Raw genomic sequence first — 113,366 nt, 5'->3', positions numbered from 1 at the left:
TTTTCGGCACGATGGTCAGTTGATCGCACGCTTCATGAGTCAATGGCGTGCCGGTCAACGGATCAAATTGCTTCTTGCCGTCTTCGACGATCTGAACCTGTTTGCAACCAACCACCTGGCGACCTTGCAGGCCGGCCAGGACGTTAGGCATGCCCACGTTCGGGAAGACCTTGTTGTTCACGCCCCATGGGCGCGCAGGATCTTCGTAGAACGACCTCAGGTAGCCGTAGAGCCAGTCGGTGCCACGAACACGGGCAACCAGGGTCAGGTCCGGCGGCGCCGCGCCAAACCAGGCCTTGGCGTCCGCAGGCTGCATGCCGATGCTCATGTGGTCGCCGATCTTGGCGCCGGTGAACATCAGCTTCTCCAGCATCAACTCATGAGGAATGCCCAGGTCGTCGGCAACACGCTCATAGCGTTGGAACTTGGCACTGTGGCAACCCATGCAGTAGTTGGCGAACGTACGCGCGCCGTCCTGCATGGCTGCTTTATCGGAAACGTCGATATCGACTTTTTCCAGCTCCGGACCACCGTGTTCAGCTGCGAAAGCGAACACTGGCAGCGCAGCAAGCATCAATACAGCAAATAGTTTTTTCATCAGCCAGTCACCCTTTCCGGAACCGGTTTGGTCTTCTCGAGCCTGGTGTAGAACGGCATCAGAATGAAGTAGGCGAAGTACAGGAAGGTACATACCTGCGACAGCAACGTACGCTCAGGGGTTGGAGCCAATACGCCCAGCACGCCCAGGATCACGAACGAGATGCAGAACACCCAGAGCCAGATCTTGCTCAGCCAGCCCTTGTAGCGCATCGACTTGACCGGACTACGGTCCAGCCATGGCAGGACGAACAGCACAGCAATGGCCGCGCCCATGGCGATCACACCAAGGAGCTTGTCCGGAATCGCACGCAAGATGGCGTAGAACGGAGTGAAGTACCAGACCGGAGCGATGTGCTCTGGGGTCTTGAAGGCGTTCGCCACTTCAAAGTTAGGCTTCTCGAGGAAGTAGCCGCCCATTTCCGGGAAGAAGAACACGATCGAGCAGAAGATGAACAGGAACACCACCACGCCGACGATATCTTTCACGGTGTAGTACGGGTGGAAGGCAATGCCGTCCAGCGGTATGCCGTTTTCGTCCTTGTGTTTCTTGATGTCCACGCCGTCCGGGTTGTTCGAACCGACTTCGTGCAACGCCAGGATGTGCAGCACCACCAGACCCAGGATAACGATCGGCAGGGCAACCACGTGCAAGGCGAAGAAGCGGTTCAGGGTGATACCGGAAATCAGGTAGTCACCACGAATCCACTGGGTCAGGTCGTTGCCGATGACCGGGATCGCACCGAACAGCGAGATGATCACCTGGGCACCCCAGTAGGACATCTGGCCCCACGGCAGCAGGTAACCCATGAAGGCTTCAGCCATCAGCGCCAGGTAGATCAGCATGCCGAAGACCCACACCAGCTCACGCGGCTTCTGGTACGAACCGTAGAGCAGGCCACGGAACATGTGCAGGTAGACCACGATGAAGAACGCCGAAGCACCGGTGGAGTGCAGCAGACGCAGGATCGAGCCGTACTCGACGTCACGCATGATGTATTCGACGGAAGCGAACGCCTCTTCCGCCGACGGGTTGTAGCTCATGGTCAGCCAGACACCGGTAACGATCTGGTTGACCAGAACGAGCAGCGCCAGGGAGCCAAAGAAGTAGAAGAAGTTGAAGTTTTTCGGAGCGTAATACTTGCTGAGATGGTCTTCCCACATCTTGGTCGCGGGAAAGCGTGCATCAACCCAATCCATGAATTTGCTCATCACGCTTTCTCCGTATCGACGCCAATGATAATAATTTCATCGGTCTCATAGGAATGCGGGGGCACTGGCAGGTTCAAAGGCGCAGGTTGCGACTTGTAGACGCGACCAGCCAGATCGTAGTGAGAACCGTGGCAAGGGCAGAAATAACCGCCTACCCAGTCTTTACCCAGATCCGCAGGCGCCACTTCAGGACGGAAGGTCGGCGAGCAACCCAGGTGCGTGCAGATACCGATCAGCAGCAGGACCTCGGGTTTGATCGAACGGGTTTCCGGATCAACGTAAGTCGGTTGTGTCGAGCTCTTGGACTCCGGGTCAGCGAGCTGGCCCTCGATCTTCTTCAGGTTCCCCAGGATTTCCGGTGTACGGCGGACGATGAACACCGGCTGGCCGCGCCACTCAGCAATCATCTGCTGGCCTGGCTCGACTTTGCTGACATTCACTTTCACCGGTGCACCTGCGGCTTTCGCCTTGGCACTGGGAAACCATGACCCCACGAACGGGACCGCAGCCCCCACCGCTCCTGCAGCACCCACCACGGATGTGGCTGCTACCAAGAAGCGACGCCGGCCTGTATTCACGCCGTCATTGCTCATTCAGTCCTCTCCCATCAGCTTTGTGGCCTGTTAAATCAGGCATCTACTAAGTAAATCTATGTACTTATAAAAATTTTGCCGAATGGTAATGAAAAGCCCCAATTCTGACAAGGTAATTACCGGAGCCCATCACCCCCAAGCCTTGTAGTATAGGGCGTCTGCGGATGTGGCAAGTTGTCACAGCGCAATTCTTTGATAAATCGCAGACATAAAAAAACGCCCAGCTCCGTGAGGAAACTGGGCGTTCTTTTTTGAACGTGAAAGCGAATTAACGCTTCGAGTACTGCGGACGCTTACGCGCTTTACGCAGACCGACTTTCTTACGTTCAACTTCACGAGCATCGCGGGTTACGAAGCCGGCTTTACGCAGGGCGCTGCGCAGAGTCTCGTCGTAGTCCATCAGAGCGCGGGTGATGCCGTGGCGGATTGCGCCAGCTTGACCACTCACACCACCGCCGATCACGGTGACGTAGATGTCGAACTTCTCGACAGTCTCAGTCAATTCCAGCGGCTGACGAACTACCATGCGGGCAGTTTCGCGGCCGAAGAAATTATCCAGCGAACGGTTGTTGATGGAGATGTTACCAGTACCCGGACGCAGGAAAACGCGTGCGGTTGCGGTCTTGCGACGGCCAGTGCCGTAATTTTGAGTCGCCGACATAATGTACTATTCCGTTAAAACTTCAGTTCTTGGGGCTGCTGAGCAGTATGTGGGTGTGCAGCGCCCGCATAGACTTTCAGCTTACGGTACATGTCGCGACCCAGCGGGTTCTTAGGCAGCATGCCTTTGACCGCGGTCTCGATCACGCGCTCAGGGGCCTTGGCGATCAGCTTTTCAAAGTTGATCGACTTGATGCCGCCCGGGAAACCGGAGTGGGAGTAGTACATTTTGTCAGTGGTTTTAGCACCGGTAACACGGATCTGCTCAGCGTTGATTACGACGATGTAGTCGCCGGTGTCAACGTGAGGAGTGTACTCAGGCTTGTGCTTGCCACGCAGACGGCTCGCGATTTCGGTGGCCAGACGACCCAGGGTCTGACCAGCAGCGTCGACGACAAACCAGTCGCGCTTTACTGTTTCCGGTTTAGCAGTAAAAGTCTTCATTCTTTATAGCCTCAGGGGCCGCCCTGTAAATTAGACGGCGGATCTTACTGAATAGTGCGTACTTTGACAAGTCAAAGGCAGCCGGATACAGACGCTTTCGGGGGCTCGGGTCGGCGCGTCCGTTCAACGGCAAGATTCTTCGGCGGCGGCGCATCACTTCCACTGCAGAAAGAGGTGCGCAATTATGCAGATTGCGAAAAATAATTCAACCTGCTTTTATGATTGTTTTGCCCAAGGAGCACCCGATGGACTATCGCCAGTTAGGCCGCACCAATCTGAACGTGAGTGCCCTCTGCCTCGGAACCATGACCTGGGGCGAGCAAAACAGCGAGGCAGACGCCTTCGCCCAGATTGAACGGGCCAAGAGTGCCGGGATCAACTTCATCGACACCGCCGAGATGTATCCGGTGCCGCCCAAGGCCGAGACCTACGCCACCACCGAACGCTATATCGGCAATTACTTCAAAAGCCGCGGCGACCGCGCTGACTGGATCCTGGCCAGCAAGATCGCCGGCCCCGGCAACACCATCGACTACATCCGCGACAAGAACCTTCGGCACAATCGCCAGCACATCACCGAAGCCGTGGACGCCAGCCTCAAGCGCCTGCAGACCGACTACATCGACCTGTACCAGTTGCACTGGCCAGAGCGCAGCACCAACTTCTTCGGGCAGTTGGGCTACAAGCACCAGACCGAAGCCAACCTGACTCCACTGGAGGACACCCTCGAAGCGCTGGACGAGCAGGTTCGCGCCGGCAAGATCCGCCACATCGGCCTGTCCAACGAGACGCCGTGGGGCACCATGCGTTTCCTGGCCCTGGCCGAAGCCCGCGGCTGGCCACGCGCCGTATCGATCCAGAACCCGTATAACCTGCTCAACCGCAGCTTCGAAGTCGGCCTGGCGGAAATCGCCATCCGCGAACAATGCGGCCTGCTCGCCTATTCGCCGCTGGCGTTCGGTTTCCTGTCAGGCAAGTACGAAGGTGGCGCCCGCCCGCCAAAAGGTCGCCTGAGCCTCTACAGCCGCTTCAGCCGCTATTTCAACCCGCAGTCGGAAGCAGCCTGCAGCCGTTACGTGGCCCTGGCTCGCGAGCACGGCCTGGACCCGGCACAAATGGCCCTGGCGTTCGTGACGCAGCAGCCGTTCGTGACCAGCAACATCATTGGCGCGACCACGATGGAGCAACTGGAGAGCAACATCGCCAGTTTTGATCTGAAATTGTCGGAGGAAGTGCTGGAAGGGATCGAGGCGATTCACAAGGATCACCCGAACCCGGCGCCCTGATCGATAGCTAAACAGCATTCGCGAGCAAGCCCGCTGCCACATTTTCAACCGTATTCCCCTGGGAAAACTCGATTGAATGTGGGAGCGGGCTTGCTCGCGAAAGCGTCCGCCCAGTCACCGCAATTTCAAAGCGACCGCGCGATGATCTCCTTCATGATCTCGTTGGTCCCGGCATAAATCCGCTGCACCCGCGCATCCGCCCATGCCCGCGCGATCGGGTACTCCCACATGAACCCGTAACCGCCGTGCAACTGCACACACTCGTCGAGCACCTTGCATTGCAGGTCGGTGCCCCAGTACTTGGCCATCGCCGCTGTCGGTACGTCGAGTTTGCCTTGCAGGTGCAACTCCAGGCAGCGGTCAACAAAGACGCGGCCGATCTGGATTTCCGTGGCCATCTCCGCCAGCTTGAACCGGGTATTCTGGAAATCCGCGATCGACTTGCCGAACGCCTTGCGCTCGCGGGTGTAGTCCAGCGTCCATTGCAACGCCGCTTCGGCTGACGCCAGCCCACCAACGGCCACGGTGAGGCGTTCCTGAGGCAATTCCTGCATCAGGTAGGCAAAACCCATCCCGGCCTGGCCCAGCAGGTTTTCCTTGGGCACTCGCACATCCTGGAAGAACAGCTCCGAAGTGTCCTGGGCTTTCATTCCGACCTTCTCCAGGCGCTTGCCCTTGTCGAAGCCCGGCGTATTGGCCTCCACCAGAAACAGACTGGTGCCCTTGGCGCCAGCCTTCGGATCGGTCTTGGCGACGACGATCACCAGATCGGCCAGGTAACCGTTGGTAATGAATGTCTTGGAGCCGTTGATCACGTACTCATCGCCATCGAGCACGGCGGTGGTTTTCACCCCTTGCAGATCGGAACCTGCACCCGGCTCGGTCATGGCGATCGCGGTAACCATCTCGCCGGACACCAGCTTCGGCAGGTACTTGTGCTTCAAAGCCTCACTGCCGTAATGCAGGATGTAGGGCGCCACGATGTCCGAATGCAGGGAAAAACCGATGCCGGTCAGGCCCAGACGCCCCACCTCCTCGATCACCACCGCGCTGTAGAGAAAGTCCGCCCCCAGGCCGCCGTACTCTTCCGGCAAGTGCGAGCAAAGCATCCCCGCCTCCCCCGCCTTGTTCCACAGTTTGCGGTCGATATAGCCTTGTTTTTCCCATTGCCCATGGAACGGCACGGCCTCTTTTTCGAGGAACGTGCGCACGCTGTCACGGAAGAGCTCGTGCTCGGAACTGAACAAGGTTCTGGGAATCATGCGGCACCTTTTCTTTGTTTTTAGAAGGAGTTGACCTTCAGAGACTATGCCTCGCACCCGATACAGGACACTGGACACAACCGACAAAAAATAAGACGATCCAGCCGTCTGGTGACCACTTCCCCCTATAAAAATAAAGTTGAATTATGTCTAACCAAGCCTCCACGCCATTGCGGCGCGTCAGCATCCTGGCCATCGACCGGGTTTTCGCTTCCACCCTCTTGCAAGCCAAGGATTTCTTCCACCTCGCCAGCCTGCGCTACGGCAAACAGCTGGGCCAGGGCCTGACACCGGCGTTCGAAACACGCCTGGTCAGCCCCGATGGCAAACCGGTCAACACCTTCAGCGATGTGTTGATTCCGGTGGATGGCGGACTGGAAAACGCCGATATCATCGTGCTCCCCGCGTTCTGGGACGATTTCGACAGCCTGTGCAAACGCTACCCGCAAGTCCTGCCCTGGTTGCGCCAGCAACATGCGCGCGGTGCCGTACTGTGTGGCGAGGCCACCGGCGTGTTCTGGCTCGCCGAAGCCGGGCTGCTCAATGGCAAGGAAGCAACCACCTACTGGCGCTTCTTCAATGCTTTCGCCGAACGCTTCCCCCAGGTGCAACTCAATCAGGACAAGCACCTGACCGATGCCGACAACCTGTACTGTGCCGGTGGCACCACCTCGGCGTGCGATCTGTACATTTACCTGATCGAGCGTTTCTGCGGCGCCAACGTGTCCCAGGCCGTAGCCCGGGACATTCTGTATGAGGTGCAGCGCAGCTATTCCCCAGGACGGATTGGATTCGGCGGACAGAAACTGCACCAGGACGTAATCATCCTGCAGATCCAACACTGGCTCGAAGAACACTTCGCCGACAAGTTCCGCTTCGAAGACGTCGCCCGCGAACACGGCATGAGCATCCGCAACTTCATGCGCCGCTTCCAGACCGCCACCGGCGACAAGCCGCTGCATTACCTGCAACGCCTGCGCATCGAAACAGCCAAGGGCTTGCTGTCCGGCAGCCGCAAGAGCATCAAGACCATCAGCTATGAAGTTGGCTATGACGACGCGAGCTTCTTTGCACGGCTGTTCCGCCAGCACACAGAGTTGTCGCCGAACCAGTATCGGCAGCAGTTTCAGCAGGCTGCGTAGCCGAACCTCAACCGAATGTGGTAGCGAGCCTGCTCGCTTCCACATTGAATCTTGCGCCGGCCAGGCAGTTCTTTCGCTGTGCAGTTTCCTACGTAAAAAGCGGAATACAGAGCGCCGGAGAATCCAACCCTACCCACAGACGCAGCCCCTTAAAAAACTTCAACATCTTCCCTGCAAACACCATCAGGGAAGATCAACCATGACTATCGGATCAAGCTACAACTACCCTTCATACATCGCCAAGGAGGCCGCCCGAACAAAGCGCTCGGCTAAAAACAAATGGGCGGCTCGCTTTCCCAATCCGCCGGATTTGTGCTTTGACTATCGTGCACTGGTAGAACAGGAAAACGGCATCGCCAAGGCAACTGACCCGCAACATAAAATTTGCATCATCGGCGCCGGCGTCACAGGCCTGACCGCCGCCAGAGAACTCTATCGCTGCGGCTTTACCCATATCACTCTCATCGAACAATCCAGACGCATCGGCGGCAGGCATCTGACCGTTCCCGGTAGCCAAAACTCGGCAGCAAGCCATACACCGTTTGAAATGGGCGCAATGCGCATGCCCTTCTTCAACCGTGCGGATGAGCCACCGACAGAAGGTCGGTCGCTGATGGCTTACTACGCCAATCAATTTGAATTGGCGTTTTCAGACTTCGCCAACCCCGGTAGCCAATGGGTTAACTCCACAGGCATCTATCTCCGGGAGGGCAGCATGGGCGGCGGATCGGCGCCGCAAATGTTGATATGGAAAAACGAAGACGGCGTCACACCACCTCCAGGCGATGAATTGCAAAAGGTTTATGCCAAGTGGAAAGCCTTTGCCGATCGCATGACTCGCCACGTTGCTGAGCATTATGCGAGCCAGGAATGGGAAGCCATTTGGGCTTCTATCGTTGAAAAATACGAGAGTGTCTCGTTCCGCGACCTGGTTAGCATGCCAGCACTGGAAGCTTGGGATGGCCGTTCACCCGGGGATTTCGGCGGAATGGGAATGTCTGCGCAAGAGTCCGCAATTTTTTACGCGATAGGTATAGGTGACGGTAGCTGGGGAGCTTTTTACGACGTCTGCTGCCTCTACCCTCTGCGTACTGCGATTTTCGGTTTCAGCAGCCAATTGCAACTGATCCATGGTCGAGTGGACTCAAACGGCGATCCACTGGATTCGCCCTATCTGAATAGCGAAGCCGTTTTTGACTCAATGGGGCAGAGTTTCGACAGACCCCGCTACATCGGCCTCGCGGCTTTGGACGAATGCCTGCTGTTTGTGAAAACCGACGAAACCGGAAAGTCCCTCTACGAACATTGCCTCGAAAGAAGCAATGGGTTTCTCACCGACTCATCCGTCACAAAACTGGAAAAGCTGAACAATCAAAAAATACGCGTCTACTACAACTGGAAACACAGTCAACCCGAGCAAATCCAGGAGCAATTTGATGACTTTGACTCGGTCATCATGACACTACCCTCCTGGCTGATTGAAACTCGAATCAAGCTCGAAAATTTCACCCGGGAGATGCTGCCTTTCGAGACGATTAACGCCTACAAAACCGCACACTGGGAAACTAGCTGCAAAGTGTTTGCACCGCTGAAAAAATCATTTCTCTCGAAAAACAAAAACATCCCGCAAGCCATCGTAACCGACAGTTTCATCCACGATGTCTATACCTACCGCTACAACGACAATTACAGCTATGACTGCATCCTGCTGAGTTATACCTGGGAAGATGACGCAACCAAGCTCGCCTCATTCAGCGATAAGGAGCTGGTATCAAAGTGCGCCGAAGAGCTGGATCGCATACTCATGAACTCTGCCAACGTCCAGGAAAAAATCTCTCCCTACATAGGCATTGATCAAGCAGTGGTTCAGCGTTGGATCACTGATAAAAATGCTCTGGGCTGTGCCAAGCTTTACCGACCAGGCACCTACTACGATGCCGTCGGCCTGATGAAGTACAACCGGGACCTTGCTCATGTATCAGGCTTGTATTTGTCCGGCGAGTCATTTTCCGTCGATGCTGGTTGGACGGAGCCATGTTTTCGCGGTGCTGTCGATGCGGTGATTCATATCTGCAACAAAACCGCCGCGACCTTCAATGGCGGATTTTCCTTGAGCGACTACCCGCACTACCAAGTCAAAATCTGATCACATCCCCGTTCCAGAGTCATGCACGCAATACATGGCTCTACCTCTCGCGTCGGCTACCCACTGCCATCAAACATCACTCTGATCCATTTTCGGACAAGGACTACGACCTAAACGGAAATAGCTGACTTACACCCCATTCCTGATTCCCCTCTTATACACACGCCATTTAACAGTTTGAAAAACAATAAAAAGAGGAACGACGGAATGACTGAGCCAACAAGCCCTGTTCGTGTAGCAGTCGTGCAATTCGATCCACAAGTCGGCATCGAGAAATGTGTAGGTAATCTGCGTCGCAGCCTGGAATTGGCGCTTGAAGCGGTAAACGGCAGTGCGAATCTCATCGTTCTGCCCGAGCTTTCCAATACCGGCTATTTCTTCAGCAATCGACAGGATGCCTTCGCCCATGCCGAAGCAGTTCCCGCAGGGCCAAGCGTGCAGTGCTGGATCGACTTCGCCCGCGAACACAACGTTTACCTCGTGGCCGGTCTGGCCGAACGCGACGGCATGCGACTCTTCAACACCGGCGTACTGGTGGGACCAGACGGTTTTATCGGCAAGTACCGCAAAGCCCATTTGTGGAATCTGGAGAAGCTCTGGTTCACACCCGGCGACCTGGGTTTCCCGGTTTTCGACACACCGATCGGCCGCATCGGGCTGTTGATCTGCTGGGACATCTGGTTCCCGGAGGTGCCACGGATCCTCGCCCAGCAAGGCGCAGACATCATTTGCAGCCTGAACAACTGGGTCTGGACACCGCCGCCGCTGTTCGACGATGCCGGTAAGTGCATGGCGTCGTATCTGACGATGACCGCCGCTCACGTCAACAACGTGTTTATCGCTGCCGCCAGCCGGATCGGCGAGGAACGCGGCGCGCGCTACCTGGGTTGCTCGTTGATTGCCGGAACCAACGGCTGGCCGATTGGCGCCGTGGCTTCGGCAGACAGGCAGGAAATCCTGTTTGCCGATGTCGACCTGACCAGCTCCCGCAGTGCGCCCATCTGGAACAATCTGAACGATCTGCATCGCGATCGCCGAGCCGATCTTTACGATCAGATGCTCGGCTACACCCAACACCCTTGCCTCCCACGTTGATCAGGAGGCCTATCGCATGGAAGTTACAACCGACAAAAACCAACCATCGCGCAAATCACCGATTGATACAGCCGTCGTCCTGCTAATGATCGGCGCGACACTGCTGATCGTCTGGCTTTCTTTCAGCAACCGGACTTTCTGGGGAGCGCATTGGCCCGGGTACGGCGACATGGTATCGCTGCTACCCGAACCGAGTGCCTGGTTGCGTTGGGTGTTAGGCGACATCAGCGAGGTGGCTTTCTACAAGCACGAGTTCGCCTCGATCGGCCTGCTGGCGGGCGCTTATCTGGCTTACTGGGCGAATCGAACGGGGAAATCCTGGCAAGGGTTTGCCATCTCCTATGGAACGGGACTTTGGCCCTGGCTGGTCACCAGTTCGTTGCTCGGGCTGCTACTGAGCAATCTGCTGTGGGGCTGGACGGTGACAGCCACAACCTGGCAACCCACATTCGTAGCATTCGTCTCGCTGCCAGCGGCGATGGTGCTGATGTTTGGCGGAGGCTGGAAGGTCACTATCAACGGCGCACTCATGGGCGCCGTATTCGTCACACCGATGTGCCTGCTGATCGTCAACTACGTGTGCCAACCGCTGGCCTTGCCTGCAGTGATCGGTAATGTGCTGGGCATGGCGATTGCCAGCGTCCTGGCGTTTCTGTTCTGCCGCTATTGGCCGAACCTGGTGAATTCCAGCTCGTCGCAAACGCCACCCGCCTCGATTGCTCCCGCCAAGGCGCCCGACTATGGCGTCATCTGGAGCCTGCGCCGGATTCTGGCGGACTTTTCCGAAGCACCGTTCTTCGGCAATGAGCTGGCCAGCCTTGGCCTGATACTGGGTGCATTGCTGGCGTACAGCTTGAACCCTTCAAGCCCCGCGTACGGATCGGGCCTGTTGCTGCACATCATCGGCGCGCAGGCATTGGCCTCAGCCATCGGCGTGCTGATCTGGCGTCAACAATGGATGCTGCGCGGCTGGTATCCCACTTACATCCCGCTGGTTTCAGTGGTGCCCGCGGCGATCCTGGCCTATGGCGGCAGCTGGCAGATTATCGTCTCTAGTGCACTGCTTGGGGCATTGCTCGCACCACCGCTGGCCTGTGGGATTGCCAGGAAATTACCGGCCGACATGCACGCCTACATCGCCAATGTACTGTCGATGGCCATCAGCACACTGCTGATCGTGCCGCTGATCGGTTTTTTGATCGCTGATTAATGCCCCAGCCATTCGGCTGTATCGCGGCCTCAAAAGCGGATACAGCCACTGTTCATTACAAACAAGCGAGGTATCCCATGGACCTGCCCAAACTGTCCATCGCGGCACTTGGCGGCACGGTAAGCATGCAAGCGAGCAATGCCTGTGAAGGCGTCATCCCGACCGTCAGCGGCGAAGCCCTGCTGACTTCCATACCGGAACTGACGACACTGGCCGGAGTCACCGTCGAGACCCTCGGCCTGCTGCCCAGTGCGTCCCTGGATTTCGAGTTTTTGCTGACCGTATTGTCCTGGGCTGAGTTTCAGGTCAAACAGGGCGCCGTTGGGATCGTGATAACCCAGGGCACCGACACCCTCGAAGAAGCCGCGGTGTTTTTGGATTACCTGTGGCCCTACGACACCCCCTTGGTGCTGACCGGTGCCATGCGTTCCGCAGCGCAGCCAGGTGCCGATGGACCGGCCAATCTGCTGGATGCATGTCGCGTTGCCTTGGCGCAGAACAGCCGGCAGCGCGGTGTCCAGGTCGTGATGAACGGACAGATTCATCAAGCGTGCAGCGTACGCAAAACCGATTCGCTGGCATTGCAGGCGTTTTCCTCTCCGGTCGTGGGGCCCGCGGGCCTACTGTTGGAAGACCGTGTTCGCTACCTGCGCCCGCCGGGGCCGCGCACGGTGTTACCGTTGCCGCAACAGACCACACAGAAAGTTGCATTGCTTGAGGCCTCACTTTCGGCCGACACCCTGTTACTGGAAAATATTCTCGCACTCGATTACGACGGGCTGGTGATCGGCGGTTTCGGCGCCGGCCACATCTCGCAGCGCTGGGCGACAATGATTGAGCATATTGCCAAGCGAATCCCCGTGATCATTGCGACCCGAACCGGCTCTGGCTCCACTGCACGAGCCTCTTACGGTTTTGGCGGTGGTGAGATGGACTTGATCCGCAAGGGGGTATCGATGGCGGGTTTTCTATGCCCGCGAAAAGCCAGAATTCTGCTTTGGCTGCTGCTGGGTTGCCAACGGCAGCACGAGCTTGCGGAGCATCTCAACGAGGACATTTGACTTCAAAACAATGTACAAACCTGTGGGCGGATGATTTGCGCTGACAAAAAAGGCCTGCATGTGCAGGCCTTTTTTTATTTTCCAGAATCGTCCTACGGCTTGTGTGCCCGGGCCAGGAATTCGTGGGATTGCATTTCCAGCAGACGACTCAAAGTACGCTGGAACTCGAAGTTCAGGCGGCCACCTGTGTACAGGTCTTTAAGCTCCACTTCGGCAGAAATGATCAGCTTCACGTTACGGTCGTAGAACTCGTCGACCATGTTGATGAAGCGTCGGGCGATGTCGTCGGTGGTGACGCTCATCTGCTCGACATCGCTGAGCAACACGGCGTGGAAGATCTTGCCCAGCTCGATGTAGTCGTTCTGGCTGCGTGGGCCGTCGCACAGTTCACGGAAGTTGAACCAGGCCACGTCATCGCAGGTGCGCAGGGCACGAATTTCACGGTTTTCGATCATCAGCACGTCATTTTCGACCGCCGCCGTGCATTCCGGAGTCAGCGCCCGGAAGCTCTTGCGCAGGCTTTCGTTGGCGGCTTCGTCGAGCGGATAGTGGAACAGCTCGGCCTGTTCAAGGTGACGCAGACGATAGTCGACGCCGCTGTCGACGTTGACGATCTCGGTATTCTGCTTGATCAGCGCAATGGCCGGCAGGAAGCGCGCGCGTTGCAGGCCGTCCTTGTACAGGCCGTCCGGCACGATGTTCGAGGTCGCGACCAGGGTCACGCCGTTCTTGAACAGCTCCTCCATCAAGGTGCCAAGGATCATGGCGTCGGTGATGTCGGAAACGAAGAACTCATCGAAGCAGATCACCCGGGCTTCGGTGGCGAAGCGCTTGGCGATGATGGTCAGCGGGTTTTTCTCGCCACCCAAGGTCTTCATCTCTTCATGCACACGCTTCATGAAGCGGTGGAAGTGAGTGCGGGACTTTTCCTTGAACGGCAGTGCTTCGAAGAAGGTGTCCACCAGGTAAGTCTTGCCGCGACCTACGCCCCCCCAGAAATACAGGCCCTTGACCGGGGTCAAATCCTTCTTGCCAAACAGCTTGCCCAGCAGGCCCGGTTTGTTTTGCTCGGCCGCGACCAGGTCGTCGTAGAGGCGCTGCAAATGACGCACAGCAGTTTCCTGCGCGGCATCATGGAAGAATTCCGGGCGTTTCAGATCAGCTTGATATCGTTCTAGGGGCGTCATAATTCGTTAGCAAGGCAACAAAAACGGGCCGACACTGTAGCGACGGCCCGGAGGAATGGCAATCGGCCCTTGGTCGAGCCGGGCCGCTGTTTATTCCTGAACTGGCGTCAGGGCAATGCGTAAAGCTTCAATGGCAGCATCGCGCGCAGTGCTGTCGGCGAAGGCCGGGCTGTCGGCAACGCACTCGCCTTCGAGCCAGACGCTGAAACCCAGCTCTTCACTGCGCACATCCAGTGGCTGACCCGATTGCAGTTGCTTGGTCACCTGACCGGCGGTCTTGCCGTCGGCGAAGTTGCGCGACAGCAGCAGTTGTTCGCCATCGGCCGCCAGCAGACGGAAGCGGAAGCTGCCGTCGTCTTCGCGGAAGCTGACAAAACGTGCAGCTTTCGCGGCCTTCTTCTTGGTGCTCGTCGCCACTTGGGCCTGGGCAACAAAGGAGCGCAGACCCACCGCTTCACGCAGTTCATTGAGGAACGGTGTCGCTACCGCACGGGCCTTTTTCGCGCCGTGCTGCAGGATGTCTTCCAGGTCCGCCGGACGCTCGATCAGCTTGTAATAACGATCGCGGGATTCACCCAATTCGTTGTCGAGCAGCTGGAACAGGCGACTCTTCGCCTCGCCCCAACCCAGGCCCTGCAACAATTCGCTGCGGAACTCGTCGGCCTGCGCCGGAGTGGCGAAGGCCTGGAACAGGGTGAACAGGTGCGAGTTATCAGGATCCTTGGCTTCGCCCGGCGCGCGGGAGTCGGTGACGATCCGCGAAATCGCGTCCTTCATCTCTTTGGCGCTGCTGAACAACGGAATGGTGTTGTCGTAACTCTTCGACATCTTGCGGCCATCCAGGCCCGGCAACGTGGCGACGCTCTCTTCGATCAACGCCTCGGGCATGGTGAAGAACTCTTTGCCCTGGCCGAACAGGTGATTGAAGCGCTGGCCGATGTCCCGCGCCATTTCCACGTGTTGGATCTGGTCGCGACCGACCGGCACCTTGTGCGCATTGAACATCAGGATGTCCGCGGCCATCAGCACCGGGTAGCTGTACAGGCCCATGGTGATGCCGGCATCCGGGTCTTCACCGGTTTCGACGTTCTTGTCCACCGAAGCCTTGTAGGCGTGAGCGCGATTGAGCAAGCCCTTGGCGGCAACGCAGGTCAGCAGCCAGGTCAGCTCAGGGATTTCCGGGATGTCGGACTGGCGGTAGAAAGTCACGCGGTCGACATCCAGGCCACCGGCCAGCCAGGTCGCGGCAATTTCCAGACGCGAGCGCTGGATGCGCAGCGGGTCATCGCACTTGATCAGGGCGTGGTAGTCGGCCAGGAAGTAGAACGAATCGGCATTGCTGTCACGGCTGGCGACGATCGCCGGGCGGATGGCGCCGGCGTAGTTGCCCAGGTGTGGCGTGCCGGTAGTGGTGATGCCGGTGAGGATACGGGTACGAGTCGTCATGGGTAATCGCTTGTCAGACTGCAATCAATTCGAGAGACGCGGCAGGATCAGATCCTTGAGATCGGTCAGCTTGCCATGAAAAAAGTGTCCGCATTCTGCCACTTTCAGCAGCTCATGGGGACGTTCGAGCGTGTCGGACCATTGGTAAACGACTTGCGGATCGATCACTTCGTCGGTTTCCGGCTGAATCAGGGTCAGTTCACCGTGCTGCGGCAACTGATCCTGATCCCCCAGGCGCATGACCGCCGGCGCGACCATGAACAGGTGCTTGAGCTGCTCGCCCTGCGCTTCCAGGCGCCCGCCGAGACTTGCCGCAACAAACCCGCCAAAAGAGAAACCGAACAGCGTCAATGGCAATTCTGGATGTTTGGCACGCAACCACTCGGCCACGGCCTGGGCATCATCGACTTCACCCGTGCCCATGTCGTGGGAGCCTTCGCTGGCCCCGACACCACGGTAGTTGAAACGCAAAGTAATCAAACCGGCATCACGCGCAGTACGCTGCAGGGTCGATACCACTTTGTTGAGCATGGTGCCGCCCTGCACCGGGTTTGGATGGCAGATGAGCGCCAGGCCGCGAGGCTGCTCGTTGTCCAGGTACAGTGCTTCAATTTGCCCAACCGGGCCATCAATCACTACAGGGGTTTCACGCATAAGCAAGGAAGGAACTCCGTGACCTCGAATCGGGTCGACTCGTCTAGCAAATTGTCTGTGGCTGTCTATTGCGAGTGAATCGCGGTATACAGCGCAGGTTCGAGCCGTTAACGTAAAGCAAAGCCGTTTATAGAGGAAGGACTCGTGGAACACTCGCTCTTAGTTTGGTTGTTACCGACTCTTGCCCTGGTTGTGGGTGTCGCCATTGGGTTTCTGATCGCTCGCCTTGCGCCGAATGCCGCGCCTAGCAGCACTCAACGTCAGCTGGACGATATTCAGGAACGTTTCGACAGTTATCAGAACGAGGTGGTAACCCACTTCAACAGCACCGCGACACTGGTCAAGAAACTGACTGCGAGCTATCAGGAAGTGCAAGATCATCTCGCCGAGGGTGCCAACCGCCTGGCCCTGGACGAGCAGACTCGCCAACGCCTGCTGGCCTCCCTGCACGCCGATGCGGCGCAGGCTCCACGGGAACGCCTGACGCCACCGCGCAATCAGGAGCCGCCTCGCGACTACGCCCCTAAAACCCCGAACTCGCCGGGCATGCTCGATGAGCATTACGGCCTGAAGAAATAATCAGGTTTCGCGCGATGTAAAAAGCCCCCGGACATTCATTTGTCCGGGGGCTTTTTTATTTCTGATCGGACATCTCGGTTGAATGTCCCGGCCTCTTCGCGGGCAAGCCCGCTCCCACAGTGATTGATGTCGCCCACAAAACCTGTGTTCAGGAGCGGGCTTGCCCGCGATGGGACATCAGATGATCAGCCCAAGACTTCGCCGGCCACCTGATCGATCGCATCCTTGGTGATACCAACGATGAGATCCGCTTCAGCCTCGGTCAGGACCAGCGGCGGTGCAAAACCAAGGATGTCGCCATGGGGCATCGCCCGGGCGATCATGCCGCGCTCCAGGCACGCCGCCGAGACTTTAGGGCCGACCTTCAGGGCGGTATCGAATGGCGTGCGCTGTTCACGATCAGCCATGAACTCGACCGCCGCGAGCATGCCGTCACCGCGCACTTCGCCCACCAGCGGATGGCCTTCAAGGGTTTCGCGCATGCGCCGATTGAGATAGGCACCGACCTTGTCGGCGTTGGCCGTGAGGTTTTCCCGCTCCAGGATGTCGAGGTTGGCCAAGGCCGCCGCCGCGCAGATCGGGTGCCCGGAATAGGTCCAGCCATGACCCATGGCGCCCTGGGACTCGGAAGCCTTTTCGATCACGTCCCAGACCTTTTCACCGACGATCACCGCCGACAAAGGCGCATAAGCGCTGGTCAGGCCTTTGGCCGTGGTGATCAGGTCCGGGCGCATGCCATAACGCTGGCTGCCCATCTTCGAGCCCAGGCGACCGAAGGCGCAGACCACTTCATCAGCGATCAGCAGCACATCGTACTTGTTCAGCACCGCCTGGATCGCGGCCCAGTAGCCGGCCGGCGGAACGATGATTCCGCCGGTGCCCATCAATGGCTCTCCGATGAAGGCGGCAACGGTGTCCGGGCCTTCGGCGAGGATCATTTTTTCCAGTTCGTCGGCGCAGTAGCGCACGAACGCTGCTTCATCCATGCCGGTCGGCGCCTTGCGATACCAGTGCGGGCATACGGTGTGTTTGATGCCTTCGGCCGGCAGGTCGAAATGCTGATGGAAGCTCGGCAGGCCGGTCAGGCTGCCAGTCATGATGCCCGAGCCGTGATAACCGCGATCGCGCGAGATGATTTTCTTCTTCTGCGGGCGCCCCAGCACGTTGTTGTAGTAGCGCACCAGTTTGATCTGGGTTTCGTTGGCGTCGGAACCGGAGAGGCCGTAGTAGACCTTCTTCATACCTTCTGGCGCCCAGTCGATGATGCGGCTCGACAGCTCGATGATTGCCTCGGTCGAGTGCCCCATGTAGGTGTGGTAATAGGCCAGTTCCTTGGCTTGCCTGTAGATCGCGTCGGCCACTTCGGTTCGGCCATAGCCGATGTTCACGCAGTACAGGCCGGCGAAGGCATCGATCAGTTCGCGGCCTTCGTGATCGCGGATACGGATCCCCGAGGCGCCCGTGATGATGCGGCCCTTGAGTGCGCCGCTGGCGTGGTCATGGGCGTGAGTCGAAGGGTGCATGAAGTGCGCACGGTCTTGTTCGAACAGCGAGTCGAGTTCTTGGTTCATGGCAATCTCCTGAGAACTGGCCTTAGAACTGGCCTTGATGATGCAGACAAAAGTATTTGGTTTCGACAAAGGCTTCGAAGCCTTCGGTGCCGCCTTCACGGCCCAGCCCCGAGGCTTTCATGCCACCGAACGGGATCGGATGGCCGGTGAACTTGACGCCATTGACGGCGACCATGGCGTGGTCGAGCCGGCGGATCAGCGGGTAAATCAGATCCAGGCGATTGGAGCAAATGTAGGCGGCCAGACCATATTCGGTGTCGTTGGCCATCTCGACGGCCTGATCGAGGGTGTCGAACGGCATCACCCCGGCAATCGGCGCGAAATTTTCCTCGCGGTAGATGCGCATCTGCGGCGTGACGTCGGCCAGCACCGTTGGCTGGTAAAACAAGCCGCCAAGGGCATGAGCCTCCCCACCCACCAGTCGTTGCGCGCCGTGTTGCAGGGCATCGGCGACACGTTCGGTGGTGACATCGAAGGCCGCCTGGTGCATCAACGGTCCGACATCGACCTGTTGCTCGCGGTCGCCGATCATGGCCGGACCGACCTTCAACTCACGCACGGCAACGGCAAATCGCTTGAGAAACTGCGGATAAACCGATCGTTCGACCATGATGCGGTTTGCCGCACAGCAATCCTGGCCGGAGGTCTGGAACTTTGCCGCCACCGCGACTTTCACCGCCAGCTCAAGGTCGGCATCGGCACAGACAATGAACGGCGCATTGCCGCCCAATTCCAGCGCAACCTTTTTCACGTCCTGAACTGCGGCTTGCAGCACCAACTTACCGACGCGGGTCGAGCCGGTGAAACTGACCGAGCGCACGCGCAGGTCCTGCACCAGGGTTTGCATGGTCATCTGCGGCTCGCCCAGCACCACGTTGAACACGCCGGCCGGAAAACCCGCTTCCTCGGCGAGTTGCGCCAGGGCGAACGCCGAGTACGGCGTCTCATGCGCCGGTTTGATCACCACGGTGCACCCGGCGGCCAGGGCTGCGGCGGCTTTGCGGGTGATCATTGCCGAGGGGAAATTCCACGGGGTCAGCAATGCACAAACACCGACGGGTTCCTTGACCGTGCCCAGGTGCGCACCGGGAATGTGGCTGGGAATGTTTTGCCCATACAAGCGTCGGGCCTCCTCGGCAAACCACGGAATGAAACTGGCGGCGTAGGCGATTTCGCCACGGGACTCGGCCAGGGACTTGCCCTGCTCCAGGCTGAGAATCCGCGCCAGATCTTCCTGTTGCTCAAGAATCAATGCCGCCCAGCGCCGCAGAATCACGCCGCGAGCCTCCAGGCTTTGCTCGCGCCAGCCGGCGAACGCGCGGTGCGCGGCATCGACGGCGGCGACGATCTGCGGTTGATCGAGCATCGGGACATGGCCGATCAGTTTTTGATCAGCCGGGTTATGCACGGCGATGCTGTGGCCGCTATCGCTATGGACCCAATGACCATCGACGTAGCAAAGGGCCTTGAACAGCAGGGGATGTTTGTAAGTCATGGTGTTCACTCCAATCCGTGTGCGTGGAACCATGCTAGGGCAGCGGGGCCTTCGGAATTTGGCGTTCGGAGGGTGTGCTGCAGGTGGTTTTTTCTGATTGGGCGGGGGTGAACAGCGGATTTTTGCGGTATGAATTCGGCTCTCGAATCGACACAAATCCATTGTGGGAGCGGGCTTGCTCGCGAAAGCGGTGTGTCAGGTACGTATGGTTAACTGAAGTCCCCTCTTCGCGAGCAAGCCCGCTCCCACATTTTTTGATTTGTGGTGATTTCAGGAATCTTGGGATAGCTCAGCCGGCAAGGCGCCACCGGTCTTGATGGTTTTGGTGACGATGTAGGTGAAATAGCGTTCGATGCCCAGGTCGTCGAGCAACAGTTGGTCGATGAAGCGCTGGTAATGATCGATGTCCGGTGCCTGGATCATCGCCATGTAGTCGACGCCGCCACCGGTGGCATAACAGAACGCGACTTCGGGGGCTTCACTCATGCGCTGTTCGAAGCGTCGCATGTCCTGCGCGGTGTGCCGGGCCAGGGTGATTTCCACCAGAACTTGCTGACTTTTGAACACCGCGTTCCAGTCGATCTGCGCGCGATAGCCCTTGATCAATCCGAGGGCTTCGAGCTTGCGTACACGCTCCCAGGCCGGGGTCACCGAAAGATTGATCGCCTCGGCCAGGCTCGACTTGGTGATACGCCCGTCGTCAGCGAGGATTCGCAGGATTTTCAGGTCATAGCGATCGAGTTTGTGCATGGGCCGGGAATCTCCTGAATGTAGGGGAACCCTGTGGGAGCGGGCTTGCTCGCGAAGGCGGTGTGTCAGACACCATCAATGTTGACTGACACGCCCTCTTCGCGAGCAAGCCCGCTCCCACAGGATAGGGTTTAGGTCAATACATCCGCGATGACCGCAATGGTATCGCCACAGCCCACCAACCCCGGAAAGTGTCGCGCCGCCAGCAAACCGCTGCGCGCCGCGCAGTATTCCACCGGAGCAACGCCGCTGCGGGTAGCGTCGTAGACGCGGGCGATCACGTCGCCCTTGTTCACGTTATCGCCCAGGTCGCAGCACATTTCCAGCAAGCCGTCGTGCTCGCTGGCGATGAAGCAATCGCCGTCGGGCATGTCGAGCATGATCGACGGCGCCGTCTGCACTTCGCCCTCAAGAATCCCGGCGTGCACCAGCAGATTGCGTACCCCGCGCTCGGCTATCGCCACGCTGCGCGCCGTGGACGAACCGCCGCCGCCCAACTCGGTCGTGACGAAGACTTTGCCCTGGGACTCGGCGGCGGTGTCGTACATCGCTCCGGCATCGAGTTCGAGCATGCGCATGCTGTACGGCGCATTGAACGCACGCATGCCGGCCTCGCATTGCGCCTGTTGCTGTTTGTCCGGCAGTACATGACACGCGGCGAACGGCAAGAAATCCAGGGTGCGCCCACCGGAGTGGATGTCCAGCACGATGTCGGCCAGTGGCAGCAAAGTGCGGGTGAAATAGTCGGCGATCTTCTCGGTCACCGTGCCGTCAGGCTTGCCGGGAAAGCTGCGGTTGAGGTTGCCCTTGTCGATCGGCGACGTGCGCCGCCCGGCGTGGAACGCCGGGGTGTTCATGAACGGAACGATGATCACCCGTCCGTTGACGTCGGCAGCCGTCAAACTTTGCGCCAGCTTGCTCAGCGCCACCGGGCCTTCGTATTCGTCACCGTGGTTACCGCCGGTGAGCAGCGCGGTCGGTCCCTGACCGCGCTGGATCACCGTGACCGGGATCATCACCGCGCCCCAGGCGGAATCGTCCCGGGAATATGGCAGTTTGAGAAAACCGTGCTGCACACCTTCGCGGCTGAAATCCACCGTGGCGCTGATCGGGTTGTCTGGCAGTTCACTCATGGCTCAATCCTTCACGAACAATTGGCGCGGCACATTGCACAACGTCTCGACGCCGGTTTCGGTGATCAGAATGCTCTCGGTGATTTCCAGCCCCCAGTCATCCATCCACAGGCCCGGCATGAAGTGGAACGTCATGCCCGGTTGCAACACACTGGTGTCGCCGGGACGCAGGCTCATGGTGCGCTCGCCCCAATCCGGTGGATAACTGATACCGATCGGGTAGCCGCAGCGACTGTCCTTGTGGATACCGAACTTCTCCAGCACCTTGAAAAACGCCACGGCGATGTCGCCGGTGGTGTTGCCCGGTTTTGCGGCTTCTAGACCGGCGGCAATGCCTTCGACCACGGCTTTCTCGCCATCGAGGAAGTGCTGCGGCGGCTTGCCCAGGTAGATCGTGCGCGACAACGGGCAGTGATAACGCTTGTAGCAACCGGCGATTTCAAAGAAGGTGCCGGCGCCCTTTTCGAAGGGTGAATCATCCCAGGTCAGGTGCGGCGCACTGGCATCCGCCCCCGTCGGCAATAGCGGCACGATGGCCGGGTAATCGCCGCCATGACCGTCGGCGCCGAGTATCCCGCTGCTGTAGATTTCCGCCACCAGTTCATTTTTGCGCATGCCCGGCTCGATCCGTTCGAGGATCCGCCCGTGCATGTTTTCGACAATGCGCGCAGCGATGCGCATGTAAGCGATTTCTTGAGGGGACTTGATCGCCCGCTGCCAGTTCACCAACCCAACCGCATCGACCAGCGTGGCTTTCGGCAGGTGTTTGTTCAGCGACAAATACGCGGCGGCGCTGAAGTAATAGTTGTCCATCTCCACGCCGATGGTCAGCGCATCCCAACCCCGGGCGCTGATCACCTCCCGCGACAGATAATCCATCGGATGGCGTTCCCGCGACTGCACGTAGATGTCCGGGTAACCGACGATGTTCTCTTGCTGCATGAACACCGTGCGCCGGGCGCCGTTGGCGTCCTGGCCGCGACCGAACCACACCGGTTCGCCATCGAGGGCCAACAGCACGCATTGATGAACGTAGAACGACCAACCGTCATAGCCGGTCAGCCAGGCCATGTTCGACGGATCGGTGACCAGCAACAGCTCGATGCCCTGCGCCTGCATGGCCGCTCGCACCTTGGCCAGACGCAGGGCGTATTCCTCCCGCTGGAACGGAAGATTGACGACTATCTGAGACATGCACATGCCCTCTGATAAATGACGCACGGATGAAAAAACGGTTTAACTGCCGAACTGAAATCCTTTGCCCGCCGAACGCGCGCGCTCGAAGGCCAGGTTAGCCATGGCCGTGTCCTGGGCGCCGGTGCCCGTGAGGTCGCACAAGGTGATCTGCGTTGCGTGCGTGCGACCGGGCCGTTGGCCGGCCAGCACCTGGCCAAGTTCTGCGAAACCCGATTCGTCGCTGACCACGCCCGCCGCGAGGGCGTGATGCAGCTCGCCGAGAATGCGCGTCTGGCTCAAACGATCGGCCACGTAGCGGTCGACCTGCGCCAGCGCACGGGGGGAAATTTCGTTCTTGTGCTCGGCGTCCGAGCCCATGGCGGTGATGTGCAGGCCGGGGTGCAAATGGCGCACATCGATCAACGGCTCGCGACTCGGCGTACAGGTGATTGCGATGTCGACATCGGCCATGGCCTCATCGATGCTCGTGCACGGCTTGACCGCCATGCCACTGTCGCGAGCCAGCTCGACACTGAAGGCCTGCGCCTTGGCGGTGTCCCGCGCCCAGACCCGCACGCTGTCGATCGGCCGCACCAGGCGCAGGGCTTGCAGTTGCAGCGCGGCCTGCTCACCGGCACCGATCAGCGCCACACTGCGGCTGTCTTCCCGCGACAGCGCCCGCGCCGCCACGGCCCCGGCCGCCGCTGTACGCACGACGGTCAGGTAACCGTTGTCCAGCAGCAAGGCATCCAGCAGACCGGTGCGCGCGGACAGCAACATCATCATGCCGTTGAGGCTCGGCAACCCGATTTTCGGGTTGTCGAAAAAACCCGGGCTGACCTTGATCGCAAAGCGCTCCAGGCCCGGCAGGTAGGCGGTCTTCACGTCCACTTCACCGTTATGTTCAGGAATGTCCAGGCGCAGGATCGGCGGCATGGCCACAGCGGCAGTGGCGAGCAGCACGAAGGCCTGCTCGATGGCTTCGATGCTCGGCAGATCCAGCGCCACGCAGGCACGCAGATCGGCTTCGCTCAACAAGGTGATTTCACTCATCAACGCGGCACTCCATTGAGTCGATATTGTGGGAATTCATGCATCGGCACCGGTCAGCACGCGCAGGTGCTGATCGATATCGACGTTGCGTCCGCTGACCACCACCACGACCGGCCCGCGCGGCGCGATCAAGCCTTCGAGCAGCGCGGCAATCCCCACCACCGCCGCCCCTTCCAGCACCAGGCGCTCTTCGCGGTAGGCGTGGCGGATCGCATTGGCGATGGAGGCTTCGCCGAGCAGATGCAGGTGATCGCAGGTATCGCGGGTCATGGCAAAGGTGAAGCGGTTGTCCAGGCCGATGCCGCCGCCAAGCGAGTCAGCCAGGGTCGGCAGCTCCTCGACTTCCACGGGACAGCCGGCCGCAAGACTGGCGTGCATGGCCGCACCGCGTTGCATGCTGATGCCGTGGGTGACGATCTGCGGGTTGGCACTTTTCAGCGCCAGCGCCACGCCGGCGAACAGACCGCCGCCGGACAACGGCACCAGCACATGGGCGACGCCCGGCTGCTGCTCAAGGATTTCCAGCCCCAGCGTGCCTTGCCCGGCGATGATCGCCGGGTGGTCGAACGGTGGCAGCAGCGTTGCGCCTTGCTCATGGGCAATGCGCTCGGCTTCACGCTGAGCGTCATCCTGGGACTGGCCGACGATGCGCACATCAGCGCCGAGATCGCGAATGGCCTGGACCTTGTTGCCCGGCACCAGGTGCGACAGGCAAATCGTCGCCTTCACGCCGTGTTGCGATGCGGCGTAAGCGAGCGCCCGGCCATGATTGCCGGTCGACGCGGCGACCACGCCACGCGCCTTCTGCGCGGCACTGAGCTGCGCCACGGCATTGCTCGCGCCGCGCAACTTGAAGCTGCCGGTGATTTGCTGGGATTCGAGCTTGAGGTACACCGGCACGCCCACATGCCGCGACAGGCTGGGCGAAGGCTCCATGGGCGTACACCGGACCAACGCTGCGATGCGCTGGCGGGCGAGGTAAATATCGTTGAGCTGTAGCGCTGACATGACCGCATCCCGAAGAGGTATTGGGCGCAGTCTAAGAGGGCTGGATTGTCGCGCTGAATGTACTAGGGCAATTTAGTCGACAAAATTTCGGCGTCTTTTTTTCACCTCAAAAGTCATGGATTTGCGGGTACTGGCCGAAGATCTCGCGCATGCCCATCAGCGCATCGCGCATTTCCTCGTCACTGCATTCGGCACCGACGCACACTCGCACCGCCCGTGGCCGCGGCGTGCCGCGCACGGTGAACGGGTCGGGTGAAGTGACCGCAATATGCTTGTGCCGTAGCGCGCGCACCAGGCTGTCGAGCTCCCAGTGCGGCGGAATGCCGATCCAGGCATTCAACGCATGCGGATGCTGGCCGAGCAGGTATTCGCCAAGGTATTCGCTGACCATCGCCTGACGCCCGCCCAATAACTTGCGTTGCAACTCCACCAGCGTGTCGGCGCGCCCGTCGCGAATCCAGCGCGTGGCGATTTCCGAAACCATGGGCGTGGCCATCCAGCTGTTAACCCGCAAAATGCTCTCGGTGCGCAGCGCCAGGCGCTTGGGCATCACCAGGTAACCGACGCGCAAACCGGTGAGCACTGACTTGGTCATGCTGGTGCAATAGAACGACAGCTCCGGCAGGTAATGGCTGATCGGCGGTGCGCGGCGCTCATCGAGCAGCGGCCCGTAGACGTCGTCTTCGATGATGTGCACGCCGAAGCGCCGGGCAATCTCGGCTATTTCGCGCCGACGGTTGTCCGGCATCAGGCTGGTGGTCGGGTTGTTGAGGTTCGGTGTGCAGACCAGCGCGGTGATCCGCTCATTGCTGCACATGTCCTCGAAATGTTCCGGGTCGATGCCGTAGCGGTCCATTTCCAGGCCCTTGAGGGTAAACCCGAGCACCTGGGAATTACCGATCACGCCGTGGTCGGTCAAGCCTTCGCAAAGCACCACGTCATCCGGGCCGGCAAGGGATGCCAACGCCAGGAAAATTCCGTGGGCGGCGCCGTTGGTGATCAGGATGTCGTCGCGCTCGACCCGCAGGCCTTGCCGAGCGATCCAGTGCATTGCCGCTTCACGGTGCGACTCAAAACCGGCAATCGGGCGAAATGCGTGAATCCAGGGTTGATCCTCTTCGGTGCTGAGTTCGCGACAGGTTTCGCGCCAGAACTGATCATGCTCTCGGGTGTGCATGATCCGTGTGATGGAAAAATCCACCAGCGCCCGTTCAGGGCTGTCGAGAATATAAGTGGCGACCCGGTCGCTCATTCGCCGCGAGACAAAACTGCCGCGCCCGACTTCACACCTGACCAGGCCCTGGCGCTCGAGCTCCTTGTAGGCATTGGTGACGGTTTGCACACTGATGCCCATGGCGTCGGCAACATTACGTTGCGGTGGCAACCGCTGATCATTGGCCAGTACACCCTGCTCGATATCGTCGGCGATCGCCTGGACCAGGATCTTGTATTTCGACTCGCCGCTGCGGGCGATTTCCAATGCTGCCTTCCACTTGTCCATCAGCGCCGAACCCACGTGTTTGCCAGTGCCGACAGCATCCCGCGAGAACCCCTGCAAAGCAATTGTCCTAGTGCAATGCAATGTGGCGCAGGGCTTTTGTATGCTCGGTACAAGGTCGATGCACAGGCTGCTGAACCAGCCGCCAACAACAACCAATCGATCTGTACCGGAACTGTGCCCCCAAGCTTCGGCTCAACAGGACAACGGCTCTCGTACGCTTTGCTCTTGTCACACTGCCTCCTACCACAGAGCCGTCAACGACGGGTCCACAAGAAACAGGAGATTTTATCGATGAGCAATTCCATTCCCCGCACTCCCCATGTCTTGCGTCACCTGTTCGTGGCTTGCGCGATGTTCGGCCTGGCCGCCAGCGCCCATGCCTCGACGCTGGAAACCATTACGAAAAACAGCAGCATCCGCATCGGCTACGCCAACGAAACCCCGTTCGCCTTTACCGAGACCGATGGCCGGGTCACCGGTGAATCGCCGGAAATCGCCAAAGTCATCTTCGCCAAAATGGGCATCAAGCAAGTCGATGGCGTGCTGACCGAGTGGGGCTCGCTGATCCCGGGCCTGCGCGCCGGGCGGTTCGACGTGATCGCCGCGGGCATGTACATCACGCCCGAACGCTGCAAGCAAGTCATCTTCACCGATCCGCAGTATCAGTTGCCCGACGCCCTCCTGACCGCCAAAGGCAACCCGAAAAATCTGCACAGCTATGAAGACATCGCCAAAAACCCGGATGTGAAACTGGCGATCATGGCCGGCACGGTCAACCTGAAATACGCACGGGATTCCGGGGTGAAGGACGCACAAATCCTCCAGGTGCCGGACACCACCGCGCAATTGCAAGCCGTGCGCGCCGGTCGCGCCGATGCTGCCGTGGGCACCCAATTGACCATGAAAGGCCTGGCTTCCAAGGGTGGTGAAAAGGTCGAAGCGGTCACCGAATTCAAAGATGACCCGTCGCATACCGGTTACGGCGCCCTCGCCTTCCGCCCGGAAGACAAGGACCTGCGGGATGCGGTCAACGCCGAACTGAAAAAGTGGCTGGGCTCCGAAGAGCACCTCAAGACGGTCGCCCCGTTCGGCTTCGACAAATCCAACGTGACCAGCAAAACGGCTGCCGAGCTCTGCGCTCAATAGTCGAGGCAGGCATGGCGCTGCGGCGCGATGCCTATCCCTGCTGACTTCGGATGTTGAACCATGCAGGTGTGAACAATGGGTGAATTACTTCCGCTTTTGATACAAGGCGCCTGGGTCACGCTCCAGGTAACCTTCTTCGGCTCTATCCTGGCGATCGTCGCGGCCATTCTGGCGGCGCTGGGACGCATGTCGCCGTGGCGGCCGCTGAGCTGGTTCTCGGTCGCCTACATTGAAGTGTTTCGCGGCACGTCGTTGCTGGTGCAGTTGTTCTGGCTGTTCTTCGTGTTGCCGCTGCCACCGTTCAATCTGGAACTGAGCCCCTACAGCGTGGCCATCGTCGGCCTTGGCCTGCACATCGGCGCTTACGGCGCCGAGGTGATGCGCGGTGCGATCAGCTCCGTGGCCAAGGGTCAGTACGAAGCGGCGACCGCGCTGAACTTCAGCGGCTACAAGCGCTTCCGTCGAATCATTCTGCCTCAGGCCTTGCTCGCGGCCATCCCACCGGGCACCAACCTGCTGATCGAACTGCTGAAAAATACTTCGCTGGTGTCACTGATCACCTTGTCCGACCTGAGCTTTCGCGCTCGGCAACTGGATCAGGCGACCTTCCAGACCCTGGAAATCTTCAGCCTGGCGCTGGTGATGTATTTCATCCTCGCGCAAGCGATCAACCTCGGCATGCGCAGCATTGAGCGTCGGCTGGCGCGCGGCCGGATGCGTGGAGGTCTGTCATGACCCTGTTCGACTGGACTTATGCCTGGCAGATCCTCCCCGATTTGCTGCGCGCTTCGCTCAACACCGTGGGCATTACCCTGATCGGTTTCCTGATCGCCATCGTGCTGGGGCTGTTCCTCGCCATCGGCCGGCGCAGCCGCCTGTACTGGCTGTCGTGGCCGATCGCCGGGATGATCGAATTCATCCGCAGCACACCGCTGCTGATCCAGGTGTATTTCCTCTACTACGTGCTGCCCAACTACGGCGTCAGCATGACGGCCATGCAAGTGGGGATCATCGGCATCGGCGTGCACTACGCCTGCTACATCGCCGAGGTCTATCGCGGCGGGCTCGATGCCGTGCCGCGGGCGCAGTGGGAAGCGGTGACTGCGCTGAACATCGCGCCGTACAGCGCCTACCGCAACATCATCCTGCCCCAGGCCTTGCGGCCGATCCTGCCGCCGCTGGGCAACTACCTGGTGGCAATGCTCAAGGACACGCCAGTGCTGTCGGCCATCACCGTGGTTGAAATCATGCAGCAGGCCAAGAACATCGGCTCCGAGAACTTCCGTTACCTGGAGCCGATCACCATGGTCGGTCTGTTTTTCCTCGCCCTGAGCATCGCCCTGGCTTATCTGGTACGGCGCCTCGAACTGCGCCTGGAGCTACGCTAATGACTTCTCCACTCTCGACCTCCAACGACCTTTCCCGGCGCGGCAACCTGACGCCGCTGCATCCGCAAGAGGCCACGGCCATGCATCAACCGAAAGCGCTCAAGCCGATTGTCAGCTTCCAGGACGTCACCAAAAGCTACGGCAATTTCACAGTGCTCGACCATTTGAACCTGGACGTCACACCCGGCGAAAAAGTCGCGATCATCGGCCCCAGCGGCTCGGGGAAATCCACGCTGTTGCGGGTATTGATGACCCTGGAAGGCATTGACGACGGTCTGATCCGCATCGAAGACGATTTGCTGACACACATGCCCAATCGCAATGGCGTGCTAGTGCCGGCCAATGATCGGCATATCCGCCGTGTGCGCGGCAAGATCGGCATGGTGTTCCAGAGCTTCAACCTGTTCCCGCACATGACGGCGTTGCAGAACGTCATCGAGGCGCCGGTGCAAGTGCTGGGCATGAAAGCCGCCGAAGCACGGGAACGCGCAGCGGATCTGCTGGAGCTGGTAGGACTGGGCAGCAAGCTGGGGCACTACCCTTCGCAGCTTTCCGGTGGCCAGCAGCAACGGGTGGCGATCGCTCGCGCATTGGCCATGCGGCCGAAAGTCATGCTGTTCGACGAAGTGACTTCAGCACTCGATCCGGAGCTGTGCGGCGAAGTACTCAACGTGATCCGCAAGCTCGGTGCCGAACACAACCTGACGATGCTGATGGTCACCCACCAGATGGGGTTCGCCCGGGAGTTCGCTGACCGTGTGTGCTTCTTCTACAAGGGCCAGATCCACGAACAGGGCACCCCGGCACAGATCTTCGAACACCCGCAACAGGAACGTACGTGTGCGTTTCTCAGTGCGGTGAAAGAAGCCAACTAAAAAAGCAGCACATGCAAATGTGGGAGCGGGCTTGCTCGCGAAGGCGGTGTATCAGGCAACTGTAATGTCGACTGATATTCCCTCTTCGCGAGCAAGTCGAATCGTCGCACCGCCGCTCCCACAGTTTGTTTTGCGGTGTTATGGATATTGCTGAACGTTACCTTGCTGCTGACCACCATACTGCTGGCCCGGAATCGCCTTGAGGTTGACCTCTACACGGCGGTTCTGCGCCCGGCCATTGACGTCAGCGTTGCTGGCAACCGGGCCATCCGGGCCGGCACCGCGAGCGCTCAGGTTGGCACCGCTGACACCTTGCGAGGTCAGGTAGGTTGCCACGCTCTGGGCACGGCGCTGGGACAGGTCCATGTTGTGCTGGCGGCTGCCGGTGCTGTCGGTATAGCCGACGATCTCGATCTGGTTCTGGTTGAACTCTTTCAGCGAGCCCGCCAGGTTGTTTAGCGGCTGATAGAAACTTGGGGCAATGTTCGCCGAATCGGTAGCGAACGTGATGTTGCCCGGCATGATCAGCTTGATCTGGTCGCCCTGGCGCTGCACTTCAACACCCGTGTTGGCCATGCTGGCACGCAGCTTTTTCTCTTGCTGATCGGCGTAGTAGCCGTAACCGGCCGCGGAAGCACCGACCACCGCCGCACCGATCAGCGCACCCTTGCCACGGTTATCGTGGTTGATGGCAGCACCGGCCAGCGCGCCGGCCAGAGCGCCGAGGCCACCGTATTTCGCGGTCTTGCTCATGCCTTCGGAGCCGCTATCCGCCTGCCCCTGAGCCTGGCCTTGAGCGCCGTAAGGGTTAGGCGCGGCACAACCGGACAAAACGGCCACAGCCGTAGCGAGAATAATCAAACGACGCGTGGTGAACATGTAGAGCTCCTACTTTTTTGCATTCTGTGGTGCAACGGACCAAGGCATCAGCCTTTGCGGGCGTTGGATCACTTTCTGGAACAAAAATTCCGCTCGTTACAAATCAGGCCCGTACAAACGGGTTTTCGCGCATTTCATCGCCCAGACGGGTATCCGGACCATGCCCGGCCACCACTATCGCCTCCTCGTCGAGGGTGTACAAACGTTGCTTGATCGAACGCACGATGGTGGCCTGGTCGCCACCCCACAAATCCGTGCGCCCTACTCCACGCTTGAACAACGTGTCACCGGCAATCAGCAGCTTGGCATCGGCAAACCAGAAACTCATCGACCCCGGTGTATGCCCAGGCGTGTGCAGCGCCACGCCACAGCCACAGGCCAGCTCTTCATCATCGGCCAGCCAACGGTCCGGGGACGGCACCGGGGTGTAAGGCACACCGAACATCTGGCACTGCATTTCCAGGTTGTCCCACAGAAACTGGTCTTCCTTGTGCAGGTGCAGGGTAGCGCCGGTTTTCTCCTTGAGTTGACCGGAAGCCAGGAAATGATCGAGGTGCGCATGAGTATGAATGATGCTGACCACCTTCAGCCCCAAGGCATCGAGACGCGCCAGGATCAGCTCATGATTGCCACCCGGATCGACAACGATGGCCTTTTTCGTCACCGGATCGCCGATGATCGTGCAGTTGCACTGCAACGGGCCGACGGGGAAGGTTTCGCGGATGAGAGTGGGTTGCTGGGACATCGGGGGCCTGCTCGATAAACGGGGACGAGCGATTTTCGCACAATTGAGTATCCAGCCAATGGCCACGACAAGTAACGTGAAAAATCCTTAACCCAGTACCCCCAACTCCTTGGCCCGCGCCACGGCCTGTGTACGCCGCTCAACGCCGAGCTTGCTGTTGATGTGACTGGCGTGGGTCTTGACCGTGTGCAGGGAGATAAACAGCTGATCGCTGATTTCCTGGTTCGAGCAGCCTTGGGCGATCAAGCGCAGGACCGCCAGTTCCCGCGCACTGAGCTGCTCCGCGGCCACGCAGGACTCCACTGCGGAACGGCTAGCCAATGCTGGCAGTTTTTCACTGAGGCTCAGGGAAACGGGGGTTGGCGGGCAGAGTTGCAGCTGTCCACGCAGCCAGTCCGGGTGCTCGGCCAGCAGACCCTCAAAGGGTTGCAGCACCCCTCCACCGGCGGCGTCCAGCGCCTGGGCCAGCGCCTTGCGTGCTTCCGGCTCGCGTCCGCTGCCCAGCAACAACGCCACTTTCTGGGTCAGCGCCATGGCACTGAGCATCTGCCGACCGCTTTGCTGGCCATGTTCGAGCAGCGCATTCAATCGTCCTTCGGCCAGCATCGGCTGGCCCTGGATGACTTCCAGCAAAGCTTGCTGCAATTCGATATGCAGCGGTAATTGCGGATGGAACTCCGGTGGTGCTGCCGCGTTTTCGCCGTTATAGGTCTGCCCCAGACGCGCCAGCCAGGCTTCGGCCAGGTCGGTGCGCCCCTGGGCCAGCCAGAGTTCACATTTGACCAGGGTGATCATGGCCAGGTAGTAAATCGGTGGCACATCCCAGATGTGCATGAGCCGCTCGGCTTCGGCCAGTTCGGCAAAGGCCTTGGCGAACTCGCCGCTGCTGCCCTCCAGCCTTGCAATCACGCAGTGGCCGATCAGCACGCTGATGTCACGACAGGCGCGTGCCTCGCTCAACCCTGCCTGCAATCGCACCCGCGCCAATTGCGGCTGCATGCGCAGGGCCAGCAAAAAACCCTCGTACAAGGTCAACCGGGCGCGAACCGCATATAGCCGTTGCGCAGACAGGCTCTGCAGGCGTTGCAGGCCCTGACGGACCTCCTCCAGCGCCCGACAGATTTCCCCGCGCGCTTGCAGCACCCGCGCACGGTCGTAGTGAGCCAGTGCTTCGAACAACGGGTTGCCGACCCGTTGCGCCAACTCCAGCGATTCGCGATTCAACCCCCGCGCCCGCCACAGATCACCGTCGGCGATGGCCAGGTTGGACAGGGTCGAGAGGCACATCAGGCGCTGGCCGTAACGCTTGGACGGAAGACTGTCCAACGCTTCGCGGCAGTACCGCAGCGTTAGTTCGCGGTTGCCGCGCCCACGGGCGATGATGCCGCTCAAAGCCAACCATTGAGCTAGCATGGACTTCTGGGCGGTGGCCGACGGAGCCGGCAGGAAGCGGCTCAGATGGCTGGCCAGCTCCTCGGCGGCATCCAGCTGGCAAGCCATGCCCAACGCCCAGCTGTAGAGCACAATCAACCGCGGCGTGCTGATCAGCAAACTGTCAGGCAAGTCCATTTTCCAGCGCAGCAGCATGCCGACATTCTGCTCGGCCAGCAGTTGCTCTTCGGAGAGGTTCTGCACCAGGTTCGCCGCGACGTCCAGGTGACCGGCACGCAAGGCCTGCTCCACGGCCTCATCGAGCAGTCCCTGGGCATTGAACCAGCGGCAGGCGCGCAGGTGCAGGCTGGCGGCCGGGACCATCGACTGGGAAGTCGGACGCGTGCGCAACAGATCGGAAAACAGGTGGTGGTAACGATACCAATGGCCATGTTCGTCCAGCGGCACCAGGAACACCTGGTGGGCGAGCAGGAAGCGCAGGATCTCCCCGCTGTCGTGGGCGTCGCGAACGGCATCGCACAGTTCGCTGCAAAAACGTTCCTGGGGTGCCGTGTCATAGAGGAACGACTGGACCTCGGCGGGCAAGCAATCGATAACCTCTTCGAGCAGGTAATCGCGGATCAGCCCTTCCCCACCGTGCAACGATTGCGGCAGCGCGCCATCGGTACCCGCCTCCGAAGCGGCCAGCAGCCAGAAGCGTAACCCCGCGACCCAACCTTCGCTGCGCTGGATCAGGTTTTCCAGTGCCTCACCGCGCAAGGAACTGCTGTGCCGGTCGAGCAGGCTCAAGGCCTCGTCGTGGGTCAGGCGCAGATCCTGTTCATGCAACTCAAGCAGTTGCCGCGACAGCCGCAGCCGCGCCAGATGCCAGTCGGGACGTTGGCGGCTGGTGACCATCACCAGCAAGCCATCGGGAAGATGATTGAGGAAAAATTGCAGGCAACGGTCCAGCACCGGCCCCTGGGCCAGATGGTAATCATCCAGCACCAGCAGTAATGGCGTCGCAGTGGACAGGTGCACGGCCAGCTCGTCGAGCAGGCCGTCCAGCCATTCTTCGAACGCGAATGGCTGATGGCGCTGGCGCATTTTCAACAGCCCGAGGGATTGCCTGCCCAGGTGCGGGAAATAGTCCTGAAGGCCTTCGAGCAGGCGCTCGAGAAAGCGTCCCGGGTCACTGTCGCGCGGGCTCAACCCCAGCCAGAGACTTTGCCAGTGTGCCGGCAAGCCCTGACAAAACTCCACCGCCAGCGAACTCTTGCCGAACCCTGCCGGTGCGCTGACCAGCAACAACCTGCCTGCGAGCCCGGCACTCAGGCGCTCGCACAAACGTGGACGCAGCACATGGCCGTCGGGCAACGGCGGGCGGAAAAAGCGCCCGTCGAGTGTCGCGACAGCAACCTGTGCAGAACCTGAGGGTGTAGACAGATCAGTCATAGCCGGCTCTTGTTTGAATTGCGGGTGGCGGCGTTGCAGATGTCCGCAGACTAGCCGTAAACGGATAGGGAATGAAGGTAATTGCTACAAATGGCTACAAAAAGTCTACAAGCAAAAAAAACGCCCCGAACCAGTCGGGGCGTTTTCAGAGGGTGCGGTCTCTACTCAGTTCACCTTAGCGAACGCCATCCTGACGCAGGGCGGCCGGGGTGAAGTCGCTGGTGGTGGCAGTGAAGCCGAAGTCATAGGCCGACTTCTCTTCGTTTTTCATGCCCAGTGCCAGGTATCGACCTGACTGCAGGTCGTACAGGGCTTCGAGGGCATACCACGGCACTTGCTTGTCGTAGTAGTTCTCGGCATGTGCCTCGCCTACACGCCACAGTTGGCCACGACCGTCGTAATGGTCGATGACTGCGGCCTGCCAGGTATCTTCGTCGATGTAGAAGTCACGCTTGGCGTAGATGTGGCGCTGACCTTCTTTCAACGTGGCAACCACATGCCACACCCGGCGCAACTCGTAACGCGCCAGATCCTGGTTGATGTGGCCGGCCTTGATGATGTCGGCGTACTTGAGGTTCGGGTCGTCGAGCTTGTAGCTGTCGGAAGCGATGTACATCTCCTTCTTGCCTTCGAGCTTCCAGTCATAACGATCCGGCGCACCGTTGAACATGTCGAGGTTGTCGGAGGTACGCAGGCCGTCGGCCGCGGTACCCGGACCGTCATAGGACACTTGTGGCGCGCGACGGACACGGCGCTGACCGGCGTTGTAGACCCACGCCGAACGTGGTTCCTTGACCTGGTCGAGCGTCTCGTGAACCAGCAGTACACCACCGGCCAGACGTGCCGGAGCGGTCACTTTCTGCTTGAAGTAGAACAGGATGTTGCCCGGATTTTTCGGGTCGTAGTCCTTCATCTTGTCGCGGAAGACGAACTGGTCCTGGAAATACACCAGGCTGAACGAGCCATTCGGCTGCGGCGTGGCCTGGGTCACCAGGCGGGTCACGCTGCCCCCGCGATAGCGGGTGATGTGGTTCCAGATGACTTCCACGCCGCTTTTCGGAATCGGGAACGGCACGGCGCTCTCGAAGTTTTCCAGGCCGTTGCCGCCGGACACCAGGTTGGTGTTGGTGGCATTGCGCTTGATGGCAGCGAACACGTCATCCGGCACGGTAGCACCGCGATGGGACGGATAGACCGGCATCTTGAAGGTTTCCGGGTAGCGCTTGAACATCGCGTACTGGCCCGGGGCGAGCTTTTCCTTGTACTGGTCGACGTTCTGCGCCGTGATGGTGAACAGCGGTTTTTCGCTGGCGAACGGATTGGACAGGAAACCTTTGCTGTCGACCGTACCGGCGTTCTTCGCCATCGGCTTCCAGGCCGGGATCGAACCGTCGGCGTTACCCGCCATTTCAGCGCCCATCGGGGTCAGGCTCTTGCCCAGTTTGTCGGCCTCGGCTTGGGGGACCGCTGCGATGACGCTGGTCGCCAGCAGCGAAAGACCCAGAACACCGGCGTGGAACAGACTCTTTGTTATTTTCATTTATGCGTTCGTCCTGAAAATACTGTGCTTAGAAGTTCACGCCGAGGCTGAGCGCAACGAAGTCGCGGTCATCCACGGTGGTGTACTTGCCGTCGAAGAAGTTGGTGTAGGCCAGGCTCGCGGTGTAGGTGTTCTGGTACTCGGCATCGACACCCAGGCTCACCGCTTTACGGCCTTCCTCGAAGTTGCCGCCAGGACCAGGGGAGTAACCGCTCACGTCATGGGACCAGGCAACGTTCGGCTTGAGGTTCACACCGGCAAACACGTCGTTGTATTCCCAGATGGCGCGGCCGCGGTAGCCCCACGAAGTCGCGGTGGTGAAGCCTTCGTCGGTGCAGTTGCGGCTGAGGTTGTTCCTCGGCGTGCCCGGGCCGGCACCGTTGATGGTGCTGTTGTTGAGTGCAACGCAGGTATTCTGCCCACCGGTCGCCGGCAACTCGCCAGGGCCGTAGACCGGGTCACGGCCGTAACGGACATCGGAAGAGCTTTCCAGCCCGCCGACATGGGTCACGCCCACTTCACCTACCAGGGTCAGACGGCTGGCGCCCATGACCTGATCGAAGAAGTGCGTCAGGGTAGTCTGGAACTGGGTGATTTCCTTGCGGTTATACCCGTGCAGGTCCTGGCCAGGCACGCCGTTGAGCAGCGAGGCGTTGCTCAGGGAGCCGCCCAATGGACGAACACCGGCGAACAGGATGTCGGTGGAGTTGAGCTGCACCGGAGCGTTCGGTCGGTAGCTGATCTCACCACTCCACGCCGTACCGGTAGGCAGGGTGGTGGAGAAGCTCAAGCCATACAGACGGATGTCTTCCGGGTACTCGATGAAGTATTGCGAGTTACCCGCCACCAGCAGTGGGCCAAGTGCCGCGAACGGGCCGGGCAGCGCGCGTGCGGTGTTGTAGACCGACTGCGGCGCACCGGTGGCGCTGAAGATCGGCGCACGGCTGTGGTAGTTCATGAAGTAGGCGCCGAACTCGGTGTCCAGCGGATCAAACATGTACTTGAAAGACGCACCCCACTGACCGCTGTCGCGGGCATCGCGATCCGGGCCGCGACGCACCAGAACACCTTCTTCGTTGACGTCAACGCCGTTGGCGGCCAGAGGCCCCAGGGCAATGGCCGGAATTTGCGAGCGTTTGTTCAGCACGCGCAGATTGTTGTCGCAGCCGTCGGCAACGATGTCCGGCTGGGAGAAGAACGTGCCGCAGTTGTCGACGACAGTCTGGTCCCATTCAATTTGATAGAACGCTTCGGCCGAGAGGTTTTCAGTCAGGCTCTGGGACACATAGAACATGTTGACCGGGATCAGGCCTTCCTTGATCTCGGCACCCGGGCGACGGAATGCGGACACGTCGATCGGGTTGATCGAGTTGATGCCGCCACCGATGAAGGTACTTTCACCCCAGCTCACGACCTGCTTGCCCAGACGCACGGAACCTGGTTGATCGGCAATGGAGTAGTTGTGGTAGACGAAGGCGTCGAGGATCTGGCCGCCGGCGGACTTGGCGCCTTCCTTGCGGCCCTCGTCGCTGATGTCCTTGAACGGACGGCTTTCGTCCTTCAGTTCAAAGTCGTACCAGTATTTGCCACGGACGAAAACACCGGTATCGCCGTATTTCAGTTCAAGGTCATGGATGCCCTTGAAGATCTTCGAGAAGGTTTCCCCGCTCTTGAAGTTCAGGTGACCATCATCAGAAGTCTGGGACAGACCCTTGCCGCCGTTGTTGACACCAATGAGGTTCTTGTTCGGCTGCTCGGTAGACCAACTGGCACCAATCGAGAGGGATGAGTCGAACTGACCTTCGATTTCACCGACGTTGAAACTGACGCCGAATGCTGGCCCGGCGAGCGTAGAGGCAAGACTGACAGCCAGGGGCAGTTTCGCCCGGCGCCAGAACTGGTTTACTGATGTCATCGACGCTACTCCATGTGCATTTTATTGTTATGGCATGAGCACTTCTAAAAACGCTGTGGATAACCGGGAGCCATGGCATCCCAAAGTCTTTCCAAAGTTGCATCGCCCCGGTTCGTGCGGTTGCCCCGTTCTTAAAAATCCTTGAGCGGACTATAGCCAGCAGGTAGTAGCGCTTGATCCCTCTAAAGTGTGATTTGCAGCTGCCAGCCACTCTGGAACAGTCCTTTCGCCAGTCCGACACCCGTCGGCACGGCAAGGATGGCTGAAAATTTCGATTTGACAAGCCAAGCGCTTGCTTGGTGGGCCTGGCGTGCCATTTCGGGCACGCCAGGAGGCACTTAAAGCGTCGAGAGGAAGGTGCTGTTGGTGGCCTGCCATTCGCTGATGTCGACACGAATGCGCTTCTTGTCGAGCTTGCCAACGCTGGTCTTGGGAATTTCAGTAACAAGGGCGATCTGGCTTGGAATTGCCCACTTGCTCAAGTGCCCCAACTCCACAAACGGCTTGAGGTGTTCCTTGAGTTCCCGGGCCCCGATTACATGACCTTCACGGACTACCAGCAGGGCAAACGGCCGCTCGCCCCACTGCGGATCGGGGATCCCCACCACTGCTACTTCACGTACCGCCGCATGACGGCTGATCAGGTCTTCCAGGTCCAGGGAGGAGATCCACTCGCCACCGGTCTTGATCACGTCCTTGATCCGGTCACGAATGTCGATCACGCCCATGCTGTCGAGGGTCGCCACATCACCCGTGTGCAGCCAGCCACCGGCCCAGAGTTCGGCACCCTTCTGCGGCTCGTTGAAATACCCCTCGGTCAGCCATGGCGCGCGTAGTACCAGCTCGCCCTGGGTCTCGCCGTCAGCGGGCAGGAAGTTGCCCTCGGTGTCGACGATCGCCGCCTCCACCAAAGGACCAGGCACGCCGGCCTTGATCCGGTAGGTGGTGCGTTCGTCTTCGGTGCCGGCCATCAACTCATCGTTCAAGTGCGCGCACGACACCAGTGGCCCGGTTTCCGACATGCCGTAGGCGGCGGTCAACTGAATGCCCTTGGCCTTGGCAGCCTCGTACAACGTGCGGTTCAGGGCGCTGCCGCCGATGACGATTTTCCAGCCGCCGAAGTCGAGGTTCTGCGCGGCCTTGGCATTGAGGACCATCTGCAAAATGGTCGGCACGCAATGGGAGAACGTGACCTTCTCCTTGCGCCACAACTCCACCAGGTATTCCGGGTCATAACGGCCGGGGTACACCTGTTTGAGCCCGAGCATGGTCGCCACATACGGCAAGCCCCACGCGTGCACGTGGAACATCGGGGTGATCGGCATGTACACGTCGTTGGTGCCCAGCAGGCGCACACTGTCGATCGCGCCCATGATGGTCGACACACCCATGGTGTGCAGCACCAGTTGCCGATGGGTGAAGTACACACCTTTGGGATTGCCGGTGGTGCCGGTGGTATAGAACGTGGTCGCGACCGAGTTTTCGTCGAAATCCTGGAAATCGTACTGCGGGCTCGCCGCGGCCAGCAGTTGTTCGTATTCGCCGACAAGGTTCGGCAGGTCCGCGGTTTTTTCCGGCAGGTCAGTCAGCAGCAGGGTCTTGTCGACCGTGGTCAGTTGCCCCTCGATCGCCTTGTAGAGGCCGACGAACTCGCTGTTGACCAGCACAAAGCGGTCCTCGGCGTGGTTCATGGTGTAGAGGATCTGTTCCGGCGACAGGCGCACGTTGATGGTGTGGATCACCGCACCGATCATCGGGATGGCGAACATGCATTCCAGGTAACGATGGCTGTCCCAGTCCATCACACCCACGGCATCCCCAGGCTTGACCCCGGCCGCTGTCAGCACGTTGGCCAGGCGGGCCACCCGTTCGATCAGGGTCGGGTAGCTATAGCGCAACTTGTCGCGGTAGATGATCTCGCGGGTTTTCTCATAACGGGCACCGGACATCAGCAGCCGCTTGATCAGCAGCGGGTACTGGTATGCGCCTTCGGCCGGGGGGATAACGCGAGTCTGCAACATAAGAATCCCTTTTTCTGACTGCACGGACGTGACTGAAAGTACGCACTGTAGTGCCCTTGATCGTCAGCCAAATCAGCCAAAGGAATGATTTGTAGAGCCGCGTGAATACTGGCCTTGAGCCAGCGCTCACGCTGTTCGATGTACTTTGTGCTCAGCGCAATCAATGCATCTCGGTGAACGCCAGCTTCACGCCGATCGCAATCAGCACCGCGCCCATGGTCCGGTCGAACCAATGCCCCATGCGCGCAAAACCGGCGCGTACGCGCTGCTGGCTGAACAACATCGCCACCAGGCAGAACCAGGCGGCTGTCGCGGCGGCCAGATAAACCCCGTAACCGGCCTGCACGGCCAGCGGCGTGTGCGGGTTGATCACCACGGTGAACAACGAGAGGAAGAACAATGTGGCTTTCGGGTTGAGGCCGTTGGTGACGAAACCCGAGGTGAAGGCGCCGCGGGCCGTGCGCTCGCCGGCTTCCTTGTGCAGATCGTCCGCCACAGGCTTGGCCGGCTGCGCGCGCAGTGCCTTGTAACCGATGTACAGCAGGTAAGCGGCGGCGGCCCACTTCAAGGCATTGAACAGCACGATCGACTGGGACACGATCAGGCCGATACCCAACAGCGAGTAACCCACGTGCAGGAAAATCGCCGTGCCCACACCCAGTGCGGTCCAGGTGCCCGCGCGGCGACCATGGGTAACACTTTCACGTACCACCACGGCAAAGTCCGGGCCGGGGCTGGCCACGGCCAGCAAGTGAATCAGGGCAACGGTCAAGAACTCTGTCCAGTACATGTGGGGCTCCTTTAGGGGTAGGCCAATCAATAAAAGTCCGAGGCATCCATCACACCTGTGGCGAGGGGGCTCGCCCCCGTTCGACTGCGCAGCAGTCGCAAAACCGGTCCATCAGGTACACCTGACAAAACCAGCGTTAAGGGGGCCGCTTCGCGCCCCAACGGGGCGGTGCGGCGATCCGACAAGCCCCCTCGCCACAGTTATTTCATCTGGTAGGCTCGGCAGATTACGCCTTCAGTTCAATGCACAAAAGGTACAGTTGATGACGAACACTCACCGCGCCGTTTTCCTCGACCACCCGTCCCTGGACCTCGGCGACCTTGACCTCAACCCGCTGCGCAGTTGTTTCAGCGATTTGCAGCTGTTCGCCCAGACCCTGCCCGATCAAGTCATCGAACACCTCAAGGGCGCCACTGTCGCCATCAGCAACAAGATCCTGATCGATGCCGCCGCCATGGCCGCCAGCCCTGATCTCAAACTGATCCTGATCACTGCGACCGGCACCAACAACGTCGACCTCGCCGCCGCCCGAGCCCATGGAATCACCGTGTGCAACTGCCAGGGCTACGGCACACCGTCGGTGGCGCAGCACACGATCATGCTGCTGCTCAACCTGGCCACGCGCCTGGCCGATTATCAAAAGGCCGTCGGCGCAGGTCGCTGGCAGCAGGCCAAGCAGTTCTGCTTGCTGGATTACCCGATTGTCGAACTCGAAGGCAAAACCCTCGGCCTGCTGGGCCACGGTGAACTGGGCGGCGCGGTTGCACGGCTGGCCGAAGCCTTCGGCATGCGCGTTGTGCTGGGGCAAATTCCCGGACGCCCTGCCCGGCCTGACCGCATGCCACTGGATGAACTGCTGCCGCAAATCGACGCCCTGACCCTGCACTGCCCGCTCAACGAACACACCCGCCACTTCATCGGCGCCCGTGAACTGGCCTCGATGAAGCCCGGCGCGTTCGTGGTCAACACCGCCCGCGGAGGCCTGATCGACGAACGGGCCCTGGCCGACGCTTTGCGCAACGGGCATCTGGGCGGCGCAGCCACTGACGTGCTGAGCGTTGAACCGCCCATCCATGGCAATCCGCTGCTGGCCCACGACATCCCGCGCCTGATCGTCACCCCGCACAACGCCTGGGGCAGCCGCGAAGCGCGCCAGCGAATCGTCGGTCAAGTGACCGAAAACGCACTGGGATACTTCAGCGGTAAGGCGCTGCGGGTCGTCAGTTGATAAACTGCGGCACTTTTTTTTCACGGGAGCAGTTATGGATCCGCGCAGTGAAGTACTGCTTCGTCAGGCCGAGTTATTCCAGGGTTCGGTGTTGTTGGCCGGTTTGCCCGCCGACGACCTGCTGGGCCGTCTGCCCGAAGCTCATGGCTGGTGCTGGCACGCCGGCGATCAGGCCGCGCTGGACGCCCGCTTCGCCGAGCGCAGCCATTTTGGCGTGAATGCGCCCGAGCGCTCGTTCGATGCCGCCGTGGTGTTTCTGCCCAAGGCCAAGGACCTGACCGATTACATCCTCAACGCCCTCGCCTCGCGGCTGGCCGGCCGCGAGCTGTACCTGGTCGGCGAGAAAAAAAGCGGCATCGAAGGTGCCGCCAAACAACTCAACCCGTTCGGCAAGCCGCGCAAACTCGACAGCGCGCGCCACTGCCAGCTCTGGCTGGTCACCGTGGCCAACGCGCCTGAAGCCAAACCGCTGGAAAGCCTGGCGCAAACCTACGAACTGCCATTGGCCGAAGGCCCGTTGAAGGTCATCAGCCTGCCGGGGGTGTTCAGCCATGGTCGCCTCGATCGCGGCAGCGCGCTGCTGCTGGAGCATCTGGACAAATTGCCCAGCGGTCACTTGCTCGATTTCGGTTGCGGCGCAGGGGTTCTGGGCGCGGCGGTGAAACGTCGTTACCCGCACAACCAGGTCACTTTGCTGGATGTGGATGCCTTTGCCGCTGCCAGCAGTCGCCTGACCCTGGCGGCCAATGGTCTGGAAGCCGAGGTAATTACCGGTGACGGAATCGATGCCGCGCCTATGGGTTTGAGTGCGATCCTGAGCAACCCGCCGTTCCATGTCGGCGTGCACACCGACTATTTCGCAACGGAAAACTTGCTGCGAAAAGCAGCCAAACATCTGAAAAACGGCGGCGAACTGCGCCTGGTAGCGAACAGCTTCCTGAAGTATCAACCGCTGATCGAAGAGCACCTCGGCGTGTGTGCGATCAAGGCCGAAGGACAGGGTTTCCGGATCTACCGGGCTAAACGCGGTTGAGCTTTTTCTGAAAAAGAAGGCTTGCCGAATGGATTTTGCCTAGGCAGAATCCGCTCCGTCCTAGGGGAGTAGTCTCCCACGAGCGCCACGCTCGTCCGGCATGCGTCAACATACTTGGTCCTCAGACCATGGCGCATGCGACCCAAGCATCCACACCAGATGGATCGCAGGGTTTGACAAGACCTATGACACGAACACCTTACCCGGGGCGGGAAGGCTGTACGTGTCATAGCCGTGTCGACCCGCCCCTTAGGAAAACCCTGATGCTGGATTCACTACTCGTACCCACCGCAATCGTTGCCTTGGCCGAAATCGGCGACAAGACGCAGCTGCTCGCGCTCATTCTCGCTGCCCGCTTCCGCAAGCCCTGGCCAATCATTGCCGGTATCGTCGCCGCGACCCTGGCCAACCACGCGGCCGCCGGTGCAGTTGGCGCCTGGGTCGGCAGTTTCTTCTCGGATACGATGCTGCACTGGATCCTCGCCGCGAGCTTCGCCGCGACCGCCCTGTGGACCCTGGTGCCGGACAAGATGGATGACGACGAAGCCAGCACCGCCCGCAAGTTCGGGCCGTTCCTGACCACGCTGATCGCGTTCTTCCTGGCGGAAATCGGCGACAAGACGCAGATCGCGACCGTGATGCTGGCTGCGCAATATCCGGAGTTGTGGCTGGTGATCATCGGTACCACCCTCGGCATGCTGATTGCCAACGTACCGGTGGTTCTGGCGGGTAACTTTGCCGCGGACAAACTACCGTTGACCCTGATCCGTCGATTGGCAGCGTCGGCGTTCTTCATCCTGGCGATTGTCGCGGTGTACAAGGCGATGCAGAGCAGCGGGTGGGTTTGACGGTTTAGGTCGATAGACCGCGTTATCGTTCTTCGCGAGCAAGCCCGCTCCCACATTGGATCTCCAGTGCATACAAAATTTGCAGTCAAAGGAGACTCAGTGTGGGAGCGGGCTTGCTCGCGAAGAGGCCAGCGGCCTCACCACATAACCATCAGGACTTCTTGGCCTGCTCATACAAAGGCATGACTTTCGGAATCGCCGCCTGCAACGCCGCAATACGGCTCGCCGACGCCGGGTGAGTGCTCATGAACTCCGGTGGCGCACCTTCCGAGACCTTGCTCATCTTGTTCCACAAGGTGATCGCGGCATTCGGGTTGTAGCCAGCGCGGGCTGCCAATTCCAGGCCGATCAGGTCCGCTTCGTTTTCATTGGCGCGGCTGTTGGGCAAGGTCATACCGTAGTTGGCCACGGTATCGGCCAGGGCCAGGCTGTCCTGCCCCAACCCGAGCAACGCACCGGCGCCCTGCTTGGCCATTTCGATGCCGTAAGCCTTGGACATCGCTTCACGACCGTGTTCGCGCAGGGCGTGGGCGATTTCATGACCCATGATCGCGGCGATTTCATCGTCGGTCAGCTGCAGTTTGTCGATCAACCCGGTGTAAAAGATGATCTTGCCGCCAGGGCCGCAGTTGGCGTTGAGCTCATCACTCTTGATCAGGTTGACTTCCCACTTCCACTGGGCCGCGTCCGGGCGGAAGTTCGGCGCCTGGGCAATCAGCCGATCGGCAATCGCCTGAACCCGCTTGGCATCATTGCTGGTCTTGTCCAGCACACCCTTGCTGGACGCCTCGCCCACAGTCTTCTGATAGGACTGGGCGTACATCTGGTCGACCTCTTGCGCGGACAACATGCTGAACATGTACTGCTTGCGCTCAACGCCTACGGCACCACCGCTGGTGGTATTGACCGACTGGCAACCGGTGAGCAGCAGCGCCGCGCTCAGTGCACTGACAACCAAAATCTTGTTCATCAAAAAACTCCCTGAAAACCTGCCGCGTATCCTAGGCGTGGATATGTATCGACGCCAGATACAATGGACGTAAGACGCGCAATTCGGACAAAGCTCTCATCGCCCGTAGAAAAAAATTCACATTCGGCGACAATCCGCGGCCCATCACGCCGGGCATTGATTCAATTACGACATCCGGCACGCAAAAACGGTCATTTCAGTCACCCGCGCTCATGCCCGCCCGCCACCCTGCCGATACACCTCCGCAGACGTCCTTTCGCGTGCGGAGCCCCCATGAAATTCAAGTCGATCCAGTTTTCCGTGGCGGCCCTTGCCGGCGCCATTGTCCTTAGTGTCGTGGCAGCGCTGGTGGTGTACGCGCTGTTTGCCGGCGCCCGGACCCAAGACATGGTCCAGGAGCGGACCCAGGCACAATTCGAGCAAGTCATCGAACAACGCCTGACGTCCCTGGCGCAAACCCAGGTCAGCCAGATCCAGCGCGAACTCGAAGCACCGCTGCTGATTGCAGGCGGACTGGTGCGGGTCAACGCCCTGATCGGCACACCGGGCGCCGATGGCCAGCCTTCGCTGAGTCTCAGCCGCGAGCAACTGATTGGCCTGATCAAGGAAAACGTGGTCAAGAACCCGAAAATCCTCGGCACCTACATCGGCTGGGAAAAGGACGCACTGGATCACAACGATGCGGCCTACGTCGGCACTCAAGTGGTTGGCATCGACGCCGCCAACGGGCGCTTCCTGCCGTGGTGGTTCCGCAACGACGACGGCACCCTGGGCCTGGACAAACTGGTGGACGTCGACGACCAGAAGACCCTGTCCACCGGCGTGCGCGCCAGCGAATACTACCTGTGCTCGAAAGAAAGCAAAAAATCCTGCGTGATCGATCCGGCACCTTACAAGGTCGGCGACAAGATCGTGATGCTCGCCTCCTTTATTGAACCGATCATGCTCAACGGCGCCTTCCAGGGCATCGTCGGCGCCGACCTGTCGGTGAACTTCATCCAGGAAATGCTCCTGGGCGCCAACCAGAAACTCTACAGCGGCGCAGGCGAAATGGCCCTGATTGGCGGCAATGGCCGGATCGTTGCCTACACCAAGGATCCGAGCAAATTCGGCGAGAAGGTCAGCGACATCCTCGACAGCAAGCAGATTGCCAACATGGCCAATCTCAAGCGCGGCGAAGTCACCTACAGCGTCGACAAGGCCCAGGGCCGGATCGAGCTGTACCTGCCTTTCGGCATCGGCCAGACCGACGCCCGCTGGACCCTGATGCTGCAATTGCCGCTGAACGCGGTGATGGCCGACCTGCAGAAACTCCAGGCCGACCTGGACGCACAGCGCAAATCCGACACCTTTGGCATGGCGATGGTCGGCCTGGTGATTGCCGGTATCGGCTTGCTGGTGATCTGGCTGGTGGGCCACGGCATCGCCCGTCCACTCAAGCAGATGGTGGCCATGCTCGACGATATCGCCCAGGGCGAAGGTGACCTGACACGGCGCCTGACCAGCGACCGCGCCGACGAACTGGGCTCGATCGCCAAAGGCTTCAACACCTTCCTGGCCAAGTTGCAGGCGATGATCACCCAGGTGGTGACGTCGGTGCAGAGCGTCAGCGATTCGTCGGAACACACCGCCGACATCGCCATCCGCACCAACACCGGTGTGCACAAGCAGATGGCCGAGATCGATCAGGTGGCCACCGCCGTGCAGGAAATGACCGCCACCGCCCAGGACGTGGCGCGCAATGCGACCCAGGCCGCACAGGCCGCCAGCCATGCCGACCAGGCCGCCAGCCAGGGCATGCAGATCGTGCGCGACACCTCGAACTCGATCGGCGCCCTCGCCGTGGAGATCGGCCGGGCCGTGGGCGTGGTGCAAACCCTGGCCAAGGACAGCGAAAACATCAACGCCATCCTCACCGCCATTCGCGGGATCGCCGAGCAGACCAACCTGCTGGCCTTGAACGCCGCCATCGAGGCCGCCCGCGCCGGTGAACAGGGCCGAGGTTTTGCCGTGGTAGCCGACGAGGTGCGCAACCTGGCGCAGAAGACGCAAAAGGCCACCGAAGAAATCCAGACAATGATCCAGCAACTGCAGCAAGGCACGCGGGATGTGGTGCGGGTCATGGAAGACAGCCAGAACCGCACGGACGAAAGCGTGCAGCACGCGGCCAAGGCCGCCGAGGCGTTGGAAACCATTACTCAGGCGGTGTCGGTGATCAACGACATGAACACCCAGATTGCCAGCGCGGCCGAGGAGCAAAGTGCGGTGGCGGACGACATCAACCGCAACGTGATCAACATCGGCCAGGTAGCCAATGAAGTGGCCGGCGGCGCGGATGAGTCGAGTGCGGCCAGTGCGGACTTGACCAAACTGGCCGAGCAGCAACGGCGGCTGATCAATCAGTTCAGGGTTTGATTCAAGGGCCTCATCGCTGGCAAGCCAGCTCCTACAAGGGATTTGCGAACACCTGTAGGAGCTGGCTTGCCAGCGATGGGGCCAGCACTGACACCAAAAAACTCAACCCGGGGTCAAACACTCCGGCCCATTGAGCTTCGGATCATTCACCATATTGGCCAGCACCCTTTCGCGCAACGCGGCAGGCTCACTGGCCAGCAATGCCTGCAAGGCATGCAACGGCGTCTCTGGATCCAGCCACGTGGCCTGCCCCGCCTCATCAAGAATCAACGGCCGCCGCTGGCTCGCCGCCGGTTGGGTAATCACGGCGGTACTCAGCCACACCTGCTCCTGCACCGGATACGCCTCCCAGATCGCCGCAAAGAACAATGACGAGCCCTCCCCCGGTGTCAGCCAGTACGGGCGCTTGCGCGTCGTGCCGCGCCATTCGTAGAAACCATTGGCCGGCAACAGGCAGCGGCGCTCGCGCAAGGCCTGGCGAAACATTGGCTGTTCGGCAACGGTTTCGGCGCGGGCATGGGCCGGGGTACGGGACAGGTCGGTCAGCCAGGGTGGCGTCAGGCCCCAACGGGCGCGGGCCAGCGAGCGCTGGCCGTCGGGCCCGGCTCGCAGCATCAACACCGAATCATTCGGGGAAATGTTCCACTGCGCCTGTTGGTCGGCGGGAAAACCGGGCAGCGCCGCAAAGGCGGGATTCCAGCGAAACAGGGCATAACGTCCACACATGGGGCAATACGGCTCTTGATCAATCGAACGCCAGCCTAACAGACCAGCGTGCCGGGAAAGCTGTCCGGCTCATCGCCGGACAGCGGCAGCGCTGCATTGTACGCGGTGATCAGCTCACGGGCGTATTCGGCCTGGTCGTTATCGACCGACAGCCCGAGCAGGCCATAGATCGGCAACTCCCCGGAGCCGCCGAGCAAATCACGGCCCACCAGATGCGCCTCGATGCCCTCGCTGGCGAGCATGCCTTGCAGCAACTCGCCTTCCATCAGGTTCTCCGGATCGTAGATGCGCTGCATACACGCTCCTCAGTGGTTTTCGCTGAACACTTCGAGATGCCATTCCTCGTCATGAACCTGCAACACGAAGGTTATCGGCCGGCAGCACACCTGACAGTCTTCAATATAGGTCTGATCGCCACCGGACAAATCCAGCGTCGTCTCGACTTCCTCACCACAATACGGACATTCATATTGCGTAGTTTCCAGCATCGCGGTCTCCCAGGTGACTTGTGCGTATAATCGCCGGTCTATTTACAGGGCTATTTTTGTCTGGCTACTTTTTCAGACCGTGCCCCGCCGGTTTTCTATCAGAACCTTTACTTACCCTAGCCGTTTCTAACAAGAGAGCATGATGGGCGAATTCGATGCCATCCGACCTTACGACGACAGCGAAGTCCCAGCGGTGCTGGATCGGCTGCTTGGCGACAAGGCGTTTCTAGATATCCTCACCCACTTCCGCTTCCCGCGTTTCGCCGGCGCTTTAGGCTGGGCACTCAAACCTCTTATAGCCCATCGGCTACGCCGTGAGTTTGCCGGCGTGACCTGTGTGGCCACGTTACAGGACAAAGTCGAGGTTTACGTCGACCACACCATCGAACGCGCCACCGACGGTGTCACCTATACCGGGGTGGAGCAATTCAAGTCCGGCAGTGCCTACCTGTTCATCGCCAACCACCGCGATATCGTGATGGACCCGGCCTTCGTCAACTACGCCGTGTACCACGCCGGCCTGCCGACCCCGCGCATCGCCATTGGCGACAACCTGCTGCAAAAGCCTTTCGTCAGCGACCTGATGCGCCTGAACAAGAGTTTCATCGTGCACCGCTCGATCAGCGGACGTCGGGAGAAAATGGCGGCTTATCAGCTGCTGTCGGCGTACATCAACCATTCGATCCGCAACGATTGCGCCTCGATCTGGATCGCCCAGGCTGAAGGCCGCGCCAAGGACGGTGACGACCGTACCGAATCGGCGATCCTCAAGATGTTCCACATGAGCCGCAAGGACGAGCCGTTCGGCGAGGTCATTCAGTCGCTGAACCTGACCCCGGTGTCGATCAGCTACGAATACGACCCGTGCGACCAGGCCAAGGCCCGCGAGCTTTACATCCGCGCCACCACCGGCAGCTACACCAAGGTACCGGGCGAGGATGACGTGAGCATCGCCAAGGGCATCACCGGCTACAAGGGCCGGGTGCATGTGAACTTTGCCGCGCCGATCAGCGAACTGTTCGAAGACACCAAGCAATTGGCCGTCGAGATGGACAAGCAAATCCTCAGCGGATACCGCTTGTTCCCGGTGCACTACCTGGCTTACGCGCAGTGGAAAGACGCTGATCCGCAGTTGCAGGTGCCGAAAGCCGCGCAAGTGTTCCCGGCCGAGGAACTGGCCAAGGCCCAGGAAGAATGGCAACGCCGCCTGGACGCCTGCCCTGAAGAGCATCGTCCATTCCTGGTGCTGCAATATGCGACGCCGGTGCGCAATCAGTACCGGGTGAAGGCTGGCTTGCCGCTGTAAGCGGTTTCCGCCAGATGTGAAAACGGCGCTTTTTGTGGCGAGGGGGCTTGCCCCCGTCGGGTTGCGAAGCAACCCCAATAAGCTTACGACTGCTACGCAGCCGAACGGGGGCAAGCCCCCTCGCCACAGGGTTTACTTCAGCCTCAGACTTGAGTACTGATCCACGACACCAGCAGCGCCAAACCCATACAGGCAAAACCGAAGATGTAGAAAAACCGGTTCATGCGCAAGGTCGCCCAGTCCAGCGTGGGCTCTACGTTAGGGCTGCTCTGGCGCTGCGCCTGCAGACTGGCCATCGCGCGCATTTCACGGCGTCGAGTCGCGTGCAGCAACCAGCCGCCCGGGAAGGCAAAAAGCAAGGCCAGCAGATTGATCAATTTGGCGGGATGGGCGGTAAACAGCGTCATCAAGTGCAGCGACATCACAAACCTCAGGCAAAACAGGCATGGCAGGTGCCGACCGGCGACCGCGGCGCGGATTCTACCGAAAGCCTGCGCACCTGCCCTCTGTTTCCGACAAATAACAAAGCAATTGATCAAGGGCTGTCCTGCGTCACGGTTTCGTCATCTGAATCGGCGACCATGCGCGCCTCGAAACCGACACGGACTACGTCATGCTCCACGCCGAAAACCAGGATCGTCTTTACCTCATCACCCCCAGCGAAGAACAACAGGCCCTCGTCGGCAGCCTCGCTTTCAACGTTCAGGACCGCCATTGGCTGGTGTATTGCGCCCTGGGCGGGCATCAACATGCGGATTTGCCGGAAACGGATTTGCTCACGGGTGTGAGTATGCTGGACTTTTACTCGCAGGCGGCCTGACACCAACGCCCCCCTGTAGGAGCGAGCCTGCTCGCGATGGTCGTTAACGATTACGCGGGGAATCTGATACCCCACGGCGCCCTCAAGTCCATCGCGAGCAGGCTCGCTCCTACAGGGGCTCGCATTATTCGCCGAGAATCTGACCCACGGTCGGGTCCTTGAACAAGCGGGTCAATGCATCGCTCAGCACATCGCTGACCAGCTTGGTGTTGGTTTCCTGGTTCGGCGCCATACCGAAGCGCTGGTCCAGGGACGAACCATAACGGCCGCTGTAGCGACGGTTGGCGTTCTGTACATCGGAGCGGAACGTCGCGCCGATGGTGGCTTCGGTCACGTACATGCCTTCCTTGGGCGACTGGTACTTCAATTCTGCCAGGGTCACGGTCAATTGCGGTGCATTCATCGCATTGTTCGTCGGGGTAAAGCCCAACAGACGTACGGCGGCCTCAGCCTGGGCCTGCAGCTTCGGCAGGATCTGTGCGCCCTGCACGGTGATCGCGCTGGTCTCCGGGTACAGGCCACCACGGGTGCCCAGCGTCGGTGACGGACGACCGTCCACTACACGTACCACGACAGGCTGACCATGGCCGACCGGGGCCAACTGGGCGGTCAGCTTGGGTTCCGGGCTCAGTTGTTGCGGGCTGTGGGCGCAGCCAACCAGGGTCAAACTGGTCACAGTGATCAAACCGAACAACAGGCGTTGCAACATGCTCTTCTCTCCAGAATCAGGCACAAACAGGCCGGCAGTATAGCGGTGCGCCACTGCGGGTAACCAGCACCGCACAGTGTTTGATGAAATCTCTGACACCCCCTCGGAAATGCGGTTCCTGTCACACAGATGTCACCAGTCCTACACTTGCACGTAATGGCCTGAAGGCAATCTTCTCAGCAGTCACCCACACGGTACTTCGCCATGCGCCATCTGATCTCCCTGTTCGCGCCACGCCCACTGCATCGCTGCTTCGCCCTGCTCGACCGCAACGGACACTGCCAGGCCTTCAAACAGTGCAGCCTCCAGCCCATGGGCGATGGCTGGGTTGAAATCGAAGAGATCCGCCTGAACTGGCTGAATCAGCCGCTGCCAGCCGGCGCCCGCGTCGTCTCGCAACAGCAGCAGCCACGCTCACGTGCACAGCAACTGCTGACAACCTGACCAAACACCTAATAAAAGTCATTAAACACGACCATTTCCCTGCGTTTCTTAGATACAATCTCCCCCCGATTATAAGGACGTCTCCTGATCGGGCCTCGCAGCATCGTCAATGCGCTTGTATTGACACCCCGCACCGCCCACAGAGAGCCGCCCACACAGATCGAGTGAAGCTGGCGCGCTTGCTGTTTTGTTGAGCAAAACCTCCACTTTTCGCGAATCTGCAGAGCTGTCATTACGCTCGGTCACTGAGCTGTCTGCCCGTTTTTCGGGCACGGTGCCAGGCTGGGACAGCCCTTTTTGAGGTTCACGTCTTCAAAAGAGCGTGAAAAAAACGGGTTTTCACAACTTCACAAGAGTGTGGCGAGCAAATGAATAGTTTTGCGTCTGAACATGCACCATTAGCGTCTACAACAGCCCAACGACACAGGACCGAGTATTCCTCGAACACCGGAGCCTGAAGCCTGTCCGCTACGGATTTGGTTGCACAAACGGATGTATCGACCATAAGTCGAATTGCCTCCCGCGCGCTGAAATGAGTTCATATGGCTCATAGGCCCGGCAGGTAGGCGTCCGTCGAAGTTGCGATAAATTGCGAAGATTCGGACATGGCGATACTGCCATGAGTTCGAGGGGCATCACTGACTCGCCCCGGAACGCCTGGCAGCCATGCCGACAATTTGGTGCTGCAGATTTTGGAGACGCGTTAAATGGCGCATAACGAAGCAGTCGACGTAGTACTGGTTGGGGCCGGCATCATGAGTGCCACCCTGGCGGTACTGCTCAAAGAGCTCGACCCCGCGATCAAGCTGGAAGTCGTCGAGCTGATGGATTCCGGTGCCGCGGAGAGTTCCAACCCGTGGAACAACGCCGGTACCGGTCACGCCGGGCTGTGTGAGCTCAACTACACGCCGCAGGCCGCCGATGGCGCCGTCGACATCAAGAAAGCCGTGCACATCAACACCCAATTCGAGGTGTCGAAGCAGTTCTGGTCGTACCTGACCAAAAAAGGCACGTTCGGCTCGTGCAAATCGTTTATCAGCCCGGTGCCACACCTGAGTTTCGTGCAAGGCGACAGCGGCGTGTCCTTCCTCAAGGAACGCTTCAAGGTGCTGAGCAAGCACCACGCCTTCACGGACATGGAGTACACCGAAGACAAGGCAAAGATGGCAGAGTGGATGCCATTGATGATGCCTGGCCGCGACGCTGGCGAAACCCTGGCCGCCACCCGCGTGATCAATGGCACCGACGTCAACTTCGGCGCCCTGACCAACCAGTTGCTCAAGCACCTGACCAGCGCACCCGATGCCCAGGTCAAGTACTGCAAGCGCGTGACCGGCCTCAAGCGCAGCAACGGCGGCTGGACTGTCAGCATCAAGGACGTCAACAGCGGCAACACCCGTGAAGTCGACGCCAAGTTCGTCTTCCTCGGCGCTGGCGGCGCGGCATTGCCGTTGCTGCAAGCCTCGGGCATCGAAGAAAGCAAAGGCTTCGGCGGCTTCCCGATCAGCGGCCAGTGGCTACGTTGCGACAACCCGGAAGTGGTCAAGCACCACCAGGCCAAGGTGTACAGCCAGGCAGCCGTGGGTTCGCCGCCCATGTCCGTGCCGCACCTGGACACCCGCGTGGTCGATGGCAAGACGTCCCTGCTGTTCGGACCCTACGCCGGTTTCACCACCAAGTTCCTCAAGCACGGTTCCTTCATGGACTTGCCGATGTCGGTTCGCGCCGGCAACATCGGGCCGATGCTGGCCGTGGCGAAAAACAACATGGACCTGACCAAGTACCTGGTCAGCGAAGTGATGCAGTCGATGGAGCAGCGCCTGGATTCCCTGCGCCGCTTCTACCCGGAGGCGAAAGCCGAAGACTGGCGCCTAGAAGTGGCCGGCCAACGGGTGCAAATCATCAAGAAAGACCCGAAAAAAGGCGGCATCCTGCAATTCGGTACCGAACTGGTCGCGGCCAAGGACGGTTCCCTGGCGGCACTGCTCGGCGCTTCGCCAGGTGCCTCGGTGACCGTTTCGATCATGCTCGAGCTGATCGAAAAATGCTTCCCGACCAAGGCCAAGGGCGAATGGGCTGGCAAACTGGCAGAGATCTTCCCCGCCCGGGAAAAAGTCCTGGAAACCGACGCTGCGCTGTATCGCAAGATCAACACGCAGAACAACGTTGCCCTGGAACTGGTTGAAGCCAGCAGCGAGACCGAAAGCTACGCTTGATTCGGTCACATGAAAAACGCCCCGCTCCTGTAGGAGCCGGCTTGCTGGCGATGGCATCACCCCGGTGGATCTGACAGACCGAGGTGATGCCATCGCCAGCAAGCCGGCTCCTACAAGTACGGGGCGTTTTTTTTGCGGTGCCTAAAAGATCTTAACCGCGCGCCTTCTCGATCAGTTCGATGTAATCCGGCGCATTGCGCTGATCCTTGATCAGGGCAACGAAGTCATTGCCGTGCTCATCCTTGCCATTCACGTCGTAACCAGCCTCGACGAAGAACGTCAGGAAACGCTCGAAATCGTCGATGCGCAGGCCACGGTAGGCCTTGACCAGCTTGTGCAGAGACGGAGAAGTCGCGTCGACCGGTTCGAAATCGAGGAACAACTTGATCTGCTCATCGCCGATCTCGTCACCAATCACTTGTTTTTTATCTTTACGCATTGCCGGCTCCAGCTCGCAGACATTTCACGGGGCGGGCAGTTTACCCCCGTGCGGGCTCAAGGCTCAACGCGCACGCGTGCTACCGGTGTGCAGATCGGCCCAGACATGCCCATTGGCGTAGCTGAGGAACTGGCAATACACGGTGTCATTGCGTAACAAGTCGATCACCACCCGGTATTGCGCCAGCGGGTAATAGAGGGTCAGGGTCTTGCTCGACTCGTCGTAGACGGGCTTCTTCAGGCTTTTGCTCTCGCCATCGAAGTTGACCAGCACCTGACTGATGGTAGCGCCCTTGTTCAGGGACTTGCCCTTGAGGCGAATCATCAAGGGCGAGGTGACCGGTATCGGCTGTTGATTGGACTGACGCTGAGCGCCGACCACCACCGAATAATCGGTGACCTGCATCAGTTGCTGCTGTTCGGGAGCGGCATCGCGCAGAGTGAGATCGTCCGGCGGCAGGAATTGACTGTGCATGGGCGCAGGAGCGGCAGCCAACGGCAGGCTGAGGGTCAGCAACAGGGCGGCGCAGCAGCGGATCGAACGGCTCATGACAGGCTCCGGAATCGGGGCCGAACACTCTAGCATGGGTGCATGGACGCAGATCAATGTGGGAGCGGGCTTGCTCGCGAAGAGGGAGTGTCAGTCAACATCAATGCAGCTGACACACCGCTTTCGCGAGCAAGCCCGCTCCCACAGGGTACCGATCAATCGAACTGCGCGTGCATCCAGGCCTGATACACGGCAACACCAGGCTCGCCTTCGCGCGGCGCCCAATGCGCCAGTTCACCTTCACCAACCGGACGGTAAGGGCCGGCCTTGCATTCGAACATCAGGCTGTCGGCTTCCAGCACCACCAAACCGTGGAACACACCGGTTGGCAGGTCCACGCCAACACAGTCGCCGCCAGCCTCAAGCACGGTCTTGCTCAGCACCGTACCGGTCTCATCAAAGATCAACACGCCCAGCCGCCCCTTGAGGACCAACAGGGTTTCGGCCTTGTTGTCGCCCAGATGCCGATGAGGCGGAATATACGTGGACGGCTGCAACCCCACCGCCATGCGATGGCAGGCATCTTCCATCTGATGGAAGTTGTGATGCTGACGTCCACGAGGACTGGCCGCGGCTTTCCCGGCCAGCTCGGCGAACAAGGTCTGATCCAGAAAGCGAGGCGTATCCATGTCTTACATTCCTTTAACGGCGAAAATCCCGTTGGCGTTACGCCAGTAGCCTTTGTAGTCCATGCCGTAACCGAAGATGTAGCGGTCGATGCACGGCAGACCGACGAAATCGGCCTTGAGGTCCGGGCGGGCCTTGCGGTCGTGGTCTTTGTCGATCAACACGGCGGTGTGCACTTTACGCGCGCCGGCGTGTTTGCAGAAGTCGATGATCGCGCCCAGGGTGTGACCTTCGTCGAGGATGTCGTCGATGATCAACACATCACGGTCGATGAAGGACACTTCCGGCTTGGCTTTCCAGAACAGGTCACCGCCGCTGGTTTCGTTGCGATAGCGGGTCGCGTGCAGGTAGGACGCTTCCAGCGGGAACTGCAGATAGGTCAGCAGCTTGCCGGAGAAAATCAGGCCGCCGTTCATCACGCAGAACACCACCGGGTTGCTGTCGGCCATTTGTTCGTTGATTTGTGCACCGACACGGGCGATGGCCGCCTCGACTTCAGCTTCGGTGTACAGGCAGTCAGCCTCTCGCATGATTTGACGGATATGCTCGAGATCAGCGGACATGGCGCTCTCCAAGGGTTTGAGGGGGAGGGACGGATTCGGAAAAGCGGGCAAAGGTACGCATCCAGCGAGGCCAGATCAAGCGTTTGTGGACTAACGTACTGTATGTCTATAGGACAACACCCTCGGATAGATTAATCTAGGCCGGTTTTTTTGCCCGCCGCCGGAGCCTTTCCCCATGCCCATCCATGAGATCCGCCACCCGCTGATCCGTCATAAACTTGGCCTAATGCGCCGCGCAGACATCAGCACGAAGAATTTCCGTGAGCTCGCTCAGGAAGTCGGCGCCCTGCTGACCTATGAAGCCACCAAAGACCTGCCGCTGGAATCCTACGATATCGAAGGCTGGTGCGGCACCGTATCGGTCGAAAAGATCGCCGGCAAGAAAATCACCGTGGTACCGATCCTGCGTGCCGGCATCGGCATGCTCGAAGGCGTGCTCAGCCTGATCCCCGGCGCCAAAGTCAGCGCCGTCGGCGTGGCTCGCAACGAGGAAACCCTCGAAGCCCACACCTATTTGGAAAAACTGGTACCGGAAATCGACGAACGCCTGGCGATGATCATCGACCCGATGCTCGCCACCGGCGGCTCGATGGTTGCCACCATCGACCTGCTGAAAAAGGCCGGCTGCAAGGACATCCGCGCCATGGTGCTGGTTGCCGCGCCGGAAGGCATTGCCGTGGTCGAGAAAGCTCACCCGGACGTGATCATCTACACCGCGTCCATTGATCAAAAACTGAACGAGCACGGCTACATCATCCCGGGACTGGGCGATGCCGGTGACAAGATCTTCGGCACCAAGCAGAAGGACGCGTGACCATGCAGCAAGAGTTCAACGATCCGCTCTGGCGCACGGTGCTGTCGGGTGCACAGATGCTGTTCGTGGCCTTCGGCGCCCTGGTGTTGATGCCGCTGATTACCGGCCTCGACCCGAACGTGGCGCTGTTCACGGCCGGCCTGGGGACGATCCTGTTCCAGATCGTCACCGGGCGCCAGGTGCCAGTGTTCCTGGCATCGAGCTTTGCCTTCATCACCCCGATCATTCTCGCCAAGGGCCAGTTCGGCCTGGCCGCGACCATGGGCGGCGTGATGGCGGCGGGTTTCGTCTACACCTTCCTCGGCCTTGCGGTGAAGATCAAAGGCACTGGTTTCATCGACCGCCTGCTGCCTCCGGTAGTGATTGGCCCGGTGATCATCTCCATCGGCCTCGCCATGGCCCCGATCGCCGCCAACATGGCCATGGGCAAGGCCGGCGACGGCAGCGAATTGATTCATTACCAGACGGCGATGATGATCTCGATGCCGGCGCTGCTGACCACGCTGATCGTCGCGGTTTTCGGCAAGGGCATTTTCCGCCTGGTGCCGATCATCTCCGGCGTGCTGGTCGGTTTCGGCATGGCGTTCTATTTCGGCGTGGTCGATACCGCGAAGATCGCTGCGGCACCCTGGTTCGCCATCCCGCACTTCACCGCGCCGGAATTCAACTGGCAGGCGATTCTGTTCATCGTTCCGGTGGCCCTGGCCCCGGCCATCGAACACATCGGCGGCGTGATTGCCGTGGGTAGCGTGACCGGTCGCGATTACCTGAAGAAACCCGGCCTGCACCGCACCCTGCTCGGCGACGGCATTGCCACCACGGCGGCCGGTCTGTTCGGCGGCCCGCCCAACACCACCTACGCCGAAGTGACTGGCGCGGTGATGCTGACCAAGAACTACAACCCGAAAATCATGACCTGGGCGGCGATCTTCGCCATCAGCCTGGCGTTCATCGGCAAGTTCGGCGCGCTGCTGCAAAGCATCCCGGTGCCGGTGATGGGCGGGATTCTGTGCCTGTTGTTCGGTTCGATTGCGGCGGTGGGGATGAACACGCTGATCCGCCACAAGATCGATCTGGGCGAGGCGCGCAATCTGGTGATTGTTTCGGTGACCCTGGTGTTCGGGATCGGCGGCGTGCTGATCGGCACCGGCACCGGGCCGGACGATTTCGGCCTGAAAGGCATCGCGCTGTGCGCGGTGGTGGCGATTGGCTTGAACCTGCTCCTGCCGGGCAATGACAGCTGGAAGCACAAGAAGGCGGATGAGCCGCTGCTGTAATGCTTCAAGAGCTTTGTTGTTAATGAAATAGCTTTCGCGAGCAAGCCCGCTCCCACAGTTTGGAATGCATTTCCCTGTGGGAGCGGGCTTGCTCGCGAAGCTTTTAAAGCGCCAACGGCGCCCTTTCGCACAACGCACTCAACGCCCGCGCCCAATGCGGGTCATCGTTGAGGCACGGCACCAGCACCAACTCCTCGCCTCCCGCTTCGCGGAACTGCTCCTTGCCGCGATCACCGATCTCTTCCAGGGTCTCGATGCAATCGGCAACGAACGCCGGGCACATCACCAGAACCTTTTTCACGCCGCTTTTGGCCAACTCATCGAGGCGCGCTTCGGTGTAGGGTTCGATCCATTTGGCGCGCCCCAGGCGCGACTGGAACGACACCGACCACTGGCCCTCCGACAGCCCCAAACGCTTGGCCACCTCTGCCGCCGTGCGCAGGCATTGGCCGCGATAACAGGTGGCGACCACCTCCGGCGGCGCACCGGCGCAGCAATCACCGCCGCCCTCGAAGCTGTGACCGGGGTTGAGCTTCTTCAGATGCCGTTCCGGCAACCCATGAAAACTCATCAGCAAGTGATCGAAGCCCTGCTGCAAATGCGGCCGGGTCGTGGCCACCAGCGCATCGAGGTACTCCGGTTGATCGTAGAAAGGCTGGAGCACCGACAACTGCACGTCGAGTTTATTCTCGCGCACCACGCGCTTGGCCTCTTCGATGACGGTGGTGGTGGTGCTGTCGGCGAACTGTGGATAAAGCGGCGCCAGCGTAATTCGCTTGTGCCCCGCGGCGGCCATGCGCACCAGCGTCGATTCGATTGACGGCTTGCCGTAACGCATCGCCAGTTCGACCGGGCCGTGCTGCCATTGACTGCTCATCGCTTGCTGCAGGCGGCGGCTGAGCACCACCAGCGGCGATCCCTCGTCCCACCAGATCGAGGCGTAAGCATGGGCCGACTGCTCGGGACGCTTGATCAGGATCAGCGACACCAGCAGCCGTCGCACTGGCCACGGCAAGTCGATCACGTACGGGTCCATCAGAAATTGATTGAGGTAGCTGCGCACATCCGCCACCGAGGTGGAGGCAGGTGAACCCAGGTTGACCAGAAGCAACGCGTGATCGGTCATGCAACGTCCTATTTCAAAGGCGACCGGACAGATCGTCCAGAGCCGCGCGCAAATCCGTGAACTTAAAAGTGAAACCAGCCTGTAACAAACGCACCGGAGTGGCCCGTTGGCCGCCCAGCAGCAACAGCGACAACTCGCCCAGCCCCACCTTCAATGCGAAGGCCGGCATCGGCATGAACGCCGGGCGATGCAACACGCTGCCCAACGTCTTGGCAAACTCGCGGTTGCGCACTGGTTTGGGCGCGCACGCATTATAGGGACCGCTGGCCTCGTTGCGATGCAGAAGAAAATCAATCAGGGCGATTTGATCGTCGATATGAATCCACGGCATCCACTGCCGGCCGTTGCCGATCGGCCCTCCCAGGCCCAGTTTGAACGGCAGTAACAGCCGCGACAAAAAGCCGCCCTCGGCCGACAGCACCAACCCGGTCCGGATGAGAACGACACCAATACCCAGCGCTTCGGCCCGCTGCGCAGTCTCCTCCCAGGCGATGCATAACTGGCTGGCGAAGTCTTCGCTGATCGGCCCCGAATCTTCGGTCAGCTCACGTTCGCCGCCATCGCCATACCAGCCGACAGCCGAACCGGAAATCAACACCCGGGGTTTCTGCTCGCGACTTTCGAGCCACGCCAGCAGCGTTTCGGTGAGGGTGATGCGGCTGCTCCACAACAAGGCTTTACGCTTGTGCGTCCAGGGTCGATCGGCAATCGGTGCTCCGGCAAGATTGATGACCGCATCCACAGGCTCCTGCCCCAGATCCTCCAGCCGGGCAATTCCACGCACCTGGGCACCACATATTTTCGCGACTTTTTCAGGCTTGCGACTCCAGACTGTCAGGCGATATCCCTGGCCCGACCAGTGCCGGCAAAGCTGACGTCCTATCAAACCAGTACCGCCGGTCAGCAATATGTGCATGACTTCTTCCTCGCGTGGCGTTTTACCCTGTCCATTAGTCTATTTTTATAAGCAGGGATCTTTGGTATCGAGCAGGCTCTATGTTTAACAATAGGCCAAGCTGTCAGAACGAGAACGCTAAAAGTTATACCAAAAAACAATATTGTACAGGTTTGAACCCCGGCGTAGTCTGTACAGAAAGGTAAACGAGGCCCCTATGACTGTACCTATCGCAATCATTGGCACCGGCATTGCCGGACTCTCCGCCGCCCAGGCCCTGACCGACCTCGGGCACGTGGTTCAACTTTTCGATAAAAGCCGCGGTAGCGGCGGGCGCATGTCGAGCAAGCGCAGCGATGCGGGGGCCCTGGACATGGGCGCGCAGTATTTCACCGCGCGTGACCGGCGTTTTGTCACTGAAGTCCAGCGCTGGCAGGCCAAGGGCTGGGTCGCCGAATGGACGCCGCAGCTGTACACCTACCATGGCGGCCAGCTCAACCTGTCGCCGGACGAGCAGACCCGTTGGGTCGGCACGCCCCGCATGAGCGCCATTACCCGCGCCTTGCTCGGTGACCTTGAAGTGCATTTCGCCTGCCGGATCACCGAGGTCTATCGCGGTGAAGAGCACTGGCATCTGCAGGACGCCGAGGGTTTTACCCACGGGCCGTTCAGCCACGTGGTCATCGCCACGCCGGCCCCACAGGCCACGGCTTTGCTGGCAGCGGCACCGAAACTCGCCGGGGCCGCCGCGGGGGTGAAAATGGACCCAACCTGGGCCATCGCCCTGGCCTTCGAAACGCCTCTGGAAACGCCTATGGAAGGCTGCTTCGTCCAGGACAGCCCCCTTGACTGGCTAGCCCGCAACCGCAGCAAACCAGGGCGCGACAACACCCTCGATACCTGGGTCCTGCACGCCACCAGCGCCTGGAGTCGCCAGCACATTGACCTGTCCAAGGAAGCCGTGATCGAACAGCTGCACGGTGCCTTCGCCGAACTGCTACACGACTCCATGCCCGCACCGACCTTCAGCCTCGCCCACCGCTGGCTCTACGCCCGCCCCGCCAGCAGTCACGAATGGGGCACCCTGGCCGATGCCGACCTGGGGCTGTACGCCTGTGGCGACTGGTGCCTGTCCGGGCGCGTCGAAGGGGCCTGGCTCAGCGGACAGGAAGCCGCCCGCCGCTTGCATGAGCACCTGCAGTAAAGAGCATCAATCCGGGCAAATCGCTGCTGTCGTCATGGACAGCAGCCGGTCAAAAACCTATACATAAAATTTGACTTGTACAACTTCGAATCTATGATGAAGTTATCTTGTACAGACCAGATGGTTTGTACAGGTTCAGATTCGAGGTGCTCCGATGACCCACGCCCCCGCCAAACCGAAAATCGCCATCAGCGCTTGCCTGATGGGGCTCGACGTGCGCTACAACGGCGGGCACAAGGAGTCGCGACTGTGCAGCCGTACCCTCACCGATTACTTCGATTTCATCCCGGTCTGCCCGGAAGTGGCCATCGGCCTCGGCGTTCCCCGCCAACCGATTCGGCTGGTGGCTGGTGCAGATCAACCCGAAGCCCTGGGCACCCTCGATCACAACCTTAACGTGACACAACCGCTGGCCACTTACGGCCGGGACATGGCAACGCAGCTGGGGGATATTTGCGGCTATATCTTCATGCACAACTCCCCGTCCTGCGGCCTGGAGCGGGTCAAGGTCTACCACGCCAACGGCGCACGGGTTGAACGTGGCGGTCGCGGCATCTACGCCCAAGCCTTCTGCCTGCTGCGCCCGGACTTGCCGGTAGAAGAAGACGGCCGGCTCAACGATCCGGTGCTGCGGGAAAACTTCCTCACCCGCGTGTTCGCCTACAGCGCCTGGCAGCAGCTACGCGAGGAAGGCCTGACCCGGCGCGGTCTCACGGACTTTCACTCGCGCTACAAATACCTGCTGATGGCCCACAACCCGGTGCAATACAGAACTCTGGGCCGCCTGCTGGGCAACATGGGCCATGCCGATCCAGAGGAGCTTGGCCCGCGCTATTTCAGTGAACTGATGTCGGCGCTGAAAAAATGCGCCACCCGCCGCACCCATACCAACGTCCTGCAACACCTCAGTGGCTACCTGAAACAGGCCATCAGCCGCGAAGACAAGCAGGAAGTGCAGCAAGTGATCAGCCAGTACCGCCTGGGCATCGTGCCGCTGGTGGTACCGCTGACGCTGCTCAAACATCACTTTCGCCAACACCCCGACCCGTACATCAAACAACAGGTTTACCTGCAACCGCACCCGGAAAATCTCAGTCTGCGAAACGCCATCTAATGAAAAACACACTCGACACCAGCGCCCGCGAAGACCTCGGCGATGACTTTAAAAAGGCGCTGGATGAAGGTTGGCTACCGATCCGTGAAGTGGCGCGGCAAACCGGCGTCAATGCCGTGACCCTGCGCGCCTGGGAGCGCCGCTATGGTCTGATCGTGCCGCATCGCACGCCCAAGGGGCATCGGCTGTTCTCGGTCGAGCATGTACAACGCATCCAGGCGATCCTCACCTGGCTCAACCGTGGCGTTGCCGTCAGCCAGGTCAAGCAATTGCTCGACACACCGCAAGCCTTCAGCGAGTCCGTCGACAACGATTGGCACATCTTGCTGCAAACATTGCTGCAGGCGGTCAGCGGGCTGCAGGAGCGCGCCCTGGATGACAGCGTCAATCAAGCCATGGCGCTGTATCCGCCGCGCACCCTGTGCGAGCGATTGCTGATGCCCTTGCTGGCCACTCTGGAGCAACGCTGGCAAGGCCAGTTCGGAGCGCAGATGGAACGGGGCTTTTTTTGTGCCTGGCTACGCAGCAAATTCGGCGCACGTATCTACCATAACAATCGTCAGTTGCGCACCGCGCCGCTGCTGTTGATCAACCACTCGGACCTGCCCATGGAGCCGCATCTGTGGCTCACGGCCTGGTTGATCAGTAGCGCGGATTGCCCGGTGGAGGTCTTCGACGGGCCGCTGCCTGTCGGCGAACTGGCATTGGCGGTGGAACTGCTGCAACCCCGCGGGGTTCTGCTGTACTCAAGCAAGGCCATGAACCTGGCGCAACTGGTGAAACTTTTCAAAGGTGTCAGTTGCCCAAAAATGATTGCCGGACCAACGGTATGCATCCACCAGACCGAGTTGTCCGCAAGTACTTCCGAGATCGCTGATTTGTACCTGGCCGAAGATCCGTTGTCGGCACACCAGGCACTCGTTCAGTGCGGGCTGATTTGAATGAATCGCGTGGATACCAAAATGCAATTGATCTGGCTGCGCAGCGACTTGCGTCTACATGACAACACCGCCCTCTCGGCCGCCGCGGCTCGCGGCCCCTGCGCGGCGGTGTATCTGCTCAGCCCGGAACAATGGCTGGAACACGACGACGCGCCCTGCAAAGTGGACTTCTGGCTGCGTAACCTGCGCGCGTTGAGCCGCGAACTGGGTCAATTGAACATTCCGCTTCTGATCCGCCGGGCACCGCGCTGGGAGGACGCGCCAGGCGTACTGCTGGACCTGTGCCGGCAGTGGCAGGTCGACGCGCTGTACCTCAACGAGGAATACGGCATTCATGAATCCCGTCGCGATGCAGCGGTCACCCGGACGCTCGGGGCCGAAGGCATCGAGGTTCACCGCTACCTCGATCAATTGCTGTTCAAGCCCGGTAGTGTGCTGACCCGGACCGGCACTTACTTTCAGGTCTTCAGCCAGTTCCGCAAGGTCTGCTACGAACGACTGCACCACTCGCTGCCCAGCCTGGTCCGCGCACCGCAAAAACAAGCGCCGCTGAACATTGCCAGCGATGCGATCCCCGCAAGTATCGAGGGTTTCGCAACACCCGATGACAACCTGCGCAAGCTGTGGCCGGCGGGCGAAGCCGAAGCCCGGCATCGCCTCGACCGTTTTGCCGATGCGCAGATCGATCACTATCAAGGCGAACGCGACTTCCCGGCAAAACCCGGCACCAGTCAGCTCTCGGCCTATCTGGCCGCCGGGGTGATCTCTCCCCGTCAATGCCTGCACGCCGCGTTGAACAGCAATCAGGGCGAATTCGAAAGCGGCAACAGCGGTGCCGTCACCTGGATCAACGAGCTGCTGTGGCGCGAGTTCTACAAACACATCCTGGTGGGCTACCCACGGGTGTCCCGGCACCGCGCGTTTCGCCCGGAAACCGAAGCACTGGCCTGGCGCGATGCCCCCGAAGAACTGGCCGCCTGGCAACAGGCGCGCACCGGCTTGCCGATCATCGACGCCGCCATGCGCCAACTGCTGGCAACCGGCTGGATGCACAACCGCCTGCGCATGGTGGTGGCGATGTTCCTGACTAAAAACCTGCTGATCGACTGGCGCGAAGGCGAACGCTTTTTCATGCGCCACCTGATCGATGGCGACCTGGCGGCCAACAACGGTGGCTGGCAGTGGAGTTCCTCCACCGGCACCGACTCGGCGCCTTACTTCCGGATTTTCAACCCGTTGAGCCAGTCGGAAAAATTCGATCCCGACGGCATATTCATCAAACACTGGCTGCCGGAGCTGGCAGGGCTGAACAAAAAAGACCTGCACAACCCGGCCAATCTCGGCGGCCTGTTCGGTGTGGTGGATTACCCCTCACCGATCGTCGATTTGAGTAGCTCGCGTGCGCGCGCGTTGACGGCATTCAAAAACCTGCCCTCGCGGCAATACGCCGCCGTCGGGTCATGAGTTATCGCCACCGGGATCACCTCGATGCCGGGGCTCTGCTTTATGAACATTTACCCATGTTGGGCCCGGTCGTTGCCCGGCTGAAAAGGAGATTTGAATGAGTCGTACACCCGCACGACGATACTGGCTGACCGGCGCCAGCAGTGGCATCGGAGCCGCCCTGGCCGAAGAAATCCTGAAAACCGGCGCGCACCTGGCGGTCAGTTCACGCACGGTGGCACCACTGAAGGACTTGTCGCTACGTTATCCGGGACAGGTGCTGGTGGTCGCCGGCGACCTGACCAACAGCCAGACCGTGCGTGAGATCGGCGAGCAGATTGCCGAGGACTGGGGCTCGCTGGACACCGTGATACTCAACGCAGGCACCAGTGAGTACGTGGATGCCAAACAGTTCGACGCGTCGATTGTCGAGCATGTGGTGCGCACTAACCTGTTGGCCAGCAGCTATTGCATCGAAGCCGCCTTGCCCTTGCTGCGGGCCGGCACCGCACCGCATATGGTGGCCATGGCCAGTACGGTGACTTACCTGCCGCTGCCCAAGGCAGAAGCGTACGGCACCGCGAAGGCCGGGCTGCGTTATCTGCTCGAATCCCTGCGCATCGACCTGGCCCCGGAAGGCATAGAACTCACGGTGATCAGCCCCGGCTTTGTCGAAACGCCGCTGACGGAGAAAAACGACTTCTCCATGCCATTGAGCTGGCCGGTGGAAAAAGCCGCACGGCACATCTTCGAAAAACTCAGGGAACGCCCGCTGGAAATCGTTTTCCCGGCAGCGTTCATGGCTGCCCTCTGGCCGCTCTCCAAACGGCCGAACCGAGTGAAACTTGAGATCGGCAAACGCGTGTCGCGCAGCCAGCCACCGATCAAGGATCAACCCTGAAAGTCGCCAGCATCGGCGGCGGCATCCCGGACGCTCCGATACGTGAGCGTCCGTCAGACCTTTCACACAGCACCCGGTGACTGCCTTACACTGCGCGCCATGAAAACCATCCCCCTTACGCAAATCGCGGAGCCCGCGGTCACGTGCTCGACCTGCGCAGCCTGCTGCTGTCAGCTTGAAGTCATGCTGATCACCGACACGGGTGTGCCTGAACGGTTCATCGATACCGATGACTGGGGCGGGGAAGTCATGCTGCGCCTGGATGACGGCTGGTGTGCCGCACTGGATCGCAACACGATGATGTGCACCATCTACGAAAAACGCCCGCTGATCTGCCGGGAATTCGAGATGGGCGCACCGGAGTGCATCGACGAACGCCAGGGAATTTCGACGGCGTATCGCTGATTTCAGAATCACCCAGGAACAAACGTGGTAGCGGGCTTGCTCGCGAAGGCGGCGTGTCAGTCAACAGGGATGTTGAATGTTCCACCGCTTTCGTGAGCAAGCCCGCCCCCCACATTGGTGTGTATTCAGCAGTTACAACGGCAACGTGTAATGCAGCGAGTAGCTTTCTACGCCGTCGTTGGAACTGGCGAGGCCGGCGTTGGAATAGTGCGTCGCGCGGATCCCGACCTCATGGCCGCCATTGAAGCGCAGGCCAAAACCGAAACGGTCTTCGAACTGGAAAGCACCGCCGATGTTGTTGTCTTCGAGTCGGGTATTGGAGAACACCGCCACGCCGATGCCTGCTTCAACGTACGGTTTGACGTTCTGGCCGGCGAATTCATAAACGAACACCGGGGAGAACGACAGGCTGTTGTTGCTCGAAGTCTTGTCACCTTCCCAGTAGGTGTAGGCGCCGCTCCAGTAGCCGGTCAGACGACCCACGTCACTCTGCCACCAGCTCTGGTCCCAATCGAATTGCATGCCCAGTCGATATGTCATGGTCGAATCGCTGGTCTGACCAACCGCGAACTCCACACCTGCCGCCTGCGCAGTAAAGGTGTGCCCCATTAATGCGGCCGCAATCGCGGCCAAGCAGAATAGTCGCTTCACTAGAAACTTCCTTTTCCGAACGATTTCGTATGGTTTTTTTGTTACCAAGCCCTGCGAAACTATAGAAGTCAGCGATTTATCAGAAGTTCACTCCGATTTTTCGTACTCCCCCCCGGACAGGCTTCTACCTGTTGAAGCTTCGCACAACGCCAGCGGTATTCCACAGTATCGGCAAGATATTTCTGAAATGAAGCGGATCGGCACTGGTCCAGAACTGCGCTTCACGGGCCGGCCCCTCGGCGAGCAGCTCGCCTTCGGCCAAAAGCCGCTGGAGTTGCCGCGCGACGGCGGCACCGGTGTCGATCAGGCTGATGTTCTCGGGGATCATCTGCCGCAGCATCGGCTTGAGAAAGGGGTAATGGGTGCAACCGAGAATGATCGTGTCGGCGCCAGCCGCCAGCAATGGCTCGACATATCCGGCCAGCAACTGACGCAAGGCGGGACTGTGCAGGTCGCCGTTTTCAATCAGCTCCACCAGCCCCGGACAAGGCTGGGTGATGACCCGCACATCGGTGGCAAACCGATCAAGCAACGCGGCGAACTTGGCGCTCTGCAAGGTGCCGGTGGTGGCCAGCACCCCCACCACGCCGCTGCGGGTGGCGGCGGCGGCAGGCTTGACCGCCGGCTCCATGCCGACGATGGGCCATTCTGGATAGTCGCGACGCAAGTCGGCGACGCCAGCCACCGTGGCCGTGTTGCAGGCGAGCACCAGGGCCTTGGCGCCCTGCTGCTGAAAGAAGTCGGCCATCACGCTGCAACGCTGCTGGATAAACTCCGGGGTTTTCTCGCCATAGGGAACATTCCCGCAATCGGCGACATACAACAGAGATTCATTGGGCAGCAAACGCTGGATCTCGGCCAGTACCGAGAGCCCGCCGACACCGGAGTCGAACACGCCAATCGGCGCTTCACGCATTTTTTGACCCACAGACGCTGCAACCCGGATCGCGCTTGACCCGCAACTCACGGAAGCGTGTACCCAAGGCGTCGATCAACAGGAGGCGCCCCACCAGCGGCTCACCGAATCCGGCCAGCAACTTCAGCGCTTCAAGCGCTTGCAGACTGCCGACCAACCCCACCAGCGGCCCGACCACGCCGGCCTCGCTACAGGTCAGTTCGGCTTCGCTGCCGTGCCCATATAAACAGTGGTAGCACGGGCTCTCTGGGCGACGCGGATCGAACACCGACAGTTGCCCTTCAAGGCGAATCGCTGCGCCGCTGACCAAGGGTTTGCCGGACGCCACACAAGCGGCATTAACCGCTTCACGGGTGGAGAAATTGTCGGAGCAATCGAGCACCAGATCCACCCCGGTCACCACGGCGGCCAGGGAATCTTCGTCCAGCGCCGCACGATGGGCGATCAGTTGAATTTCAGGATTGATCGCGCTCAGGCGCTTGAGCGCCGAATCGACCTTGGTCATGCCGACGCTGTCGGTGTCGTGAATGATCTGGCGTTGCAGGTTGGTCAGGTCGACGGTGTCGAAGTCCGCCAGATGCAATTGGCCAACACCGGCGGCGGCGAGGTACAGCGCCACCGGCGCGCCGAGGCCACCGAGACCGACGATCAATACGCGACTCTCCTTGAGCCGCAACTGACCGTCGATATCGATGTGTTGCAGCAGAATCTGCCGGCTGTAACGCAGCAACTCCTGATCATTCAGCACGGCAGGCGCCCCAGACTGATGCGTTGATGACCGCCCAGATCGGTGCGGCTGTGGACTTCCTCAAAACCACGGGTCAGCAGTAAATCGCGAACTGCCCCGGCCTGATCATAGCCATGTTCGAGCATCAGCCAACCGCCTGCGTGCAGATGGTCTGGCGCCTGGGCGACGATCAGGCGCAGATCGTCGAGCCCGTCGACGCCGGCCACCAGGGCGCTGGCCGGCTCGAAGCGCACATCGCCCTCGACCAGATGCGGATCTGCCGCTGCGATATACGGCGGGTTGCTGATGATCAGTTGAAAACGCTGACCTTCCAGGGCGCTGAACCAATGGCTGCTCAGTACCTGAGCGTTGTTCAGGTGCAGGCGCTGGCGATTGCGCTCGGCCAGGGCCACGGCTTCCAACACGCGATCCACCGCAGTGACGCTCCACGCCGGACGCTCGCTGGCCAACGCCAGGGCAATCGCACCGCTGCCGGTGCCGAGGTCGAGCACCTTGGCCGGGGTGGCCGGCAACAATTCCAGCGCAGCCTCCACCAGCAGTTCGGTGTCGGGGCGCGGGATCAGCGTGTGCGGTGCCACTTCCAGATCCAGCTTCCAGAAACCCTGCTGGCCGAGTATGTAGGCCACCGGCTCACCGCCGCGGCGGCGCTGCAAATACTCGGCGAACGTCAGCGCCGCGTCGCTCGGCACGATGCGTTCCGGCCAGGTGTGCAGGAAGCTGCGGGACTTGCCCAACGCCGCCGCCAGCAGCAATTCGGCATCCAGACGCGCCGTCGGCGAGTCGGGTAGATCGGCGGCACGCAACAAACTGGCAATGATCGTCATTTACTCACCTATCGCCGCCAGTTGATCGGCCTGATACTCGGCCAACAACGGCTCGATCACCGCATCGACACCGCCGGCGAGGATCTCGTCGAGGGAATACAAGGTCAGGTTGACCCGGTGGTCGGTGACCCGGCCCTGGGCAAAGTTATACGTGCGGATACGCTCGGAGCGATCACCGGAACCGACCAGCAACTTGCGTTCACTGGCGATGGCGTTAGCCGCGGCGGAGGTCTGCTGATCGTTCAGCTTGGCCGACAACCAGGACATCGCCCGGGCGCGGTTCTTGTGCTGCGAACGTTCTTCCTGGCACTCGACCACGATGCCGGACGGCAAGTGCGTGATACGGATCGCCGAGTCGGTCTTGTTGACGTGCTGGCCACCGGCGCCGGAGGAGCGATAGGTATCGACGCGCAGGTCGGCCGGGTTGATCTCGATGGCCTCCTGTTCGTCCGGCTCGGGCAATACCGCCACGGTGCAGGCCGACGTGTGGATGCGGCCCTGGGATTCAGTCGCCGGAACCCGCTGCACGCGGTGCGCGCCGGATTCGAACTTCAGCTTGCCGTAGACGTTGTCGCCCTCGACCCGGGCAATCACCTCTTTATAGCCGCCATGCTCACCCTCGTTTTCCGAGAGGATCTCCACCCGCCAGCCACGCCGCTCGGCGTAACGCGAATACATGCGGAACAGGTCACCGGAGAAAATCGCCGCTTCGTCACCGCCGGTGCCGGCGCGGATTTCGAGGAACACGTTGCGCCCGTCGTTCGGATCCTTGGGCAGCAGCATGCGTTGCAGGTCGGCTTCGAGCGTAACCAGGCGCTCCTTGGCCTCGCGGACTTCTTCCACGGCCATTTCACGCATGTCCGGGTCGCTGTCCTTGAGCAGTGCCTGGGCACCTTCGAGGTCATCCTGCACTTTCAGCAGCTCTTTATAGGTGCCCACGATCGGTTCAACTTCCGCGTACTCCTTGGAATAGGTGCGGAACTTGTTCTGATCGGAAATGACCTCGCCATCGCCCAGCAGGGCGGTCAATTCCTCGAAACGGTCCTGGAGAATATCCAGCTTATTGAGCAGTGACGCTTTCATTGCGGTTTTTTATCCGAAAAGCTATCCGATGAGCCCTCACCGAGGGCAAAGAGTTCCTGGGCCATCGCCAGCGCATCCAGGCGACCTTCGGCAGAGAGCTTTTTCAACTGCACGCTCGGTGCGTGCAGCAGTTTGTTGGTCAGCCCGCGGGCCAGTTGCACCAGCACCTCTTCGGCACTGCTGCCGTTGGCCAGCATACGCTGGGCCTTTTGCAATTCTTCGTCGCGCAGGCGTTCGCTCTGTTGACGATAAGCCTTGAGCACGTCCACCGCCGCCAACTCGCGCAGGCGGACCATGAAGTCTTCGGCGCCGACCGAGACCATCTCTTCGGCTGCCTGGGCTGCGCCCTGACGACTCTTGAGGTTCTCGGCGACCACTTCGTGGAGATCGTCGACGCTATAAAGGTAAACGTCGTCCAGCTCGCCGACTTCTGGCTCGATGTCGCGCGGAACGGCGATATCCACCATGAAAATGGGTTTGTGCTTGCGCAGTTTCAAGGCGCTTTCCACCGCGCCCTTGCCCAGGATCGGCAACTGGCTGGCGGTGGAACTGATGACGATATCGCTGCGCACCAGCTCTGCCGGAATATCCGACAGCAACACCGCATGGGCACCGAACTGTTCGGCCAGAATGCTGGCGCGCTCCAGGGTGCGGTTGGCCACCACGATGCGCTTTACACCCAGATCATGCAGATGGCGGGCGACCAGGGTGATGGTTTCGCCAGCGCCAATCAACAACGCCTGGCTGCGTTGCAGGTCGCTGAAAATCTGCTTGGCCAGGCTCACCGCGGCAAACGCCACCGACACCGGGTTCTCACCGATGGCCGTGTCGGTGCGCACCTGCTTGGCCGCGTTGAACGTGGCCTGGAACAAGCGCCCGAGCAATGGCCCGATGGTGCCGGCCTCGCGGGCCACGGCATAGGCCGACTTCATCTGGCCGAGAATCTGCGGCTCGCCCAACACCAGCGAGTCGAGCCCGGAGGCGACCCGCATCATGTGACGAACTGCCGCATCATCTTCATGCACATAGGCGCTTTCGCGCAGCTCGTCGTAGCTCAAATGATGATATTCGGCCAGCCAGCGCAGCACGATGTCCGCCGACAGGTGATCCTGTTCTATATAGAGTTCACTGCGATTGCAGGTGGAGAGGATCGCAGCTTCGCGGCTGTCGGTGAGTCGGCAGAGCTGCTGCAAGGCCTCAACCAGCTGCTCAGGGGTAAAAGCCACGCGCTCGCGGACGTCTACTGAAGCAGTCTTGTGGTTAATACCGAGTGCAAGGAAGGCCATTCAAAGTCGCTGATGGTGACGTGAAGCCGGCAATTGTCCTACTTCGACACATGGAGAACAACTACTCGATATCTATCGCGCCGTTAGGCGGCGTCCACGTTGCGAGCGGTTCTCGTTTAAACACAATCCCTGTAGGAGCTGGCTTGCCAGCGATGGACTGACTGTCGCCGCGTCTTTCCGGTAGAAACGCGTCATCGTTAACGACCATCGCTGGCAAGCCAGCTCCTACAGGGACCGTGTGCGTGTGAAAATGCCGGGCCGGTTATGTTTGGCCGAAAGCTTGTGTCATGATGATCCGACCGCAGGTTAGTCGTCCTCTTCCTATATGAATAGATCTTCCGCGTTGCTCCTCGCTTTTATCTTCCTCAGCGGCTGCCAGGCATTGGCACCCGTGTCGTCGGACGGTACCCCTCCGGTGGAAGACAGCACCCCGGCCCCTGAAAAGCCCAAGGTCTACAGCTCATTCAGCGAGGAAACCGTCTTCAGCCTGTTGAGCGCCGAACTGGCTGGCCAGCGCAATCGTTTCGACATTGCCTTGGACAACTATGTGACCCAGGCCATCAACACTCAGGATCCGGGCATTTCCGAGCGGGCATTCCGTATCGCCGAATACCTGGGTGCCGATCAGGCAGCCCTGGACACCGCATTGATCTGGGCCAAAAACGCCCCCGACGACCTCGAAGCGCAACGCGCCGCCGCCGTGCAACTGGCACGCGCCGGGCGTTATGACGACTCCATGGTCTATATGGAGAAAGTCCTGCAAGGCAAGGGCGACACCCATTTCGACTTCCTCGCGCTGTCCGCGGCCGACACCGACCAGGACACCCGCAACGGCTTGATGAAAAGCTTCGACCGTTTGCTGCAACGCCATCCGAACAACAGCCAGCTGATTTTCGGCAAGGCCTTGCTGATGCAACAGGACGGCGACGCCAAAGGCGCATTGACGCTGCTGGAAAACAATCCACCCGAAGACGGCGAAATAGCGCCGATCCTGCTGCGCGCACGCCTGCTGCAAACCCAGGATCGCGGCGACGAAGCCCTGCCACTGCTGCAAAAAAGCATCAAGAAATACCCGGACGACAAGCGCCTGCGCCTGACTTACGCACGCATGCTGGTTGAACAGGACCGCATGGACGATGCCAAGGCCGAGTTCTCGAGCCTGGTCCAGCAGTACCCGGAAGACGACGAACTGCGTTACTCCCTGGCACTGGTCTGCCTGGAAGCCAAGGCCTGGAATGAGGCCAAGGGTTATCTGGAAGACCTGATCGACCGGGAAAGCCACGTCGACTCGGCACACCTGAACCTCGGCCGCATCGCCGAAGAACAGAACGACCCGCAAGGCGCCCTGATCGAATACGCCAAGGTTGGCCCGGGCAGCGACTACCTGCCGGCGCAATTGCGCCAGGCCGACATCCTGATCGACAACGGCAAGACCGCCGAAGCCCAGCGCAAACTGGCGGCGCAGCGCGATGAGCAGCCGGATTATGCAATCCAGCTGTACCTGATCGAAGCCGAAACCCTGTCCGCCAACAATCAGGGCGACAAGGCCTGGGGTGTTCTGCAACAAGCCTTGCAGCAATACCCGGACGACTTGAACCTGCTCTACACCCGCGCCATGCAGGCGGAAAAACGCAATGACCTGGCGCAGATGGAAAAAGACCTGCGCTTGATCATCAAGCGCGATCCGGACAATGCCATGGCCTTGAACGCCCTTGGCTACACCCTGTCCGACCGCACCACGCGCTACGCCGAAGCCAAGGCCCTGATCGAACAGGCACACCAGATCAGTCCGGAGGACCCGGCGGTACTCGACAGCCTTGGCTGGGTGAATTACCGCATGGGCAATCTCGACGAAGCCGAACGCCTGCTACGTCAGGCCCTGGATCGCTTCCCCGACCAGGAAGTCGCCGCTCACCTGGGCGAAGTGCTGTGGGCCAATGGCAAACAACGTGAAGCCCGGCAAGTCTGGGGCAAGTTCCTCAAGGAACAACCCGACAGCCCGACCCTGCGCGGCACCATCAAACGCCTGACCGGATCAGAGACTCTTTAAGATTATGTTTTTGCGCCATTTCATCGTTTTCAGTTTTATCGCCCTGCTCGCCGGTTGCGCGGGCCTGGGTCCCCGCGAGTCGGTCGAGGGGCATGGCAACGCCGCCCAATGGCGCGAACACAAACAGCAACTGACCGGCCTCGATGGCTGGCAGATCGACGGCAAGATCGGCATTCGCGCTCCGAAAGACTCGGGCAGCGGCACGCTGTTCTGGTTGCAACGCCAGGATTACTACGACATTCGCCTGTCCGGACCACTGGGTCGCGGTGCGGCTCGCCTGACCGGACGTCCGGGCAAGGTGTCGCTGGAAGTCGCCAACCAGGGGCGTTACGACGCGCCGAATCCGGAAGTGTTGCTCGAAGAACAGCTTGGCTGGAAGCTGCCGGTGTCCAACCTGGCCTGGTGGGTGCGCGGCCTCCCGGCTCCGGACAGCAAAAGCCGCCTGACGCTGGACGGCGACAGTCGTTTGGCCAGTCTCGAACAGGACGGTTGGCAGGTCGAATACACCGAATACACCCAACTGAACGGTTACTGGTTGCCCGAACGGATCAAACTTCATGGCACCGACCTGGATGTCACGCTGGTGATCAAGACTTGGCAACCGCGCAAATTGGGGCAGTGAAATGCCAGACAATCGCCTGACACTGCCCTCGCCGGCCAAGCTCAATTTGATGCTGCACATTCTGGGTCGCCGCGAAGACGGCTACCACGAACTGCAAACCATGTTTCAGTTTCTCGATTACGGTGACGAGATCACCTATGCCCTGCGCGATGACGGCGTCATTCAACTGCACACCGAGTTCCCCGGCGTTCCCCACGACAGCAACCTGATCGTCAAGGCCGCGAAAAAACTTCAGGAGCAATCCGGTTGTTCGCTGGGCGTCGATATCTGGATTGAAAAAATCCTGCCAATGGGCGGCGGTATCGGTGGCGGCAGCTCGAACGCCGCCACGACATTGCTTGGCTTGAATCACCTCTGGCAGTTGGGCTGGGATGAAGATCGCCTGGCTGGCCTGGGATTGACGCTGGGCGCAGACGTCCCGGTTTTCGTGCGCGGCCACGCGGCTTTCGCCGAGGGTGTGGGCGAGAAACTCACCCCTGTCGACCCCGAAGAACCCTGGTATCTCGTGCTGGTACCGCAAGTCTCTGTAAGTACGGCAGAAATTTTTTCAGATCCGTTGTTGACACGTAACACTCCTCCCATTAAAGTGCGCCCCGTTCCCAAGGGAAACAGTCGAAATGACTGCTTGCCGGTGGTAACAAGACGTTATCCAGAGGTACGTAACGCCTTGAATTTGCTAGGTAAATTTACCGAAGCAAAACTCACCGGAACTGGAAGTTGTGTGTTTGGGGGCTTCCCAAGCAAAGCTGAAGCTGATAAAGTCTCGGCCCTTCTGACAGAGACCCTTACAGGTTTTGTAGCAAAAGGAAGCAACATTTCGATGTTGCATCGCAAGCTTCAAAGTCTGCTCTAAAGGAACCGATTACTGGGTAATCGTTGCAACAGATACAGGGGCGTCGCCAAGCGGTAAGGCAGCAGGTTTTGATCCTGCCATGCGTTGGTTCGAATCCAGCCGCCCCTGCCATTTTCTAATACTCATCCAGGTTACCCTCAGCCTTCAGGTACTGCGCGTGTCCAAGATGATGGTCTTTACGGGGAACGCTAACCCCGATCTGGCTCGGCGTGTCGTACGTCAGCTGCATATCCCTCTCGGTGACATTTCTGTCGGTAAATTTTCCGACGGCGAAATTACAGCCGAGATCAATGAAAACGTCCGCGGTAAAGACGTCTTCATTATTCAGCCGACTTGCGCTCCGACCAACGATAACCTGATGGAACTGGTAGTGATGGCTGATGCCTTCCGCCGCTCCTCGGCTACTCGTATCACTGCTGTTATTCCTTACTTTGGTTATGCCCGTCAGGATCGCCGTCCGCGTTCCGCACGTGTGGCTATCAGCGCGAAAGTCGTCGCTGACATGCTTACCGTAGTCGGCATCGATCGTGTTCTCACGGTTGATCTGCATGCTGACCAAATCCAGGGTTTCTTCGATATTCCGGTAGATAACATCTACGGCTCCCCGGTTCTGGTGGATGACATCGAAGATCAGCGCTTCGAAAACCTGATGATCGTGTCCCCGGACATTGGTGGCGTCGTGCGTGCACGTGCCGTTGCCAAATCCCTGGGCGTGGATCTCGGGATCATCGACAAACGCCGTGAGAAAGCCAATCACTCTGAAGTGATGCATATCATCGGTGATGTCGAAGGGCGTACCTGTATTCTGGTCGATGACATGGTCGATACCGCCGGCACCCTGTGCCACGCGGCGAAGGCCCTGAAAGAGCATGGCGCTGCCAAGGTTTTCGCCTACTGCACGCACCCTGTGCTGTCGGGTCGGGCGATCGAAAACATTGAAAATTCCGTGCTGGACGAGTTGGTGGTCACTAACACCATTCCTCTGTCCGCTGCAGCACAAGCCTGTGCGCGTATCCGCCAACTGGATATCGCACCGGTAGTTGCCGAGGCGGTCCGCCGCATCAGCAATGAAGAATCGATCAGCGCGATGTTCCGCTAAGGGCCCTGCCCTTCTCGAAATGTCTCGTTGACGAAAAGCGCCCCGCCCCGGCATTCCTGTCGGGGCGGGGCTTTTTTGCCCATATCGCCTTTAGCGCTGGTCGCAAACGCTGGGGCGAATGTGGTTATTTTGGAGATACAACATGAACGATTTTACCCTGAATGCTGAAGTGCGTTCCGACCTGGGGAAAGGTGCGAGCCGCCGCCTGCGTCGTCTCGCAAGCCTGGTTCCAGCTGTAGTTTACGGTGGCGACAAAGCCCCTGAATCCATCAGCATGCTGGCCAAAGAAGTTGCCAAACTGCTCGAAAACGAAGCGGCTTACAGCCACATCATCGAGCTGAACGTTGGTGGCACCAAGCAGAACGTCGTGATCAAAGCCCTGCAGCGTCACCCGGCCAAAGGCCACGTGATGCACGCTGACTTCGTACGCGTAGTAGCTGGCCAGAAACTGACCGCTATCGTTCCAGTGCACTTCATCAACGAAGAAGCACCGATCAAGAAAGGCGGCGAAATCTCGCACGTTACTTCGGAAATCGAAGTTTCCTGCCTGCCGAAAGACCTGCCTGAATTCATCGAAGTCGACCTGGCTAACGCCGAAATCGGCGCGATCATTCACCTGTCGGACCTCAAAGCTCCTAAAGGCGTTGAATTCGTTGCTCTGGCACACGGCGATGACAAGGCTGTTGCCAACGTCCACGCTCCACGTGTTGCTCCAGAAGCTGCAGAAGGCGCTGCAGAGTAATTTTACTCTGTACGCCGGAGTGACCGGAAACATCGCGGACTAGAGCATAGCGAGAAAGCGGGCGAGAACGCGGAGTTTACATCATGGTAAATGAGCATTTTTCGTCCACTTTCGCCGCTTTCCCTGATCGCGGCGATGTTATCCACCACTCCAAGGAAGGGCCCCTATCGTGACTGCCATCAAACTGATCGTTGGCCTGGGAAATCCAGGCGCTGAATACGAACAGACCCGGCATAACGCAGGGGCCCTTTTTGTTGAGCGCATCGCGAACGCACAAGGCGTGAACCTTGTGGCGGATCGCAAGTATTTCGGCCTGACCGGTCGCTATTCGCATCAGGGTCAGGATGTTCGTCTGCTGATTCCCACCACGTACATGAACCGTAGCGGCCAGGCCGTAGCGGCACTCGCCGGTTTCTTCCGCATCAAGCCTGAAGAAATCCTCGTGGCGCACGACGAACTCGACCTGCCACCCGGCGTTGCCAAGCTCAAGCAGGGCGGCGGCCATGGCGGTCACAACGGGTTGCGCGACATCATTGCGCAACTGGGCAATCAGAATACCTTTCATCGCCTGCGGCTTGGCATTGGCCACCCGGGCGTTGCCAGTATGGTTTCAAATTTCGTCCTGGGTCGTGCGCCACGCGCCGAACAGGAAAAACTCGATGCCAGCATCGACTTTGCCCTCGGCGTGCTGCCGGATATCCTCGCCGGGGAATGGAACCGCGCGATGAAAAACCTGCACAGCCAGAAGGCCTGACTCTTATCCGAGGGGAAACACCATGGGATTCAATTGCGGCATCGTCGGCCTGCCTAACGTCGGCAAGTCCACCCTGTTCAACGCCCTGACCAAATCCGGGATCGCGGCCGAGAACTTCCCCTTCTGCACCATCGAGCCGAACAGCGGTATCGTGCCGATGCCGGATCCGCGCCTGGATGCCCTGGCGGCCATCGTCAATCCAAAGCGCATCCTGCCGACCACCATGGAATTCGTCGACATCGCGGGCCTGGTTGCCGGCGCGTCGAAAGGTGAAGGCCTGGGTAACAAGTTTTTGGCCAACATCCGTGAAACCGATGCCATCGCCCACGTAGTCCGCTGCTTCGAAGACGAGAACGTGATTCACGTCTCCAACAGCGTCGACCCGAAACGCGACATCGAAATCATCGACCTGGAACTGATCTTCGCCGACCTCGACAGCTGCGAGAAGCAACTGCAGAAAGTCGCGCGCAACGCCAAGGGCGGTGACAAGGACGCAGTGGTCCAGAAAGGCCTGCTGGAGCAACTGATCGCTCACTTCACCGAAGGCAAGCCGGCGCGCAGCCTGATGAAGAACATGGGCACCGACGAGAAGGCGGTGATCAAGGGCTTCCACCTGCTGACCACCAAGCCGGTCATGTACATCGCCAACGTCGCTGAAGACGGCTTCGAGAACAACCCGCACCTGGACGTTGTGCGCGCCATCGCCGAAGAAGAAGGCGCCATGGTTGTACCGGTGTGCAACAAGATCGAAGCGGAAATCGCCGAGCTCGATGACGGCGAAGAGAAAGACATGTTCCTCGAAGCCCTGGGCCTCGAAGAGCCTGGCCTGAACCGCGTGATCCGCGCCGGCTACGAAATGCTGCACCTGCAGACCTACTTCACCGCCGGTGTCGAAGAAGTCCGCGCCTGGACCGTCCGCGTCGGTGCCACCGCACCACAAGCCGCTGGCGTGATCCACACCGATTTCGAAAAAGGCTTCATCCGCGCCGAAGTGATCGCCTACAACGACTTCATCCAGTACAAGGGCGAAGCCGGTACCAAGGAAGCCGGTAAATGGCGCCTGGAAGGCAAGGACTACATCGTTAAAGACGGCGACGTGATGCACTTCCGCTTCAACGTGTAAGCCGCAACCCCCAAGAAAAAGCCGCGTTTGATACGCGGCTTTTTTGTGCCTGACATCTCCGCATCCCGTAGGAGCCGGCTTGCTGGCGATCCGGACGCCGCGGTTAACCAGGCAAACCGCGTAATCGTTCATCGCCAGCAAGCCGGCTCCTACAGGTCACCTGCTACTCACGCCTTCCGGGTACGCGGCAGGAAGATCGCCAACACGCCAAACAACGGCAGGAACGAACACAGGTAGTACACGTATTCGATGCCGTGAATGTCCGCCAGATGCCCGAGCAACGCCGCGCCAATCCCGCCAAAACCAAACATCAAGCCGAAGAACACCCCGGCGATCATCCCGACATTACCCGGCACCAGTTCCTGGGCGTATACCACGATGGCCGAGAACGCCGAGGCGAGGATGAAGCCGATGACCACGCTGAGGATGCTGGTCCAGAACAGGTCGACATGGGGCAGCAACAAGGTGAACGGCGCAACGCCGAGGATCGAGAACCAGATCACCGCCTTACGCCCGATCTTGTCGCCGATCGGTCCGCCGAAGAATGTCCCCGCCGCTACCGCGCCGAGAAACAGGAACAGGTGCAACTGCGAACTGGCCACCGACAGGTCGAACTTCTCGATCAGGTAGAAGGTGAAGTAGCTGGTGAGGCTCGACATGTAGAAATACTTGGAGAACACCAGCAACCCGAGTACCACCAGCGCGCTGGTCACTCGACCCTTCGACAGGCCGTGAGTCGCGGCCTGGCCTTGCTTGAGCTTGAACAGGTTCAAGTGGTTGGCGTACCAGCGGCTGATCCGATAGAGCACGAACAGCGCAAACACCGCGAACAGGCCGAACCACGCCACATGCCCCTGTCCGTAGGGAATGATGATCGCCGCCGCCAGCAACGGGCCGAACGCCGAGCCTGCGTTGCCGCCGACCTGGAAGGTCGACTGCGCCAGCCCGAAGCGCCCGCCCGAAGCCAGGCGCGCCACGCGGGATGCTTCCGGGTGGAAGGTCGAAGAGCCGATGCCGATCAGGCCCGCCGCCAGCAGAATCAACGGGAAGCTGGCGACCACCGACATCATCAAAATCCCGATCAAGGTGCAGACCGTACCCGCCGGCAAGAGCCACGGTTTTGGATGGCGGTCGGTGTAGTAACCCACCCACGGCTGCAATAGCGAGGCCGTCAACTGGAACGTCAGGGTGATCAGGCCGACCTGGGTGAAGGTCAGGCCATAGTTGGCCTTGAGCATCGGGTAGATCGACGGCAGCACCGACTGGATCAGGTCGTTGATCAAATGCGCCAGCGCCACCGCGCCAATGATGCGCATCACCAGGGGGCTGCTTTGGGGCGTTGCGGATGCCGGCACTGAGCCGGTCTGGGCGTTGCTGATAGCCATGGGGTTTTCCGTACAACAGATGGGTGCAAACGGGCAGGTGCGCCAATGTGCCATTTTTCAGTGCAGCAACGCCATCCCCTTAGCCTGCTAACGACCTCCATCTTCATCGCCACAACCTTGATGGCGCAACGCCATGGTCTGAATCTTGCCTTCCTTGTCGGCTTGAACGCGGCTTCCTTACAAAGGAGGCCGACAATGGGAAGTTTTGCCACAGAGTCGGCCTACAGAGCGGACAAGGGTGAACTTTCGAGGCCTTTTTAGAGGGCACGGGTCGGCGGTGCAACAACCTCCGACGCACGCCAATAGTGCGTGGTGTCCAGAGGAGTCATGGGGCATGCAGGCTTTTTTATCACCGGGGATCGGGCTGCTGGGGCGTTTTGGTTTTGCACGCAAATTCCAGTTGTTGTTTCTGCTGTTTATCCTGCCGCTGGCCGGCAGCCTGTGGATGATCGGCCAGGATTATCGCGACAAACTCAACCTGATCTCCGGCGAACGCGCCGGGGTGCGGCAACTGCTGGCGCTTGATGTGCTGGATGACCTGCTCGCCGCCCAGCGTGATCGCGCCGCCCGCTGGCGTGCCACGGAAACCAATCGCCAGCCAACGCCGGCCACCCTCGCCGCGATGGCCGCCTTCGATACGGTGCAGCCAGCCGTCAGCCAGGCCACTGCCGAGCTGGGCAATGCCCTGCAAAAAGAAGGTGCAGAAGGTCAGACGCTGACCCGCTACCAGTCCCTGCAAACCGCCCTCGATGGCCTTGACTCAAAAAGCCTGAGCAGTGTTGGCTGGTGGCCGGATGGCTACGATCGCTTCACCAACGCCTTGAGCGCCCTGCAAGCCTTGCGCGAGCAGATCGCCATGGACAATCGCCTGACGCTGGCGCCGTGGCTTGAGACTTATTTGCTGACGCAGATTTCCACCCAGCATGCGCCCGACCTGATCGAGCGGGTCGGTCGACTGGCGGCGGTAGGCCAGGCATCGGTTGTGTCCGGGCAATTCACCCTGCAAAGCCGCCTGCAACTGCGCGACCTGCGCAGCCGCATTGGCGACGCACGGGAGCAGTTGGTTAAAACCGCGAGCCTGCTCGAAGCACGTTTGCCCAGCGCCCTGCAAACCTGGGCCGGGCAATACCATGACAGCCTCAAGCGCCTCGATGCAGGCCTGAAAGTCCTTGATGACGGTGTATTCGGCGGCAGCATCAACCTCAAGCCGGATGACTTCGAACGCAGTCTCGATGCCCTGCTCACTGAACTCGCCTCGTTGCGCCAGCAGTCGCTGGTGTCGCTGGATCAACGCCTGGATTACTACCACGGCTCGGCGATCCGCCAGTTCATTGTGGCGGCCACCGTGTTGGGTTGCCTGTTACTGGCCGCGCTGTATCTGTTCATCTGCTTGCAGGCTTCGATCCGTCGCAGCGCCAGCGGCATCACAGTACTGGCCGAGGCCTTGCGCGACGGCAATCTGAGCCTGCAAGTGCCGGTTCAAGGCCGGGACGAACTGGCAGTCATCAGCACCGCGCTGAACGTCGCCGTGGTGCAACTGCGCACCAGCCTGCAAGGGGTCGACCACGAAACCCTGCAATTGAGCCACGCAGTGCAAGCCCTCAACCATCATTCCAGCGACGCCCTGGGTGAAGTCGAAGCCCAGCAGTTGCAGATCAGCCAGATTGCCGCGGCGGCGACGCAACTGGCCGCCACCTCACAAGGGGTGGCCCACAGTTGCGAACAGGCCTCTGGCAGCGCCCAGCACACCCGGCGCATTGCCGCCGACAGCAGCCGTGACAGCCAACGCACCACCGCGAGTATCCAGCAACTCAATCAACGCCTGAACGAGACCGCTGCGGCGCTGGGCCGGGTCAGCGAGCAGGGACAGCAGATTCAGCTGGTGGTCGACACCATTCGCGGCGTCGCCGAGCAGACCAACCTGTTGGCCCTCAACGCCGCCATCGAGGCGGCGCGGGCGGGCGAGCAAGGGCGTGGCTTCGCGGTGGTGGCCGATGAAGTACGCAGCCTGTCACAACGCACGCAATCGTCGACCGCACAGATAGCCGGTACGGTCGACAGCCTGCGTCACACCGTGAACGAGGCCGTCAACCTGATGCAAGCCGCGTGCTCTCAGGCAGAGAATGATGCACAAACGGTCACCGACCTCGGTGAACGACTCGGGGAAATCGCCAGTGCCGTGCAGAGCGTCACCGATACCCTGGCGCAGATCGCCACGGCGGTTGAAGAACAGGCCAGTACCGCCGACGAGGTCAGCGGCAATATCCAGCAGGTCGATCAAGCGGCGGTGCGTTTGCTCGAAGGGGCGCGCGCGGTGAATCAGGCAGCGGACACCTTGAGCCACGGCAGCAAGGCCCTCAGCGACAACACTGGACGCTTCCGTTTGAGTTGAACCTGCCAGGACTTCTCAGGCGCGGATCACCGCCTCCGGGAAGTCCTGCTCCAGCTCGGTCTTGAGCCAGTCGATAAACCACGCCACGTCCGCCGAGAGCTCGGCGGACGGCGTCAGCACCCGATAGCTTTCCAGCTTCACCTGCGCGTCCACCACCCGCACCAGCTTGCCGCTATGGAGTTCTTCGCGCACCAGCACTTCGTTGGCCAGTGCGATGCCCTGCCCGCTCTCGGCCACCGACAATGCATGGTCATTGTTGACGTAGAGCATGTCCGAATTGAGGTGGATGTCGAGGTCGTTGGCGGCGAACCACAGGTTCCACCATTCGCCGTCATCGACGTGGATCAGGTTGTGCTTCACCAGGTCCGCCGGGCTGTCGATGGGCGCGACACTGGCCAGGTAGTCGGGGGAGCAGATCGGAAACACCCGAGGGCAAATCAGGCTGGTGCGCGAGTGGGCATATTGGCCATCCACCCCGTAGACGATGCCGAGGTCAGCGCTTTTACCGTCGACTTCGGTGAAGGTGGAGTTGGGTTCGATGGCGAATTTCAAACCCGGGCGCAGATGGCGCATGGCCTCGATGCGCGGCATCAGCCAGCGCTTGGCGAACCCCGGCACCACCATGATGCGCAACCAGCGCTCGGCGTGTTTGGGCTGCGCCTCTTTTCCGGCCTCGATGATCAGTTGCAAGGCGGCGCTGATCTTGCGGTGGTACTTCTCCCCCGCCAGCGTCAGGTTGACCCCGCGAGAGGTGCGCTCGAACAGTTGGATGCCCAGCCAGTCTTCCAGCAACTTCACATGACGGCCGATGGCCGGCTGGGTCACGTGCAGGGCTTTGGAGGCTTCGACATAGCTGCCCAACCGGGCTGCGGCATCAAAGGCACGCACCGCGTTGAGCGGCGGCAAACGGTGGTCGGGCATGAGTTCCGGGCGCCTTTTGCTGTTAAATTTTTTAACAACCCCTATGTTAAAATTGAAGTTTCGCCCCCGCAACCCCTCGCTGATAATCGATCCACAGCAGAACAAAAAAACAGCTGGTTACAACACCCGAACGCAATCTCGATCCTGCCCAGAAAAATAATATCCATGGCCCGACGACACAGCTGTTTTCAGCCCGTGCGCAGGCGATGGGGGAATCGGAGGTAACGCATGAATGCCCTGCATTCGCTGCAAACGCTGGCGGTGTCCATCCGCTCAGTGCGCAAGGTCTACGGTGATCCAAAGACTGGCCCGGTGGCGCTGAAAAGCATCGACCTGGACATTCGTGACAACGAGTTCTTCACCCTTCTCGGCCCTTCGGGCTGTGGCAAAACCACGCTCCTGCGGATGATCGCCGGGTTCGAATTCCCTACCGAAGGCGAAATTCTGCTCTACGGCGAAAACATCGCCGACCGCCCGCCCTTCCAGCGCCCGGTCAACACGGTGTTCCAGCATTACGCACTGTTCCCGCACATGACCATCGCCGAGAACCTGGCCTTCGGTCTTGAGTCCCACCCGATGGGCAAAGTCCTGAACAAAACGCAGATGGCCGAACGGGTGCGCGAGATGCTCGCCCTGGTGCAGATGGAGCGTTTCGCCAATCGCAAGCCGGCGCAACTGTCCGGCGGTCAGCAACAGCGCGTCGCCCTCGCTCGCGCACTGGCGCCGCACCCCAAAGTCTTGCTGCTCGACGAACCGCTTTCGGCGCTGGACCTCAAGCTGCGCCAGGCCATGCGCGAAGAGCTGAAAACCATTCAGGCGCGCACCGGCATCACCTTCATCTTTGTCACCCACGACCAGGAAGAAGCGCTGACCATGTCCGATCGCATCGCCGTGTTGTCCGAAGGCGAAGTGCAGCAGGTCGGCCGCCCGGAAGACATCTACGAGCGCCCGCGCAATCGCTTTGTCGCGGACTTCATCGGCGAAACCAACTTCATCGAAGGCACGGTCACCCGCGTCGAAGACGGCCTGGCCTGGTTCGCCGGCCCAGCGGGACATCCGCTGCCTGCGCAGCCGTGCAGCGATGTGCGGGTCGGTGCCAGCGTTGCGTTGTCGGTGCGCCCCGAGCGTTTGCATCTGGTGCCAGCCACCACTGAAAACGCTCTGCCGTGCCGCATCGAAGCGCAGATCTACCTCGGCACCGACCTGCAATACCAGGTCAGCCTGAGCGACGGTTCACGCCTCACCGTGCGCACCCCCAACTGCGTCGACCAGAGCAAGCGTTTCGCCGTCGGCAGCCAGGCCGGTCTGCTGTTCGACCAGGGCAGCGCCAGCGTCCTGCACGATTGAGCACGAGGAATTGCCATGCACGCTTTACCGATTGCCAACACGCTGGAACGTCGGCGGGCCTTCCAGAGCTTTCTCGGAGTCAGCCCGGCGCTGATCGCCATCGGTCTGTTCCTGATCGTGCCGATCCTGATCGTCATCGGCTACTCGCTGATGGAAGCCAACCCCTACGGCGGGGTGAACAAGGTCTTCAGCACTGACGCCTACACCTCGCTGCTGTTCGAGCGGCAACTGGACGACAGCCTGGCCTTCGCCGACTCCTACCTGATCATTGCCCTGCGCTCGATCGGCATCGCCGGGTTGACCACGCTCATCACCCTGCTGATCGGCTTTCCGGTGGCGGTGTGGCTGGCGATGCAACCGGCCCATCGTCGCGGCTTGCTGATTTTCCTGATCACCGTGCCGTTCTGGGCCAACCTGTTGATCCGCACCTATGCGTGGATTCTGCTGCTGCGCAACACCGGGGTGATCAACAACAGCCTCATGGGCCTCGGGGTCATCGACCAGCCGCTGCAACTGCTCTACACCGACGGCGCGGTGCTGCTGGGGCTGGTCTACACCTACGCGCCCTTCGTCGTGCTGCCGATCTACGCCACCCTGGAAAAAATGGATACCCGCCTGCTCGAGGCCGCTCAAGACCTGTACGCCGGGCGTGTGCGCACCTTGCGCAAGGTGGTATTGCCGATCGCCAAGCCGGGAATTCTTGCCGGCGCCATCCTCACTTTCGTGCCTTGCCTGGGCGCAATGATCGCTCCGGAACTGCTCGGCGGCGGCACGCGGATGATGCTCGGCAACCTGATCTTCCGGCAATTCAGCGATGCGCGTAACTGGCCATTCGGCGCGGCCCTGTCGTTGGTGCTGATGGCTGCAGTGATGTTGGTACTGACGGTTTATGCCTTGCGTGCCGAACGCCAGCGCATCGCCAAAGGAGGTGCGTGATGATCAGCCTGTTCAAACGCAACACGCTGGGCGTGCAGGATTTCCCCGGCTTCGGCGGCTTCAGTTTCCTGTTCTACCTGTACCTCTACGCGCCCATCGTGGTGCTGGTGGTGTTCTCGTTCAACGCCAACCAGTCGGCCACGGTGTGGACCGGTTTCAGCCTCGACTGGTATCGCGCGGCCTTCGCCAACCAGGCGTTGCGTCAGGCGGCCGGCAATAGCCTGTTGATCGCGGTATGCGCCAGCATGGTCGCCACGGCCATCGCCACCCTCGCCGCCCTCGGCACTTCACGGGGTGCGAAGTTCAAGGGCCTGCAATTGTCCATGGGCGCGATCATGTTGCCCCTGGTGCTGCCGGAAATCGTGGTCGGCGTCGCCACCCTCGCGCTGTTCTCCACCATCGGCCTGTCCCTGGGCTACGGCAACCTGATCATCGCCCATACGGTGTTCTGTATTCCGTTTGCCTTTCTGCCGATACGGGCACGCCTGAACGACATGGACCTGTCCCTGGAACAAGCCTCGGCCGACCTCTATGCCGGCCCGTGGCGGACCTTCCGCAAGGTCACCCTGCCGCTGCTGATGCCGGGGATTTTCTCCGGGCTGATGCTGGCCTTCATCGTGTCGCTGGATAACTTCGTGATCTCGATGATGGTCTCCCAGGCCGGCACCACCACCTTGCCGATCTTCATCTTCGGCCTGTTGCGCATGGGCGTGACACCCGACGTCAACGCCGTCTCGACCCTGATCCTGGGCGTCTCGGTGCTGTTCGTGACCCTTTCCTGGCTGCTGGGCAAAAAGAAATCCTGAACCTTCTACGTACTGTGGGGAAATAGCATGAGCAAGTGGATTAAAAGCATCGGCGCATCGTTGTTCCTGACTTTGCCGCTGACCATGGCCGGCAGCGTTCAGGCCGCGGAAAAACTCAACGTGGTGAGCTGGAGCGGCTACTTTTCGCCGGAAATTCTTGCCAAGTTCCAGAAGCAGACCGGCATTGAAGTCACCGTCGACTCCTACGACTCCAACGAAACCCTGCTGGCCAAATTGAAACAGGGCGGTGCCGGTTATGACGTGGCGATTCCGTCGCACCAGTTCGTGCCGATCCTGATCAAGGAAAAGCTGCTGGAGCGTTTCGACCCGGTCAACGAGCCCTACTACGCCAGCGTCGTCGACAACCTGAAAAAACCCACCTGGGACCCGGAAGGCGCCTACTCCGTGCCGTTCATCTGGGGCACCACCAGCGTGGTGCTCAACACCGAGCGCTACAAGGGCCCTGCCGACAGCCTCAAGGTGCTTTACGAGCCGCCGGCCGAGCTGCAAGGGCGGATCAACATGTTCGACTCCGTCAGTGACGTGGTGGACATGGCCAGCCTGTACCTGAACATCCCGCTGTGCAGCGAAGACCCGAAGCAGATGCAGCAGATCCTGACCCTGCTCAAGGCACAGAAACCTTTCGTCAAGACCTACAGTTCCAAGGCGGGCTCGATTCGCGAAAACCTCGCCTCGGGTGAAATCGACATGTCGACCTTCTGGGGCGGTTCGTCGATGCGCGCCCGCGAGATGAAACCGAGCCTGAAATACCTGTACCCGAAAGAAGGTGTGCTGGCCTGGGTCGACAACATGGTCATCCCGACCGGCAGCAAGAACCCGGCGAACGCCAAGGCCTTCATCGCGTTCCTCAGCCAGCCTGAAAACGCGGCGATGACCCAGAACTTCCTCAAGCACCAGAGCCCGATCAAAGGTGTGGAACCGTTCCTCGACGCAGGCCTGAAAGATGCGCCGGAACTGCACATTCCCGAAGGCACACAAGTGGTGTTCAGCAAGACCTGTGGCGAAGGCGCGATCCGCCTGGCCGACCGTCTCTGGACCAACCTGATGCGTTGATCTCTACCGCCCCGACGCATTGGCGGGGCGTTTTTCCAGCCGTCTGAAAGGCCGCTTGCAATGAACTCGAACAACATCAGCGAACTGGTCCTGCTGCAGGCCCACGAGCTCGCCGAACGCATCCGCCTGCGCCAGGTTTCCTGCCGGGAAGTGATGCAGACTTATCTTGCCCACATCGAACGCTTCAACCCGCAGGTCAATGCGCTGGTGAGCCTGCAGGCACCGGAAGACCTGCTGGCCCAGGCGGATGTCCGCGACGCCGAACTGGCGAAAGGCCAATACCGTGGCTGGATGCACGGCCTGCCCCACGCCATCAAGGACTTGTCCCTGACCCATGGCATCCGCACCACCCTGGGTTCGCCGCTGTACAAGGACTTCATCCCCGAGCGCGACGGCATCATGGTCGAGCGGATCAAAGCGGCGGGCGCGATCATCATCGGCAAGAGCAACACCCCGGAATTCGGCCTCGGCTCGCAAAGCTATAACCCGATCTTCGGAGCGACCGGTTGCGCCTACGACCCGAGCAAGACCGCTGGCGGCAGTAGCGGCGGCGCGGCGGCGGCGCTGGCCATGCACCTGGTGCCGGTGGCCGACGGCAGCGACATGATGGGCTCGCTGCGCAACCCGGCGGCGTTCAACAACATCTTCGGTTTCCGTCCGTCCCAGGGCCGCGTGCCCTTCGATGACAGTGCCGACCTGTTCATCGACCAACTCGGCTACGAAGGCCCCATGGCGCGCAGCGTGCGCGATGCGGCGTTGCTGCTGTCGGTGCAGGCCGGGGCCGATGCGCGGGCGCCACTGTCGATTGCCGAATCCGGAAGTGCCTTTGCGGCGCCGTTGGATCGCGGCTTCAAAGGCACGCGTCTGGGCTGGCTCGGCGACTTCAACGGCTACCTGCCGATGGAAAAAGGCATCCTCTCGCTGTGCGAAAAAGCCTTTGCTGATTTCGAAAGCCTGGGTTGCCACGTCGAGCACGTTCAGTCCGAATTCGCGCCAGAGAAGCTGTGGAGCAGTTGGCGAACCTTGCGTCACTGGATGGTCGCCGGCTCGTTAGGCGCAACTTATGCCGACCCGCAAAAACGCGCCTTGTTGAAACCGGAAGCCTGCTGGGAAGTGGAAAACGGCCTGAAACTCTCGGCCACTGATGTGTTTGCCGCGTCGGTGACGCGCAGCGACTGGTATCGGGCGATCTGCCGAATGTTCGAAAAGTACGATTACCTGCTATTGCCCAGCGCCCAGGTATTTCCGTTCGACAAGACCCAAGCGTGGCCCGCGTCTATTGAAGGCGTGAGCATGGACACCTATCACCGCTGGATGGAAGTGGTCATTCCCGGCACCTTGTCCGGCTGCCCGGTGGCTAACGTACAGGTCGGCTTCAACGCCAGCGGCCTGCCCATGGGCCTGCAAATCATCGGCAGACACCAGGCCGACTTCGCTGTCCTGCAATTGGCGCACGCCTATGAACAGGCCAGTCGCTGGTTCCAGCGCTGCCCTTCCCCCCTGCTCAGAGGATAGATTTTGATAAACGGTTGAAAGCGCAGAGAAATATTTTAGATTTATGCTTGACGCATCCCCGTTACCGGTGAATAATGCGCGCCACTTGGCTACATAGCTCAGTTGGTTAGAGCATAGCATTCATAATGCTGGGGTCCGGGGTTCAAGTCCCTGTGTAGCCACCAAGTACTAAAAACGGCTTACCGCAAGGTAGGCCGTTTTTTTATGCCTCGAAAAAATGCGCTGCGGTGACGGGAAAATCCTGCACCGCATGCACGCCTCGATCAGAGGCGAACCATCGGCAATGCCGACAACGCTTTCTCCCAGATCTGCCACGTGCGCAACCAGACCATCGCCTGCCAATCGCTATCCGCCGGATAGAACTGCTCCAGCAGACTGAGCTTGATCCCGCGCCCTGTCGCGTCATTCGGATTGCCGTGCAGATGCAGCCAGTGGTCATCACGCAGATGCCGGTGAACGTCCGGCCCGGGATAGGTCCCGCACTCGATGACGAAAGGCATCAGCCGAACCTGTGGCAGCGCATTGATCAACGCCTGCGAGGTGTAGCCGGTGGCCGTCGCCGCCACACCGGTTTCGCTGACAGTGTCGGCGCCGGTTTGCAGGCTGTAGAGCCACGGGCCATAGATCGCCTGCGCATCGGGCAGCGCCGGATAGGCGGACTCGGTGATGGTCAACAGCATCGGATGACCGTACTCGCCCGCCCCCGTGTGCAAGTCGAAACACATGCCGACCTCGGCATGGGCCATGTGCTTTTGCATGATTTGGTGCAGCGTGCGGTTCGACCAGCTCGGCGCCAGCCCGCCGAAAAACAGGCCATCGGGATGCGCATGCTGACCACCCTCGACGATCGACATTACTGCCGGCCAGCCATGCAGGCGAATCTGCTCCTCGAGCAAGGCATCGGCACGCTCACGCTCAGGGCCATGCAACTGCGGGCAGGCATAGATTTCATGCAGGGCGTTGTAGGCCTGGTTATCCGGTAGCGGGCGCTGGAAATCCAGGTGATTGCGGTTGAGGTCGATGTTGTCTTCGTTTACCCGGCGCAACCACGCCATGCCCCAGGGGTTGATGGCGTGGATCATGACCACGGCGACATCCGCTGGCAGGGTACGCTTGCCCAACTCTTGCAACCATTTGAACTGGCAGCCCGAGCCATAGAAGCCTTCGACCCCGTGGGTGCCGCTCAACGCGATCAGCAGCCGCTTGGCGCCCGGATCGCCCAGCACCGCCACATCGGTGCTCAGCTGTTCGCCGAACGGGCCTTTGAGCGGGTGTGGATACTCCGTCAGCGTTGCGCCTGCAGTGGTCGCGGCGGCCAGGAATTGTTCACGCTGGGTGCGATAGCTGGGCTGGGTTGGAAACTCGGTTTGCATGTCTGCCTCTTGTTGATCTTCTGGCCTGCCTGTTGGCAACGACCCTACAGAAAATTCCGCGATTGATGAAGGACAAAAACGTCAATGCCGTGGGACCCGGTTTGCGTCCCTCCCGGTCGGCCGATAAAGTCCACTGATCCCAGATCCAACGGACGGAGTGCCCCACGTGTTCTCAACCCTCCCCTTGCGCCGCTATCGCCTGCCAGCCCTGCTTCTGCTCGCCAGTGCCTTGAGCCTGGCCGCCTGCAACAACGCTACGGTGCCGACGCTACCGCTCGCACCGGAAAGCGCTTCCGGGTTCCGAACCGACCTGCGCACCCAGCACGCCGAAAAATACATGGCAGCAGCGGCCAACCCGCTGGCGGCCGAAGCCGGGCGGGAGATGCTGCGCCGGGGCGGTTCGGCCATCGATGCGGCAATTGCGATGCAAGCGGTGTTGACGCTGGTCGAGCCACAGTCTTCGGGCATTGGTGGCGGCGCGTTGATCGTGCTCTGGGATGGCAAGGCCGTGCGCACCTACGACGGCCGTGAAACCGCCCCGGCCGGCGCTACCGAGAAGCTGTTCCTGCAAGCCGACGGGCAACCGATGGGCTTCAAGGAGGCGCAGATCGGTGGTCGCTCGGTGGGCACTCCCGGTGTGCTGCGCGCTTTGGAACTGGCCCATCAAAAACACGGACGCCTGCCCTGGGCGCAGCTGTTTGAACCGGCCATTCAGCTCGCCGAACAAGGCTTCGCCATTTCGCCGCGTCTGCACCAGTTGATCGCCGCGGATTCATCCATGCCGCGCTCGCCGGAAATGATGGCTTACTTCCGTAATGCCGATGGCAGCCCGAAGGCCGTCGGCACAAACCTGAAGAACCCGGCATTGGCCGCCGTGTTCAAACGCATCGCCCACGAAGGCCCGGATGCGTTGTACAAAGGCCCGGTCGCCGAGGAAATCGCGGCCAAGGTGCAGGGTCACGCCAACCCCGGCAGTTTGTCCGTGAGCGACCTCGCCCACTACCAGGCCAAGGAACGTGCGCCCCTATGTACCGACTACAAGCGCTGGCAAGCCTGCGGCATGCCGCCACCGTCGTCGGGCGGGATCGCCGTCGCACAGATCCTCGGCACACTGCAAGCCCTGGAGGCTCGCGACAAGCGCCTGGCGCTCGCACCGCTTAAGCCGGTCAAGACCAACGCCCCCGCCGGCATCGAACCCGATCCGCAAGCCGTGCACCTGATCTCAGAAGCCGAACGCCTGGCCTACGCCGACCGCGCACAGTACGTCGCCGACACCGACTTCGTAACCGTGCCGGTCAAGGGCCTGGTCGACCCGACCTACCTCGCCAGCCGCGCCGCCCTGATCGGCGAGCGCAGCATGGGCACGGCCAAACCCGGCACTCCACCAGGCATCCAGGTGGCCTACGCGCCTGACCGTTCGCCGTTGCGGATTTCCACCTCGCAAGTGGTGGCCGTCGATGACGCAGGCGGCGCCGTGTCGATGACCACCACCATCGAGTCGGCGTTCGGCTCGCACATCATGGTTCAGGGCTTCATGCTCAACAACGAGATGACCGACTTCTCGTTCATCCCCGAAGAGAACGGGCAGAAAGTCGCCAACCGCGTCGAACCCGGCAAACGCCCGCGTTCCTCCATGGCCCCTACCCTGATCTTCGACCGCCAGAGCGGTGAATTCCTCGCGACTGTCGGCTCCCCCGGCGGCTCGCAAATCATCGAATACGTGGCCAAGTCCGCCATCGGCCTGCTCGACTGGAACCTCGATGCCCAGGCGGCCATCAACCTGCCCAACTTCGGCAGCCGCAATGGCCCCACCGAACTGGAACAGGGCCAGTTCAGCCCCGCGCTGATTCAGGCGCTGAAGGACAAAGGGCACAGCGTGAGCGAGATCGACATGACCAGCGGCACCCAGGCGATCGTTCGGGTGAAGGACGCGCAAGGCAAAGCGTCGCTGACAGGTGGGGCCGATCCACGGCGTGAAGGGCAAGCGCTGGGGGATTGAGTCGTACGCGGGGATGAAAAATGGCTTACCGGTAGGTAGGCCTTTTTTATAGATAAAGAGTCCAGGACGCCTCTCTCCCGCTGCTTTTTCCTACCCACAAACAATTGCGTCCTGGTTAGAGTCTCCGCGCCTCCACAGACTTGCATCAGTCCCACCATGGGACTAGGATCATGCCATGAGAATCATCGCCATCAATCAGCTGAAGCAATTTTGGGAGAGATACCCGAGCGCAGAACAACCTTTGTTGGCCTGGATTGACGAGGTAAGGAATGCAGCCTGGAAAACGCCTGCCGACATAAAGCTGCACTTCGCTACAGCCAGTATTCTCAAAAGCCGCAGAGTCGTGTTCAACATCAAGGGTAACGACTTCAGGCTGATAGTCGCCGTGGCCTATCGCTTTGGCGCCGTGTACATAAAATTTGTCGGAACTCACAAGCAGTACGACGCAGTCGACGCTGATAACGTCGAAATGGAGTAACCCATGAACATTCGCCCGATTCACACCGAAGAGGATTACCGCGCCGCCCTCAAGAGCGTGTCTGCACTGTTTGAGAATGAACCAGAGATTGGCACTCCCGAGGGAGATTACTTTGACATCATGATTACGCTGATCGAATCGTATGAGTCGAAGCACTTCCCGGTCGACTTACCCAATCCTATCGATGCGATCAAGTTCAGGATGGAGCAGTCCGGGTTGTCCGCTGCCGATCTTGCGCCTGCCATCGGCCGCACAAATCGTGTTTATGAAGTACTCAATGGCAAACGAGCGTTGACGCTTCCGATGATCTGGAAACTGCACGAGCTATTCGGGATACCCGCCCAGAGCCTGATCAAACCGGTCAAGCACGTTTGATCGGGCTCAGCTTTTGCCAGAACTCCGCTCAACGACTGATCTTCAACTCCTGCCGAACCTGGTGCCTTTCCAGCGCCAGCTCAATCAATCGCGTCACCAGCTCGCTGTAGGTCATGCCGGTGGCCTGCCACAGTTTCGGGTACATGCTGATGCGGGTGAAGCCGGGCAGCGAGTTGATTTCGTTGATCAGCACTTCGCCGCTGTCAGTCAGGAACACATCGACACGGGCCAGGCCGGAGCAGCCCAGCACCTGGAACGCCTCTACGGCCAAGGCGCGAATGCGCTCGCTCGCCTCGGCGCTGATGTTGGCCGGCACCACGACTTCTGCTGCGGTGTCGTCGATGTATTTGCTGTCGTAGGAATAGAACCCGCTGCGCACCACGATCTCGCCGCAACCGCTGGCGATGGCCTCTTCGTTACCGAGTACCGCACATTCAATCTCACGGCCGCTGACGGCAGATTCGATCAATACCTTGGTATCGAAACTCAACGCCAGCTCCACCGCTGCGCTGTATTCAGCCTCGTCGGTAACCTTGCTCACGCCCACGGACGAGCCCTGGTTCGCCGGTTTGACGAACAGCGGTAAACCCAATTTACCCCGCACCTCGGCAAACCCGGTGCGCGCCGCCGTGGCACGGGTCAAGGTCACGAACGGCGTCACGGCCAGGCCGGCATCGCGCAGCAGGCGCTTGCTGATGTCCTTGTCCATGCACACGGCCGAGCCGAGCACGTCAGAGCCGACAAATGGCAGATCAGCCATGCGCAGCAAGCCTTGCAGGCAACCGTCCTCGCCGAGGGTGCCGTGGACAATCGGGAAGATCACATCGACGTGACCGAGCATTTCCTGGCTGGAGGTTTCCACCAGTTGCTGACTGGCTTTGCCCGGCACCACGGCCAGTTCGCGATTGGACTGGTTGAGGGCAATCAGCGCCGGGTTTTCCTGGTTCAGCAAAAAGTTGGACGGGTCGTTGAGGTGCCAGTGGCCTTGTTTGTCGATGCCGATCAGCACCGGCTCGAAGCGTGAACGATCGAGCGCATCGACAATATTTTTCGCCGACTGCAACGACACTTCATGCTCGGCCGAACGGCCCCCGAAAATGATCCCCACGCGCAACTTGCTCATGACCTGGCCTCATCCTGACAAATAAAAAAGGACCTGTAGCGAATGCGCCCCACAGTGCAGTATTTGCCCTTGGTTTTCTAGCGGGCAACCCGCCATCCGATCAGAAGACAGGGAACCGTTGGCTGGGTTACCGTGTTGCACATCGATCCAAAGACAATCATCACCATGGCCAAGCAACTGCCCCGCAATGACTGGTTCCATCGCGCGCCCGATGTCGGCGGGCTGCAGCGTTTCGAGGCGTTTTTTGCCGGCCATGGCTACGACCTTCACCGCCACGACACCTATGCCATCGGTCACACCCTGGCCGGGGTGCAGAGCTTTCAGTATCACGGTGGCAGGCGTCACAGCCTGCCGGGCACAACGATTGTGCTGCACCCGGACGAAGCCCACGATGGCGAGGCCGGCACCGAGTCCGGTTTCCAGTACCGGATGATGTACATCGAACCCGCACTGATCCAGCAGATGCTCGGCGGTCAGCCGCTGCCGTTCATCAAGACCGGGCTGTCGAACGACCCACGTCTGTTCGCCGCCACGGGAGCGCTGCTGCGCAGCCTGGATTGCCCGCTCGACCCACTGGAAGAGCAGGACGCGCTGTTCGATCTGGCACAAGCCTTGAGCACGGTTGGCGGTGTGCCGACCAAACGCTCTGGGTTCGACTACATCGCTGCGCAGCGCGCCCGGGAATACATCCACAGCGCCCTCGATCGCACGGTGACCCTGGATGAACTGGCGCAGCACAGTGGCCGGGATCGCTGGAGCCTGTCGCGGGATTTTCGCCTGTTGTTCGGCACCAGCCCCTATCGCTACCTGACGATGCGGCGCCTGGACATGGTCCGCGCGCTGCTGATTCAGGGGCAGACGCTGGTCAGCGCGGCGCTGATCGCCGGCTTCACCGACCAGAGCCACATGACTCGGCAATTCAGCAAAACCTACGGCCTGTCTCCGGCCCGCTGGATGAAGATGCAGCGCTGCTGAGCCACGCACAATCGTACAAGAAGCACATCGAGCCGCTGGCTATCGTGGGTTCACCAACAACCGCGAGAGCTGTTTCATGACTGCTTACGAAAGCCTGAACTTCGCTGAAAAAATCAGCCGGATCGATTCCCACTGGTCACCCCGGGTCATCGCCGAAATGAACGAGTACCAGTTCAAGGTGGTGAAGCTGCTGGGGGATTTCATCTGGCACGACCACGTCGATACCGACGAAACCTTCATCGTTCTGGAAGGCCGGTTGCGCATCGATTTTCGTGATGGCCACGTGCTGCTGAACGCCGGGGAAATGTATGTGGTGCCCAAAGGCGTCGAACACAAACCCTGCGCCGATCAGGAGGTAAAGCTCCTGCTGATCGAACCCAAGGGTGTGCTCAACACGGGCAGCGAAGGTGGCGAGCGCACGGCCGAGAATGATCTGTGGATTTGAGCGCCTACTGGCTCACGCCTGCAGCGTCTTGCCATCCACCGGATCGCCGATCTTCAGGAAATGCCCGCCCGCGACATGGTGCAAGGTGCGCAAGGCATCCTGCCCTTCGAAGTGCCAGCGGCCTTCGCTGAATACGCGCTCGTCGGCCTGGGCGGCAATCACCTCGGCCAGGAACAGGTCGTATTGCTGGTGATTGTTCGGCTCCGGCAACAGGCGACATTCCAGCCAGGCCACGCAGCCTTCGAGCATCGGCGCATCGACCGATTCGCCGGTGAAGGTCTGCAAGTCGTAGGTCTCGAACTTGTCGCGGCCCTGGCCCTGGGTCAATTCCAGGCCGGAAGTCGAGCCGACGGTCTGCACGATGTCGGCCTGGGCGGCGCAAGGCACGTTCAGCACAAAAGTGCCCGAAGCTTCCAGCAACTGGCGAGTCCAGGTGGACTTGTCCAGCACCACGGCAATTTTCGGCGGTTCGAAATCCAGCGGCATGGCCCAGGCGGCCGCCATGATGTTGCGCTGGCCATCGTGGGCCGCGCTGACCAGCACAGTCGGCCCGTGATTAAGCAGACGATAAGCCTTGGACAAGGGAACCGGTCGGCGGTGGGAAACGCTCATGGAAGTCTGCTCCTGGAGAAAGAGCCGATTGTAGCGCCCACGCAACCCTGTGCGGGCTTGCTCGCGAAGGCGTCAATTCAGTTACCGTTGCGTTGAATGACACACCGCTTTCGCGAGCAAGCCCGCTCCCACAGGTTTATTGGGCGATCCCGGGATTTGTGCCTGCCCGTGATTCCCTGTTGGAGCTGGCTTGCCAGCGATGGCGGTGACGAGTTGCATGGTGAAGACAGTTGCTCCCACCAAGAGCCGGTCGCAGGTCAGTGGGTGAGTTGATTGGCAAACTGCCCCACCGCATCGACCACTTTCTGCGCACCGTCCTGGATCTCGACAATCACCGTGCCCGCTTCCGCCGCCAGTGCCAGGCCCTGCTCGGCCTGGAGCTTGCCATCGGTCATCAGGGCCACGGCGTTGCGCGCCATGTCCTGGTTCTGCCGCACCACGAGGACGATTTCGTCAGTGGCCTGACTGGTCCGCGACGCCAGTTGCCGGACCTCATCCGCCACCACGGCGAACCCCCGACCCTGCTCGCCCGCACGCGCCGCTTCGATGGCCGCGTTGAGCGCCAGCAGGTTGGTCTGCTCGGCAATCCCGCTGATGGTCTTGACGATGGTACCGATCACCAGCGACTGCTCGTTCAAGGCTTCGATGCCATCGCCGGCTGTCTGCATGTGCTTGGCCAGGTCGCGCATCACGTCCACGGCCTGGGTCACCACGGCATTACCGCGCTGAGCGCTCTGGTCGGTCTGCTGCGAAGTGCTGTAGGCAATGTTGGCGGCCTCGGCCACGGCCTGTTCCTGATTGACCTGATCGGTAATCACCGTGGCGAACTTCACCACTTTGTAGAGCTTGTTGTTGGCATCGACCACCGGGTTGTAGGACGCCTCCAGCCAGACCGTACGACCATGACTGTCGATACGTTTGAAACGGTCGGCCACGTACTCACCCGCGTTCAGGCGACGCCAGAAGTTCTGGTACTCGGCGCTGTTGTACTCATCCGGCAGGCAAAAGGTACGGTGATGCTTGCCCTTGATCTGCGCCAGGCTGTACCCCATGCCACCGAGGAAGCGATCGTTGGCGGTCAGCACGTTGCCGTTGAGGTCGAATTCGATCACCGCCGTGGAGCGCACCAGCGCGCCAATCAGGTTCTCGTGCTCGCGGGAGGCCTCGATGGTGCGGGTCAGGTCGCTGGAGAAGATCGAAAAACACTTGATCCGCCCATCCGCCGAGCGCACCGGTTGCAGGATCGAACGCAACCACGCTTCCTGGCCCGTACCGCGCAACAGGCGCACCGCACCGGCGAAATGCTCGCCCCGGGTCAATGCGTTCTTGAAGCGCTGGTGGAATTCGTCGGACTTCACGTGATCCGGGACGAGTTCGTCGATGTGCCGGCCAATCAAGTCGCCGCTCTTGTAATGCATTTCGCCAAGGAAGTTCTGATTGACCGACTGAACCCGTCCGTCGCTATCGAGGGTCAGCACCAGCATCTCGCTTTCCAGACTTTCCTTCACTTGCTGGAGGCTGGAGAGTTCTTCACGAAGAGCCGACAGCTCCTGCTTCAAGCGTTTATTGAACATGGGAAAGCACCGATGGACAGGGGTAGAAAGCGATATGCAGCCTAACCATCGGCCTTGGAAACATTTACTTAAGCGCGCTTCAGGATTGTCCTACAAAAATAGTCACGACTCACCGCATTCAATGCGCGCCAGCGGCCGAACAGCCAGCAGTTTTCGGCATCCGCACACCGAAGTACGCCGCACTGACCACGCCCACCGTCCCCATCACCACACTGAATATCACGCAGACCCATGGGCTCCACGGCATCAGACCGATCAACAACAGCGGTGTGATGCTCGCCCATGCGGCATAGGCAATGTTGTAGGTGAACGAGATGCCCGAAACGCGAATCCGTGCCGGAAACAGGCTGACCATCACCGATGGCACCGCGCCGACCACCCCGCAGGCCAACCCTGCCACGGAGTAGGCCAGGCCGATCCAGTCGCCGCCCGTGATCAGGCAGCTGTAAAGCACGCCGATGCCCAGCGGCAGCAGCAGGCTATAGAGCATCACCGTGCGCCAGGCGCCGATGCGGTCGACCAGCAGCCCGGCGAGCACGCAGCCGATGTTCAAGAACACGATGCCCAGTGCGCTCAGGGCGAAGGTATGGCTGGCGGTCATGCCAAAGGTTTTCTGCATCATGGTCGGGGTGATGACCACGAACACCACCACGGCCGAGGTCAGCACACAGGTGAGGATCATCGCCGGCAAAATGGCCAGGCGATGCTCGCGCAAGACCGTGCGCAGCGGTAGCTCGCCGGCTGCCTCGCGCTGCGTCTGCATGGCCATGAACACCGGGGTTTCGCTGAGCCAGCGACGCAGCCACACGCCAATCACCCCGAACACGCCGCCGAGCAGGAACGGGTAGCGCCAGGCGTAATCGAGGATTTCCTGCGGGGTGAAGGCCTGCGCCAGGAAAGTCGCGGTCAAGGCACCGATCAGATAGCCGAAGGTCAGCCCCGCTTGCAGGAAGCCCAAGGCATAGCCGCGATGGGCGACAGGCGCATGCTCGGCGACGAAAACCCAGGCACTCGGCACTTCGCCGCCCACCGCCGCGCCCTGGAGGATGCGCAGGAGCAACAGTAGCAAGGGTGCGAAATAACCGATTTGCGCGTAGGTCGGCATGATCCCGATCAGCAGGCAGGGCAACGCCATCATCAGGATGCTCAGGCTGAAGACTTTCTTGCGCCCCAGACGGTCGGCGAAGTGCGCCATCAGGATGCCGCCCAACGGTCGCGCCAGATAGCCGGTGACGAAGATCCCGAAGCTTTGCAGCAGGCGCAGCCACTCGGGCATTTCCGGCGGGAAGAACAATTGACTGAGGGTCAGGGCGAAAAACACGAAGATGATGAAGTCGTAGATTTCCAGCGCCCCGCCGAGGGCAGCGAGCCCGAGGGTCTTGTAGTCCGAGCGGCTGAACGGCGCCGGGCGCGAATCGGTGTTGGCAGTCATGTAAAGAACTCTGGCACAGGCAAAAACCAAGGCGCCCATGGTCTACGCAAACGCAGCGGCGGACAACCCGTTAGACCAAAGTCCCATAGCCACAAATCAGCCCCGCAAAAAACTCGCGCTTGAATTAATGTTGGCGTCTGTCCAGAGGGGCCCGCGTTGCCCCGAAGACCACAACAAACATAAAAATCCGAGGTACTCCCGTGGCCGCCGATATCGAAGATAGCCGCTCCGCCCGCTTTGCCCTGCGCTGCTCAAGCTTTGCCGAACGCTGGTTCCCCGACTCCTGGGTGTTTGCTGCACTGGCAGTGATTATCGTGGCCCTGGCCACCATGGCCATGGGTGCCAAACCCACCGACGCCGCCATGGCTTTTGGTGATGGTTTCTGGAGCCTGATTCCCTTCACCATGCAGATGGCCTTCGTGGTGATCGGTGGTTATGTGGTCGCCAGTTCGCCACCCGCCGTAAAACTGATCGACCGTCTGGCGAAAATCCCGAAAAACGGCCGCTCCGCCGTGGCCTGGGTCGCGCTGATCTCGATGGTCGCCTCGTTGCTGAACTGGGGCTTGTCCCTTGTTTTCGGCGGCCTGCTGGTGCGCGCCCTCGCCCGCCGCACCGATCTGAAAATGGACTACCGCGCCGCGGGTGCCGCCGCGTACCTCGGTCTCGGTGCCGTGTGGGCATTGGGCCTGTCGTCATCGGCTGCGCAATTGCAGGCCAACCCGGCTAGCCTGCCGCCTTCGATTCTGTCGATCACCGGGGTGATTCCGTTCACACAGACGATTTTCCTCTGGCAGTCCGGTGCCATGTTGCTGGCCTTGATCGTGATCTCGCTGATCATCGCCTATGCCACCGCACCAGGCCCGAACTCGGCGCGTGACGCCAAGGCCTGTGGTGTCGATCCGAGTTTCAACCTGCCACCCTTGCAACCACGCACCCGCCCCGGCGAATGGCTGGAACACAGCCCGCTGCTGACAATTCTGTTGGTGTTGCTGGCAGCCGGGTGGCTGTTCCACGAGTTCTCGACCAAACCGGCGATCAGTGCGATTTCCGGGCTGAACACCTACAACTTCCTGTTCATCATGCTGGGAGCCCTGTTGCACTGGCGTCCGCGCAGCTTTCTGGATGCCGTATCCCGCGCGGTGCCGACCACCACCGGCGTGTTGATCCAGTTCCCGCTGTACGGCTCGATCGCCGCCCTGATGACCACGGTCAAAGGCGCCGATGCGCAAACCCTGGCGCACCACATCTCGACCTTTTTCGTCAGCATTGCCTCCCACGACACCTATGCCCTGCTGATGGGTGTGTACTCGGCGATCCTCGGTTTCTTCATTCCGTCCGGTGGCGGCAAGTGGATCATCGAAGCCCCATACGTGATGCAGGTGGCCAATGACCTGAACTATCACCTGGGTTGGGCCGTGCAGATCTACAACGCCGCCGAAGCCTTGCCGAACCTGATCAACCCGTTCTACATGCTGCCATTGCTGGGCGTGCTGGGCTTGAAGGCGCGGGACCTGATCGGCTTCTCGTTCGTGCAGTTGCTGGTGCACACGCCGATAGTGCTGTTTTTGCTGTGGGCACTGGGGACAACGTTGGCCTATACCCCGCCCGTCATGCCGTAACACAAACCTGAAGAACACCATCACGTAGACAACCAGGGGCGACTCTCCAGCCCCGGCACCAGCCCCTCAAGACGATGAACGGTATTTGTGCTGTCAGTTATGACAGTAGAAATACCGTTGTTTTTACGACAGCCTAAAGACGCCCCAATGTGCTGCAGCACTGACAGGATCGTCAGCCGACCGAAGTCGCAGCACCCTGCCGACAAGGATCGTTATGAAATCTCACGCTGCTCAAGGAAGTCGCCCCCAACCGCAAGGTGTTTATCCCTTTTCGGAGCTACCCGTTCGCCTGGGGTTTCCGTCCCTGGCCGACTTCGACATCATTGAAAACGCCAAGGGTCAGGCCACGGCCATTGCGGCCCGGAGCGAATTCGCGCGAATGACTCGTATCTGCCGGGCGTCTGGGCATTTGCTGCCCTATCGCTGCCGGCATACACGGCAACTGGCGCCCGGTGTGCATGTTTACGACCCGCGCTTCTGCGGGCTGCTGCATCACTCTTGCGACCCGAACGTATTTCTCGACATGAGTGATCTGTGGTTATGGGCGCTGAAAGACATTAAGAAAGGCGACGGGCTATCGATGGACTATGCCGCCACGGAAGACAAACTGCTGCGCCAGTTCGCCTGCCGCTGCGGTTCGTACAACTGCCGGGGCTGGATCACCGGCTACGATGAACAGCCAAACGCCGACGGCCAGCTGTTTTTGCAACAGTGGCGTCGGCAAAGTTTTGGCTGAAGGGCTTTACAGGGGTTCGAAAGGACGCAGGCGGTACTGCGGCGGCAACTGCTCGAAACCACTGATGGTGGCATTCAGGCTCTTCCAACGGCCATCCTTGATGCCATAGATGCAGCCGTGGATCGACAGGCTCTGCCCGCGGTGCCAGGCGTTTTGCACAATGCTGGTGTGCCCGACGTTGGCCACCTGCTGGATCACGTTGAGCTCGCAGAGACGGTCGACCCGTTCTTCTTCAGTCGGCAATTTAGCAAGCTCTTCACGCTTTTCGTAATACAGGTCGCGAATCGAGCGCAGCCAGCCGTCGATCAGGCCGAACTGACGATCCTGCATCGAGGCGCGCACGCCGCCGCAGCCATAGTGGCCAGTGACGAGGATGTGTTTGACCTTGAGTACATCGACCGCGTACTGGATTACCGACAGGCAGTTGAGGTCGGTGTGCAGCACGACGTTGGCCACATTACGGTGTACGAACAGATCACCCGGCAACATGCCGACGATCTCGTTGGCCGGTACCCGGGCATCGGAACAGCCGATCCAGAGAAATTCCGGGGTCTGTTGGCGAGCCAGCTTGGCGAAGAAGTCAGGATCTTCCTCCTTGATCGCAGCGGCCCAACGCTCGTTGTTATCAATCAGATCTTGTAATTCGTTCATGCAATGAAGCCTCAAGAATGATGCGCAGCTTTGACTGACAACCGTCCGTCGGGGTCACGCGCGAAATGCAGATGCTCTCCTGATCCGGAACACGGGCTCCATGCCGGTTGAATTCTCGGTACCCACGTGGGTCAACCGTAGTAAGGCCTACAGTATGAGGAATTACCATGAATGATTCACGACGTCCGTACGATGCGGTGCAACCGGAACCCGTCGATGACAACGAAGACCGCATGGGCTCGGTGCGCGAGCTGGATTTCGAAACCGAAGAACCCAGCGCCAGGATCGGTGACGAACTGCCGGACGGCGAGCGCGAGCAACTGATGCCAGGCCAGCGCGTACGTAACGCGGGCCTGACCGGCGCCTCGACCAGCGACCATCAACCTACCGACGACGACATGAGCCCGGAAACCCTGATCCGTGAAGATGGTGCCCGGGATGCCCGGGAAGCGGGCAATAACAGCCGCGCGGATTGGGACCTGAGCATCGTCGATGAGGACGATATTGGTGGTGGTAATGGCCTGGATGAAGAGGAACTGGCGCGGCGCGATCCTCTCGACAAAAAACATTGATCCTGTGGCGAGGGAGCTTGCTCCCGTTCGGCTGCGAAGCAGTCGCAAAACACTTCCCCCAATGCTCTCGGGGGCCGCTTCGCGACCCAGCGGGAGCAAGCTCCCTCGCCACAATGAATGATGCTTCAATCCACCAAAGTACAGGCCATAACCACCGCGTCTTCACGCCCGCCCACCGCCGGGTAGTAATCCCGACGCCGGCCGATCTCGTTGAAACCATACCGTTCATACAGCTTGAACGCCGCGGTATTGCTGTCGCGCACTTCCAGGAAACACTCCCGGGCGTCGGCCTTGCAGGCAATCGACATCAGATGCTCAAGCAAGGTCAGCCCCAGGCCACGGCCCTGATTTTCCGGCTTGACCGTAATGTTCAGCAGGTGCGCCTCGTCGAGGATGATCTGCACCACGCCGTGGCCGACCTGCTGCTGACCTTCGAACATCAGCCAGATCTGATACTTGCCCAGGCCATCGAGGAAAATCCCACGAGTCCAGGGGTGGCTGTAGGCCGCGTACTCGATTTTCAGTACGGTTTCCAGGTCTGCCTCGGTCATCGGGCGAAACGATACAGCGTCACTCATTCGATTCTTTCCAGCGCGCCATCAGCCGACGCATGGCTTGCCAGACATCAGCCTTACGCTGTGGCTCTTCCATTAAGAATTCCAGGCCCGGCACTGCCCAGGCCGAGCCCAGGCCTTCGATCTGCAACTCGCGATTGAACGCCTCGGCATCCGCTTCGCCGGCAAATCGCACGGCAGGCAGGCCGATCAGCCACAGGCAGGCACAAGGCGTTTCTTCCATGCGCACCGAAAGAAAACCTTGCACGAAGTCGCGGGCCGCTTCCGGCCCCTGATCCATCGTGCCACGCACCAGCAACGGCCAGCGCACCGGCTCACCGACGATCTGCGGGCTGTCCGGCAGACCGGCGGCGCGCAGCATGTCCTTGAGCAGCAGGTAGGCAGGATCACGGCTCTGGAAGGATTCGCCTGTGGGTAACTCCACCAGTAGCAGGCAACGCCCGGCCCGCAGCAATTGCAGGGCGAAACGCGGCGGCGGCACGACAGGCGCCTTGACCAAGACCGGCGCCTCTTCGGCCTCTTCCACCGGTTTGGCACCGGTGCGCGTACTCGCCAGCGATGGCCGTGGCACCTCGATCTTTACCCGCTCGGTCGGTTTGACCACAGGCGCCACGGGCGTATCAGCCACGACAGCAGGCACGACAGGCGCGACCACGGCCGGTTCGGGGATCTCCAGCAGCTCGGGCCGCGACGGCGCGGCGAAGGGCAATTCGGTGCGCGGCAGCCAGTTGACCACCTGCATGGCGGCCAGATAAGCGCGACGACGGGACTCGATAAGCAAAGGTCGGCCACTTGTGGATAACTAAAGTGCGCTGATTCTACCGCCGTTCGCTCAATATCGCTTGCTGTTGATCGATAGCCTCGACCGATGCTCTTTATCGAAAGAATGCGACAGCCCGTCCCGAGATTGAATCGCATCGCGCCCGATGCAGTACAATCGCGGCTTTTAATCGCCAACCAGCCGGCCATTCCGATGATCGAACCCAAGCGCGTCTTGCGCGCCCTCGCTGAACATTGGGCACTTCTGGAGCCACTGTGCGAGCACTTCGACCAAGGCACACTGAGCCTGAACGAACTGCGCACGCAACTGGCCGCCCAGCAACTCGACAGTACGCCGCAGGACATCACCAGCCTGCTCGATGTGTGGATTCGCCTCGATATCCTGGTTCCCGTGGCCAAAAGCCCGAACCGTTTCGAGCTCAATGCGCAGATTCACGACTTCCTCGCCTATCTGCGCCGTGAACACCGTCTGGGCCTGTGCCTGGAGATCGAAGCCTACCTGCGCCACCTTGAGCGTCTGGCCGGCTACATCCAGGACGCGTTCGATATTCGCGATGGCAATGACCTCGCCCGCCAGTTGCGTCTGCTCGACATGCGCGTGCGTGACGTGCTGAAAAAGCTCGATAACGACGAACAGGCACTGGTGGCCGTCGCGGAACGGGCGAAAACCAGCGACCGGCAGATTCCGTTGCGCCAGCGTTACGCTGAAGTGCTGGCGACCTGGGACGAATACGTCGAGCCGATGATTGACCTGGTGAACGCCGACGGTGCCTTCGAACAAGGCGTGCGCAAGGTCGAAACCGTCCTGCTGAAGATGCTCAGCGAGCAGCAGCGCCTTGGCCACCTGGTCGACGATGACATGCTGTTGCGTACCCACGCGCGCATCCTCGAAATGCAGACCAGCGCCCAGCTGACCCTGCGTCATGCCCGCGAATTGCTGCTGCCGCTGCGTGAAGAAGCGCGCCGGCACAACGCCGTGACCCGTGGCGCTGCGCTGGCCCTGTCGATGATCCGTCGCAAGGGCATCGACGCCGTGCCACAAGCGGCGATGCCGATGTTCACTCGCCCGCAAAGCACTTTCCTCGGCAGTGCCAGCCAGGTCGAAGCCTACGTATATGCATTGGCCCGTTTCGAGCCGAAACCGGCGCGTTTCCCCAAGGCGCACAAGACCCACAAAGGCGAAGCACCACGCGCGCCTCGCACCGTTCGGGAAATGCTCGAACGCTGCGAAGACGCCCTGCCGATGCCGGACCTGATGACCTGGCTGCTGGAGCAGGAACCGGACGGTGCCACCGACGAATTGCTGTATTGGTTCTCACGCCTGTCGCGGGAAAAACGCTTCAAGCGCGAGCGTCTGGAACGTCGCGAATACCATACTCACGAGCACCAGGTCAGCCTGCGCTCCTTCGCCCTGCTCTCGGTCAGCGACACCGCCGCCGAGGATTCTGCGAGCACTCCTTATGCATCTTGATCTATCCGAACTGTCCCAGCTGGCGCCGATCTTTCGCGAGCTGTTCAAGGGTTATCACGTCAGCCGCCGCGATCCGGAGCTGTACGCACAGTTGTCGAACTTCCAGGACCAGTACCGCACGCTGTTCAAGGCCCTGGGCTTTGAACTGGTCTGCGACACCCGCGGCTTCTACTACTTCGTGCCGGACCTCGCGGCCGCAGCGGTGAACAAGACCGCCCAGCGCCTGGCGCTGTTCACCTTCATCCTCGTCGAGCACCTGGCCGACCAGGGCCGCGACCCGATCTCCGTGCTCGATGGCGGCAGCCTCGGCCGCGATGAGCTGCCGTCGTTGCTGGAAAAGTACCGCGACCTGTTCATCCAGGCCGAAGTGCAGACCCAGGACGAGCTGGAAGAAAAGATCATGCGCCGCATGACCCAGCTCGGTTTCGCCAGCGAAGAAAACGGCATCTACCGTTTCCTGCCGCCGATGCACCGTTTCCTCGATGTGTGCCTGTCGGTGCAGCAGGACCGCGACCTGGCCGCCAGCCTGCACAGCGTCCTGCCGTTGCCAGTGCCGGTGCTGATCGACGAAGACAGCGACGAAAAACTGCTGCAGACAGACGACCCGCTCGACCTCGCGGAGTTTGCCGATGAAAGCGAAGAAGACGCCTTGGCCCGCGCCATTGCCGAAGAACAGGAGCTCGACGCATGAGCAAGGAACGTTACGGCATCCGCCGCTTTGCCCTTTTGAACACCGCCGGCTACAGCCTCGGCCTGTTCCCGCTGGAAGAACCGCTATCGGTGTACGGCGCGAACAACCTCGGTAAATCCGCCTCGATCAACGCCCTGCAGTTCCCGATCCTCGCGCGCATGTCGGACATGAGTTTCGGCAAGTACAGCCTGGAGCAGTCCCGGCGCTTCTACTTCGCCTCGGACACCAGCTACATCCTGGTGGAAGTGAACCTGCCCCACGGCCCGCATGTGATCGGTGTAGTCGGCCGTGGCCCGGGGGGCGGTTTCGGTCACCAGTTCTTTGCCTACGCGGGCAAACTGGACCTGGCCCACTACCAGAAAAACGACACCTGCCTGCGTCAGAAAGAACTGTTCACCAACCTTGAGCGCGAAGGCCTGAAAGCCTACGAGCTCAAGCCGGACGAACTGCGCCGCCTGCTGGTCGGTGGTCACACCTCGATCCCGCTGGACCTGACGCTGATTCCATTGCGCTCCACCAGCGAGCAGAGCCTGAAGACCTTCCGCGCACTGTTCATCAACCTGCTGCACATGCGCGAAATCACCGCGGCCAAGCTCAAGCAACTGTTCCTCGATGCCTTCGAGCACAGCCTGCGTTCCGGCAGCGTCGATTACATTGCCGCGTGCGAAGAAGCGTTCCGCGATGTACGCCGCATGGAGCAGGACTACAACTCGCTGGTCGCCGCAGGTCCCTTGGTCGAGGCGTTGGCCAATGGCGTGAAGCAACGCGACATACTGCGCGGCAAACTGCACCGTATCTCGCCGTTGCTCGATTCCCTGCTGGGCACCTGGTCGGACTATGCCAGTGCGCGCAAGGAAGAGCTGACCATCCAGTCCGAGCACTACCGCAACGAGCAGGACGCCCTGCAAAACGACCAGCGCGGCGGCACTCAGGAACTGATGCGTCTGGAACGGGAAATCACTGGTATCCAACGCTGGCTCGGTGAGCTGTCAGTGCTCAAGCATCGCTTTGCCCTGGTCGATGACGTCAAGGTCCTGGAACAGCAATTGCTGGCCGCCAAGGATGCCCACGACGAACTGGCCGGTGCGCTGGCGCAGTCACGCCAGTTCAGCGCCGAAGACCTGGACGAGCGCCTGCGCGACCTGGAAAAACGCCTGAAGTCGGTCAAGCAGCAACTCGATCACGCCGACAACAACAGCTATGCCCGCCTGCGCGAAGAGTTTTCGCAGCAAGACGTCGAGCGTCTGATGCGTCTGTTCAACAGCGCACTGTTCAGCCTGCCGCTGGGTGAACATGGCATCACCCTCGACGAGAACGGCGACTGGGTGAAATCCGTTGAGCTGATCCTCGATGGCTTCAAAGGTGAACGCTTCGAAGTACCGGGCCTGTCCATCGACATCTCGCACATCGAACCACCGGCGTTGCAGGCCCTGGCTGACCGCGCGGCCCTGCGCGACCAGAAGGAACGCCTGGAAAAAGAACTCAAGCAACTGAAAACCCAGCAAGCCGTGGCCGCCGACCGCGCCGCGAGCAAGACCCAGACCGAAGTGCTGTACCAGCAAGTGCTGGATGCGCAGAAAGCCCTGGAAGATTTCCGTCGCGCGCAAACCCTGAGCGCCGAGGAAGGCGACAAGCTGGAACAGATGGCGCAAATGGAAGCCGCCCAGGACGAACTGAAGCGTTCCAGCGATGCCTTCACCGAACGCGTCCAGCAACTGTCGGCCAAGCTGCAACTGGTCGGCCGGCAGATCGGCGACATGGAAGCCAAGCAACGCACCCTCGACGACGCCCTGCGCCGCCGTCAGTTGTTGCCGTCGGACCTGCCATTCGGCACGCCGTTCATGGACCCGATCGACGATTCCATGGACAACCTGCTGCCGCTGCTCAACGACTACCAGGACAGCTGGCAGGGCCTGTTGCGGGCCGACGGCCAGATCGAAGCGCTGTACGCCCAGGTGCGCCTCAAGGGTGTGGCCAAGTTCGACAGCGAAGACGATATGGAGCGACGCCTGCAACTGCTGATCAACGCCTATGCGCACCGCACCGACGAAGCCCTGACCCTGGGCAAGGCGCGCCGTGCTGCCGTGACCGACATCGCCCGGACCCTGCGCAACATCCGCAGCGACTACGACAGCCTCGAACACCAACTGGCGCTGTTCAACCGCGAAATCAACAAACGCCAAGTGTCCAACCTGCAGAGCTTCCGCATCGTGCTCGCGCCGAACAAGGAAGCGCTCAAGCACATCGACCAGATCATCCACAGCGCCGGCCAGTACGAGGAAGGCGAAACCCTGTCGGTATTCGATCTGAGCCAGAGCGCAGAACAGGACAACAAGAACGAAGAAGCCAAGGAGTACCTGGCGCGGCTGGTGGCGGCCAACCACAACCAGCTCGGCCTCAAGGACTTGTTCGAACTGGCGTTCGAGATCACCAAGGTCAATGGGCAACCGGTGATCCACACCGACATCGACGGCGCCGCTTCCAACGGCACCACCATGACCATCAAGGCGCTGACCAACATGTACTTGTTGCTGCACTTGATGGACCGTGACCAGGCCGGTCGCGTGCGCCTGCCGTACTACCTCGACGAGGCGGCGGACATCGATGAGAAGAACCAGGCCGCGTTGCTGGAAACCAGCTTGCAACTGGGCTTCGTGCCGATCCTGGCGAGCGTGAAGCCGCAGGTCTGCGCCAGTGTCGCCATCGACCTGGAAGGCGGTAGCGGCCCGGCCGGCATCTATATCGACGAGGCGGACTGGAAGTACATTCGTCGTCACGATCAGGTGAAGGCGACGGTCAACGAACAAGCGGATGAACCGGAGCTGGATGCGGTCTGATTCGCTTGAATTGATGGGAATAAAAAGGCCGCGATCTATTGGATCGCGGCCTTTTTTGTGGGCACTGAATCAGATGTTCGTGGGATCAAGGGCCCCTTCGCGAACAAGCCCGCTCCCACATTTGATCGCATTTCTTCAGGAACAACCCATTCCCCTGTGGGAGCGGGCTTGCCCGCGAAGGTGTCATCACAGACGCCTGATCAGATCCAGACTACTTGCCGATGGAGATCTTCGGCGCCCAGGTCAGCCATTCGTCTTCGAACTTGTCGAACAGTGCGAACGTCTGCTCCGGTAGAGCCGGGCTGCCCATGCGCTCTCCGTCCGGCGTGGCAAAGGCGACACCGCCCTGAATCATCGTTTCCAGGGACTCAGTACGCACCGTTGCCCCCCTGAACAGGCCGACATCGAAGTCGAAACCGCTGGTGTTCCAGAACCGCGTGCCGCTGCGTACCAGTGGCGCGTACTTCGGCTCGATCAGGATATGGATCAGGACACGATCAGCGGTCTGCCCCAGTTCATAACCCGTCACCTTGCCCACCGTGATTTCGCGATAGGTCACTGGCACACCGGTCTTCAGCGAACCACGACGAGCGGCGCTCAGCACCAGACTCAATCCCGCTTCCTGCTTGGCCGTTTCCGGCGCCGTGGGCAAAGCGACAAAGTTGTTCTGCGGCCCCAGATTCTTCAGTGCCGGTTGCACCTCGATGTATTGCCCGGTCACCAGGGTTTCGAGGTTGGACGTCTTGATCAGGCCCAGTTCAGGCTTGACCACCCAGAACTGACTACCGACCCGGGCGATACGCTCCGGCACTTCGGTAATCCGCGCGGTCAGCAATACCGATTGCAGATCCTCGCTGAGGTCAACGTCCTCGATCTTGCCGACATCCAGGCCCTTGAAGCGAATCGGCGTGCCTGTACGCAGACCATCGGCGCGGTCTACCTTGATGCTGATCACCGTGCCCTTTTGCGTGGCGTCGTCATGACTGGCGAACAAGCGGAAACGCGGAATGCGCTTCTGTAGCGGCGCCTTGGTTTCCGGGGTTTCAAAGGCAATACCGCCGGCCATCAAGCTTTGCAGCGATTCGCTTTTGACTTGAATCCCACCGGTCAGTCCACCCGTGAGCGTGATGCCACTGGCATTCCAGAAGCGTGTCGAGGCGTTGACCAGATCCTCGTATTCCTTCTCGATGTGCACACCGATGATCAACTGCTTCTTGGTGCGCGAGAACTGATAACTCTGTACCGAACCGACCTTGACCTGCTTATAGAGAACCGGACTGCCGACTTCCAGCGAACCAAGGTTTTCGGTGAACAACACCAGGTGCAGGCCCGGTGCACGCAGATCCAGCGGTGGCGCCTTGGGCCGCGCGACGAATTCGCGTTGCGGTGCGGATCCCTTGTCGCCCGGACGCACAGCGATGTAGTTACCTTTGACCAGTGCTTCCAGGCCGGTAATCCCCGCCAGGGAAATCGACGGTTTGACCACCCAGAATTGCGTACCGTCCACCAGGTAATCTTCGGCCAACGGGTCCATCGTCAATTCGGCGGTGGCCCCGGACAGATCGGGATCGACCTTCAGCGCCTTGAGATTGCCGACCTGAATGCCTTTGTACATCACCGGCGTACGACCGGCCTGCAAACCGTCGAAGTCGCTGAGCTTGACCTTGACCCGGATACCGGCCGCGGCTGCATCGAAGTCTTCGTAGAGCCTGAATGGCAGGCTCGGGTCGGTAGGCGGGCTGTCCTTGCGGTTTTCAGGCGTAGCGAACGCAATACCACCGGCGACGATGCTGGCCAACGACTCGCTGCGCACTTTCACACCGGACAGATTGGCGTCGATGCTGATGCCGCTGGCGTTCCAGAATCGTGTGTGTTTGCGCACCAGTTTGGCGTAGGTCGGTTCGATGAACACCTTGAGTTCAACGGTGCTCTGGTCCTCGGAGAGCACGTAGCTCTTGATCTGGCCCACCTTGATCTGTTTGTAGAACACCGGACTGCCACGGTTCAGCGAGCCCAGGCGATCGGCCTTGATGGTCAAGTGCAGTCCTGGCTGGGCATCGGAGAGCGGTGGCTCCTGGGCCAGAGCCTTGAACTTGCGAACCGGCTCACCTTCCCCCGGGCTGATCGCAACGTAGTTGCCCGAAACCAGCGTCTCAAGGCCCGTGATCCCGGCCAGCGTTACGCTCGGCTTGACCAGCCAGAAACGTGTGCTGGTACGCAGGTATGGCTCCACGTCCTTGTTCATCTCGATGCTGGCAATCACACCCTTGGAACTGCCCTCATCATCGAGCTTGAGGCTTTTGACCTTGCCGACCGACATGCCCTTGTAGACGACTTCAGTCTTGTTGGCCTGAATGCCTTCGCCACTTTCAAAGCGCACCTGAATCTCGATGCCGGTCTCGTTGTAAGCACGCCAGCCGAGCCAGCCGCCAATGATCAAGGCAATCAGGGGCAACACCCAAATGGCAGACCAGTTCGAGGCCGGTCGGGTTTTCGCTACAGGCAAATCAGTCATGGTCGTCGTCCGACTCCGTGTTATCCCAAATCAGTCGGGGATCAAAAGTAACTGCGGCAAGCATCGTCAGAATCACCACCGTGGCGAAAGCGATGGCGCCAAGATTGGCTTCAATGCTGGCAAGCCGTCCGAAATTCACGACCGCCACCAGGATGGCGATCACAAAGATATCGAGCATCGACCAGCGGCCGATGAACTCGATGAAGCGGTACATCCAGATACGCTGGCGGGCCGAAAGTGGCTGGCGGCGCTGCACGGAAAACAGCAGCAAAGCGATACCAACCAGCTTGAAGGTGGGCACCAGGATACTGGCGATAAACACCACGGCTGCAATGGGGAACATGCCGTAGTGCACCAACTCGATCACACCCGCCATGATCGTGCTGGGCGCACCTTTGCCTAACGAGTTCACCGTCATGATTGGCAACAAATTGGCCGGAATGTAAAGAATGGCGGCAGTAATCAGCAATGCCCAGGTGCGCACCAGGCTATTGGGGCTACGGGCATGCACCAGCGCCCCGCAACGCGTACAGACTTGCTCATCGGTATCAGCTTCCTGCCTGTTCAATTCATGGCATTCCGCGCAAATCAGAATGCCTGCATCAATCGCCCGCATGGGCATCCTCTCCTGATAACGCCTGCCAGATCTGGTGAGGCGACATTACGACCTCCAGCCAGACTTGAATCAGCAACAAACCAATGAAGCACGCCAGGCCAAGACCGACGGTGATGGCTGCCATATCTGCCAGCTTGACGATCGCCACCAGTACGCCCATGAAATAAACCTCGAGCATTCCCCATTCGCGTATGTGGTGATAAATGCGATAGAGCAGCAAGCCGTAGCTGCGTCCGACATCAAAACGGATGCTCAACAGCACGGCCAGTTGGCACAGTAACTTGAGTAGCGGGATCCCCATGCTGCACAGGAACACAACCACTGAAACGCTTTGCATGCCCGAGTCAAAAAGCGCGACAACACCGCTCCAGACAGTGTCGTGCGAAGATTGCCCGAGTAGATTGAGCTGCATGATGGGTAAAAAGTTCGCCGGAACAAACAACAACAGGGCGGCGATGACCAAGGCGAGACTGCGCTGTACGACGTTATACCGATTGGCATAAAGCTCGTAGCCACAGCGCGGGCACAGGGCCTTTTCGCCGTGGGCGAGTTCGGGTTTACGCATGAGCAAGTCGCACTCATGGCAGGCAACCAGATTTTCTAGTGGTAATTCTGACAGCCCAGAGGCGTCAACCGGATCCAGCATAAAGGCTCTGATTCTGAAGAAGTTGGGCCTATTCTAGTGCCATGAGCTGAAAATAACTGTGCAAAATGTGCAACGACCAACCCTGTTTTTTAACGCGCAAAAACAAAACCCCTACCTGCATACGCAGATAGGGGTTTCGGAATTTAATCTTGACGATGACCTACTCTCACATGGGGAAACCCCACACTACCATCGGCGATGCATCGTTTCACTGCTGAGTTCGGGATGGGATCAGGTGGTTCCAACGCTCTATGGTC

At 60.3% G+C, this 113,366-nt stretch carries 105 protein-coding genes, 2 tRNA genes, 1 rRNA gene, 3 pseudogenes and 1 riboswitch (1 of these 112 running past the window's edge); of the genes and pseudogenes, 54 read left to right on the top strand and 57 right to left on the bottom strand.

Annotated elements, in window-relative coordinates; genetic code table 11:
* From KGA88_RS01715 to rplM, 5 genes are all read right to left on the bottom strand, one after another.
* Nucleotides 1-598 carry the 5' portion of a cytochrome c1 gene (locus tag KGA88_RS01715; protein ID WP_110658913.1) on the bottom strand. It extends 185 nt beyond the left edge of the window, so 598 of the gene's 783 nt are visible here — the first part of the coding sequence; it begins with the start codon at nt 596-598; its stop codon lies off the left edge, out of view.
* Nucleotides 598-1,809 carry a cytochrome b gene (locus tag KGA88_RS01710; RefSeq protein ID WP_008045954.1) on the bottom strand — a complete coding sequence of 404 codons (1,212 nt, stop codon included), beginning with the start codon at nt 1,807-1,809 and terminating at the stop codon, nt 598-600. The genes KGA88_RS01715 and KGA88_RS01710 overlap by 1 nt, the downstream gene beginning before the upstream one ends.
* A complete protein-coding gene (gene petA / locus KGA88_RS01705; RefSeq protein WP_110658915.1) occupies nt 1,809-2,402 on the bottom strand; it encodes a ubiquinol-cytochrome c reductase iron-sulfur subunit in 594 nt (197 codons plus the stop codon). The genes KGA88_RS01710 and petA overlap by 1 nt, the downstream gene beginning before the upstream one ends.
* A 268-nt stretch (nt 2,403-2,670) precedes the next feature.
* A complete protein-coding gene (gene rpsI / locus KGA88_RS01700; protein ID WP_003228056.1) occupies nt 2,671-3,063 on the bottom strand; it encodes a 30S ribosomal protein S9 in 393 nt (130 codons plus the stop codon).
* 14 nt (nt 3,064-3,077) lie between these two features.
* A complete protein-coding gene (rplM, locus tag KGA88_RS01695; RefSeq protein ID WP_007917032.1) occupies nt 3,078-3,506 on the bottom strand; it encodes a 50S ribosomal protein L13 in 429 nt (142 codons plus the stop codon).
* Between the two features lie 245 nt (nt 3,507-3,751).
* Between rplM and KGA88_RS01690 the strand changes: the two genes are divergently transcribed.
* The gene (locus KGA88_RS01690; protein WP_223588439.1) at nt 3,752-4,792 is read left to right on the top strand and encodes an NADP(H)-dependent aldo-keto reductase; all 1,041 of its coding nucleotides are present in this window, start codon (nt 3,752-3,754) and stop codon (nt 4,790-4,792) included.
* 125 nt (nt 4,793-4,917) lie between these two features.
* Here the strand turns inward: KGA88_RS01690 and KGA88_RS01685 are convergent, their stop codons facing one another.
* A complete protein-coding gene (locus KGA88_RS01685) occupies nt 4,918-6,054 on the bottom strand; it encodes an acyl-CoA dehydrogenase family protein (protein WP_110658919.1) in 1,137 nt (378 codons plus the stop codon).
* Between the two features lie 146 nt (nt 6,055-6,200).
* On the opposite strand from KGA88_RS01685, the gene KGA88_RS01680 reads away from it, so the two are divergent.
* The 5 genes from KGA88_RS01680 (at nt 6,201) to KGA88_RS01660 (ending at nt 12,708) form a co-directional block, all read left to right on the top strand.
* Nucleotides 6,201-7,196 (top strand): GlxA family transcriptional regulator, encoded by a 996-nt coding sequence (locus KGA88_RS01680; RefSeq protein ID WP_110658921.1) that lies wholly within the window; start codon nt 6,201-6,203, stop codon nt 7,194-7,196.
* Between the two features lie 199 nt (nt 7,197-7,395).
* Entirely contained in the window at nt 7,396-9,342 is a 1,947-nt protein-coding gene (locus tag KGA88_RS01675; protein ID WP_110658923.1) for a flavin monoamine oxidase family protein, read from the top strand.
* Nucleotides 9,343-9,549: 207 nt separating this feature from the next.
* A complete protein-coding gene (locus KGA88_RS01670) occupies nt 9,550-10,437 on the top strand; it encodes a nitrilase family protein (protein ID WP_223588437.1) in 888 nt (295 codons plus the stop codon).
* A 16-nt stretch (nt 10,438-10,453) separates the two neighbouring features.
* Nucleotides 10,454-11,647, top strand: a complete 1,194-nt coding sequence (locus tag KGA88_RS01665) for a threonine/serine exporter family protein (protein WP_223588435.1) — start codon at nt 10,454-10,456, stop codon at nt 11,645-11,647.
* Between the two features lie 77 nt (nt 11,648-11,724).
* Nucleotides 11,725-12,708, top strand: coding sequence for an asparaginase (locus KGA88_RS01660; RefSeq protein ID WP_223588433.1), 984 nt, complete (start codon nt 11,725-11,727; stop codon nt 12,706-12,708).
* 92 nt (nt 12,709-12,800) lie between these two features.
* Here KGA88_RS01660 and zapE read toward each other — a convergent pair whose 3' ends face one another.
* The 3 genes from zapE to KGA88_RS01645 form a co-directional block, all read right to left on the bottom strand.
* Entirely contained in the window at nt 12,801-13,895 is a 1,095-nt protein-coding gene (zapE, locus tag KGA88_RS01655) for a cell division protein ZapE (protein WP_110660698.1), read from the bottom strand.
* A gap of 90 nt (nt 13,896-13,985) precedes the next feature.
* Nucleotides 13,986-15,341, bottom strand: coding sequence for a tryptophan--tRNA ligase (locus tag KGA88_RS01650; RefSeq protein WP_110660699.1), 1,356 nt, complete (start codon nt 15,339-15,341; stop codon nt 13,986-13,988).
* A gap of 24 nt (nt 15,342-15,365) precedes the next feature.
* Complete coding sequence (locus KGA88_RS01645) at nt 15,366-15,995, bottom strand: alpha/beta hydrolase (protein WP_110660700.1); 630 nt, start codon at nt 15,993-15,995, stop codon at nt 15,366-15,368.
* 144 nt (nt 15,996-16,139) lie between these two features.
* On the opposite strand from KGA88_RS01645, the gene KGA88_RS01640 reads away from it, so the two are divergent.
* Nucleotides 16,140-16,574 carry a YhcB family protein gene (locus tag KGA88_RS01640; protein WP_110660701.1) on the top strand — a complete coding sequence of 145 codons (435 nt, stop codon included), beginning with the start codon at nt 16,140-16,142 and terminating at the stop codon, nt 16,572-16,574.
* Between the two features lie 185 nt (nt 16,575-16,759).
* Here the strand turns inward: KGA88_RS01640 and KGA88_RS01635 are convergent, their stop codons facing one another.
* The 8 genes from KGA88_RS01635 to KGA88_RS01595 form a co-directional block, all read right to left on the bottom strand.
* Complete coding sequence (locus KGA88_RS01635; RefSeq protein ID WP_110660702.1) at nt 16,760-18,145, bottom strand: aspartate aminotransferase family protein; 1,386 nt, start codon at nt 18,143-18,145, stop codon at nt 16,760-16,762.
* Between the two features lie 22 nt (nt 18,146-18,167).
* Nucleotides 18,168-19,640, bottom strand: coding sequence for an NAD-dependent succinate-semialdehyde dehydrogenase (locus tag KGA88_RS01630; protein ID WP_223588431.1), 1,473 nt, complete (start codon nt 19,638-19,640; stop codon nt 18,168-18,170).
* Nucleotides 19,641-19,910: 270 nt separating this feature from the next.
* Nucleotides 19,911-20,390, bottom strand: a complete 480-nt coding sequence (locus KGA88_RS01625; RefSeq protein WP_110660704.1) for an Lrp/AsnC family transcriptional regulator — start codon at nt 20,388-20,390, stop codon at nt 19,911-19,913.
* A gap of 131 nt (nt 20,391-20,521) precedes the next feature.
* Complete coding sequence (doeB, locus tag KGA88_RS01615; RefSeq protein ID WP_110658959.1) at nt 20,522-21,523, bottom strand: N(2)-acetyl-L-2,4-diaminobutanoate deacetylase DoeB; 1,002 nt, start codon at nt 21,521-21,523, stop codon at nt 20,522-20,524.
* A gap of 3 nt (nt 21,524-21,526) precedes the next feature.
* Nucleotides 21,527-22,717 carry an ectoine hydrolase DoeA gene (doeA, locus tag KGA88_RS01610; protein WP_110658957.1) on the bottom strand — a complete coding sequence of 397 codons (1,191 nt, stop codon included), beginning with the start codon at nt 22,715-22,717 and terminating at the stop codon, nt 21,527-21,529.
* A gap of 42 nt (nt 22,718-22,759) precedes the next feature.
* Entirely contained in the window at nt 22,760-23,752 is a 993-nt protein-coding gene (eutC, locus tag KGA88_RS01605; RefSeq protein WP_223588429.1) for an ectoine utilization protein EutC, read from the bottom strand.
* Between the two features lie 36 nt (nt 23,753-23,788).
* On the bottom strand, nt 23,789-24,760 hold the full coding sequence (gene eutB / locus KGA88_RS01600) for a hydroxyectoine utilization dehydratase EutB (protein ID WP_110658953.1): 972 nt from the start codon (nt 24,758-24,760) through the stop codon (nt 23,789-23,791).
* A gap of 106 nt (nt 24,761-24,866) precedes the next feature.
* Nucleotides 24,867-26,261 carry a PLP-dependent aminotransferase family protein gene (locus tag KGA88_RS01595; RefSeq protein ID WP_110658963.1) on the bottom strand — a complete coding sequence of 465 codons (1,395 nt, stop codon included), beginning with the start codon at nt 26,259-26,261 and terminating at the stop codon, nt 24,867-24,869.
* A gap of 291 nt (nt 26,262-26,552) precedes the next feature.
* On the opposite strand from KGA88_RS01595, the gene ehuB reads away from it, so the two are divergent.
* The 4 genes from ehuB (at nt 26,553) to ehuA (ending at nt 29,670) form a co-directional block, all read left to right on the top strand.
* Nucleotides 26,553-27,407: an ectoine/hydroxyectoine ABC transporter substrate-binding protein EhuB gene (gene ehuB, locus KGA88_RS01590; RefSeq protein ID WP_110658951.1), complete on the top strand. Its 855-nt coding sequence runs from the start codon at nt 26,553-26,555 to the stop codon at nt 27,405-27,407.
* Nucleotides 27,408-27,482: 75 nt separating this feature from the next.
* The gene (gene ehuC, locus KGA88_RS01585) at nt 27,483-28,142 is read left to right on the top strand and encodes an ectoine/hydroxyectoine ABC transporter permease subunit EhuC (protein WP_110658949.1); all 660 of its coding nucleotides are present in this window, start codon (nt 27,483-27,485) and stop codon (nt 28,140-28,142) included.
* The gene (gene ehuD, locus KGA88_RS01580) at nt 28,139-28,795 is read left to right on the top strand and encodes an ectoine/hydroxyectoine ABC transporter permease subunit EhuD (RefSeq protein WP_110658947.1); all 657 of its coding nucleotides are present in this window, start codon (nt 28,139-28,141) and stop codon (nt 28,793-28,795) included. Before ehuC ends, ehuD begins: the two co-directional genes overlap by 4 nt.
* Nucleotides 28,795-29,670 (top strand): ectoine/hydroxyectoine ABC transporter ATP-binding protein EhuA, encoded by an 876-nt coding sequence (gene ehuA / locus KGA88_RS01575; RefSeq protein ID WP_411740826.1) that lies wholly within the window; start codon nt 28,795-28,797, stop codon nt 29,668-29,670. The genes ehuD and ehuA overlap by 1 nt, the downstream gene beginning before the upstream one ends.
* Nucleotides 29,671-29,808: 138 nt before the next feature.
* Here the strand turns inward: ehuA and KGA88_RS01570 are convergent, their stop codons facing one another.
* From KGA88_RS01570 to KGA88_RS01540, 7 genes are all read right to left on the bottom strand, one after another.
* On the bottom strand, nt 29,809-30,549 hold the full coding sequence (locus tag KGA88_RS01570) for an OmpA family protein (protein WP_110658945.1): 741 nt from the start codon (nt 30,547-30,549) through the stop codon (nt 29,809-29,811).
* A gap of 103 nt (nt 30,550-30,652) precedes the next feature.
* Nucleotides 30,653-31,294 (bottom strand): MBL fold metallo-hydrolase, encoded by a 642-nt coding sequence (locus tag KGA88_RS01565; RefSeq protein ID WP_223588427.1) that lies wholly within the window; start codon nt 31,292-31,294, stop codon nt 30,653-30,655.
* 87 nt (nt 31,295-31,381) lie between these two features.
* Complete coding sequence (locus tag KGA88_RS01560; RefSeq protein ID WP_223588425.1) at nt 31,382-34,120, bottom strand: LuxR C-terminal-related transcriptional regulator; 2,739 nt, start codon at nt 34,118-34,120, stop codon at nt 31,382-31,384.
* Between the two features lie 175 nt (nt 34,121-34,295).
* Nucleotides 34,296-35,660: a DUF1329 domain-containing protein gene (locus KGA88_RS01555; protein WP_110658934.1), complete on the bottom strand. Its 1,365-nt coding sequence runs from the start codon at nt 35,658-35,660 to the stop codon at nt 34,296-34,298.
* 28 nt (nt 35,661-35,688) lie between these two features.
* The gene (locus KGA88_RS01550; protein ID WP_110658932.1) at nt 35,689-37,575 is read right to left on the bottom strand and encodes a DUF1302 domain-containing protein; all 1,887 of its coding nucleotides are present in this window, start codon (nt 37,573-37,575) and stop codon (nt 35,689-35,691) included.
* Between the two features lie 338 nt (nt 37,576-37,913).
* Nucleotides 37,914-39,596 carry a fatty acid--CoA ligase gene (locus KGA88_RS01545; RefSeq protein ID WP_223588423.1) on the bottom strand — a complete coding sequence of 561 codons (1,683 nt, stop codon included), beginning with the start codon at nt 39,594-39,596 and terminating at the stop codon, nt 37,914-37,916.
* Between the two features lie 160 nt (nt 39,597-39,756).
* The gene (locus tag KGA88_RS01540) at nt 39,757-40,386 is read right to left on the bottom strand and encodes a LysE family translocator (RefSeq protein WP_110658928.1); all 630 of its coding nucleotides are present in this window, start codon (nt 40,384-40,386) and stop codon (nt 39,757-39,759) included.
* Between the two features lie 262 nt (nt 40,387-40,648).
* On the opposite strand from KGA88_RS01540, the gene KGA88_RS01535 reads away from it, so the two are divergent.
* The 3 genes from KGA88_RS01535 to KGA88_RS01525 all read left to right on the top strand — a co-directional run bounded on the left by KGA88_RS01535 (nt 40,649) and on the right by KGA88_RS01525 (nt 43,495).
* Entirely contained in the window at nt 40,649-41,614 is a 966-nt protein-coding gene (locus KGA88_RS01535) for a 2-hydroxyacid dehydrogenase (protein WP_223588421.1), read from the top strand.
* 34 nt (nt 41,615-41,648) lie between these two features.
* Complete coding sequence (locus tag KGA88_RS01530; RefSeq protein WP_110660671.1) at nt 41,649-42,647, top strand: class I SAM-dependent methyltransferase; 999 nt, start codon at nt 41,649-41,651, stop codon at nt 42,645-42,647.
* A gap of 51 nt (nt 42,648-42,698) precedes the next feature.
* Nucleotides 42,699-42,821: riboswitch (yybP-ykoY riboswitch) on the top strand.
* 89 nt (nt 42,822-42,910) lie between these two features.
* Nucleotides 42,911-43,495: a TMEM165/GDT1 family protein gene (locus KGA88_RS01525; RefSeq protein ID WP_008016665.1), complete on the top strand. Its 585-nt coding sequence runs from the start codon at nt 42,911-42,913 to the stop codon at nt 43,493-43,495.
* Between the two features lie 151 nt (nt 43,496-43,646).
* Here KGA88_RS01525 and KGA88_RS01520 read toward each other — a convergent pair whose 3' ends face one another.
* The gene (locus KGA88_RS01520) at nt 43,647-44,465 is read right to left on the bottom strand and encodes a M48 family metallopeptidase (protein ID WP_110660670.1); all 819 of its coding nucleotides are present in this window, start codon (nt 44,463-44,465) and stop codon (nt 43,647-43,649) included.
* Nucleotides 44,466-44,528: 63 nt separating this feature from the next.
* Between KGA88_RS01520 and KGA88_RS31675 the strand changes: the two are divergent.
* Together KGA88_RS31675 and KGA88_RS31670 are read left to right on the top strand one after the other, a co-directional pair.
* Nucleotides 44,529-46,025: pseudogene (locus KGA88_RS31675) on the top strand (HAMP domain-containing protein); the annotation flags it as partial.
* A gap of 12 nt (nt 46,026-46,037) precedes the next feature.
* Entirely contained in the window at nt 46,038-46,880 is an 843-nt protein-coding gene (locus KGA88_RS31670; protein ID WP_405046320.1) for a methyl-accepting chemotaxis protein, read from the top strand.
* 102 nt (nt 46,881-46,982) lie between these two features.
* Here KGA88_RS31670 and KGA88_RS01510 read toward each other — a convergent pair whose 3' ends face one another.
* Genes KGA88_RS01510 through KGA88_RS01500 form a run of 3 tightly spaced genes read right to left on the bottom strand, consistent with a single transcriptional unit; the run spans nt 46,983 to nt 48,094 of the window.
* On the bottom strand, nt 46,983-47,606 hold the full coding sequence (locus KGA88_RS01510; RefSeq protein WP_110660668.1) for an SOS response-associated peptidase: 624 nt from the start codon (nt 47,604-47,606) through the stop codon (nt 46,983-46,985).
* Nucleotides 47,607-47,641: 35 nt separating this feature from the next.
* Nucleotides 47,642-47,902, bottom strand: a complete 261-nt coding sequence (locus KGA88_RS01505) for a putative signal transducing protein (RefSeq protein WP_007997086.1) — start codon at nt 47,900-47,902, stop codon at nt 47,642-47,644.
* A gap of 9 nt (nt 47,903-47,911) precedes the next feature.
* A complete protein-coding gene (locus KGA88_RS01500) occupies nt 47,912-48,094 on the bottom strand; it encodes a CPXCG motif-containing cysteine-rich protein (protein WP_110660667.1) in 183 nt (60 codons plus the stop codon).
* Nucleotides 48,095-48,236: 142 nt separating this feature from the next.
* Here KGA88_RS01500 and KGA88_RS01495 point away from each other — a divergent pair, with 142 nt between their 5' ends.
* Nucleotides 48,237-49,400 carry a 1-acyl-sn-glycerol-3-phosphate acyltransferase gene (locus tag KGA88_RS01495; protein ID WP_181432077.1) on the top strand — a complete coding sequence of 388 codons (1,164 nt, stop codon included), beginning with the start codon at nt 48,237-48,239 and terminating at the stop codon, nt 49,398-49,400.
* A 143-nt stretch (nt 49,401-49,543) separates the two neighbouring features.
* Here KGA88_RS01495 and KGA88_RS01490 read toward each other — a convergent pair whose 3' ends face one another.
* A complete protein-coding gene (locus KGA88_RS01490) occupies nt 49,544-49,822 on the bottom strand; it encodes a hypothetical protein (protein ID WP_223588416.1) in 279 nt (92 codons plus the stop codon).
* Nucleotides 49,823-50,013: 191 nt separating this feature from the next.
* Between KGA88_RS01490 and KGA88_RS01485 the strand changes: the two genes are divergently transcribed.
* Entirely contained in the window at nt 50,014-50,220 is a 207-nt protein-coding gene (locus KGA88_RS01485) for a hypothetical protein (RefSeq protein WP_223588412.1), read from the top strand.
* A 124-nt stretch (nt 50,221-50,344) separates the two neighbouring features.
* Here KGA88_RS01485 and KGA88_RS01480 read toward each other — a convergent pair whose 3' ends face one another.
* Nucleotides 50,345-50,929, bottom strand: a complete 585-nt coding sequence (locus KGA88_RS01480) for a YajG family lipoprotein (RefSeq protein WP_007973847.1) — start codon at nt 50,927-50,929, stop codon at nt 50,345-50,347.
* Nucleotides 50,930-51,133: 204 nt separating this feature from the next.
* Between KGA88_RS01480 and KGA88_RS01475 the strand changes: the two genes are divergently transcribed.
* Together KGA88_RS01475 and mqo are read left to right on the top strand one after the other, a co-directional pair.
* On the top strand, nt 51,134-51,373 hold the full coding sequence (locus KGA88_RS01475) for a hypothetical protein (protein WP_110658448.1): 240 nt from the start codon (nt 51,134-51,136) through the stop codon (nt 51,371-51,373).
* Between the two features lie 707 nt (nt 51,374-52,080).
* Nucleotides 52,081-53,589 carry a malate dehydrogenase (quinone) gene (gene mqo, locus KGA88_RS01470; RefSeq protein ID WP_110658449.1) on the top strand — a complete coding sequence of 503 codons (1,509 nt, stop codon included), beginning with the start codon at nt 52,081-52,083 and terminating at the stop codon, nt 53,587-53,589.
* Nucleotides 53,590-53,740: 151 nt separating this feature from the next.
* Here the strand turns inward: mqo and KGA88_RS01465 are convergent, their stop codons facing one another.
* The 4 genes from KGA88_RS01465 to KGA88_RS01450 form a co-directional block, all read right to left on the bottom strand.
* Nucleotides 53,741-54,028 carry a PA4642 family protein gene (locus tag KGA88_RS01465; RefSeq protein WP_015096805.1) on the bottom strand — a complete coding sequence of 96 codons (288 nt, stop codon included), beginning with the start codon at nt 54,026-54,028 and terminating at the stop codon, nt 53,741-53,743.
* A 63-nt stretch (nt 54,029-54,091) separates the two neighbouring features.
* Nucleotides 54,092-54,577 (bottom strand): hypothetical protein, encoded by a 486-nt coding sequence (locus KGA88_RS01460; protein WP_223588409.1) that lies wholly within the window; start codon nt 54,575-54,577, stop codon nt 54,092-54,094.
* A gap of 155 nt (nt 54,578-54,732) precedes the next feature.
* Nucleotides 54,733-55,206: a WbuC family cupin fold metalloprotein gene (locus KGA88_RS01455; RefSeq protein WP_223588406.1), complete on the bottom strand. Its 474-nt coding sequence runs from the start codon at nt 55,204-55,206 to the stop codon at nt 54,733-54,735.
* A gap of 3 nt (nt 55,207-55,209) precedes the next feature.
* Nucleotides 55,210-55,767: a hypoxanthine-guanine phosphoribosyltransferase gene (locus tag KGA88_RS01450; protein ID WP_007981338.1), complete on the bottom strand. Its 558-nt coding sequence runs from the start codon at nt 55,765-55,767 to the stop codon at nt 55,210-55,212.
* 175 nt (nt 55,768-55,942) lie between these two features.
* Here KGA88_RS01450 and upp point away from each other — a divergent pair, with 175 nt between their 5' ends.
* Nucleotides 55,943-56,581, top strand: coding sequence for a uracil phosphoribosyltransferase (upp, locus tag KGA88_RS01445; protein WP_102671705.1), 639 nt, complete (start codon nt 55,943-55,945; stop codon nt 56,579-56,581).
* A 2-nt stretch (nt 56,582-56,583) separates the two neighbouring features.
* On the top strand, nt 56,584-57,858 hold the full coding sequence (locus tag KGA88_RS01440) for a uracil-xanthine permease family protein (RefSeq protein ID WP_110658452.1): 1,275 nt from the start codon (nt 56,584-56,586) through the stop codon (nt 57,856-57,858).
* A 103-nt stretch (nt 57,859-57,961) separates the two neighbouring features.
* Here KGA88_RS01440 and hemH read toward each other — a convergent pair whose 3' ends face one another.
* A complete protein-coding gene (hemH, locus tag KGA88_RS01435) occupies nt 57,962-58,984 on the bottom strand; it encodes a ferrochelatase (RefSeq protein ID WP_223588402.1) in 1,023 nt (340 codons plus the stop codon).
* A 13-nt stretch (nt 58,985-58,997) separates the two neighbouring features.
* Nucleotides 58,998-59,900 carry a TIGR01777 family oxidoreductase gene (locus KGA88_RS01430; protein ID WP_223588398.1) on the bottom strand — a complete coding sequence of 301 codons (903 nt, stop codon included), beginning with the start codon at nt 59,898-59,900 and terminating at the stop codon, nt 58,998-59,000.
* A gap of 196 nt (nt 59,901-60,096) precedes the next feature.
* Between KGA88_RS01430 and KGA88_RS01425 the strand changes: the two genes are divergently transcribed.
* From KGA88_RS01425 to KGA88_RS01400, 6 genes are all read left to right on the top strand, one after another.
* Nucleotides 60,097-61,083: an NAD(P)/FAD-dependent oxidoreductase gene (locus KGA88_RS01425; protein WP_110658455.1), complete on the top strand. Its 987-nt coding sequence runs from the start codon at nt 60,097-60,099 to the stop codon at nt 61,081-61,083.
* Between the two features lie 154 nt (nt 61,084-61,237).
* On the top strand, nt 61,238-62,197 hold the full coding sequence (locus tag KGA88_RS01420) for a YbgA family protein (protein WP_223588395.1): 960 nt from the start codon (nt 61,238-61,240) through the stop codon (nt 62,195-62,197).
* The gene (locus tag KGA88_RS01415) at nt 62,197-63,138 is read left to right on the top strand and encodes a MerR family transcriptional regulator (protein ID WP_110658457.1); all 942 of its coding nucleotides are present in this window, start codon (nt 62,197-62,199) and stop codon (nt 63,136-63,138) included. Before KGA88_RS01420 ends, KGA88_RS01415 begins: the two co-directional genes overlap by 1 nt.
* Before the next feature lie 21 nt (nt 63,139-63,159).
* Nucleotides 63,160-64,602 (top strand): deoxyribodipyrimidine photo-lyase, encoded by a 1,443-nt coding sequence (phrB, locus tag KGA88_RS01410; RefSeq protein ID WP_223588391.1) that lies wholly within the window; start codon nt 63,160-63,162, stop codon nt 64,600-64,602.
* A 97-nt stretch (nt 64,603-64,699) separates the two neighbouring features.
* The gene (locus tag KGA88_RS01405) at nt 64,700-65,482 is read left to right on the top strand and encodes an SDR family NAD(P)-dependent oxidoreductase (RefSeq protein WP_110658459.1); all 783 of its coding nucleotides are present in this window, start codon (nt 64,700-64,702) and stop codon (nt 65,480-65,482) included.
* Nucleotides 65,483-65,581: 99 nt separating this feature from the next.
* A complete protein-coding gene (locus KGA88_RS01400) occupies nt 65,582-65,887 on the top strand; it encodes a YkgJ family cysteine cluster protein (protein ID WP_110658460.1) in 306 nt (101 codons plus the stop codon).
* A 132-nt stretch (nt 65,888-66,019) separates the two neighbouring features.
* Here the strand turns inward: KGA88_RS01400 and KGA88_RS01395 are convergent, their stop codons facing one another.
* The 6 genes from KGA88_RS01395 to hemA form a co-directional block, all read right to left on the bottom strand.
* Nucleotides 66,020-66,538: an acyloxyacyl hydrolase gene (locus tag KGA88_RS01395; RefSeq protein ID WP_110658461.1), complete on the bottom strand. Its 519-nt coding sequence runs from the start codon at nt 66,536-66,538 to the stop codon at nt 66,020-66,022.
* 124 nt (nt 66,539-66,662) lie between these two features.
* The gene (murI, locus tag KGA88_RS01390) at nt 66,663-67,454 is read right to left on the bottom strand and encodes a glutamate racemase (protein ID WP_110658462.1); all 792 of its coding nucleotides are present in this window, start codon (nt 67,452-67,454) and stop codon (nt 66,663-66,665) included.
* Complete coding sequence (locus KGA88_RS01385; protein ID WP_223588387.1) at nt 67,447-68,202, bottom strand: molybdopterin-synthase adenylyltransferase MoeB; 756 nt, start codon at nt 68,200-68,202, stop codon at nt 67,447-67,449. The genes murI and KGA88_RS01385 overlap by 8 nt, the downstream gene beginning before the upstream one ends.
* Nucleotides 68,196-69,026, bottom strand: a complete 831-nt coding sequence (gene prmC, locus KGA88_RS01380) for a peptide chain release factor N(5)-glutamine methyltransferase (RefSeq protein ID WP_110658464.1) — start codon at nt 69,024-69,026, stop codon at nt 68,196-68,198. Before prmC ends, KGA88_RS01385 begins: the two co-directional genes overlap by 7 nt.
* Nucleotides 69,027-70,109, bottom strand: a complete 1,083-nt coding sequence (gene prfA, locus KGA88_RS01375) for a peptide chain release factor 1 (RefSeq protein WP_223588383.1) — start codon at nt 70,107-70,109, stop codon at nt 69,027-69,029.
* On the bottom strand, nt 70,106-71,395 hold the full coding sequence (gene hemA / locus KGA88_RS01370; RefSeq protein WP_223588379.1) for a glutamyl-tRNA reductase: 1,290 nt from the start codon (nt 71,393-71,395) through the stop codon (nt 70,106-70,108). The genes prfA and hemA overlap by 4 nt, the downstream gene beginning before the upstream one ends.
* Before the next feature lie 325 nt (nt 71,396-71,720).
* Between hemA and KGA88_RS01365 the strand changes: the two genes are divergently transcribed.
* The 8 genes from KGA88_RS01365 to ychF all read left to right on the top strand — a co-directional run bounded on the left by KGA88_RS01365 (nt 71,721) and on the right by ychF (nt 78,638).
* Nucleotides 71,721-73,445 carry a tetratricopeptide repeat protein gene (locus KGA88_RS01365; RefSeq protein WP_110662950.1) on the top strand — a complete coding sequence of 575 codons (1,725 nt, stop codon included), beginning with the start codon at nt 71,721-71,723 and terminating at the stop codon, nt 73,443-73,445.
* Nucleotides 73,446-73,449: 4 nt separating this feature from the next.
* Complete coding sequence (lolB, locus tag KGA88_RS01360) at nt 73,450-74,067, top strand: lipoprotein insertase outer membrane protein LolB (RefSeq protein ID WP_110662320.1); 618 nt, start codon at nt 73,450-73,452, stop codon at nt 74,065-74,067.
* A gap of 1 nt (nt 74,068) precedes the next feature.
* Nucleotides 74,069-74,920, top strand: a complete 852-nt coding sequence (ispE, locus tag KGA88_RS01355) for a 4-(cytidine 5'-diphospho)-2-C-methyl-D-erythritol kinase (RefSeq protein ID WP_223588375.1) — start codon at nt 74,069-74,071, stop codon at nt 74,918-74,920.
* 36 nt (nt 74,921-74,956) lie between these two features.
* Nucleotides 74,957-75,031: transfer RNA gene (locus KGA88_RS01350), tRNA-Gln, on the top strand.
* Nucleotides 75,032-75,077: 46 nt separating this feature from the next.
* Entirely contained in the window at nt 75,078-76,019 is a 942-nt protein-coding gene (locus KGA88_RS01345) for a ribose-phosphate pyrophosphokinase (protein WP_003171603.1), read from the top strand.
* A gap of 142 nt (nt 76,020-76,161) precedes the next feature.
* Entirely contained in the window at nt 76,162-76,761 is a 600-nt protein-coding gene (locus tag KGA88_RS01340; RefSeq protein WP_110662322.1) for a 50S ribosomal protein L25/general stress protein Ctc, read from the top strand.
* Between the two features lie 169 nt (nt 76,762-76,930).
* A complete protein-coding gene (gene pth, locus KGA88_RS01335; RefSeq protein ID WP_046030136.1) occupies nt 76,931-77,515 on the top strand; it encodes an aminoacyl-tRNA hydrolase in 585 nt (194 codons plus the stop codon).
* 22 nt (nt 77,516-77,537) lie between these two features.
* Nucleotides 77,538-78,638 (top strand): redox-regulated ATPase YchF, encoded by a 1,101-nt coding sequence (gene ychF / locus KGA88_RS01330; RefSeq protein ID WP_056726278.1) that lies wholly within the window; start codon nt 77,538-77,540, stop codon nt 78,636-78,638.
* Between the two features lie 167 nt (nt 78,639-78,805).
* Here the strand turns inward: ychF and KGA88_RS01325 are convergent, their stop codons facing one another.
* Nucleotides 78,806-80,023, bottom strand: coding sequence for an MFS transporter (locus KGA88_RS01325; protein WP_223588371.1), 1,218 nt, complete (start codon nt 80,021-80,023; stop codon nt 78,806-78,808).
* 334 nt (nt 80,024-80,357) lie between these two features.
* Between KGA88_RS01325 and KGA88_RS01320 the strand changes: the two genes are divergently transcribed.
* Complete coding sequence (locus KGA88_RS01320; RefSeq protein ID WP_223588366.1) at nt 80,358-82,415, top strand: methyl-accepting chemotaxis protein; 2,058 nt, start codon at nt 80,358-80,360, stop codon at nt 82,413-82,415.
* A 15-nt stretch (nt 82,416-82,430) separates the two neighbouring features.
* On the opposite strand, the gene KGA88_RS01315 is transcribed toward KGA88_RS01320, so the two are convergent.
* Entirely contained in the window at nt 82,431-83,336 is a 906-nt protein-coding gene (locus KGA88_RS01315; RefSeq protein WP_110661198.1) for a LysR substrate-binding domain-containing protein, read from the bottom strand.
* Between the two features lie 228 nt (nt 83,337-83,564).
* On the opposite strand from KGA88_RS01315, the gene KGA88_RS01310 reads away from it, so the two are divergent.
* The 6 genes from KGA88_RS01310 to KGA88_RS01285 all read left to right on the top strand — a co-directional run bounded on the left by KGA88_RS01310 (nt 83,565) and on the right by KGA88_RS01285 (nt 89,178).
* On the top strand, nt 83,565-84,683 hold the full coding sequence (locus KGA88_RS01310; RefSeq protein ID WP_110661199.1) for an ABC transporter ATP-binding protein: 1,119 nt from the start codon (nt 83,565-83,567) through the stop codon (nt 84,681-84,683).
* 15 nt (nt 84,684-84,698) lie between these two features.
* Nucleotides 84,699-85,619, top strand: coding sequence for an ABC transporter permease (locus KGA88_RS01305; protein WP_223588362.1), 921 nt, complete (start codon nt 84,699-84,701; stop codon nt 85,617-85,619).
* Complete coding sequence (locus KGA88_RS01300; protein ID WP_110661201.1) at nt 85,619-86,425, top strand: ABC transporter permease; 807 nt, start codon at nt 85,619-85,621, stop codon at nt 86,423-86,425. The genes KGA88_RS01305 and KGA88_RS01300 overlap by 1 nt, the downstream gene beginning before the upstream one ends.
* 27 nt (nt 86,426-86,452) lie before the next feature.
* The gene (locus tag KGA88_RS01295; RefSeq protein WP_110661202.1) at nt 86,453-87,499 is read left to right on the top strand and encodes an extracellular solute-binding protein; all 1,047 of its coding nucleotides are present in this window, start codon (nt 86,453-86,455) and stop codon (nt 87,497-87,499) included.
* Between the two features lie 60 nt (nt 87,500-87,559).
* Complete coding sequence (locus KGA88_RS01290; RefSeq protein ID WP_223588360.1) at nt 87,560-89,014, top strand: amidase; 1,455 nt, start codon at nt 87,560-87,562, stop codon at nt 89,012-89,014.
* A gap of 87 nt (nt 89,015-89,101) precedes the next feature.
* Nucleotides 89,102-89,178, top strand: a tRNA-Met gene (locus KGA88_RS01285).
* A 99-nt stretch (nt 89,179-89,277) separates the two neighbouring features.
* Here KGA88_RS01285 and KGA88_RS01280 read toward each other — a convergent pair.
* Nucleotides 89,278-90,387, bottom strand: coding sequence for a DUF2817 domain-containing protein (locus tag KGA88_RS01280; RefSeq protein ID WP_223588357.1), 1,110 nt, complete (start codon nt 90,385-90,387; stop codon nt 89,278-89,280).
* A gap of 166 nt (nt 90,388-90,553) precedes the next feature.
* Between KGA88_RS01280 and ggt the strand changes: the two genes are divergently transcribed.
* The 3 genes from ggt to KGA88_RS01265 all read left to right on the top strand — a co-directional run bounded on the left by ggt (nt 90,554) and on the right by KGA88_RS01265 (nt 93,239).
* Nucleotides 90,554-92,386, top strand: a complete 1,833-nt coding sequence (ggt, locus tag KGA88_RS01275) for a gamma-glutamyltransferase (RefSeq protein WP_223588355.1) — start codon at nt 90,554-90,556, stop codon at nt 92,384-92,386.
* Nucleotides 92,387-92,561: 175 nt separating this feature from the next.
* Complete coding sequence (locus KGA88_RS01270) at nt 92,562-92,864, top strand: type II toxin-antitoxin system HigB family toxin (protein ID WP_223588353.1); 303 nt, start codon at nt 92,562-92,564, stop codon at nt 92,862-92,864.
* Between the two features lie 3 nt (nt 92,865-92,867).
* On the top strand, nt 92,868-93,239 hold the full coding sequence (locus tag KGA88_RS01265; RefSeq protein WP_160390437.1) for a type II toxin-antitoxin system HigA family antitoxin: 372 nt from the start codon (nt 92,868-92,870) through the stop codon (nt 93,237-93,239).
* Between the two features lie 28 nt (nt 93,240-93,267).
* On the opposite strand, the gene ddlA is transcribed toward KGA88_RS01265, so the two are convergent.
* Complete coding sequence (gene ddlA / locus KGA88_RS01260; RefSeq protein WP_223588351.1) at nt 93,268-94,362, bottom strand: D-alanine--D-alanine ligase; 1,095 nt, start codon at nt 94,360-94,362, stop codon at nt 93,268-93,270.
* Between the two features lie 165 nt (nt 94,363-94,527).
* Here ddlA and KGA88_RS01255 point away from each other — a divergent pair, with 165 nt between their 5' ends.
* Together KGA88_RS01255 and KGA88_RS01250 are read left to right on the top strand one after the other, a co-directional pair.
* Nucleotides 94,528-95,337, top strand: coding sequence for an AraC family transcriptional regulator (locus KGA88_RS01255; protein ID WP_223588349.1), 810 nt, complete (start codon nt 94,528-94,530; stop codon nt 95,335-95,337).
* Between the two features lie 76 nt (nt 95,338-95,413).
* Nucleotides 95,414-95,782: a cupin domain-containing protein gene (locus KGA88_RS01250; RefSeq protein WP_110660939.1), complete on the top strand. Its 369-nt coding sequence runs from the start codon at nt 95,414-95,416 to the stop codon at nt 95,780-95,782.
* 12 nt (nt 95,783-95,794) lie between these two features.
* On the opposite strand, the gene KGA88_RS01245 is transcribed toward KGA88_RS01250, so the two are convergent.
* The 4 genes and pseudogenes from KGA88_RS01245 to KGA88_RS01230 all read right to left on the bottom strand — a co-directional run bounded on the left by KGA88_RS01245 (nt 95,795) and on the right by KGA88_RS01230 (nt 99,400).
* Complete coding sequence (locus KGA88_RS01245) at nt 95,795-96,394, bottom strand: flavin reductase family protein (protein WP_110660938.1); 600 nt, start codon at nt 96,392-96,394, stop codon at nt 95,795-95,797.
* Between the two features lie 257 nt (nt 96,395-96,651).
* Nucleotides 96,652-97,089: pseudogene (locus tag KGA88_RS31665) on the bottom strand (methyl-accepting chemotaxis protein); the annotation flags it as partial.
* Nucleotides 97,090-97,239: 150 nt separating this feature from the next.
* Nucleotides 97,240-97,878 (bottom strand): annotated as a pseudogene (locus KGA88_RS31660) (PAS domain-containing protein); the annotation flags it as partial.
* Between the two features lie 208 nt (nt 97,879-98,086).
* The gene (locus KGA88_RS01230; RefSeq protein ID WP_223588346.1) at nt 98,087-99,400 is read right to left on the bottom strand and encodes an MFS transporter; all 1,314 of its coding nucleotides are present in this window, start codon (nt 99,398-99,400) and stop codon (nt 98,087-98,089) included.
* A 200-nt stretch (nt 99,401-99,600) separates the two neighbouring features.
* On the opposite strand from KGA88_RS01230, the gene KGA88_RS01225 reads away from it, so the two are divergent.
* Together KGA88_RS01225 and KGA88_RS01220 are read left to right on the top strand one after the other, a co-directional pair.
* Nucleotides 99,601-101,019, top strand: coding sequence for a short-chain fatty acid transporter (locus KGA88_RS01225; RefSeq protein ID WP_223588343.1), 1,419 nt, complete (start codon nt 99,601-99,603; stop codon nt 101,017-101,019).
* 214 nt (nt 101,020-101,233) lie between these two features.
* Nucleotides 101,234-101,755: an SET domain-containing protein-lysine N-methyltransferase gene (locus tag KGA88_RS01220; protein WP_223588340.1), complete on the top strand. Its 522-nt coding sequence runs from the start codon at nt 101,234-101,236 to the stop codon at nt 101,753-101,755.
* 6 nt (nt 101,756-101,761) lie between these two features.
* Here KGA88_RS01220 and can read toward each other — a convergent pair whose 3' ends face one another.
* Nucleotides 101,762-102,406: a carbonate dehydratase gene (gene can, locus KGA88_RS01215; RefSeq protein WP_103396157.1), complete on the bottom strand. Its 645-nt coding sequence runs from the start codon at nt 102,404-102,406 to the stop codon at nt 101,762-101,764.
* Nucleotides 102,407-102,573: 167 nt separating this feature from the next.
* On the opposite strand from can, the gene KGA88_RS01210 reads away from it, so the two are divergent.
* A complete protein-coding gene (locus tag KGA88_RS01210) occupies nt 102,574-102,978 on the top strand; it encodes a serine kinase/phosphatase (protein ID WP_223588337.1) in 405 nt (134 codons plus the stop codon).
* Nucleotides 102,979-103,103: 125 nt separating this feature from the next.
* Here the strand turns inward: KGA88_RS01210 and rimI are convergent, their stop codons facing one another.
* Together rimI and KGA88_RS01200 are read right to left on the bottom strand one after the other, a co-directional pair.
* Entirely contained in the window at nt 103,104-103,556 is a 453-nt protein-coding gene (gene rimI, locus KGA88_RS01205) for a ribosomal protein S18-alanine N-acetyltransferase (protein ID WP_111279652.1), read from the bottom strand.
* A complete protein-coding gene (locus KGA88_RS01200; RefSeq protein WP_223588460.1) occupies nt 103,549-104,295 on the bottom strand; it encodes an energy transducer TonB in 747 nt (248 codons plus the stop codon). Before KGA88_RS01200 ends, rimI begins: the two co-directional genes overlap by 8 nt.
* A gap of 231 nt (nt 104,296-104,526) precedes the next feature.
* Between KGA88_RS01200 and mksB the strand changes: the two genes are divergently transcribed.
* The 3 genes from mksB to mksF are packed head-to-tail and all read left to right on the top strand — an operon-like array spanning nt 104,527 to nt 109,332.
* The gene (gene mksB, locus KGA88_RS01195) at nt 104,527-105,804 is read left to right on the top strand and encodes an Mks condensin complex protein MksB (RefSeq protein WP_223588335.1); all 1,278 of its coding nucleotides are present in this window, start codon (nt 104,527-104,529) and stop codon (nt 105,802-105,804) included.
* Nucleotides 105,794-106,495 (top strand): Mks condensin complex protein MksE, encoded by a 702-nt coding sequence (mksE, locus tag KGA88_RS01190; protein ID WP_103396153.1) that lies wholly within the window; start codon nt 105,794-105,796, stop codon nt 106,493-106,495. The genes mksB and mksE overlap by 11 nt, the downstream gene beginning before the upstream one ends.
* Complete coding sequence (gene mksF / locus KGA88_RS01185; protein ID WP_223588332.1) at nt 106,492-109,332, top strand: Mks condensin complex protein MksF; 2,841 nt, start codon at nt 106,492-106,494, stop codon at nt 109,330-109,332. The genes mksE and mksF overlap by 4 nt, the downstream gene beginning before the upstream one ends.
* A gap of 211 nt (nt 109,333-109,543) precedes the next feature.
* Here the strand turns inward: mksF and KGA88_RS01180 are convergent, their stop codons facing one another.
* From KGA88_RS01180 to rrf, 4 genes are all read right to left on the bottom strand, one after another.
* Complete coding sequence (locus KGA88_RS01180) at nt 109,544-111,847, bottom strand: intermembrane transport protein PqiB (protein ID WP_110662325.1); 2,304 nt, start codon at nt 111,845-111,847, stop codon at nt 109,544-109,546.
* Entirely contained in the window at nt 111,840-112,463 is a 624-nt protein-coding gene (locus KGA88_RS01175; protein WP_110662324.1) for a paraquat-inducible protein A, read from the bottom strand. The genes KGA88_RS01180 and KGA88_RS01175 overlap by 8 nt, the downstream gene beginning before the upstream one ends.
* Complete coding sequence (locus KGA88_RS01170) at nt 112,450-113,109, bottom strand: paraquat-inducible protein A (RefSeq protein WP_110662323.1); 660 nt, start codon at nt 113,107-113,109, stop codon at nt 112,450-112,452. The genes KGA88_RS01175 and KGA88_RS01170 overlap by 14 nt, the downstream gene beginning before the upstream one ends.
* Before the next feature lie 147 nt (nt 113,110-113,256).
* Nucleotides 113,257-113,366, bottom strand: a 5S ribosomal RNA gene (gene rrf, locus KGA88_RS01165); the annotation flags it as partial.

Origin of the sequence: Pseudomonas sp. A-R-19, assembly GCF_019956575.1 — a bacterium.
GTDB lineage: Bacteria > Pseudomonadota > Gammaproteobacteria > Pseudomonadales > Pseudomonadaceae > Aquipseudomonas.
This window is presented reverse-complemented; position numbering and strand designations above follow the sequence as displayed.

Bases quoted from the DNA above. Each gene is read 5' to 3' on its own strand.
- KGA88_RS01710 (WP_008045954.1), bottom strand. From the start codon at position 1,809: ATGAGCAAATTCATGGATTGGGTTGATGCACGCTTTCCCGCGACCAAG.
- petA (WP_110658915.1), bottom strand. From the start codon at position 2,402: ATGAGCAATGACGGCGTGAATACAGGCCGGCGTCGCTTCTTGGTAGCA.
- rpsI (WP_003228056.1), bottom strand. From the start codon at position 3,063: ATGTCGGCGACTCAAAATTACGGCACTGGCCGTCGCAAGACCGCAACC.
- rplM (WP_007917032.1), bottom strand. From the start codon at position 3,506: ATGAAGACTTTTACTGCTAAACCGGAAACAGTAAAGCGCGACTGGTTT.
- KGA88_RS01690 (WP_223588439.1), top strand. From the start codon at position 3,752: ATGGACTATCGCCAGTTAGGCCGCACCAATCTGAACGTGAGTGCCCTC.
- KGA88_RS01685 (WP_110658919.1), bottom strand. From the start codon at position 6,054: ATGATTCCCAGAACCTTGTTCAGTTCCGAGCACGAGCTCTTCCGTGAC.
- KGA88_RS01680 (WP_110658921.1), top strand. From the start codon at position 6,201: ATGTCTAACCAAGCCTCCACGCCATTGCGGCGCGTCAGCATCCTGGCC.
- KGA88_RS01675 (WP_110658923.1), top strand. From the start codon at position 7,396: ATGACTATCGGATCAAGCTACAACTACCCTTCATACATCGCCAAGGAG.
- KGA88_RS01670 (WP_223588437.1), top strand. From the start codon at position 9,550: ATGACTGAGCCAACAAGCCCTGTTCGTGTAGCAGTCGTGCAATTCGAT.
- KGA88_RS01665 (WP_223588435.1), top strand. From the start codon at position 10,454: ATGGAAGTTACAACCGACAAAAACCAACCATCGCGCAAATCACCGATT.
- KGA88_RS01660 (WP_223588433.1), top strand. From the start codon at position 11,725: ATGGACCTGCCCAAACTGTCCATCGCGGCACTTGGCGGCACGGTAAGC.
- zapE (WP_110660698.1), bottom strand. From the start codon at position 13,895: ATGACGCCCCTAGAACGATATCAAGCTGATCTGAAACGCCCGGAATTC.
- KGA88_RS01650 (WP_110660699.1), bottom strand. From the start codon at position 15,341: ATGACGACTCGTACCCGTATCCTCACCGGCATCACCACTACCGGCACG.
- KGA88_RS01645 (WP_110660700.1), bottom strand. From the start codon at position 15,995: ATGCGTGAAACCCCTGTAGTGATTGATGGCCCGGTTGGGCAAATTGAA.
- KGA88_RS01635 (WP_110660702.1), bottom strand. From the start codon at position 18,145: ATGAACCAAGAACTCGACTCGCTGTTCGAACAAGACCGTGCGCACTTC.
- KGA88_RS01630 (WP_223588431.1), bottom strand. From the start codon at position 19,640: ATGACTTACAAACATCCCCTGCTGTTCAAGGCCCTTTGCTACGTCGAT.
- KGA88_RS01625 (WP_110660704.1), bottom strand. From the start codon at position 20,390: ATGCACAAACTCGATCGCTATGACCTGAAAATCCTGCGAATCCTCGCT.
- doeB (WP_110658959.1), bottom strand. From the start codon at position 21,523: ATGAGTGAACTGCCAGACAACCCGATCAGCGCCACGGTGGATTTCAGC.
- doeA (WP_110658957.1), bottom strand. From the start codon at position 22,717: ATGTCTCAGATAGTCGTCAATCTTCCGTTCCAGCGGGAGGAATACGCC.
- eutC (WP_223588429.1), bottom strand. From the start codon at position 23,752: ATGAGTGAAATCACCTTGTTGAGCGAAGCCGATCTGCGTGCCTGCGTG.
- eutB (WP_110658953.1), bottom strand. From the start codon at position 24,760: ATGTCAGCGCTACAGCTCAACGATATTTACCTCGCCCGCCAGCGCATC.
- KGA88_RS01595 (WP_110658963.1), bottom strand. From the start codon at position 26,261: ATGGACAAGTGGAAGGCAGCATTGGAAATCGCCCGCAGCGGCGAGTCG.
- ehuB (WP_110658951.1), top strand. From the start codon at position 26,553: ATGAGCAATTCCATTCCCCGCACTCCCCATGTCTTGCGTCACCTGTTC.
- ehuC (WP_110658949.1), top strand. From the start codon at position 27,483: ATGGGTGAATTACTTCCGCTTTTGATACAAGGCGCCTGGGTCACGCTC.
- ehuD (WP_110658947.1), top strand. From the start codon at position 28,139: ATGACCCTGTTCGACTGGACTTATGCCTGGCAGATCCTCCCCGATTTG.
- ehuA (WP_411740826.1), top strand. From the start codon at position 28,795: ATGACTTCTCCACTCTCGACCTCCAACGACCTTTCCCGGCGCGGCAAC.
- KGA88_RS01570 (WP_110658945.1), bottom strand. From the start codon at position 30,549: ATGTTCACCACGCGTCGTTTGATTATTCTCGCTACGGCTGTGGCCGTT.
- KGA88_RS01565 (WP_223588427.1), bottom strand. From the start codon at position 31,294: ATGTCCCAGCAACCCACTCTCATCCGCGAAACCTTCCCCGTCGGCCCG.
- KGA88_RS01560 (WP_223588425.1), bottom strand. From the start codon at position 34,120: ATGACTGATCTGTCTACACCCTCAGGTTCTGCACAGGTTGCTGTCGCG.
- KGA88_RS01555 (WP_110658934.1), bottom strand. From the start codon at position 35,660: ATGAAAATAACAAAGAGTCTGTTCCACGCCGGTGTTCTGGGTCTTTCG.
- KGA88_RS01550 (WP_110658932.1), bottom strand. From the start codon at position 37,575: ATGACATCAGTAAACCAGTTCTGGCGCCGGGCGAAACTGCCCCTGGCT.
- KGA88_RS01545 (WP_223588423.1), bottom strand. From the start codon at position 39,596: ATGTTGCAGACTCGCGTTATCCCCCCGGCCGAAGGCGCATACCAGTAC.
- KGA88_RS01540 (WP_110658928.1), bottom strand. From the start codon at position 40,386: ATGTACTGGACAGAGTTCTTGACCGTTGCCCTGATTCACTTGCTGGCC.
- KGA88_RS01535 (WP_223588421.1), top strand. From the start codon at position 40,649: ATGACGAACACTCACCGCGCCGTTTTCCTCGACCACCCGTCCCTGGAC.
- KGA88_RS01530 (WP_110660671.1), top strand. From the start codon at position 41,649: ATGGATCCGCGCAGTGAAGTACTGCTTCGTCAGGCCGAGTTATTCCAG.
- KGA88_RS01525 (WP_008016665.1), top strand. From the start codon at position 42,911: ATGCTGGATTCACTACTCGTACCCACCGCAATCGTTGCCTTGGCCGAA.
- KGA88_RS01520 (WP_110660670.1), bottom strand. From the start codon at position 44,465: ATGAACAAGATTTTGGTTGTCAGTGCACTGAGCGCGGCGCTGCTGCTC.
- KGA88_RS31670 (WP_405046320.1), top strand. From the start codon at position 46,038: ATGATCACCCAGGTGGTGACGTCGGTGCAGAGCGTCAGCGATTCGTCG.
- KGA88_RS01510 (WP_110660668.1), bottom strand. From the start codon at position 47,606: ATGTGTGGACGTTATGCCCTGTTTCGCTGGAATCCCGCCTTTGCGGCG.
- KGA88_RS01505 (WP_007997086.1), bottom strand. From the start codon at position 47,902: ATGCAGCGCATCTACGATCCGGAGAACCTGATGGAAGGCGAGTTGCTG.
- KGA88_RS01500 (WP_110660667.1), bottom strand. From the start codon at position 48,094: ATGCTGGAAACTACGCAATATGAATGTCCGTATTGTGGTGAGGAAGTC.
- KGA88_RS01495 (WP_181432077.1), top strand. From the start codon at position 48,237: ATGGGCGAATTCGATGCCATCCGACCTTACGACGACAGCGAAGTCCCA.
- KGA88_RS01490 (WP_223588416.1), bottom strand. From the start codon at position 49,822: ATGTCGCTGCACTTGATGACGCTGTTTACCGCCCATCCCGCCAAATTG.
- KGA88_RS01485 (WP_223588412.1), top strand. From the start codon at position 50,014: ATGCTCCACGCCGAAAACCAGGATCGTCTTTACCTCATCACCCCCAGC.
- KGA88_RS01480 (WP_007973847.1), bottom strand. From the start codon at position 50,929: ATGTTGCAACGCCTGTTGTTCGGTTTGATCACTGTGACCAGTTTGACC.
- KGA88_RS01475 (WP_110658448.1), top strand. From the start codon at position 51,134: ATGCGCCATCTGATCTCCCTGTTCGCGCCACGCCCACTGCATCGCTGC.
- mqo (WP_110658449.1), top strand. From the start codon at position 52,081: ATGGCGCATAACGAAGCAGTCGACGTAGTACTGGTTGGGGCCGGCATC.
- KGA88_RS01465 (WP_015096805.1), bottom strand. From the start codon at position 54,028: ATGCGTAAAGATAAAAAACAAGTGATTGGTGACGAGATCGGCGATGAG.
- KGA88_RS01460 (WP_223588409.1), bottom strand. From the start codon at position 54,577: ATGAGCCGTTCGATCCGCTGCTGCGCCGCCCTGTTGCTGACCCTCAGC.
- KGA88_RS01455 (WP_223588406.1), bottom strand. From the start codon at position 55,206: ATGGATACGCCTCGCTTTCTGGATCAGACCTTGTTCGCCGAGCTGGCC.
- KGA88_RS01450 (WP_007981338.1), bottom strand. From the start codon at position 55,767: ATGTCCGCTGATCTCGAGCATATCCGTCAAATCATGCGAGAGGCTGAC.
- upp (WP_102671705.1), top strand. From the start codon at position 55,943: ATGCCCATCCATGAGATCCGCCACCCGCTGATCCGTCATAAACTTGGC.
- KGA88_RS01440 (WP_110658452.1), top strand. From the start codon at position 56,584: ATGCAGCAAGAGTTCAACGATCCGCTCTGGCGCACGGTGCTGTCGGGT.
- hemH (WP_223588402.1), bottom strand. From the start codon at position 58,984: ATGACCGATCACGCGTTGCTTCTGGTCAACCTGGGTTCACCTGCCTCC.
- KGA88_RS01430 (WP_223588398.1), bottom strand. From the start codon at position 59,900: ATGCACATATTGCTGACCGGCGGTACTGGTTTGATAGGACGTCAGCTT.
- KGA88_RS01425 (WP_110658455.1), top strand. From the start codon at position 60,097: ATGACTGTACCTATCGCAATCATTGGCACCGGCATTGCCGGACTCTCC.
- KGA88_RS01420 (WP_223588395.1), top strand. From the start codon at position 61,238: ATGACCCACGCCCCCGCCAAACCGAAAATCGCCATCAGCGCTTGCCTG.
- KGA88_RS01415 (WP_110658457.1), top strand. From the start codon at position 62,197: ATGAAAAACACACTCGACACCAGCGCCCGCGAAGACCTCGGCGATGAC.
- phrB (WP_223588391.1), top strand. From the start codon at position 63,160: ATGCAATTGATCTGGCTGCGCAGCGACTTGCGTCTACATGACAACACC.
- KGA88_RS01405 (WP_110658459.1), top strand. From the start codon at position 64,700: ATGAGTCGTACACCCGCACGACGATACTGGCTGACCGGCGCCAGCAGT.
- KGA88_RS01400 (WP_110658460.1), top strand. From the start codon at position 65,582: ATGAAAACCATCCCCCTTACGCAAATCGCGGAGCCCGCGGTCACGTGC.
- murI (WP_110658462.1), bottom strand. From the start codon at position 67,454: ATGCGTGAAGCGCCGATTGGCGTGTTCGACTCCGGTGTCGGCGGGCTC.
- prmC (WP_110658464.1), bottom strand. From the start codon at position 69,026: ATGACGATCATTGCCAGTTTGTTGCGTGCCGCCGATCTACCCGACTCG.
- prfA (WP_223588383.1), bottom strand. From the start codon at position 70,109: ATGAAAGCGTCACTGCTCAATAAGCTGGATATTCTCCAGGACCGTTTC.
- hemA (WP_223588379.1), bottom strand. From the start codon at position 71,395: ATGGCCTTCCTTGCACTCGGTATTAACCACAAGACTGCTTCAGTAGAC.
- KGA88_RS01365 (WP_110662950.1), top strand. From the start codon at position 71,721: ATGAATAGATCTTCCGCGTTGCTCCTCGCTTTTATCTTCCTCAGCGGC.
- lolB (WP_110662320.1), top strand. From the start codon at position 73,450: ATGTTTTTGCGCCATTTCATCGTTTTCAGTTTTATCGCCCTGCTCGCC.
- ispE (WP_223588375.1), top strand. From the start codon at position 74,069: ATGCCAGACAATCGCCTGACACTGCCCTCGCCGGCCAAGCTCAATTTG.
- KGA88_RS01340 (WP_110662322.1), top strand. From the start codon at position 76,162: ATGAACGATTTTACCCTGAATGCTGAAGTGCGTTCCGACCTGGGGAAA.
- ychF (WP_056726278.1), top strand. From the start codon at position 77,538: ATGGGATTCAATTGCGGCATCGTCGGCCTGCCTAACGTCGGCAAGTCC.
- KGA88_RS01325 (WP_223588371.1), bottom strand. From the start codon at position 80,023: ATGGCTATCAGCAACGCCCAGACCGGCTCAGTGCCGGCATCCGCAACG.
- KGA88_RS01320 (WP_223588366.1), top strand. From the start codon at position 80,358: ATGCAGGCTTTTTTATCACCGGGGATCGGGCTGCTGGGGCGTTTTGGT.
- KGA88_RS01315 (WP_110661198.1), bottom strand. From the start codon at position 83,336: ATGCCCGACCACCGTTTGCCGCCGCTCAACGCGGTGCGTGCCTTTGAT.
- KGA88_RS01310 (WP_110661199.1), top strand. From the start codon at position 83,565: ATGAATGCCCTGCATTCGCTGCAAACGCTGGCGGTGTCCATCCGCTCA.
- KGA88_RS01305 (WP_223588362.1), top strand. From the start codon at position 84,699: ATGCACGCTTTACCGATTGCCAACACGCTGGAACGTCGGCGGGCCTTC.
- KGA88_RS01300 (WP_110661201.1), top strand. From the start codon at position 85,619: ATGATCAGCCTGTTCAAACGCAACACGCTGGGCGTGCAGGATTTCCCC.
- KGA88_RS01295 (WP_110661202.1), top strand. From the start codon at position 86,453: ATGAGCAAGTGGATTAAAAGCATCGGCGCATCGTTGTTCCTGACTTTG.
- KGA88_RS01290 (WP_223588360.1), top strand. From the start codon at position 87,560: ATGAACTCGAACAACATCAGCGAACTGGTCCTGCTGCAGGCCCACGAG.
- KGA88_RS01280 (WP_223588357.1), bottom strand. From the start codon at position 90,387: ATGCAAACCGAGTTTCCAACCCAGCCCAGCTATCGCACCCAGCGTGAA.
- KGA88_RS01270 (WP_223588353.1), top strand. From the start codon at position 92,562: ATGAGAATCATCGCCATCAATCAGCTGAAGCAATTTTGGGAGAGATAC.
- KGA88_RS01265 (WP_160390437.1), top strand. From the start codon at position 92,868: ATGAACATTCGCCCGATTCACACCGAAGAGGATTACCGCGCCGCCCTC.
- ddlA (WP_223588351.1), bottom strand. From the start codon at position 94,362: ATGAGCAAGTTGCGCGTGGGGATCATTTTCGGGGGCCGTTCGGCCGAG.
- KGA88_RS01255 (WP_223588349.1), top strand. From the start codon at position 94,528: ATGGCCAAGCAACTGCCCCGCAATGACTGGTTCCATCGCGCGCCCGAT.
- KGA88_RS01250 (WP_110660939.1), top strand. From the start codon at position 95,414: ATGACTGCTTACGAAAGCCTGAACTTCGCTGAAAAAATCAGCCGGATC.
- KGA88_RS01245 (WP_110660938.1), bottom strand. From the start codon at position 96,394: ATGAGCGTTTCCCACCGCCGACCGGTTCCCTTGTCCAAGGCTTATCGT.
- KGA88_RS01230 (WP_223588346.1), bottom strand. From the start codon at position 99,400: ATGACTGCCAACACCGATTCGCGCCCGGCGCCGTTCAGCCGCTCGGAC.
- KGA88_RS01220 (WP_223588340.1), top strand. From the start codon at position 101,234: ATGAAATCTCACGCTGCTCAAGGAAGTCGCCCCCAACCGCAAGGTGTT.
- can (WP_103396157.1), bottom strand. From the start codon at position 102,406: ATGAACGAATTACAAGATCTGATTGATAACAACGAGCGTTGGGCCGCT.
- KGA88_RS01210 (WP_223588337.1), top strand. From the start codon at position 102,574: ATGAATGATTCACGACGTCCGTACGATGCGGTGCAACCGGAACCCGTC.
- rimI (WP_111279652.1), bottom strand. From the start codon at position 103,556: ATGAGTGACGCTGTATCGTTTCGCCCGATGACCGAGGCAGACCTGGAA.
- KGA88_RS01200 (WP_223588460.1), bottom strand. From the start codon at position 104,295: ATGCAGGTGGTCAACTGGCTGCCGCGCACCGAATTGCCCTTCGCCGCG.
- mksB (WP_223588335.1), top strand. From the start codon at position 104,527: ATGATCGAACCCAAGCGCGTCTTGCGCGCCCTCGCTGAACATTGGGCA.
- mksE (WP_103396153.1), top strand. From the start codon at position 105,794: ATGCATCTTGATCTATCCGAACTGTCCCAGCTGGCGCCGATCTTTCGC.
- mksF (WP_223588332.1), top strand. From the start codon at position 106,492: ATGAGCAAGGAACGTTACGGCATCCGCCGCTTTGCCCTTTTGAACACC.
- KGA88_RS01180 (WP_110662325.1), bottom strand. From the start codon at position 111,847: ATGACTGATTTGCCTGTAGCGAAAACCCGACCGGCCTCGAACTGGTCT.
- KGA88_RS01175 (WP_110662324.1), bottom strand. From the start codon at position 112,463: ATGCGGGCGATTGATGCAGGCATTCTGATTTGCGCGGAATGCCATGAA.
- KGA88_RS01170 (WP_110662323.1), bottom strand. From the start codon at position 113,109: ATGCTGGATCCGGTTGACGCCTCTGGGCTGTCAGAATTACCACTAGAA.